Annotated in this window: 90 protein-coding genes (1 of these 90 cut by a window edge); 51 read left to right on the plus strand and 39 right to left on the minus strand. The window is 34.6% G+C overall.

The annotated features are described in order from the left end of the window. Positions 1–755: 755 nt before the first annotated feature. A complete protein-coding gene (locus AC5ZCW_RS10390) occupies positions 756–1,940 on the minus strand; it encodes a sensor histidine kinase (RefSeq protein ID WP_496119601.1) in 1,185 nt (394 codons plus the stop codon). Between the two features lie 333 nt (positions 1,941–2,273). On the opposite strand from AC5ZCW_RS10390, the gene AC5ZCW_RS10395 reads away from it, so the two are divergent. The 4 genes from AC5ZCW_RS10395 (at position 2,274) to AC5ZCW_RS10410 (ending at position 5,623) form a co-directional block, all read left to right on the plus strand. Next, positions 2,274–2,816, plus strand: coding sequence for a hypothetical protein (locus AC5ZCW_RS10395; RefSeq protein ID WP_496119603.1), 543 nt, complete (start codon positions 2,274–2,276; stop codon positions 2,814–2,816). 86 nt (positions 2,817–2,902) lie between these two features. Continuing rightward, positions 2,903–3,343, plus strand: coding sequence for a hypothetical protein (locus tag AC5ZCW_RS10400; protein WP_496119605.1), 441 nt, complete (start codon positions 2,903–2,905; stop codon positions 3,341–3,343). Between the two features lie 201 nt (positions 3,344–3,544). After that, positions 3,545–4,834 (plus strand): DUF4861 domain-containing protein, encoded by a 1,290-nt coding sequence (locus AC5ZCW_RS10405; protein ID WP_496119607.1) that lies wholly within the window; start codon positions 3,545–3,547, stop codon positions 4,832–4,834. A gap of 612 nt (positions 4,835–5,446) precedes the next feature. Beyond that, entirely contained in the window at positions 5,447–5,623 is a 177-nt protein-coding gene (locus AC5ZCW_RS10410) for a BF3379 family histone-like protein (protein ID WP_008467640.1), read from the plus strand. Between the two features lie 110 nt (positions 5,624–5,733). Here AC5ZCW_RS10410 and AC5ZCW_RS10415 read toward each other — a convergent pair whose 3' ends face one another. Further along, positions 5,734–6,774: a GntR family transcriptional regulator gene (locus AC5ZCW_RS10415; protein WP_250837173.1), complete on the minus strand. Its 1,041-nt coding sequence runs from the start codon at positions 6,772–6,774 to the stop codon at positions 5,734–5,736. Positions 6,775–7,161: 387 nt separating this feature from the next. Between AC5ZCW_RS10415 and rhaT the strand changes: the two genes are divergently transcribed. The 7 genes from rhaT (at position 7,162) to AC5ZCW_RS10450 (ending at position 16,258) form a co-directional block, all read left to right on the plus strand. Further along, on the plus strand, positions 7,162–8,211 hold the full coding sequence (gene rhaT, locus AC5ZCW_RS10420; RefSeq protein ID WP_202004625.1) for an L-rhamnose/proton symporter RhaT: 1,050 nt from the start codon (positions 7,162–7,164) through the stop codon (positions 8,209–8,211). A gap of 26 nt (positions 8,212–8,237) precedes the next feature. Continuing rightward, the gene (locus tag AC5ZCW_RS10425; RefSeq protein WP_496119609.1) at positions 8,238–10,382 is read left to right on the plus strand and encodes a bifunctional aldolase/short-chain dehydrogenase; all 2,145 of its coding nucleotides are present in this window, start codon (positions 8,238–8,240) and stop codon (positions 10,380–10,382) included. Positions 10,383–10,585: 203 nt separating this feature from the next. Continuing rightward, the gene (locus AC5ZCW_RS10430) at positions 10,586–11,860 is read left to right on the plus strand and encodes a sugar isomerase (protein ID WP_496119611.1); all 1,275 of its coding nucleotides are present in this window, start codon (positions 10,586–10,588) and stop codon (positions 11,858–11,860) included. 64 nt (positions 11,861–11,924) lie between these two features. After that, positions 11,925–13,286: an FGGY-family carbohydrate kinase gene (locus AC5ZCW_RS10435; RefSeq protein WP_496119613.1), complete on the plus strand. Its 1,362-nt coding sequence runs from the start codon at positions 11,925–11,927 to the stop codon at positions 13,284–13,286. Between the two features lie 96 nt (positions 13,287–13,382). After that, positions 13,383–14,123 carry a (Fe-S)-binding protein gene (locus AC5ZCW_RS10440; RefSeq protein WP_496119615.1) on the plus strand — a complete coding sequence of 247 codons (741 nt, stop codon included), beginning with the start codon at positions 13,383–13,385 and terminating at the stop codon, positions 14,121–14,123. A 154-nt stretch (positions 14,124–14,277) separates the two neighbouring features. Next, positions 14,278–15,678: a lactate utilization protein B gene (locus AC5ZCW_RS10445; RefSeq protein ID WP_496119617.1), complete on the plus strand. Its 1,401-nt coding sequence runs from the start codon at positions 14,278–14,280 to the stop codon at positions 15,676–15,678. Beyond that, complete coding sequence (locus AC5ZCW_RS10450) at positions 15,671–16,258, plus strand: LutC/YkgG family protein (RefSeq protein ID WP_496119619.1); 588 nt, start codon at positions 15,671–15,673, stop codon at positions 16,256–16,258. Before AC5ZCW_RS10445 ends, AC5ZCW_RS10450 begins: the two co-directional genes overlap by 8 nt. A 74-nt stretch (positions 16,259–16,332) precedes the next feature. Here the strand turns inward: AC5ZCW_RS10450 and AC5ZCW_RS10455 are convergent, their stop codons facing one another. Next, complete coding sequence (locus tag AC5ZCW_RS10455) at positions 16,333–16,665, minus strand: YegP family protein (protein ID WP_111367166.1); 333 nt, start codon at positions 16,663–16,665, stop codon at positions 16,333–16,335. A gap of 251 nt (positions 16,666–16,916) precedes the next feature. On the opposite strand from AC5ZCW_RS10455, the gene AC5ZCW_RS10460 reads away from it, so the two are divergent. Next, the gene (locus tag AC5ZCW_RS10460; protein ID WP_496119621.1) at positions 16,917–18,041 is read left to right on the plus strand and encodes an XdhC family protein; all 1,125 of its coding nucleotides are present in this window, start codon (positions 16,917–16,919) and stop codon (positions 18,039–18,041) included. Then, positions 18,016–18,633, plus strand: a complete 618-nt coding sequence (locus AC5ZCW_RS10465; RefSeq protein WP_496119623.1) for a nucleotidyltransferase family protein — start codon at positions 18,016–18,018, stop codon at positions 18,631–18,633. The genes AC5ZCW_RS10460 and AC5ZCW_RS10465 overlap by 26 nt, the downstream gene beginning before the upstream one ends. Before the next feature lie 281 nt (positions 18,634–18,914). Here AC5ZCW_RS10465 and AC5ZCW_RS10470 read toward each other — a convergent pair whose 3' ends face one another. Further along, positions 18,915–20,066, minus strand: a complete 1,152-nt coding sequence (locus AC5ZCW_RS10470) for a cysteine desulfurase family protein (RefSeq protein WP_496119625.1) — start codon at positions 20,064–20,066, stop codon at positions 18,915–18,917. Between the two features lie 401 nt (positions 20,067–20,467). Here AC5ZCW_RS10470 and AC5ZCW_RS10475 point away from each other — a divergent pair, with 401 nt between their 5' ends. From AC5ZCW_RS10475 to AC5ZCW_RS10485, 3 genes are read left to right on the plus strand one after another with little or no spacing between them, the layout of a single operon-like run. Next, the gene (locus tag AC5ZCW_RS10475) at positions 20,468–21,106 is read left to right on the plus strand and encodes a 2Fe-2S iron-sulfur cluster-binding protein (protein WP_281633024.1); all 639 of its coding nucleotides are present in this window, start codon (positions 20,468–20,470) and stop codon (positions 21,104–21,106) included. Beyond that, entirely contained in the window at positions 21,103–22,083 is a 981-nt protein-coding gene (locus tag AC5ZCW_RS10480) for an FAD binding domain-containing protein (protein WP_496119627.1), read from the plus strand. The genes AC5ZCW_RS10475 and AC5ZCW_RS10480 overlap by 4 nt, the downstream gene beginning before the upstream one ends. 7 nt (positions 22,084–22,090) lie before the next feature. Further along, positions 22,091–24,292 carry a xanthine dehydrogenase family protein molybdopterin-binding subunit gene (locus AC5ZCW_RS10485; RefSeq protein WP_496119629.1) on the plus strand — a complete coding sequence of 734 codons (2,202 nt, stop codon included), beginning with the start codon at positions 22,091–22,093 and terminating at the stop codon, positions 24,290–24,292. Positions 24,293–24,482: 190 nt separating this feature from the next. Here AC5ZCW_RS10485 and AC5ZCW_RS10490 read toward each other — a convergent pair whose 3' ends face one another. From AC5ZCW_RS10490 to AC5ZCW_RS10545, 12 genes are all read right to left on the minus strand, one after another. Further along, the gene (locus AC5ZCW_RS10490) at positions 24,483–25,046 is read right to left on the minus strand and encodes a DUF2911 domain-containing protein (protein ID WP_496119631.1); all 564 of its coding nucleotides are present in this window, start codon (positions 25,044–25,046) and stop codon (positions 24,483–24,485) included. 98 nt (positions 25,047–25,144) lie between these two features. Beyond that, positions 25,145–26,950 carry a glycoside hydrolase family 2 protein gene (locus AC5ZCW_RS10495; protein ID WP_496119633.1) on the minus strand — a complete coding sequence of 602 codons (1,806 nt, stop codon included), beginning with the start codon at positions 26,948–26,950 and terminating at the stop codon, positions 25,145–25,147. 205 nt (positions 26,951–27,155) lie between these two features. Then, entirely contained in the window at positions 27,156–29,567 is a 2,412-nt protein-coding gene (locus AC5ZCW_RS10500) for a glycoside hydrolase family 2 protein (protein ID WP_496119635.1), read from the minus strand. 81 nt (positions 29,568–29,648) lie between these two features. Further along, the gene (locus tag AC5ZCW_RS10505; protein ID WP_496119637.1) at positions 29,649–30,836 is read right to left on the minus strand and encodes a glycoside hydrolase family 88 protein; all 1,188 of its coding nucleotides are present in this window, start codon (positions 30,834–30,836) and stop codon (positions 29,649–29,651) included. A 288-nt stretch (positions 30,837–31,124) separates the two neighbouring features. Continuing rightward, a complete protein-coding gene (locus tag AC5ZCW_RS10510; RefSeq protein WP_496119639.1) occupies positions 31,125–32,645 on the minus strand; it encodes a RagB/SusD family nutrient uptake outer membrane protein in 1,521 nt (506 codons plus the stop codon). A gap of 12 nt (positions 32,646–32,657) precedes the next feature. Continuing rightward, positions 32,658–35,660, minus strand: coding sequence for a SusC/RagA family TonB-linked outer membrane protein (locus tag AC5ZCW_RS10515; protein ID WP_496119641.1), 3,003 nt, complete (start codon positions 35,658–35,660; stop codon positions 32,658–32,660). Between the two features lie 331 nt (positions 35,661–35,991). Continuing rightward, complete coding sequence (locus AC5ZCW_RS10520; RefSeq protein WP_496119643.1) at positions 35,992–40,086, minus strand: two-component regulator propeller domain-containing protein; 4,095 nt, start codon at positions 40,084–40,086, stop codon at positions 35,992–35,994. Between the two features lie 181 nt (positions 40,087–40,267). After that, positions 40,268–41,905 (minus strand): hypothetical protein, encoded by a 1,638-nt coding sequence (locus AC5ZCW_RS10525; RefSeq protein ID WP_496119645.1) that lies wholly within the window; start codon positions 41,903–41,905, stop codon positions 40,268–40,270. 294 nt (positions 41,906–42,199) lie between these two features. After that, entirely contained in the window at positions 42,200–43,384 is a 1,185-nt protein-coding gene (uxuA, locus tag AC5ZCW_RS10530) for a mannonate dehydratase (RefSeq protein ID WP_496119647.1), read from the minus strand. A 30-nt stretch (positions 43,385–43,414) separates the two neighbouring features. Further along, positions 43,415–44,227 (minus strand): SDR family oxidoreductase, encoded by an 813-nt coding sequence (locus AC5ZCW_RS10535; RefSeq protein ID WP_496119649.1) that lies wholly within the window; start codon positions 44,225–44,227, stop codon positions 43,415–43,417. A 146-nt stretch (positions 44,228–44,373) separates the two neighbouring features. After that, complete coding sequence (locus AC5ZCW_RS10540) at positions 44,374–45,036, minus strand: bifunctional 4-hydroxy-2-oxoglutarate aldolase/2-dehydro-3-deoxy-phosphogluconate aldolase (RefSeq protein WP_496119651.1); 663 nt, start codon at positions 45,034–45,036, stop codon at positions 44,374–44,376. A 3-nt stretch (positions 45,037–45,039) separates the two neighbouring features. Beyond that, on the minus strand, positions 45,040–45,489 hold the full coding sequence (locus tag AC5ZCW_RS10545; RefSeq protein WP_308069369.1) for a NanQ anomerase/TabA/YiaL family protein: 450 nt from the start codon (positions 45,487–45,489) through the stop codon (positions 45,040–45,042). Positions 45,490–45,673: 184 nt separating this feature from the next. Between AC5ZCW_RS10545 and AC5ZCW_RS10550 the strand changes: the two genes are divergently transcribed. Further along, on the plus strand, positions 45,674–46,681 hold the full coding sequence (locus AC5ZCW_RS10550; protein ID WP_496119735.1) for a LacI family DNA-binding transcriptional regulator: 1,008 nt from the start codon (positions 45,674–45,676) through the stop codon (positions 46,679–46,681). Between the two features lie 206 nt (positions 46,682–46,887). Here AC5ZCW_RS10550 and AC5ZCW_RS10555 read toward each other — a convergent pair whose 3' ends face one another. After that, positions 46,888–48,057, minus strand: coding sequence for a BT3233 family polysaccharide utilization protein (locus AC5ZCW_RS10555; protein ID WP_496119654.1), 1,170 nt, complete (start codon positions 48,055–48,057; stop codon positions 46,888–46,890). A gap of 216 nt (positions 48,058–48,273) precedes the next feature. Here AC5ZCW_RS10555 and AC5ZCW_RS10560 point away from each other — a divergent pair, with 216 nt between their 5' ends. Then, positions 48,274–48,918: an HAD family hydrolase gene (locus AC5ZCW_RS10560; protein WP_496119656.1), complete on the plus strand. Its 645-nt coding sequence runs from the start codon at positions 48,274–48,276 to the stop codon at positions 48,916–48,918. Between the two features lie 149 nt (positions 48,919–49,067). Here AC5ZCW_RS10560 and AC5ZCW_RS10565 read toward each other — a convergent pair whose 3' ends face one another. Continuing rightward, positions 49,068–50,999 carry a metallophosphoesterase gene (locus tag AC5ZCW_RS10565; RefSeq protein WP_496119658.1) on the minus strand — a complete coding sequence of 644 codons (1,932 nt, stop codon included), beginning with the start codon at positions 50,997–50,999 and terminating at the stop codon, positions 49,068–49,070. A gap of 404 nt (positions 51,000–51,403) precedes the next feature. Further along, the gene (locus AC5ZCW_RS10570; RefSeq protein WP_496119660.1) at positions 51,404–52,468 is read right to left on the minus strand and encodes a phosphatidylinositol-specific phospholipase C1-like protein; all 1,065 of its coding nucleotides are present in this window, start codon (positions 52,466–52,468) and stop codon (positions 51,404–51,406) included. A 266-nt stretch (positions 52,469–52,734) separates the two neighbouring features. Between AC5ZCW_RS10570 and AC5ZCW_RS10575 the strand changes: the two genes are divergently transcribed. From AC5ZCW_RS10575 to AC5ZCW_RS10595, 5 genes are all read left to right on the plus strand, one after another. After that, positions 52,735–53,259 (plus strand): RNA polymerase sigma-70 factor, encoded by a 525-nt coding sequence (locus AC5ZCW_RS10575; RefSeq protein WP_343543825.1) that lies wholly within the window; start codon positions 52,735–52,737, stop codon positions 53,257–53,259. Between the two features lie 84 nt (positions 53,260–53,343). Next, the gene (locus AC5ZCW_RS10580; RefSeq protein WP_343543827.1) at positions 53,344–54,267 is read left to right on the plus strand and encodes a FecR family protein; all 924 of its coding nucleotides are present in this window, start codon (positions 53,344–53,346) and stop codon (positions 54,265–54,267) included. A gap of 70 nt (positions 54,268–54,337) precedes the next feature. Then, entirely contained in the window at positions 54,338–57,622 is a 3,285-nt protein-coding gene (locus AC5ZCW_RS10585) for a SusC/RagA family TonB-linked outer membrane protein (protein WP_496119663.1), read from the plus strand. A gap of 5 nt (positions 57,623–57,627) precedes the next feature. Next, on the plus strand, positions 57,628–59,397 hold the full coding sequence (locus AC5ZCW_RS10590) for a RagB/SusD family nutrient uptake outer membrane protein (protein ID WP_496119665.1): 1,770 nt from the start codon (positions 57,628–57,630) through the stop codon (positions 59,395–59,397). Between the two features lie 538 nt (positions 59,398–59,935). Next, positions 59,936–60,304: a SpoIIAA family protein gene (locus AC5ZCW_RS10595; RefSeq protein ID WP_281633001.1), complete on the plus strand. Its 369-nt coding sequence runs from the start codon at positions 59,936–59,938 to the stop codon at positions 60,302–60,304. A 75-nt stretch (positions 60,305–60,379) separates the two neighbouring features. Here the strand turns inward: AC5ZCW_RS10595 and AC5ZCW_RS10600 are convergent, their stop codons facing one another. Genes AC5ZCW_RS10600 through AC5ZCW_RS10610 form a run of 3 tightly spaced genes read right to left on the minus strand, consistent with a single transcriptional unit; the run spans position 60,380 to position 61,610 of the window. Further along, the gene (locus tag AC5ZCW_RS10600) at positions 60,380–60,652 is read right to left on the minus strand and encodes a PrgI family protein (RefSeq protein ID WP_281633000.1); all 273 of its coding nucleotides are present in this window, start codon (positions 60,650–60,652) and stop codon (positions 60,380–60,382) included. 37 nt (positions 60,653–60,689) lie between these two features. Next, on the minus strand, positions 60,690–61,088 hold the full coding sequence (locus tag AC5ZCW_RS10605) for a hypothetical protein (protein ID WP_496119667.1): 399 nt from the start codon (positions 61,086–61,088) through the stop codon (positions 60,690–60,692). A 33-nt stretch (positions 61,089–61,121) separates the two neighbouring features. Beyond that, positions 61,122–61,610, minus strand: a complete 489-nt coding sequence (locus AC5ZCW_RS10610; RefSeq protein WP_496119669.1) for a hypothetical protein — start codon at positions 61,608–61,610, stop codon at positions 61,122–61,124. A 371-nt stretch (positions 61,611–61,981) separates the two neighbouring features. On the opposite strand from AC5ZCW_RS10610, the gene AC5ZCW_RS10615 reads away from it, so the two are divergent. Beyond that, positions 61,982–62,455 carry a CinA family protein gene (locus tag AC5ZCW_RS10615; protein ID WP_496119671.1) on the plus strand — a complete coding sequence of 158 codons (474 nt, stop codon included), beginning with the start codon at positions 61,982–61,984 and terminating at the stop codon, positions 62,453–62,455. Between the two features lie 163 nt (positions 62,456–62,618). On the opposite strand, the gene AC5ZCW_RS10620 is transcribed toward AC5ZCW_RS10615, so the two are convergent. Then, a complete protein-coding gene (locus AC5ZCW_RS10620) occupies positions 62,619–62,846 on the minus strand; it encodes a hypothetical protein (RefSeq protein WP_496119673.1) in 228 nt (75 codons plus the stop codon). A gap of 60 nt (positions 62,847–62,906) precedes the next feature. On the opposite strand from AC5ZCW_RS10620, the gene tnpA reads away from it, so the two are divergent. Continuing rightward, positions 62,907–63,365 carry an IS200/IS605 family transposase gene (tnpA, locus tag AC5ZCW_RS10625; RefSeq protein WP_496119674.1) on the plus strand — a complete coding sequence of 153 codons (459 nt, stop codon included), beginning with the start codon at positions 62,907–62,909 and terminating at the stop codon, positions 63,363–63,365. 79 nt (positions 63,366–63,444) lie between these two features. On the opposite strand, the gene AC5ZCW_RS10630 is transcribed toward tnpA, so the two are convergent. Next, entirely contained in the window at positions 63,445–64,359 is a 915-nt protein-coding gene (locus tag AC5ZCW_RS10630; RefSeq protein ID WP_496119676.1) for a DsbA family protein, read from the minus strand. A gap of 269 nt (positions 64,360–64,628) precedes the next feature. Here AC5ZCW_RS10630 and AC5ZCW_RS10635 point away from each other — a divergent pair, with 269 nt between their 5' ends. The 6 genes from AC5ZCW_RS10635 (at position 64,629) to AC5ZCW_RS10660 (ending at position 68,983) form a co-directional block, all read left to right on the plus strand. Further along, on the plus strand, positions 64,629–65,327 hold the full coding sequence (locus AC5ZCW_RS10635) for an SMI1/KNR4 family protein (protein WP_496119678.1): 699 nt from the start codon (positions 64,629–64,631) through the stop codon (positions 65,325–65,327). Positions 65,328–65,358: 31 nt separating this feature from the next. After that, positions 65,359–66,708 (plus strand): DUF6138 family protein, encoded by a 1,350-nt coding sequence (locus tag AC5ZCW_RS10640; RefSeq protein ID WP_496119679.1) that lies wholly within the window; start codon positions 65,359–65,361, stop codon positions 66,706–66,708. A gap of 25 nt (positions 66,709–66,733) precedes the next feature. Then, positions 66,734–67,108, plus strand: coding sequence for a hypothetical protein (locus AC5ZCW_RS10645; protein WP_496119681.1), 375 nt, complete (start codon positions 66,734–66,736; stop codon positions 67,106–67,108). Positions 67,109–67,117: 9 nt separating this feature from the next. Then, complete coding sequence (locus AC5ZCW_RS10650; protein WP_492445578.1) at positions 67,118–67,774, plus strand: Imm19 family immunity protein; 657 nt, start codon at positions 67,118–67,120, stop codon at positions 67,772–67,774. A gap of 111 nt (positions 67,775–67,885) precedes the next feature. Next, on the plus strand, positions 67,886–68,362 hold the full coding sequence (locus AC5ZCW_RS10655) for a TlpA family protein disulfide reductase (protein WP_343584008.1): 477 nt from the start codon (positions 67,886–67,888) through the stop codon (positions 68,360–68,362). Between the two features lie 6 nt (positions 68,363–68,368). Further along, on the plus strand, positions 68,369–68,983 hold the full coding sequence (locus tag AC5ZCW_RS10660; RefSeq protein ID WP_496119684.1) for a thioredoxin family protein: 615 nt from the start codon (positions 68,369–68,371) through the stop codon (positions 68,981–68,983). A gap of 143 nt (positions 68,984–69,126) precedes the next feature. On the opposite strand, the gene AC5ZCW_RS10665 is transcribed toward AC5ZCW_RS10660, so the two are convergent. The 4 genes from AC5ZCW_RS10665 to AC5ZCW_RS10680 all read right to left on the minus strand — a co-directional run bounded on the left by AC5ZCW_RS10665 (position 69,127) and on the right by AC5ZCW_RS10680 (position 72,796). After that, on the minus strand, positions 69,127–70,356 hold the full coding sequence (locus AC5ZCW_RS10665) for a PQQ-dependent sugar dehydrogenase (protein WP_496119686.1): 1,230 nt from the start codon (positions 70,354–70,356) through the stop codon (positions 69,127–69,129). Between the two features lie 347 nt (positions 70,357–70,703). Continuing rightward, on the minus strand, positions 70,704–70,997 hold the full coding sequence (locus AC5ZCW_RS10670; protein WP_281632992.1) for a DUF3861 domain-containing protein: 294 nt from the start codon (positions 70,995–70,997) through the stop codon (positions 70,704–70,706). Positions 70,998–71,021: 24 nt separating this feature from the next. Beyond that, positions 71,022–71,753, minus strand: coding sequence for a LytR/AlgR family response regulator transcription factor (locus AC5ZCW_RS10675; RefSeq protein ID WP_496119688.1), 732 nt, complete (start codon positions 71,751–71,753; stop codon positions 71,022–71,024). Next, positions 71,750–72,796, minus strand: coding sequence for a sensor histidine kinase (locus AC5ZCW_RS10680; protein ID WP_496119690.1), 1,047 nt, complete (start codon positions 72,794–72,796; stop codon positions 71,750–71,752). Before AC5ZCW_RS10680 ends, AC5ZCW_RS10675 begins: the two co-directional genes overlap by 4 nt. A gap of 266 nt (positions 72,797–73,062) precedes the next feature. Between AC5ZCW_RS10680 and AC5ZCW_RS10685 the strand changes: the two genes are divergently transcribed. The 4 genes from AC5ZCW_RS10685 to AC5ZCW_RS10700 all read left to right on the plus strand — a co-directional run bounded on the left by AC5ZCW_RS10685 (position 73,063) and on the right by AC5ZCW_RS10700 (position 79,474). Further along, complete coding sequence (locus AC5ZCW_RS10685) at positions 73,063–74,217, plus strand: efflux RND transporter periplasmic adaptor subunit (RefSeq protein WP_281632989.1); 1,155 nt, start codon at positions 73,063–73,065, stop codon at positions 74,215–74,217. Positions 74,218–74,222: 5 nt separating this feature from the next. Continuing rightward, positions 74,223–77,393 (plus strand): efflux RND transporter permease subunit, encoded by a 3,171-nt coding sequence (locus AC5ZCW_RS10690; protein ID WP_198857407.1) that lies wholly within the window; start codon positions 74,223–74,225, stop codon positions 77,391–77,393. 18 nt (positions 77,394–77,411) lie between these two features. Then, positions 77,412–78,818 (plus strand): efflux transporter outer membrane subunit, encoded by a 1,407-nt coding sequence (locus AC5ZCW_RS10695; RefSeq protein WP_343543858.1) that lies wholly within the window; start codon positions 77,412–77,414, stop codon positions 78,816–78,818. A 179-nt stretch (positions 78,819–78,997) separates the two neighbouring features. Next, positions 78,998–79,474, plus strand: a complete 477-nt coding sequence (locus tag AC5ZCW_RS10700) for a hypothetical protein (RefSeq protein ID WP_496119694.1) — start codon at positions 78,998–79,000, stop codon at positions 79,472–79,474. A 360-nt stretch (positions 79,475–79,834) separates the two neighbouring features. Here AC5ZCW_RS10700 and fucP read toward each other — a convergent pair whose 3' ends face one another. From fucP to AC5ZCW_RS10735, 7 genes are all read right to left on the minus strand, one after another. Further along, complete coding sequence (gene fucP, locus AC5ZCW_RS10705; RefSeq protein ID WP_496119696.1) at positions 79,835–81,139, minus strand: L-fucose:H+ symporter permease; 1,305 nt, start codon at positions 81,137–81,139, stop codon at positions 79,835–79,837. A 133-nt stretch (positions 81,140–81,272) separates the two neighbouring features. Further along, positions 81,273–81,716, minus strand: coding sequence for a MaoC/PaaZ C-terminal domain-containing protein (locus AC5ZCW_RS10710; protein WP_488754530.1), 444 nt, complete (start codon positions 81,714–81,716; stop codon positions 81,273–81,275). 91 nt (positions 81,717–81,807) lie between these two features. Continuing rightward, a complete protein-coding gene (locus AC5ZCW_RS10715; protein WP_496119698.1) occupies positions 81,808–82,881 on the minus strand; it encodes a Gfo/Idh/MocA family protein in 1,074 nt (357 codons plus the stop codon). 33 nt (positions 82,882–82,914) lie between these two features. Beyond that, on the minus strand, positions 82,915–84,171 hold the full coding sequence (locus AC5ZCW_RS10720) for an extracellular solute-binding protein (RefSeq protein ID WP_496119699.1): 1,257 nt from the start codon (positions 84,169–84,171) through the stop codon (positions 82,915–82,917). Then, the gene (locus AC5ZCW_RS10725; protein ID WP_496119700.1) at positions 84,171–85,310 is read right to left on the minus strand and encodes a CaiB/BaiF CoA transferase family protein; all 1,140 of its coding nucleotides are present in this window, start codon (positions 85,308–85,310) and stop codon (positions 84,171–84,173) included. The genes AC5ZCW_RS10720 and AC5ZCW_RS10725 overlap by 1 nt, the downstream gene beginning before the upstream one ends. Next, positions 85,307–86,458, minus strand: coding sequence for a CaiB/BaiF CoA transferase family protein (locus tag AC5ZCW_RS10730; protein WP_496119701.1), 1,152 nt, complete (start codon positions 86,456–86,458; stop codon positions 85,307–85,309). Before AC5ZCW_RS10730 ends, AC5ZCW_RS10725 begins: the two co-directional genes overlap by 4 nt. After that, positions 86,455–87,603, minus strand: coding sequence for an ABC transporter substrate-binding protein (locus AC5ZCW_RS10735; protein WP_496119702.1), 1,149 nt, complete (start codon positions 87,601–87,603; stop codon positions 86,455–86,457). Before AC5ZCW_RS10735 ends, AC5ZCW_RS10730 begins: the two co-directional genes overlap by 4 nt. 399 nt (positions 87,604–88,002) lie before the next feature. Between AC5ZCW_RS10735 and AC5ZCW_RS10740 the strand changes: the two genes are divergently transcribed. From AC5ZCW_RS10740 to AC5ZCW_RS10755, 4 genes are all read left to right on the plus strand, one after another. After that, a complete protein-coding gene (locus AC5ZCW_RS10740) occupies positions 88,003–88,857 on the plus strand; it encodes a fumarylacetoacetate hydrolase family protein (protein ID WP_343543872.1) in 855 nt (284 codons plus the stop codon). 18 nt (positions 88,858–88,875) lie between these two features. After that, positions 88,876–89,889, plus strand: coding sequence for a zinc-binding alcohol dehydrogenase family protein (locus tag AC5ZCW_RS10745; RefSeq protein ID WP_343543873.1), 1,014 nt, complete (start codon positions 88,876–88,878; stop codon positions 89,887–89,889). A gap of 153 nt (positions 89,890–90,042) precedes the next feature. After that, positions 90,043–90,840 (plus strand): SDR family oxidoreductase, encoded by a 798-nt coding sequence (locus AC5ZCW_RS10750; RefSeq protein WP_343543875.1) that lies wholly within the window; start codon positions 90,043–90,045, stop codon positions 90,838–90,840. A gap of 6 nt (positions 90,841–90,846) precedes the next feature. Beyond that, positions 90,847–91,683, plus strand: a complete 837-nt coding sequence (locus AC5ZCW_RS10755) for an amidohydrolase family protein (protein WP_343543876.1) — start codon at positions 90,847–90,849, stop codon at positions 91,681–91,683. 245 nt (positions 91,684–91,928) lie between these two features. Here the strand turns inward: AC5ZCW_RS10755 and pelA are convergent, their stop codons facing one another. Next, positions 91,929–93,110, minus strand: coding sequence for a pectate lyase (gene pelA, locus AC5ZCW_RS10760; RefSeq protein ID WP_343543878.1), 1,182 nt, complete (start codon positions 93,108–93,110; stop codon positions 91,929–91,931). Between the two features lie 12 nt (positions 93,111–93,122). After that, a complete protein-coding gene (locus AC5ZCW_RS10765) occupies positions 93,123–94,799 on the minus strand; it encodes a glycoside hydrolase family 28 protein (protein ID WP_343543879.1) in 1,677 nt (558 codons plus the stop codon). Positions 94,800–95,230: 431 nt separating this feature from the next. Here AC5ZCW_RS10765 and AC5ZCW_RS10770 point away from each other — a divergent pair, with 431 nt between their 5' ends. The 5 genes from AC5ZCW_RS10770 to AC5ZCW_RS10790 all read left to right on the plus strand — a co-directional run bounded on the left by AC5ZCW_RS10770 (position 95,231) and on the right by AC5ZCW_RS10790 (position 101,733). Beyond that, positions 95,231–97,747 carry a right-handed parallel beta-helix repeat-containing protein gene (locus tag AC5ZCW_RS10770; protein WP_496119703.1) on the plus strand — a complete coding sequence of 839 codons (2,517 nt, stop codon included), beginning with the start codon at positions 95,231–95,233 and terminating at the stop codon, positions 97,745–97,747. A 162-nt stretch (positions 97,748–97,909) separates the two neighbouring features. Further along, complete coding sequence (locus AC5ZCW_RS10775) at positions 97,910–98,974, plus strand: Gfo/Idh/MocA family protein (RefSeq protein WP_496119704.1); 1,065 nt, start codon at positions 97,910–97,912, stop codon at positions 98,972–98,974. Next, entirely contained in the window at positions 98,971–100,551 is a 1,581-nt protein-coding gene (locus AC5ZCW_RS10780; protein ID WP_343543884.1) for a sodium:solute symporter, read from the plus strand. Before AC5ZCW_RS10775 ends, AC5ZCW_RS10780 begins: the two co-directional genes overlap by 4 nt. Before the next feature lie 280 nt (positions 100,552–100,831). After that, positions 100,832–101,173 (plus strand): type II toxin-antitoxin system HigB family toxin, encoded by a 342-nt coding sequence (locus AC5ZCW_RS10785; protein ID WP_496119705.1) that lies wholly within the window; start codon positions 100,832–100,834, stop codon positions 101,171–101,173. Beyond that, positions 101,173–101,733, plus strand: a complete 561-nt coding sequence (locus tag AC5ZCW_RS10790; protein WP_496119707.1) for a helix-turn-helix domain-containing protein — start codon at positions 101,173–101,175, stop codon at positions 101,731–101,733. Before AC5ZCW_RS10785 ends, AC5ZCW_RS10790 begins: the two co-directional genes overlap by 1 nt. Positions 101,734–101,786: 53 nt before the next feature. On the opposite strand, the gene AC5ZCW_RS10795 is transcribed toward AC5ZCW_RS10790, so the two are convergent. Then, positions 101,787–102,002, minus strand: coding sequence for a helix-turn-helix transcriptional regulator (locus AC5ZCW_RS10795; protein WP_343543888.1), 216 nt, complete (start codon positions 102,000–102,002; stop codon positions 101,787–101,789). A gap of 164 nt (positions 102,003–102,166) precedes the next feature. Here AC5ZCW_RS10795 and AC5ZCW_RS10800 point away from each other — a divergent pair, with 164 nt between their 5' ends. Next, complete coding sequence (locus AC5ZCW_RS10800) at positions 102,167–102,370, plus strand: SymE family type I addiction module toxin (protein WP_343543889.1); 204 nt, start codon at positions 102,167–102,169, stop codon at positions 102,368–102,370. 364 nt (positions 102,371–102,734) lie between these two features. Here the strand turns inward: AC5ZCW_RS10800 and AC5ZCW_RS10805 are convergent, their stop codons facing one another. Further along, positions 102,735–103,949 carry an MFS transporter gene (locus tag AC5ZCW_RS10805; protein ID WP_111425677.1) on the minus strand — a complete coding sequence of 405 codons (1,215 nt, stop codon included), beginning with the start codon at positions 103,947–103,949 and terminating at the stop codon, positions 102,735–102,737. Positions 103,950–104,049: 100 nt separating this feature from the next. Here AC5ZCW_RS10805 and AC5ZCW_RS10810 point away from each other — a divergent pair, with 100 nt between their 5' ends. The 6 genes from AC5ZCW_RS10810 to AC5ZCW_RS10835 form a co-directional block, all read left to right on the plus strand. After that, positions 104,050–104,868, plus strand: a complete 819-nt coding sequence (locus tag AC5ZCW_RS10810) for an AraC family transcriptional regulator (protein WP_496119710.1) — start codon at positions 104,050–104,052, stop codon at positions 104,866–104,868. A gap of 434 nt (positions 104,869–105,302) precedes the next feature. Continuing rightward, a complete protein-coding gene (locus AC5ZCW_RS10815; protein WP_496119712.1) occupies positions 105,303–107,489 on the plus strand; it encodes an alpha-L-rhamnosidase-related protein in 2,187 nt (728 codons plus the stop codon). 180 nt (positions 107,490–107,669) lie between these two features. Beyond that, a complete protein-coding gene (locus tag AC5ZCW_RS10820) occupies positions 107,670–109,346 on the plus strand; it encodes a hypothetical protein (RefSeq protein WP_496119714.1) in 1,677 nt (558 codons plus the stop codon). A 175-nt stretch (positions 109,347–109,521) separates the two neighbouring features. Next, on the plus strand, positions 109,522–110,643 hold the full coding sequence (locus AC5ZCW_RS10825; RefSeq protein ID WP_496119716.1) for a glycoside hydrolase family protein: 1,122 nt from the start codon (positions 109,522–109,524) through the stop codon (positions 110,641–110,643). 131 nt (positions 110,644–110,774) lie between these two features. Further along, on the plus strand, positions 110,775–114,116 hold the full coding sequence (locus AC5ZCW_RS10830; protein ID WP_496119718.1) for a glycoside hydrolase family 2 TIM barrel-domain containing protein: 3,342 nt from the start codon (positions 110,775–110,777) through the stop codon (positions 114,114–114,116). A 274-nt stretch (positions 114,117–114,390) separates the two neighbouring features. Then, on the plus strand, positions 114,391–115,343 hold the beginning of the coding sequence (locus AC5ZCW_RS10835) for a glycosyl hydrolase (RefSeq protein ID WP_496119720.1). Its footprint extends 2,437 nt past the window's final position; the window shows 953 of its 3,390 coding nt (coding positions 1–953); the start codon lies at positions 114,391–114,393; its stop codon lies off the right edge, out of view.

The following is a 115,343-nucleotide window of genomic DNA, read 5'->3' on the forward strand; positions in this document are numbered from 1 at the left end:
TCTGTCTTAAAATATAACTTTAAAAACTTTTACGAGCTATAAAAGTATTTTTGAAATAAGACATTTGTAATAGTAAATAGTAATCTCGTTGTGAAATTCTTTGATTACTCTTTGCATTTTTTACATGCCATACGCAAAGGAGAAAATTTTTAATTTTCTCCTTTTTTTTATACGCCTTTTAAACCAAAACCAAAACAAACAGCCTTTTATAATTGACAATTCACAATTGATAATTGACATCTCGCACCACACACTACACATTTCACACCCCACATCTCACACCCCACATCTCACATCCCACATTTCACACCCCACATTTCACATCCCACATCTCACATTTCACACCCCACATTTCACATTTCACACTCCACATTTCACACTCCACATTTCACACCTCACACCCCACATTTCATAATAAATCGGTCTTAAACTGTTATTCTAAAATCTTTTACTGGTAAAATGAAATTCAAAATAGGATGAATTTTGCGCCACAATTTTTCAAGTATCAAATTTTATTAAAAAAAACAAGCAATTAAAAATAGCCCATACAGTACCGCTGCAAATAGTAAAAAACTGATTTAGCAGTATTTATATAGGTTGTTTTAATTAAAAAAGTGATTTATGAAAACAAAAATTACATTCATTTTGTTGTTATTGTTGTTTGTAATAGGAGGAGGGGCATTTGCTCAAGTGCAGATAAATGCACCAACCTCTTATCAGCCAGTAAGTCTCAGTCAGGGCGGAGCCCCTGGTACTTACAAGGTAGACATTGTCAACAATAATGCTGCGGCACTCAGCGGTGCAAAATTCTCGCTGTCTCTGCCTGCAGGCATGGAGTATGTGGCCGGCAGTATAACAGGAATTTGAATGCTAAAAATTGACCCGCATGGGAAATTGTTTTGAAGTGTAATTTCGCCATTGTGATTTTGAATTATGCTATGGACTACGCTTAAACCAAGTCCGCATCCATAATTGAGTGGCTTGCTTGAAAAAAAAGGTTCAAATATTTTTTCTTTTATAGAATCAGGAACTCCTGTTCCATTATCCTCAATTTTCAAATACAAGTTGGTTTCGTCATTATCTACTATTGTTTTAATAGTACTTTTTTCAGGCGAAGCATAAATTGCATTTATTAGTAGATTAAATAGTACTTGGGTAATTTGAACTGAATCTATTGTGGCCATTATAGAGTCATTTTTGAAAATTAATTCATGCTTTATGGCCTTTTTTTGAAAATTGGATTTTAGAAAAGTTAAGGCAAAAACTATGATAGGCTTAAGTTCTTGCAATTCTAGTTTTTGGGGCATTTCACAAGAAAAGAACATTAGTTTTTTGATGATTTCGCGCGAATATATTACCGAATTAATGATAATAGAAAGATCAGTACTAATTTTTGGATTCGAATTTTTTTCTTTTATAAGTTCAGCAAAACCTAAAATATTGCCAAGTGGTGTGTTCAGTTCGTGCGCAATTCCTGCCGTCATTTCGCCAAGTAAAGAAAGACGTTCCATACGCTCAATAGTTGCTTTTAAAGCTGCTTTTTCTTCTAAAGTTTGATACTTGTCAATGTAATTCCCGATTTCTAGCGCAATTGTATCTAGAAGCTGTTGCTCATCTTCGCTGAAGTCATCCAAAATATATTTTTTTGAAGGATAGTAAACTTTAATATAACCGTAATTTGTTTTATTTACTATTATGACGCTAGATTGAAAAATGGCTGGTTCTATCTGTTCAGATGTTGATAGGTGATAATCTTTAATGTGAAGTTCCACAATACTATCTGTGCTATAACGCCATGCATTTTTTGTGCTTATAATGATATCATATAGCGTCTGAATATTTATAGAATTTGTTTTCGATATAGTTTTTGAAATATCGTAAAGACAGGTAATTTCTTTTATTTTTTCTCGTAAATCTTCTTCTGTTGAGTATAGATTCATTGTAGGAAATTATTTGTAATAATTTTAGATTAATTTCAAAAGTAAATAAATAATTTTAACCTCAAAACAAAACTATGATTGTTGTTAACTATTTGAAAACAAAATAAATACGCTTTGTTTTTATGTCGTATTTTGTTATTTTTTTGTCTTTTACAAGCTTTCTGTAATATTGATTTTTTATATAAAAAACTTTGTTTTTTGTTTTTATGTCGTAAAAAAAAATTAAAGGAAAAATTTAAGTCTTATTTTGATAGTTATAAAACTTAAAGGGTTCTTATACAGAGAAACTTTAAAGGTAATTTTGGTGATTAGAAAAAATCCGAAATGAATATTATGAATCCTTCAAATTTTTCTTTAGAGTTTCAATTGCACCTTTCTGAGATAAGAAAACTGAACAAAATGTATTTTGAACATTTGTTTAAAGACCGTATTGTTTTTATCTCAATATTGGTTTTATTATTTGTAATTTTTTTTGATTTCTCTCATATTAATCTTGAGGCTGATTTTTTTCTTTGGCTGATAAGAAGTTTAGCGATAATTGTATTTTTTGTCGTAATTGAAAACTCATTTATTGATGCCATTTCAAAAATGGCCTTTCAATTAGCAAAAAGATTTGTCAAATTTCGAAAATTGAACAATAGATATAAATTTATATTTACAGATTCTAAAGTATGTATTAGGTTTCCTTTAGGGCGATTAACCCATAAATGGACAGCAATAGAGAAGGCTATCTTGACTAAGAATTTTTTGTTCCTATATATAAAAGGGCAGAATAATTATATTATTACAATTTCTAGAAAAGATTATGGCTATAGAAAAATGGAGGAGTTATTGGCTTTTGTCGAGAATAATGTTACCCATATCATAAAAGTTTAAAAATACCTTATAATATTCTTTTTTTGGCTTATTAGGGTATTTATTTATTATTTGCTGATTTATGTTTGTATGTATTAAAAATTGGAATGATGGAGAATGAAAAAGTTTTAGTGCTTGATAGCAAAGGTGTTTTCTTGAAAATGTTCAAAAAAAGATTTAAAGAAGAGTTCGATTTTATTGAAGGTTCCTTTTTTGACGAAGTAGAGACGAGAGAATTTGACCGTATTGTTTTTGTAATACACAATCATAGTGAATTGCTCAATTTTTTAGCAAAAGAGAAAAAAGGATCTAATATTTTGGTTTACTTATTTAATTTAAATTTTTATAGAAGTTTATCATTTTTAGAAGGAGCAAATAACTTTATTTTGTTTGATGAATCTAAGACGAGAACTGAAATCTTAAAGGAGCTAAAAACATTTTTTGACAATAAATTGGGTTTTAAAACAATTAAAAAAGCTTCTTTATACAAAAAGATTTCTCAGAAAAAGTTTCAGGAATACTACAAAGCAATGTATTTTTTAATGTAATTTATCTTTTATTTTTTATAATTTTTCTAAGCTAACATATTTTAATTAAAATATTGCTTTTGAAAGCAGGATAGAGTTATTCTTTATTCTGCTTTTTTAATTAAAGAAGTAGAATTCTTTGCACAAAGTTTCTTGATTTTAAGTGTTATTATAACAATTAAAACTCTTAAATTGTTCGGAAAAATTAAGAACTAAGAAACAATGAAAAAAAGAGCATTATTTTATCTTCCATTTGCTTTATTTACAGCTTTATTTACAGCTTGTAAAGTTTCTCAAAATGCATCAGAAATAACTATTGTGTTGAAAAACGAGAGCTCACTGGCATTGGCCCAAAAAGCAATTTCTATTAAAAGAGATTATGTTGGAGAAAGTGCCATAAAAGGAACTTATCCGATTTTGATTTATAAAAACGATACCATTCCAGCGCAGACCAATGACCTTAACGGCGATGGAAAATGGGATGAACTTTTCTTTACGGCTGATTTTTTACCTGGCGAGAAAAAAGATATTTTATTAAAATGGTCAGAAACAGATCCGAAGTTTATCATTAAAACGAGTGTTCGTTTTGGAAAAAGAGAAGGAAAAAATCTTCCGGTTCATCCAGATACGAAAGAAGTTTTAATGGCAGATCAGGTTCATAAAAAATTAGGCTATCAAAAATACCAGACGGATGGACCAACTTGGGAAAATGACAAAGTCGGTTTTAGACATTATTTGGACGGAAGAAATTCGAAAGATGTTTTCGGAAAAAAACTTCCAGGAATAACTCCAGAGAATGTTGGAATAAATAGTAAAGGTGCGGTTGAAGATAATTATCATGTAATGTACGATTGGGGAAGAGATATTTTTCCTGTTGGAAATTCTGTAGGATTAGGTGGTTATGCCTTGCTAATTGATAATAAAATAAACAGGCTTGGAATTTTAGGAAATGACACCATCAATAATGTAGAAAAGACCACTTTTAAAATTGTGACAGAAGGGCCTGTAAATTCTGTTTTGAGCTATCACTACCAAAATTGGAATGCTTCTGGAAATTTGTATCAGGTGCAAGAAACGACTTCGATCTGGCCTGGAATGTATGGCTATAAAAATACCGTTTCTATAAACGGCATTAAAGGAAATGAAACTTTTTTGGCCGCAATTTCTAATTTAAACAATAAAAAACCGCTTCAGGTTATTGAAGCGGGAGATTGGGTTTGTTTAATTCAGCATGATTATCTGACTTACGAACGTCAATGGATTTTAGGAACAGCTATTTTAGTTCCGGCAAAAATTTACCAAGGTTATATTGAAGCTCCAAAAACAGGGCAGCTAACAGATTCTTATTTGGCAAAACTAAAAGTTGAAAACAATAAAGAAATCAGCTATTATGCTATTGCAGCTTGGGAATTGAGTGCAGATAAAGGCTTTAATGATTCGGCTTTTTTTACAAATTATGTAACAAATTTAGCCAAACAACTTTCTGCAAAAGTAAAAGTTGAATTAAAATAATTTTGAAACGATAGACCCTCTATACAGATAAGAAAATTTGTTATTGTTTTGGCTTTTTTGGGAGGGTTGAGCTTCACTTTTTCGCAACAAAAGTTGGATGTTTATCCTGCTTTGGTTAATGGTTAGAAATATTGATATTAAATACACTAGTTTTTATGGAGTAGAAAAAGATCCGAATGTGCGATTAAGCAATTTTAGATTTGAAAACTTAATTATGGAATCATCAAAAATTAAGATAGATAAAAGCATCATATATAGGCTTATTTCAAAGAATGTCTACCTTAAATAAGACTCTAATCGAGTAATTTTTTCCTTTTTAAGGGAGTTTCTCCACAAAAAAATTAACAAATAGAATTGTTTTTGATCCTATTTTAAGATTAAAATTGTTTGCATAGCATACTTTATAGAAAGCATTAGAATGACAATAATGGAGATGCAATTGAAATAAGTGATTGATTGTTAGTTTGTTGTGTTTATTGGTGTTTTATGAAAAGCTAAGGTCAATTTATTGTGAAGAAAATGAATGAAAAACTGCATTAAATTTAACAGCAAAATTGTTGTAACTATCACACAAACTTTTATTTTTGTGACTTAATTTAACAATATATAAGCATGAAAGATTTATTAGTAAAAATCAACGCCGAAATTGAAACATTCAAAGCTGAAGCTGAATCTTTGACTGAAAAAGGAATTAAAGCTGCTGGACCAAGAGCACGTAAATCGACTTTGGAAATTGAAAAACTTTTAAAAGAGTTTAGAAAAGTTTCTATCGAAGAATCAAAAAAATAATACAACTAAACCCCGCTAATAAAGCGGGGTTTTTTATGGTTTACAAAGTACAAAGTTTTAAAATAAAGAAAGGAAAACTTAGAATCTTAGCATCTTAGAACCTTAATGCCTTAAATAGAATTTCGATCAATAAAATTAAAAGGTACTTTTACCTGGCCTTTTTCTTTATTCAAGATCATCCTCGCTGCGGTTTCTCCCATTACGTTAAAATCGGTTGACATTACAGTAATGCCAAGTAAATCTTTTAAAGGTGTATCGTTGTATGAAATGACACCAATATCTTTTCCTAAAACAAACTCTTCATCACGAATCTGTTTCACTAAATTTACCAAATCGGATTCTTCGATTGTAATAAACAAATCTCCTTTTTTAAGAATCATATCATCATAAACCTCACTCAGGATTTCAAAATTGATTTCGTGTTCCACACAAAATTTTCTGAAACCATGCAAAATTCTTCTCGGATAAGGATAAACCGCTTTATCAGGATATACTAGAATTAAACGCTTGTATTTTGATATTTTAGAAAGGCCTTCTTTTAAGGCATTATAAATATCATTTTCAAAATCCTGATAAATTTTAATGACATCGTTACCTGTTCCTAATTTTATATTATCTAAAACCACCAGTTTTTCTTGTGGGATTTTTTTAATGGCATTTACAACATCGTCAGTAAAGCTCAAATGTTTTAATTCATCTGTTTTAAAGTGCGTTGTAATAACATAATAATCGTAAGCACCTTCAAACTTATCTAAGATATTCAAGAATAAAGTCTCATCGCAGTGGTAAATTTGAAGGTCAACATGTGCATTTGCCCCTAAAGTATCAATAAAAGAGCTATAAGTTTTCATTTTATAGGAACTCAATTTATTAGTCAAAAACAAAATATTGACTTTAGATTCCAATTTTGTTCGGGTAATATAGTAGCCTTTTCCTCTAATGGAAGAAATGATTTTTCTTTCTTTTAAAATATTATAAGCCTTCTCAACAGTATCACGAGACATATAAAATTCTTCACTGAAACTATTAATAGAGGGAATTTTTTGATTTATTTTTAAATTTCCGTTGGCTATGTTCTGAAGAATAGAATCTACAATCTGTTTGTATTTCGGAACTCTTGAATCTTCATCTATTTTAATAAGTTTAATCATGTTCATTGTTGGAAGTACGTCTCGTATTTCAGCGAAACCCATTTTAATTCTACGGTTTTAAAAAAAATCTCTTCTTTGAAGATAAATCTATCACGCAAAATCATTTTGCTTATCAAAAAAGAGAATTTAGCAAGGCTTGTAATCTTTTTTTTATGATTTTTAAATTTTAACCCAAATGCGGAATTAATAATTGCGAAATCGATTGCTAAAATAGCCATTTTAAATTTATTTACCCAATAATTAGAAGTGCTTATTTCTAATTATCCTTAGTTTTAACAAAAAATATGAAATCCGTAAAGGATAGTACAGGACAGTTTTCTTTTTGACATTCTCTTATTTTACAAAACCAAATTACTAACAAACCTTACCTAAACCAAAAGCAATAATATGGAATCATTATTAGGAATCATTTTTCACTCTATCGGAGGATTTTCTTCAGGTAGTTTTTATATGCCTTTTAAAAAAGTGAAAGATTGGGCTTGGGAAAGCTATTGGCTTGTAGGAGGATTTTTCTCTTGGCTGATTGTTCCGCCAATTGCAGCATACTTAACGATTCCAAATTTTACTGAAATTATTGCAGCTGCATCTCCATCCATAAAATCTTTTACTTTTTTAATGGGATTGATCTGGGGAATTGGTGGCTTAACATACGGTTTAGGCGTTCGTTACTTAGGAATGTCGCTAGGAAATTCAATTACTTTAGGATTCTGTTCTGCGTTTGGAGCTTTAGTTCCTTCAATTTATTATGATTTTGTTCCAACAGAAGGTAAGATTTCATTTTCTCACATGATTTCTAATCCTGGGGGTCAGTTGGTTTTATTGGGTGTGGTTGTATATCTAATTGGAATTGCTATTTCTGGAAAAGCAGGAATGCTAAAAGAGAAAGATTTTGCAACTGGCCATGAAGATAAAGACAAAGACTTTAATCTGGTAAAAGGTTTGATCGTAGCCGTGATTTCTGGAATTTTAAGTTCATTCTTTAATTACGGAATTGAGGCTGGAAAATCTATGGCAGAGCAAGCTGTAGTAAATGGAGCTAATCCTTTGTTCCAGAATAATGTAACTTATGTTGTTTTACTTTGGGGAGGATTAACAACCAATTTTATCTGGTGTCTTTATTTGAATTTTAAAAACAAATCAATTAAAAATTATACTGATAAATCTACTCCAATAACCAAAAATGTATTGTTTTCTGCTCTTGCTGGAACCATGTGGTTTTTACAGTTTTTCTTTTACGGAATGGGCGAAAGCAAATTAGGAAATGGCGCTAGTTCATGGATTCTCCATATGGCAACCATCATTTTGACAGCAAACTTTTGGGGATTTTATTTGAAAGAATGGAAAGGAGTTTCTAAAAAAACAATGAGAACTTTTTTCTGGGGAATTGGACTTATCATGCTTGCAATCGTTTTGGTAGGAATTGGTAACTCATTATAAATACAAGAAATAATTTAAAATAGTATATGTCGAATACAAACACAATTAATAATATGAATTTTAAGCATGTAAGCTACCTTTGGGATGAGGCTAAGGCAGCAGCATTAGCAGGTGATGAAGTAGCGCTTTTTATTTATCGTTCGAACTTGTTAGGGGCTGATTTAAGATTGACCAACTACGGCGGTGGAAACACTTCTGTGAAAATTACAGACAAAGATCCTCTTACTGGAGAATCTTCTGAAGTAATGTGGATTAAAGGTTCTGGCGGTGATATTGGAACGTTGACAAAATCAGGTTGTGCGGCTTTGTATTTGGACAGACTTCGTAATCTTGAAAATGTTTATAGAGGTATTGAGTTTGAAGATGAAATGGTAGAATTATTCAATCACTGTATTTTCGATTTAACTTCAAAAGCGCCTTCTATCGATACACCTTTACATGGTTTTCTTCCATTCAAACATATTGATCACTTGCACCCAGATGCGGCAATTGCGATCGCTGCTGCGAAAGATGGAAAGAAAATCACAGAAGAATTATTTAACGGAGAAATTGGCTGGGTAGGGTGGCAGCGTCCAGGATTTGATCTTGGTCTTCAGTTGAGAGCTTGCTTAGAAGAGGCAGAAAAAAACGGTAAAAAACTACGCGGAATCATGTTAGGTTCTCACGGTTTATTTACTTGGGGAGATACTGCTTTTGATAGTTATATCAATACGCTGGAAGTAATCGAGAAATGTGCTTCTTACCTAGAAGATAATTACGGAAAAACACGTCCAGTTTTTGGAGGTAAAAAAATCGACAGTCTTCCAGAAGCAGATCGTAAATTGAAAGCAGCAAAAGTAGCTCCAATCTTAAGAGGTTTCTGTTCATCAGAACGTCAGATGATTGGTCATTATACAGACGACGCAAGAGTTTTGGAATTTATTAACTCTAATGATTTGGCAAAATTAGCTCCATTAGGAACATCTTGTCCAGATCACTTCTTGAGAACTAAAATTAGTCCTTTGGTTTTAGAATTGGATCCAAACGAAGATTTATCTGATGTTGATGCAATCAAAGCAAAATTAACTCCTGCTTTTGAGGCTTACCGTGCAATGTACAAAGACTATTACAATGCATGTAAAAAATCAAACTCGCCAGCAATGCGTGACCCAAATCCAGTTGTGATTTTATATCCTGGAGTTGGTATGTTTACTTTTGCTAAGGATAAAACAATGGCACGTTTGGCATCTGAATATTATATCAATGCAGTAAACGTAATGAAAGGTGCCGAAGCAGTTTCAGAATATACTTCTTTGCCACACCAAGAAGCTTTTGATATTGAATATTGGTTGTTAGAAGAAGCTAAATTACAGCGTATGCCTAAACCAAAAGCATTATCTGGAAGAGTAGCTTTAATTACAGGTTCTGCAGGCGGAATTGGTAAAGCTATCGCTAAAAAATTCGCTCAAGAAGGTGCTTGTGTGGTAATCAACGATATTAACGAAGAGCGTTTAGAAGGTGCAACTGCTGAGTTCATCAAATCATTTGGTAAAGATGCAGTTTCAAGTACTTTATTGAATGTTACTGATGAAGTAAGCACAGAAAAAGCATTAGACGAAGCGTGTTTAGCCTTTGGAGGTGTTGACATTGTGGTTAATAATGCTGGAATCAGTATTTCTAAATCTATCGCAGAACATACTTTAGAAGAATGGGATAGATTATATGATATCTTGGTTAAAGGACAATTTATTGTTTCTAAAGCAGGAATCGAAGTAATGCGCAAACAAGGTTTTGGAGGAGATATTGTAAATATTGTTTCTAAAAACGCTGTTGTGGCTGGTCCAAATAATCCTGGTTATGGTTCGGCTAAAGCTGCTCAAGCGCACTTAACACGTTTAATGGCTGCAGAGCTTGGAGCAGATAAAATTCGTGTAAATACAGTAAATCCTGATGCTGTAATTTCAGATTCAAACATTTGGTCTGGAGGATGGGCAGAAGGTCGTGCAAAAGCATACGGAATCACGGTTGAAGAACTTCCGGCTTACTATGCAAAACGTACGTTATTAAATGAAATCATATTGCCTGATGATATCGCAAATGCTTGTTTTGCGTTTGTTGGAGGTTTCTTGAATAAATCGACAGGAAACGCCTTAAACGTAGACGGCGGAGTTGCAATGGGCTTTTATAGATAAAGATTGTTTAGGTTTTTTATATAAGTTTGTTTAAGCAAAAGTGGTTTTTTGTGGTCTAGCGTTCGAAATCTTTCGAACGTTAGATTTTTTTAGCATATAACAATTCGCTCTAACAAGGAAAACTTAACAAAAAAGTGAAGTAAAACGGGAGTTCACAGCGTATAAAGTTATATCTTGTAAACTCTATTAAAATATCAATAACTATGTTAATCGGATCAAACCACATCGAATCTCATAACGAAGATTTATTAAAAAAACACCAAAATAAATTAGTTTTTACAGCATCAGAAATAAATGATACAGAAGCGATTATTCAAAAATTAATCGACTTTCAAATTGCAATTCCATCTTGGGCTTTAGGAACAGGAGGAACAAGATTTGGACGTTTTGCTGGAGGTGGAGAGCCTCGTTCTTTAGAAGAAAAAATCGAAGACGTTGGATTGCTTCACAAATTAAATAATGCTTCAGGAGCGATTTCACTTCATATTCCGTGGGATATTCCAACTGATTACAAAGCGATCAAAACACTGGCAAATCAGCACGGATTGAAGTTTGACGCGATGAACTCAAATACATTTCAAGATCAAGCAAGTGCCGAACATACTTACAAATACGGTTCATTACAAAACGTTAACAAAGCGGTTCGTAAACAGGCAATTGCTCACAACATAGAAGTTATTAAACACGGAATCGAATTAGGATCTGAGTCTTTAACAGTTTGGCTGGCAGATGGTTCTAATTTTCCAGGACAATTAAACTTTAGAAAAGCCTATCAAAATACATTAGAAAGTTTAGAAGAAATCTACGATGCATTGCCTTCAAACTGGAAATTGTTTTTAGAATATAAATGTGCTGAGCCTAACTTTTATTCTACGACTGTAGCAGATTGGGGGCAGTCTTATTCGTATGTTAAGAAGTTAGGTGACAAAGCGCAGACTTTAGTCGATTTAGGACATCATCTTCCAAATGCTAATATTGAGCAGATTGTATCTTTACTGCTGATGGAAAACAAACTAGGTGGTTTCCACTTTAACGATTCAAAATACGGTGATGACGATTTAACTGCTGGTGCATTAAAACCTTACCAATTATTCTTGATTTTTAATGAATTAGTGGAAGGAATGGACGCAAGAGGAATGAATCACGCCAAAGATTTAGGCTGGATGATCGATGCTTCTCACAACATTAAAGATCCGTTAGAAGATTTATTGCAGTCTGTTGAAGCGATTATGATTGCTTATGCGCAAGCACTTTCAGTTGATAGAAAAGCATTAGAAAAAGCGCAAGAAGAAAATGACGTGGTAAAAGCACAGGAAATTCTTCAAAATGCGTTCCGTACAGATGTTCGCGCTCTTGTAGCAGAAGCTCGTTTACGTTCTGGAGCTGCATTAGATCCGGTAGCGTTATATCGTTCGATTCAAGTAAGACAAAATCTGATTGAAGAAAGAGGTTTAAAAACAATGGCAACGGGATTATAATTATAAATTATTAATTGTTAATTATAAATTGACAATTGATAATTAACAATTTACAATTAAAAAAATGAATGTAGTTGCGATTTTTGATATTGGTAAAACAAACAAAAAGGTTTTTTTATTTAACGAAAATTATAAAATTGTCTGGGAGAAATCTGTTAATCTGGAGGAAACCACAGACGAAGATGGATTTCCGTGCGAAGATATCGAAGTCCTGAAAAACTGGATTTTAGAACGATTATCTGAAATAAAAGAGCTTAAAGAGTATGTTTTAAAAGCCATCAATTTCAGCACTTACGGAGCCAGTTTTGTTTATATAGACGAAAACGGAAAAGTTTTAACTCCTCTGTATAATTATCTAAAAGATTATCCAGAGGATTTAAAAGCTGATTTCTATGAAAAATACAAAGGAGAAAAAAAGTTTGCTGTAAAAACAGCTTCTCCGGTTTTGGGCAGTTTAAATTCGGGAATGCAGATTTATCGCATAAAAGAACAGAAGCCCGAAATATTTGAAAAAGTAAAATACTGTCTGCATTTGCCGCAGTTTTTAAGTTTTCTTTTAACGAATGAAGCATACGCTGATATTACAAGTATTGGCTGTCATACGAATTTGTGGAATTTCAAAAAAATGAAATACCATAAATGGTTGAAAGAAGAAGGTATTTCAGATAAAATACCGCCAATTCATTTTGGTAAAGATGTCATTATGACTCGCGATAATCTAGCTATTGGAGTTGGGTTACACGATAGTTCATCGGCAATTATTCCGTATACAATCAATTTTACTGAGCCATTTGTTTTATTGTCAACAGGAACTTGGAGCATTTCTTTAAATCCATTCAACAACAAACCTTTAACTTTTGATGAATCGCAAAACGACTGCCTGTGTTATATGCAGTACACAGAAAAGCCTGTAAAAGCTGCCCGTTTATTTGCAGGAAACGAACATGAAGTGCAGACAAAACGTTTGGCGCAGCATTTTAATGTTCCAGTTGATACGTATAAAGAAGTTTATTTTGATAAAAAAATAGTAGCCAATTTACGCGCACTTAACTATCAGATTTTCTATCCTAAAAAGTACAATTTTGATATTCTGAAAGAATGCCCTTTTCAAAAAAGAGATCTTTCGCATTATAAAGATTACGAAACAGCCTATCATCAATTAATGCTGGATTTGGTAGAACAGCAGGTTTTTTCTACCAATTTGGTAATTCATAACAGTCCGGTAAAGAAGATTTTTGTGGATGGAGGTTTCAGTAAAAATTCGATTTACATGAATTTATTGGCAGAAGCTTTTCCAGATGTCGAAGTTTATGCCGCGTCAATGGCACAAGCGAGTGCTCTAGGAGCTGCATTGGCTATTCACGATAACTGGAATCCAAAACCAATTCAGAACGATTTAATTGACTTGAAATTCTATAAACATTAGGTAAAAACGGTCTGTATGTTGTAAATTTGCTGAGAAACGTATTTTTTACATTTTTACAGTACGCGCCTAAAAGAACAACACACTAAATACTACAACATGAAAATTGGACTTTTTATACCTTGTTATGTCGACCAATTTTATCCTAAAGTAGGAATCGCAACCTACGAATTACTACAAAAATTAGGTTGTGACGTCGAATTTCCGATGGGACAAACCTGTTGCGGACAACCAATGGCTAATAGCGGTTATGCGCATTTAACAAAAGGATGCGACGCGAATTTTATTGCCAATTTTTCTGGATTTGATTACATAGTCTGTCCTTCTGGAAGCTGTGTTTTGCATGTAAAAGACCATTTGCACGACGAAAAGCAAGAAGAGAAAGCAAGGGCAATTAGAAATACAGTTTACGAACTTACAGAGTTTATAACAGATGTTTTAAAAATCGATCATATTGACGGAAGATTTCCATATAAAGTGGGAATGCACGTAAGCTGTCATGGTCAGCGTGGATTAAAGCTTTCGCAGATGTCTGAATTAAACGCACCATTTTTTTCTAAACCTGAACAATTATTGCACAGTATAGAAGGTCTTGATTTAGTTGCTTTAACTAGAAAAGACGAATGTTGTGGTTTTGGCGGAACTTTCTGTGTTACCGAAGAGGCAGTTTCTGTAAAAATGGGACAAGATCGTATTAAAGATCACGAAAGTCATAACGTGGATTATATTACAGGTGGAGATATGTCTTGCTTAATGCATTTGGACGGAATTCTAAAAAGACAAAAAAGCAGAATCAAAACAATCCATATTGCCGAAATATTAAATTCACTCGAAAACTAATATAGATGTTGAGTACAAAATTTAACCGCAAAGTGCGCAAAGTTTTACGCAAGGTTCGCAAAGTTAATTTTAATCTTTGCGAACTTTGCGCTTTTTCCTTTGCGAACTCTGCGGTTAAATAAACATTTCAAAATTGACTTTTAAATAATAGAAAATGTCATCAGAAAAAATAATACAGCACAGCGAAGCCGCGGCCAAGTTTAACAAAGATGTAGAACGTGTCAATTGGCATGATGAAACTCTTTGGTTTGTGCGTGCCAAAAGAGATAAATCGGCTCACCAAATAGCAGATTGGGAACTGCTTCGAGAAACTGCTTCTCAAATAAAGTTTAATGTGCTTTCGAATATTCATGATTATTTAGTTGAATTTGAAGCGAATGCGCAACGAAACGGAATAATTGTGCATTGGGCAGCCGATGCTAAAGAACATAATGAAATAGTACATTCTATCATGGCAAAACATGATGTTAAGCAGATGGTGAAATCCAAATCGATGCTTACAGAAGAATGCCATTTAAACGATTATTTAGCCGAAAAAGGAATAGAAGTAATCGATTCTGATTTAGGCGAATATATTGTACAGCTTCGTAAAGAACCGCCAAGCCACATTGTGCTTCCGGCAATTCACTTAAAGAAAGAAGATGTAAGCGAAACTTTTCATGAACATTTAGGTACAGAAAAAGGAAATTTCAATCCGCAATATTTAACAGAGTCGGCGCGCCAGAGTTTAAGAAATACTTTCTTGACTCGAAAAGTGGCGTTGACAGGAGTGAATTTTGCTGTTGCAGAAACAGGAGAATTTGTGGTTTGCACCAACGAAGGAAATGCGGATATGGGAGCGCATTTAGCAGACGTTCATATCGCGTGCATGGGATTTGAAAAATTGATTCCGAAAAGAGAACATTTAGGTGTTTTCCTTAGATTGTTAGCAAGAAGCGCAACTGGACAGCCAATTACTACTTTTTCAAGTCATTTTAAGAAACCAAGAGACGGAAAAGAAATGCATATCGTAATTGTAGACAACGGTAGAAGCACACAATTAGGAAGGGAAGATTTTAGAAATTCGCTAAAATGTATTCGTTGTGGAGCATGTATGAATACTTGTCCAGTGTACAGACGAAGTGGCGGACATAGTTATCACAATGCGGTTGCAGGACCAATTGGTTCTATTTTAGCGCCAAATTTAGATATGAGCAAAAATGCCGATCTGCCTTTTGCAAGCACCCTTTGTGGTTCTTGTACTAATGTTTGTCCTGTAAAAATTGACATTCACGATCAATTGTACAAATGGCGTCAGGTTTTGGTAAAAGAAGGGCATACGCCAACAGCAAAAACAGTGGCTATGAAGACAATGGCAACCGTTTTGGCAAACCCGACGGTTTTTAGTATTGCTGGAAAATCAGGACGATTTGTAATGAAGAATATTCCAGGAATGGTCAATAATAAGATGAATAAATGGTACGATCAGCGCGAAATGCCAGATGTTCCAGAACAGTCTTTTAGGGAATGGTACAAAAAAAATTCGCGAGAATCTAAAGAAAAAGGAAATGAGTAGTAAAGGCGAAATTTTAAAAAGAATAAAAGCAAATCAACCAGAATTGGTTTCAGAACTGCCAGATTTAAATCTTTTAGGTTCTGAACAATTTGATGTATTAGAAACCTACAAAACGGTTTTAAAAGGAATTGGAGGTGATCCTGTAGAAGTTGCTGATTATAATGAAATCATCAATTACATCAAATCCAATTATAATTTAGAGAAACGATTAATTACAACGCTTCCAGAGCTTTCTGAAATTGCTTCGTTAGATTGGAAAACAGTTGATCCGCATTCGCTTCAAGATGTTGAATTAACGGTTGTAAAAGCGCATTTTGGCGTTGCAGAAAACAGCGGACTTTGGGTGACAGATGATATTTTAGGACAGCGTGTTGCACCTTTCATAGCGCAATATTTAGCAATTATAGTTCATAAAAAAGATCTTGTTCCAACCATGCAGCAAGCGTATCAAAGAATCGGAAATATGGAATACGGTTTCGGAACTTTTATTGCTGGTCCTTCAAAAACGGCTGATATTGAACAATCTCTTGTTCTTGGAGCTCATGGCGCAAGAGGATTGATTGTCTTTTTATTGGATTAAAACAATACTTCAATATATTTTTATAGAAAAAGCGAGGCATTTACCTCGCTTTTTTATTTTATAACAATTTCCAATTATGCCGTTTGATCATCTATAGTTGCATCGGGAGCATTTTTCTTCACAGATTCAATTCCATTTTCTCTAGCAGCTACACTTTCGTACATCTCGCTCGAACCGATAATCTGACCGTTTCCTGCTTTTAAATTAAAATAAGGTTTTCCGCTTTTTGATTCTAATCTATCATAACGATCATCGTCTGGTGCATTTTTTTTCACAGATTCGATACCATTATTGCAGGCTGCTTTTGTAGTATAGCCTTCACTCGTTAGAATGGTCTGACCATTACCAGCTTTTAAATTGAACTGGAACTCTCCGTTGGCTCTAGTAGTGATTACAAATTTTCCCATGTAGTTTACTTTTAAAGTTAGGTAATATAAAATTTTGCTATTGATAAAAATACAAAACTTAGTAATATAAATCATACATCAATTTGAAAAAATGATTATCATAACTATAATAAATTATTTTAAGTCAAATAAATTAAACACAATCTTTAAACATAAATGCCTCTTCTTGTATGTATGTTTGCAATATTTTTTATTTTTAAACTGTTAAACAGATTCATCAACGCTTATTTCTATTGGTGAAATAATTACCTATGAAAGAAATCAACGAAATTCTTAAAGCTTATTCAGAAGCAAAAGAGTCAGGAAAGAAAACAGCTTTGGCTACTGTAGTTAAAGTTGAAGGATCATCTTATAGACAGCCCGGTGCCCGTATGCTCGTTACGGAAGACGGTATGCTTACTGGCGCAATAAGCGGAGGATGTCTAGAAGGAGATGCGTTGCGAAAAGCACTTCTTTCAATCAATCAGAAGCAAAATAAACTCGTAACTTATAATACGAGTAATGAAGATGATGTAGAGGTAGGTTTGCAGCTTGGATGCAACGGAATTGTCCATATTCTTTTTGAATATATAAACGAAGAGATAGAAAACAATCCGATTCAGCTTTTACAGCAATTGGAATTGGAAAGGAAAGAAGCAGTAATTGTAACTGTTTTTTCTTTAAAAAGAAATGCTCTCCAGATAGGCACAACTTTGTTTTTTAGAAAAGACAGCCCTGTTTTAAATCATAATAATGAAGCTTTAAGTTTAATTTCGGATGTAAAAGAAGTGTTGAAAACTAAAACTTCTTTGGTGAAAAAACTTCAGGAAGAAAACGACAGCGAAGCTTTAATAGAATGCATAAAACCTTCTATTTCGCTAGTAATTGCTGGAGCAGGAAATGATATTCAGCCATTGGTAAAAATGGCTTCTGTTTTAGGATGGAAAACCAGTATTGGTGAAGGACGTGCGACGCATGCAACAGCTAAACGCTTTCCTAAAGCCAATCAGGTCCAGGTTGTCAAACCAGAACAATTTTTAGATAAGGTGAAGATCGATGATCAGACTTATTTTCTTTTGATGACTCACAATTACAAATACGATTTGGCAGTTTTAAAATTACTATTGGAAACCAATTGTCATTATATTGGAATTCTCGGCCCAAAGTCAAAATTTAGCCGAATGCTCGATGATCTTCTAAAGGAGGGAATTATAGTAAATGACGAACAGTTAAGCCGAATTCACAGTCCCATTGGTCTAGATATTGGTGCTGAAACTTCAGAAGAAATCGCTTTATCAATTGTTTCTGAAATTAAAGCTGTTGCCTCTGAACGTGCTGGAACTTCTTTAAAATACAAATCGGGTAAAATTCATGATGAAATTCATTATGGAGGCTAGATTTAAAAATAAAACAGGTATTATTATTTTGGCCGCAGGTAATTCTTCTAGATTAGGCAGACCAAAACAATTGTTGCTGTATAAAGAATCAACCTTGCTGAAAAACACCATTTCAGAAGCTTTGAAGGTCGAAAATTCGTTTGTAATAGTCGTGACAGGTTCAAGCCATGATTTAATCGAAAAAGAGCTTAATTTGTCTGAAATAACATTTTCTTTCAATTCTGACTGGGAAAATGGAATGTCTTCTTCGATCGTAAAAGGTGTCAACCAATTATTACGTCAAAATCCTGATTCTGAACAATGTGTTTTAGCAGTTTGCGATCAGCCTTTTGTAACTCATTCCATTTTTGAAAATTTAATTGTTGAAGCCAATAAAACTAAAAAAGGAATTGCAGCCTCTGCTTATTCTGAAACTTTAGGAACTCCAGTTTTATTTCATAAAAAATACTTTCAAGAACTTCTAGAATTGAAAGGACAGGAAGGCGCCAAAAAACTCATTAAAAAATATGCTGAAGATGTAGTTTCAGTTCTTTTCGAAAAAGGTAATATTGATATTGACACGGAGGAAGATTATAATAAGTTGATTTGTTGATTTTACCACTAAGGTACTAAGACTCTAAGTTTTTTGTTTTTTAATCTCGCAAAGTCGCAGAGGCGCGAAGATTTTTATGAATTGGCTCCAGTTTTAACTGGAGTATTTGATGGATTACAAACTAAAAGGCTTTAGCCAAACTAAAACTTGTTTGGCTAAAGCCTTTTTTTTCAGGCTGTCTTTTTTCATCCAGCTAAAGCTGGACGCAACACAAAAAAATATTAAAAGACTTTGCGCCTTCGCGCCTTTGCGAGATTAAAAACATAAGAAAAAGAAAAAACTTAGAGTCTTAGTGCCTTAGTGGCAAACTGAACAGCTAAACTCAAAACTCGCTCAACAGCAATATCAATTTCTTCTTCTGTTGTAAAACGTCCTAAACTGAAACGAATCGAACTCAAAGCGTCTTCATCCGATAATCCCATTGCTTTTAAAACATGCGAAGGTTCAGAAATAACAGCCGAACAAGAAGCTCCGTTTGAAACAGAAATATTCCCCAAAGCCAAAATTAGTTGTTCTGAATTCACACCTGGGAAACAAATATTTGAAGTATTATAAATTCGGTTTTCAGTATTTCCATTAACAAAAGAACCGTTAAACTGCAGCAAACCTTTTTCAAGTCTGTCTCGTAATAGAGAAACTCTATTCTGGTCTTTTTCTAGGTCATTAACAGCTATTTCACATGCTTTTCCTAAACCGATAATTCCGGGAACATTTAAAGTTCCGCTTCGTAATTTTCTTTGCTGTCCGCCTCCAAGAATTTGAGGAGTCAATTTTATTTTGGCTTTCGCCGAAATATATAAAGCGCCAATTCCTTTCGGACCATAAAATTTATGGGCAGACAAAGTCAAAAGATCGATTCCTAATTTTTTTACATCAACAGGAATTTTTCCAATCGCTTGTGTCGCATCACACATAAAAAGTACATTTTTGGCCTTCAATATTTTAGAAATCGCACTGATGTTTTGTATGACACCCGTTTCGTTATTAGAAAGCATTCCGATGAAAACCAGTGTTTTATCTGTAATTATTTCTTCTAAAAGTTGAATATCTAAAAGACCATCGACAGCAGTTGGAAGATAAGTAACATCAAAACCAATATGTTCCATATATCGACAAGTTTCAAGAACGGCTTTATGTTCGGTTTGAATCGTAATAATATGTTTTCGTTCCTGATCGATAAGACCTTTTATTGCCAAATTTATCGCTTCAGTTGCGCCCGAAGTAAATAAGATTTCATCAGCATCAGCATTTATTAAATCAGCCATTTGCCATGCCGCATTTTCAACAGCTTCTTTTACCGTGAGTCCCGCCAAATGTGTTCCTGTTGAATTTGCATACAAATCAGAAAAATATGGAAGCATTGCATTCACAACACGCTCATCAACACGGGTCGTGGCATTATTATCAAGATAAATGATTTCTTGTTGTGGCATAATTTGGGCTTATTTCAGTAAAAATACAATTTCAGAATTAATCTACGTGAAAAAATTAACCGCAAAGGCGCAAAGGGTTTTCGGAAAGAACGCAAAATTTTAATGTGTATAATTTTTTGTTTCTCGCAGATTTTGCAGATCTAAACAGATTTTTTATTTATTTCTATCATAAAGAATCTGTGTAAATCTTTTCATCGTATTTAAAATCTGCATTATCTGCCAAATCTGCGAGAGAAAAATAACTTAGCGAAAACCCTTTGCGTCTTTGTGTTTAAAAAACAACAAAATTGAAATTATTCTAAATAAGAGTAATGTTTGAATTTTATAATTTTTTCTTACATAAGATCGCTAAATTTGTTAGAATGACAAAGGCGAATTTGCTAATTTAACAAATAGATTGAATGGCTTCTAAAAAAACAAATCAAGATAAAGTAACACCGGAAGATGCTAGTTCCCGTCGTGACTTTATAAAGAAATCAGGACTTTTTACCGCTCTTGCCCTAACGCCACCTTCATTGGTTATGGCTTCAGAAAAGAAATGGGATGAAAAAATAGCGGAATATTTAGAAACTGTACCACTTTCTATTGAAGTAAATGGCACAAAACACAATCTCAATATCGAACCAAGAACAACTTTATTGGATTTGCTTCGCGAACAATTACAGCTTACCGGAACCAAAAAAGGATGTGATCACGGACAATGCGGTGCGTGTACTGTTCACGTAAATGGAACTAGAATTTTGTCGTGTCTGTCTTTGGCAACGATGCAGCAAAATGCGCAAGTCACTACAATCGAAGGACTTTCGAAAGGAAAAAAACTGCATCCTATGCAGGAAGCTTTTATCAAACACGATGGTTTTCAGTGCGGTTATTGCACGCCAGGACAAATTATGTCTGGAATTGCTTGTATTAAAGAGGGGCATGCTAACAGCAGAGAAGAAATCAGTGAATATATGAGCGGTAATATCTGCCGATGTGGTGCTTATCATAATATCGTTGATGCCATAACCGAAGTGAAGGAAGGAGGGAAGGAAATATGAAAAACTTTCAGATAATTAAAGCTTTGTCGTCTTCTTCGGCAGTTACGGGAAAAGCAAAAGACAATTCTTCTATGTTTATTGCAGGAGGAACCAATCTGGTCGATTTAATGAAGAAGAATATCGTTGCTCCAGATAAATTAGTTGACATTAACGGATTAGATTTAAAGAAAATTGAGTTTTTAAAAGGAAAAGTTTCGATTGGTGCTTTGGCAAAAAACAGTCAGGTTGCAGAAGATGCTTCGATAAAAGAAAAACATCCTTTGTTGGCATTAGCCTTAGCAGCTGGAGCTTCTCAACAGATTAGGCACATGGCAACTGTTGGAGGGAATATGTTACAGAAAACAAGATGTTCTTATTATTATAATACCGATATGCCTTGCAACAAACGTGTACCAAAAAGCGGATGCGGTGCGATTGGTGGTTCTAACCGAATGTCGGCTGTTTTTGGAACTTCAGATAGTTGTATTGCCGTTCATCCAAGTGATATGTGCGTGGCTTTGGCAGCGCTTGACGCGAAAGTTTTGGTAGAAGGACCAAAAGGAAAGCGAGAAATTGATTTCACCGATTTTCATAGACTTCCGGGAAATACGCCTGAAAAAGACAATACACTAGACAGCAGAGAATTGATTACTTCAGTTGAAATTCCAGATAATAATTTTACTAAAAATGTGCATTATCTAAAAGTTCGCGACAGAACGAGTTATGCTTTTGCATTGGTGTCTGTTGCGGTGGCTTTAGATATAAAAAATAATACTATAAATGATGTCAGATTGGCGATGGGAGGTGTGGCACATAAACCTTGGAGATTAACTGAAACAGAAAAATTCCTGAAAGGAAAAACAGTTTCAGAAGATGTATTTAAACAAGCAGGCCATTTGTCTATGAAAGGCGCAAAAGGATTCGGCGATAATAATTTTAAACTAACGCTTGGAGAGAATGCAGTAGCAGAAGCACTTACAATAGCAGCATCAAAATAATTAAATTATGAGCAAGACAAGTAATATTAATAGAGTTGACGGATTTGCTAAAGTAACGGGTTCAGCAACTTATTCGGCAGAATATAAAACAGCAGGTGTTGTTTATGCCTGTTTGGTAGGAAGTACGATTGCAAAAGGAAGAATTAAAACCATTGACACGAAAAAAGCGGAATGGGCACCAGGAGTTCTGGCGGTAATTACGCATTTGAATGTAGATAAACCTGTTGGCTACGAAAAAGCAAAAGACAAGCATAATTTTGGTCAGCCGTTGCAGATTTTTAAAGATGATTCGGTTTTGTATTACGATCAGCCGATTGCTTTAGTAATTGCCGATACTTTTGAACGTATGCGATATGCGGCGAGTTTAATTAAAGCCGATTATTTTAAAGAAGAGCATTCGACAGAACTTAAAAAAGCAGCTGAAAAAGAAAAGAAAGTCGAAACAGATAAAGGAAACGATTATCATCGTGGTGAACATGACGGTTATAAAAATGCTGAGGTAATTTTAGAAACCGAATATACGATTCCGACCGAGGTGCATAACCCAATGGAACTGGCAAACATCATAGCGAAATGGGAAGGGAATAAACCAATCTTATATACAAAAAGTCAAGGTGTTGAGGGAACACGTAGAAGTGTTGCTGGAGTTTTTGGCGTACCTGTTGAAGACGTTGAGGTTCATGCCGAGTATCTTGGCGGTGCATTCGGAATGGGATTGCACACTTGGCCGTATGAAATCGCAGCTTTAATTGGAGCTAAAAAATTGAATCGTCCTGTGAAATTGGTACTGCATCGCGAGCAGATGTTTACCAATGTTGGTTTTAGACCTTACACGATTCAGAAAATGGGTCTTGGAGCAACAAAAGATGGAAAACTGACAGGTTTAACACACGAAGCTGTCGCGATGACTTCGAGCTATGAGGATTTCATGGAAGGAACTGTAAATATGTCCCGATTTATTTATGACTGTCCAAATGTTTCAACTCGCTATCGAATTGTTCCATTGGATACCTGCACACCAATCTGGATGCGCGGACCAGGAGAAGCAACAGGTTCTTTTGCTTTAGAAAGTGCAATGGATGAAATGGCGTATAAATTAAACTTAGATCCGATTGAATTTCGCAAGCTGAATTATGCCGAAAAAGATCAGGAACAAAATAAACCGTGGAGCAGTAAATTTCTTTTAGAATGTTACGAAGGTGGCATGGAACGCATTGGCTGGAAAAATCGTAAAAATGAACCAGGATCTGTGAAAGAAGGAAACTGGCTTGTAGGTTACGGAATGGGTACAGGAACTTTCGGCTGTTATAGAAGCCCAACTTCTGTAAAAGCAAATTTTTTAGCTAATGGCGATTTAGTCCTACAATGCAGCGTAAACGATATGGGACCAGGAACGGCCACTATGATGACTGCTATTGGAGCTGAAGTAATAGGTCTCCCATCAGAAAATGTAATTATCGAAATGGGAAAAAGCGGTTTGCCAAAAGGTCCAACGCAAGGAGGTTCGGCAACGACTTCATCTGTTGGTTCTGCTGTTCATGATGCGTGTAATTTATTATTGAATAAAATAATTGAAGTAGGAAGTAAAAATCCTGCTTTAAAAGGAATTGCTCTAACAGATTTAACTTTTGAAAATGGTGCGGTTTCTTCTAAAAAAGACAAATCTAAATCGGTTACGTTAGCAGCACTTTTAAGCAGTAATAAATTAGAAGATTTTGAAGTAGAAAATCTTTCTAAAGCTGCTGAAGAAGCGAAGAAATATTCAATTTATTCATTTTCGGTTCATTTTGTAAAAGTATTAGTGAATCCGAATTTGGGTAAAATAAGATTGGCTCATGTTGTGTCTTGCGCTGATATTGGAACCGTAATAAGCCAGAAAACTTCTGCGGGACAAATGTTTGGTGGAGCAGTAGGAGGAATCGGAATGGGATTGATGGAAGCTTTAGAAATTGATCACCGTTTTGGTCGTCCAATTAATAATAATTTCGCTGATTATCATGTTCCTGTAAACGCAGATATTGAAAAACAAGAGGTTTTCTTCGTAAATAAAAAAGACCCGATAAGTAACCCAATGGGAACAAAAGGTCTGGGAGAAACGGCTTTAGTAGGAATGGCGCCTGCAATTGCAAATGCCGTTTTCAATGCAACCGGAAAACGTGTTAGGGATTTACCGATTACATTGGATAAAATTATAGAAACTGCCGTTTAAATTTTTAGCCACAGATTAAAGAGGATTAAAAATGATTTTTATAGCCACGAATTACACGAATTTGCACTAATTCTTTCTTCCAATTGATAATTTAAATTTGTGAAAATTCGTGTAATTCGTGGCAAAAAAAAGTCGCAAAGCTTAAAAAAACTTTGCGACTTTGTGCCTTCGCGGCATATATCATTAAAACTTATTTTATCGTAATAGGCAACTCAACAGTTGTTTTATCCCATCCAATAACAAGATTTGCTACATTACCTTGAGCTGTAAATGCAATAGATAAAGCTTCGATAACTTCAGAAACTGGTTTTACAGGAACTGAAACTCTTACCACATCTTTATTTTCATCATAAGCATAAGAACCCCATAAATCAAGTTCTTTGTTGATGATAATAGTCCATTTGTCTTTTTCAGGAATAGCAAATAAACTGTATGTTCCTGCAGCAATTTTTTTTCTGCCAATTGTTACATCTTTATAGAATTTAACTTCTGTGTTTTCATTAGCACCAACTCTCCAAACTTCACCAAACTTTACAACATCGCCAAAAATAGTTCTTCCTTTTACAGAAGGTCTTGCATAAAGGACTTTAACAACCGGATTTGGATTATCTGTTTTCTTGAATTTCACCGCTTTGTTTGGGAAATACGAAATATCAACTGGACTTGCATCAAGAGGAGCAAATTTTACGATGTCTTGAGCCTGAACTGTAAAAGCAGCAAACAAAGTAACTGCTAGTAAATAGAATTTTTTCATGGTTTACAATTTTTAGATTAACTACAAAGTAAATTAATAATGAAGAAAAATCATATAATTTGCATCCTATTTTTTGTTAATGAATTGGTAATGACGAATTAATTCTGATATTCCTTTTTCTTTTTAGCGTACCAATCCTGCATAATATAAAACGCCTTTTTCTTTTCGCCATCATTTGAAATTAAACCTTTACGATTGTAACCGTCCTGAATACCTGGAAGCAATCTTTTTGGCGATCTGAAATCAACTAAAATCCACGGACTTGTCCCGCTTAAGTGAGGAATTTTTTCAATCATCTTTAAATTCTGAATGTATAAATATTCCTGATATTCCTCAGTCCAACGTTCGTTTTTCTCTCCGTGAAGTCCTGCTTTGGCATCGCCTCCAAATTCAGAAACGAAAACAGGTTTATTGTATTTAGATTTCCATGTTATTTTCTCAGCATCTTCCAAGTTTCCGCCATACCATCCCAAATATTGGTTGAAAGCTACAACATCTAAAACCTCTCCAATAGGATCATCGATAGTTTCTTTTTTGGTTAATAAAGCAGCGCTAATTAATCTAGTATTGTCTAATGATCTGGTGTGAGATGCTAAATTTTTAATGAAAGTATTTCTAGCTTCAGAAATTGGAGTTTCATTTGCCATCGACCAAATCACAATACTAGCTCTGTTTTTATCTCTTGTGATAGCAGCAGTTAATTGATCTTGAGCATTTTTATACGTGTTTTCATTTTTAAATTCAACTGTCCAGTAAACCGGAATTTCTTCCCAAACCATTAAACCTAGTTTATCAGCTTCTCTAACCATATTCTCGTTATGCGGATAATGCGCCAGACGAACATAATTACAGCCTAATTCTTTTGCCCAGTTTAATAAACGCAAAGCATCTTCCTGAGAATTTGCACGTCCGCCTTTGGCATTTTCTTCGTGAATCGAAATTCCGCGCAAAAAGACTGGTTTTCCATTCAATAGAATTTTATCTTCTTTTGTTTCGATAGTTCTAAAACCAATTTGATCGTTTAGTTTTTTCCCATTAAAGTCAATGATAACATTGTATAATTTCGGATTTTCTGGTGACCAATAAGAAATCTTTTTCGCTGGAATTTCGAAGCTTAAAATTCCGTTATTGTCAGCTTTTCCTTTGTAGTTGATTTTTAATTCAGGAATAGAAATTGAAACCTGATTTTTTGACGCATCCAAATTATTGATTTTGATAAACCCCGAAATCACATTTGCATTACCTTTTTTCAGCTGAATAGTATAATCTTCCACAAACGATGATTCTTCTTCAATTAAAGTCACATCGCGCGTGATGCCGCCATAATTCCACCAATCGGTATTTACAGTCGGAACATCTTCTTTATGACGCGTATTATCAACTTTGATAACCAAATAATTTCCTGTTGGTTTTACTATCGAAGTGACTTCGTAATTAAACGGTGTGAAACCGCCTTCGTGAGTTCCTAGTTTTTTTCCGTTTAAATAAACATCAGCTTTATAGTTTATAGCGCCTAAATATAAAAACAGACGTTTATTGGCTGCTAGATTATAATCGAAAGACTTTTTAAACCAAACATTTCCTTCATAATATTTCAGTTCTGTAACCTGCGAATTCCAATCGCCTGGGATATTGATTGTAGGTGATTTATCAAAATCATATTCTACTAATTCCTGTTTGTTTTGAGCATGATAATTGGTAAAAAAAGCTCCTTTTGCTGGTTTTTCACTTTTGTCGTATTGGTCAAGATGAAAGCTGTAAAAACCTGTTTGATATGGATCTATAATATAATTCCAAACTCCGTTTAAAGAAGTGGTGTTTCGGTTGGGTACATTCGAGATTAGATTTTGCGCAGACGCCAAAACGGAAGAGGTTAGGAGTAGTGCGGTTAATAGTTTTTTCATTTTTTGTATTAATTTGTTTTGTAATTGTATTTTTTTTGGAATGAATACTTTATTTATAGCCACAGATTATAAGGATTAAAATGATTTTGTTTCACGCAGATTTTGCAGATTGAGCAGATTTAATTCTGATCTGCTTAAATCTTTTTAAATCTGCGTGAAACAATAAAACTTAGCATCTTAGTCCTTTAGCAACTTAGAACCTTTTTTACTCAACTGGAATCTTCAAATATTCTCCCTTAAAGCTCTGGTTCAAAGCCGTCATTTCAATCGGTTTGCCAGAACCATCAGGAATAACTTCGATAGAAGCTTTTCCATTTGCCATTTTAATAGATTCGCTTCCTGTTGGTGTTCCTTGATTTTTTAAAGTTTTTCCTCCTTTTAAACATTGAAAATAGACACTAGCTTCATAATCTAAACAGCGTAGATTATTGTTGTCGATTGCAATTGCAGTAACCAAATAATTGCCGTTTTTCAGTTTTTCTGATGATAATTGCAGTGAAGAAGCCGTATCATTTTTATTGAAACGGTAATTGACTTTTATCGTATCAGAAACCGTTTTTCCTTCTTTTGTTTTACCAACGGCAATTAAAGTATTTTCGCCTTTAGCAAAATTGACATCCCAAGTTAAACCATTAGCAGGATAAAGAGAAAGATTTCGCTGTTTTTCTCCCAATGATTTTCCGTTATGGAAGAAAGTCACTTTGTCGCAATTACTGAAAACACTGATTGTTCTCGGTGTATTTTCAGGTCCTTGGCGCTCTGTCCAAGTGTGCGATTCGATGTAAGTGAAAGGTTCTTTTGCCCAATAGCTTTTAAATACATAATACGCATCTTTTGGAATTCCGTTTCGGTCTGTTAATCCTTTTTGGTTCATATACGGAATATCGTCTTCTGGACGTAATGGCGTTGCAAAATCCTTGAATGCCCATTGAATATTTCCCACAAACGTTGGGTCATTCTCGGATATATGCAAATGCCAGTCAAATAAATCAACTATATAGTTTTCGCTCCAATCGCCAATTTGCGCAATATTGGCAACTTTGGTCTGCACAATAGCTTCTTCCCAACCTTCGGCTTTAATCACATTTTCGCCAGTAATTGGGTTTTCGCTGTGACGGCCAACGTGGCTGTCTCCGCCATATTCGGCATGAATAAAATGTTTGTATTCTTTTTTGTAAACATCAATTGCTTTTTGGTAGCTTTTGTAACTTCCAGAATACCAGCCCGACCAGATAGAAGGCGAGAAGACATCTACAATATGCGATCCTTCATAATATTTTCTAATGGCCGTTTTTCTGGTAGGATCCAGTTTATGCGCGATATCGTTTAATTCACTTAAAAAGTCATTGGTTTTATCAGCATTATCTCCGTCAGGAAAATCTGGAAGCCAATTGATTTCGTTTCCTAAAGACCAAATGATAATACTCGGATGATTATAATTTTGATTGATGATTTCCTCTAGCATATTTTTGGTATTCGTTTTCCAAACATCATTACCAATTCCGCCACGACACCAAGGAAGCTCATCCCAAACCAAAAGGCCAAGTTCGTCGCAAGCTTTATAAATCTCAGGATCTTGCGGATAATGTGCTAAACGGACAAAATTAGCGCCCATTTCTTTAATCGATTTCATATCGGCCCAATGCTGTTCATTGCTCATGGCAGCACCAACTCCAGCTTGTTCTTCATGACGATGTGTACCGCGAATCAATAGACGTTTTCCGTTAAGGTAAAACGGACCGTGATCTTTAAACTCAAACCATCTAAAACCTACTTTTTCGGAAACACTATCTCTAATTTGATTTTTTTCTGATAAAACAGCAGTCAGTCTGTATAGATTTGGTTTTTCGGTATCCCAAAGTTCTGGGTTTTTGATATTTTCAAAAGTGATGGTTGAAGTTTTGTCGGTAACCGGAATTGTTTTGCTAACTACTTTTTTTCCTTTCGGATTTTTAAGTGTTACAGTTAATGATAAATCCTTTGAATTATCAGGATTTACAAAAGAAGAAACAATCTGTACCGAAGCTTTTTTAGCCGAAACTTCTGGAGTTGTAATTTTTAAATTCTCAATATGATTTTTGTATTTCGAAACCAACCATACATCGCGCGTGATTCCGCCATAAATAAAGAAATCACTTTTTTGAGACGGAATAATTTCAATATCATAACTATTATCCACACGAACAAAAATATCGTTGTTTCCTTCTTTGATGAAATTGGTAATATCGATCGAAAATCCAATGTAGCCGCCAATATGCGATCCAGCTTCTTTTCCGTTTACATATACATTTGTAGTTACATTCGAACCCTCAAAGTATAAAGAATAAACGCGGTTTTTGTCGATTTGGGGAATAATTAATTTCTTTTGATACCAGCTAGCATCACGTCTATAACCCGGATATAAATCGGTTGCATCTTCTGCGTTCCAAGTATGTGGTAAGTTTAAAGAAATCCAGTTAGATGCTTTCTGCGCTTCGCTTAATTTTTGAGTGTCATTTTCTAAATAAAGCCAGTTGTCGTTAATGTTCATCTTTGTCTGAGCAAAACTGCTCAGACAAATTTGAAACAAAACAAAAAGTGCAAAAATTGAAAATGTATTGTTTTTATAATTCTTCATATGTGTTTAGGTTCAGAGGTTCAGAGGCTCAGAGGTTCAAAGGTTTTTTAGGTTCAAAGGCAGAAAACCTTTGCCACTTTGCTACTTTGTACCTTTGTCACTCTTTCTTAATAAAGCTTCCAAAAAATAATAATCGGCGTAAATTATTGGTTCGTCAATTTCGTCGTGTTTTGGCCAGTTTCCAGTACTGTGATCAAACAAGAAAGGTGCTTTAATTTTTGCATCTAAAATATATTTGTCTGTCTGTACAGAAGCCATCAGTTTATCGGCGAAAGCCAAATAAGTTTTATTTTTAGTATAACCGTATAACTCATATAATGCTGAAGCCATAACCATTGCTGCAGAAACATCTCGCGCTGCATTTGGAATACTAGGATCTTTAAAATCCCAATACGGTATTCCGTCTTCTGGCAGATTTTTATTGGTTATAAAAAACTTTGCTGTCGCTTCGGCCTGTTTTAAGTACGCAGGATCTTTTGTATAGCGATAAGACATTGTAAATCCGTAAACTGCCCATCCTTGGCCACGAGCCCAAACCGAATCGTCATTATATCCTTGAAGAGTCGTTTTCTTTCTAACTTCACCTGTATTCGGATTATAATCGATAACGTGGTAACACGAATTGTCTGCTCTAAACTGATTTTTCAAAGTGGTATTAGCATGTTGGATTGCAATATCACGATATTTTGGATTTCCTGATATTTTAGACGCCTCAAAAAGCAGCTCTAGATTCATCATATTGTCTATGATTACGGGATAATCCCAAATTTCTTTGTTGAAATCCCATGAACGAATAGAACCCACTTTTGGATTAAACCTTGTGCATAAAGTTTCGGCGCCTTTAACAATTACCGCTTCGTACTCTTTCTTGTTTTCCACTTTCAGCGCTTCTCCAAAACTGCAAAACACTTTAAAACCTACGTCATGCGAATTACTGTTGACACTTTCTTTTTTGCTGAAAGGAGTCCATTTTTGAGCTTGTTCTTTATATTTTGAATCGCCCGTTAATCGGTACAATTGCCAAAGATTTCCAGCAAAAAAACCGCTTGTCCAATCTCTGGACGGAACTTTGCGAATTTCAAGAGTTTTTACATTCATGCTTCTTGGCATAGACATCGAATCTACTGGATAATCGAGCAGCATTTTGTAACGCGTTTCGAGTAGATTATTTGTTGCCGTTGTGCTTTTTGTTTGAGGATTAATCCCAGATTTGCACGCTGTAGCAAGCGATGCAAACCCAAGGATTAAAATGAAACTAATTTTATTCATATTACTAATTAATCTTTATTTTTAGTTTCTATACTAAAATGTTAGACGCGGATTGTACAGATTCGCTTTCACGGAGATGTTGATCTAAACTTTTTTCTCTCGCAGATTTTGCAGATTTTTTTATCTCCTGCAGATTAAAAATGTTTTTTATCAATCTGCTCAATCTGTTAAATCTACGGGAAACCAATTAAGCGTGATTAAAAAATCCGTTTCAATCAGCTCCCGATAGCTATCGGGATTGCGATAGCGAATCCGTTTCATCCGCGTTCAATACTAATTGTGTTAAAATTAATAACCAGGATTATTTGGTTTTAGATTCGGGTTAATAGCCAATTCTGTTCCTGGCAATGGCCATAAATAATCTCTGTTTGGATCAAAATTAGCATGTGGCTCTAAACCATTTGGTCCAAATACTTCTGGTCCGATTTTCAATCTCTTAATGTCGTACCATCTTACATATTCAAAAGCCAATTCTAATCTTCTTTCGTCAATAACCATTTTTCTGAAATCTGTCTGAGATAATCCTGGAGTTACATTTGCTGGAAAAGAAACCAGTTTTCCTGCTTTATTTCTCGCTCTTGCACGAACACGGTTTACATAACCGTCTGCTTCTGTTGTCCCTGGATTAATTTCGTTTAAAGCTTCTGCAGCAGTCAATAAAACTTCAGCAAAACGCATTGTGATATAATTGTGTTGCGAAGTTCTTCCGTTAGCACCAGCTTTCCCTGGAAAACGGAAATATTTGGCAATATGCGGACGTGGCGCTTTCTCGTTATCGCTAGAAGGATAAATTTGCAACGATCCGCCTGGGCCTGTTTTCTTTCTGATAATGGTATCAAAACTTACCGCTCTTCTGTAATCTCTCTGATCCCAAGTGTTGAATACTTTTAAAGAAGGAACCGCAACCGAGAAACCTTGTCCGTAACTGTAACTGTCATCTTTTAGTGATCCTGTGAAAAACGCGGTATAATCCTGACCGTAGTTTCCAGATGTTAAGTTATTAAAGTCAATTGTAAACAAAGGTTCTTTCAATGAAGCTGTTTTGGTTGCATTGAATAAATCCTGAAAATCGGCATCTAAACCTAAACCAAATTTTGCTTCGTTTGTAATCACATATTTTGCTTCGTCATACGCTTTTTGAAAGTTTCCTAAAGTCAAGTAAACAGAAGCCAAATATCCAGCGGCAGTACCTTTTCCAGGAACGGCTTTTACTTTTGGTTTATCATCCAGCCATTGTTTAGCAAATTCTAAATCGGCAATGATTTTTGGGTAAACATCTGCTTCTTTGGTTTTGCCAAGAGAATTTACCTGATTCACATCATTCACCACAAAATCTACGTAAGGTATATCACCAAAAAGACGCACCAAATGATAATATGCAAATGCTCTTGCAAAATAAGCTTGAGCCACAATGGCATTTACTTTAGCAGGATCTCCAGGTGTTTTTTTAGCGCCTTCAATAGCCTGATTTGCTGCCGTTATAATAACATACGATTGAGGCCAAAAGTTTGCGACAAGAGCGTTCGTATCGTTCATAGACATATCATTCACATCGATACGGGCAGCTTGTGTGGTTCTATCGCCAATATCGGCCATGTCATCGCGGAGCATCAAGGCAATTGTAAATTCTCGTCCCCAATAATTATTGTGGGCAATGTTGGCAAATGCTCCATTTACAGCAGCTTGCAAATCGTCTGTATTATTGAAAAAGTTATCTGGACGAATAATTCCTACTGGTTTTTCTTCTAGATCAGAACAGCTGAAAAAAGTCATTGTTCCTAAGCAAAGAAGAGCTATATATTTTTTCATAGTGGTTTTAGATTAAAATTTTAAATTGAATCCTGCTGTAAACGTTCTTACGTTTGGATATCCTCCATAATCCAATCCTAGATAAGTATTGCTTCTAGCATTTGAATCGTTTAAGTAGTTGGTTTCTGGGTCTGTACCTGGATAATTTGTAATCGTCCAAAGGTTTTGTGCACTGATGTAAAAACGAACTTTGCTTAATCCCATTTTCGAAACAATTTTTTCATCTAAACTATATCCTAAAGAGATGTTTTTTAGACGAATGTAACTTCCATCATAAACAAATCTTGAAGTGATTCTTTTGGTTCTCGCAGCATTCGCAGGAACATTAGTATCAGTATGAGTTGGTGTCCAAGCATCTAAAACTTCAGTTGTAGCGTTGTTGTTTCCAGAAGCCAATTCCATCAAAGTATAGTTTAAGATTTGACCTCCTTCTGAACCTTGGAAGAAAATATTCAAATCAAGATTTTTATAAGTGAAATCATTGTTGAATCCGAAGATGAAATCTGGATTCGGGTTTCCGATAATCGTTTTATCCTGAGAATCTAATTTTCCGTCTTGATTTACATCTCTGAATTTTTCTCCACCTGGAGCTGTTTCAAAGTTTCCTGGTACAACAGTTTCTCCCTGCTGAATTACACCATCATAAATAAATCCGAAGAAAGAGCCAACTGGCTGTCCAACTCTCAAAATCTGCGATTCAGTTGCTAAGAAATGTCCAGGAGCAGAGTTGATTAAAAGATCTTTATTATCGGCCAATTTTAATACTTTGTTTTTGTTTGAAGAAATATTAAAGTTTGTCGACCAAGTAAAATCAGCGCCAATAAAGTTTCGGGTATTAATAGCCAATTCCCATCCTTTATTTTCCAATTCACCCACATTTTGAAGCTGAGAAGCAATTCCAGAAATTCCGGGAAGCGGTCTGTTAAACAACAAATCTTTAGTAATTGTTTTATAATAATCTGCTGTAATGCTGATTCGGTTATCAAATAAACCTAAATCAATTCCGTAATCCTGCTGATAAGACGTTTCCCATTTTAAGTTTGGATTATCTAATGACGTCAGCTGAACCGCATTGGTAATCACGTCACCGCTTACATAATAGATTTCAGAAAATCTAGAAAGAGTAGAGTAGGCACCAATTGAAGGATTTCCTGTTGCTCCATAACTCGCTCTCAATTTTAAGTTTGAAACCGTTTTATTGTCTTTTAAGAAGTTTTCTTTACTAATGTTCCATCCAATTGCACCAGAAGGGAAAGTTCCGTATTTATAGTTTTTACTAAAACTTGAAGAACCATCTCGTCTTGCTGTAAACGTTAGTAAATATTTGTCGGCATAATCAAAATTCAACCTTCCGAAAGCAGAAATTAATTCCGTTTCAGATAAACCAGAATCAGGTTTTAAGAAAACAGTTCCAGCGCCTAAATTTCTGTAAGAGTTTGTATTTGTTAAGAATCCTCTTGAAGCCGCATACGAATTTTCGTTTTTGTTTTTTTGGTATGAATATCCACCAAGAACCGTTAAGATTCCTTTGTCTATAATTTCACGTTTAAAAGTCAAATAATTCTCTGTCAAGAAAGAAGAAAATCTAGTATTGTTCACAGAAGCTTCTCCTTTGATGTTTTTCCCAGCAATTAAAGTTGAAGGAATAAATCTTCCTGTTTGCGAATTACTATCGGTTAAACCTAAAGTAGTTTTAAAATCAAGATCTTTTGTGATTTGGTATTGGGCAAAGAAATTGTTTCGGTTTGTTACAGAAACGGTTTCTAAAATATTTTCCATTGCTGTTGCGTACGGATTGTCAATATCATCACCAATTGGAGCTGTTGTCGTATAAGTTCCGTCAGCATTGTAGATTCCTTTATCTGGCATAAAACGATAAGCCGATGCAATTACACCTGCAGCACCAGTTCCTCCAGCACTTGTTTGGCTTACAATTCCGTCTTTGTTCTGTTTGCTTGTAAAAGTGTTTAAACCCACTTTAAATTTTGGAGACAAATCAGCCTCAAGATTTCCTACGATCGTGTATCTGTCAATTCCTGAATTAATAACCACACCATTTTGGTTAAAGTAGGTCCCAGAAACATAATATCTCACATTATCAGATCCGCCAGAAAAAGACAATTGTGAATTCGAAATCATTCCATCACGATAAATTACATCTTGCCAGTCTGTATCTGCTGGACCTTGCGTGTGCGTAGTAAAACTTTTTCTGTAAGCCGCAAACTGATCGGCATTTAATAAATGCAATTTGTTATTTACCGATTGAACAGAAGTCGAATTACTGAACTCAATTACAGGTTTTCCGGCTTTTCCTTTTTTGGTTGTTACCATGATAACTCCATTTGAACCTCTTGATCCGTAAATTGCAGTTGCCGAAGCATCTTTTAGAACCTCGATAGAAGCAATATCCTGAGGAGCTGGCATAGAAACACCTGCAAAACCGTCAACAACAATAAGAGCATCTCCGCTGGCATTGATAGATGTTCCTCCACGAACTCTAATTTTGGTTGGAGCACCAGGTTCGCCACCATTATTAGACATTACCGAAACTCCAGCAGCACGACCTTGTAAAGCTTGCTCTGCACTTAAAACAGGATAAGCAGTAAGCTCTTTTGCCGTAATAGAAGATACAGATCCTGTTATATCGCTCTTTTTACGAGTTCCGTAACCTACTACAATAACTTCGTCTAGCGCTTTTGTATCTGGTTTTAAACTTACATTGATTACACTTTTTGTTCCAACAGGAATCTCAACAGTCTGAAATCCGACGAAATTGAAAACTAAAACAGCATTTTTCTCTCCTACTATTACAGTATAATTCCCGTCCATATCGGCAGAAGCGCCTACAGAAGAATTTTTGATATAGACATTAGCACCAGGAAGTCCAAGTAAATCTTCACTAGAAGTTATTTTTCCAGTCACTTTTCGTTCTTGTGCATGCATCACGATATTTATCAGTAAAAAAGATACCAGTAAACACCATTTAAACGATTTGTTTGTTTGGTTTGTAAACATTCATTTTTTGGTTTTAGGGTTAATAAGTTAGATTAAATAGAAAAACAATAGACTCATTCCGATGATGAGAATGACCAATAAAATCTGCAGCAATAAGTAGCTCGTTTTTTTGATTTTCATATCGCAAATGTATGTGTCGAAAACGATATAGAAATACAAAAAAGGGTATCTAAAAATACAGATACCCTTTTTTAACCCTTTAAAACAGTGGATTTTTTAAGTAAGACGCGAAATGTGAGTTGTAAAAAGTAAAAAGTAAAAAGTGAAAAGTAAAAAGTAAAAAGTGAAAAGTTTAGTTACCTCTAACAATTCACATTTCACATTTCACATTTTACAATTTAATCGTAGAAGATTTATAAAATTTATCGGCATATTGAGACGGAGTCTCGCCGTACTTTTTCTGGAAGCATTTGCTAAAGTATTTCGGATTATTAAAACCGACTTTGTAACTGATTTCAGAAACGGTTAGTTTGTTTTGTTCTAATAATTGAGCGGCACGTTTTAATCTGATTTCATGAATGAATTCGTTTGGTGTGCAATTCGTCCACGCTTTAATTTTTAGAAACAGCATGGTTCTGCTGACACCCAATTCGGAACAGAAAAACGGAATATCAAATTGTTCGTTAGAAATGTTTTCCTCTACAATTTTGAAAGCTTTTTTCAATAATTCTTCATCCAAAGAAGAAACCGTAATTTCTGACGGAATAAAACTGTCTTCGCTTGAAAATTTGATTTTTAAACGTTCAGTGGTATTCAGAAGGTTTTTAACGCGAAGCCTGAATTCCATTAAATTGAATGGTTTGCTAATATAATCATCTGCACCACTTTCCAATCCTTCAAATTTGTAGACCAACGAAGATCGGGAAGTCAATAAAATAACTGGAATATGGCTGGTTTTGATGTTCTCTTTGATTTTTGAACACAATTCCGTTCCCACCATTTCTGGCATAATAACATCACTGATAATTAGGTTTGGAACAAATTTCAATGCTTTCTCTAAAGCAATTTTACCATTTTCGGCTTCAATAATGTTGTACTCTTTTTTGAGAAGATTTTTCATGAACTTTCTCAAGACTTTATGATCTTCAACAATCAATATTGTTTGTTTTTCTTCATTTACAATTAAATCTTCGATGTCTTCATTTTCGACAACTTCCGAAGGTTCCAATTGTGCTTTGTATTGCTCAATATCATCACTTATTTTAAAATCAGGAATAATTTCGCTGTCCAAAAGATGTTCGCGTCCAAGCGGTAAAGTCACTGTAAAAATGACTCCGCCAGTGGTTTTGTTTGTAACATCGATTTTTCCTTTATGAAGTTCAACAATGTTTTTTACGATTGAAAGTCCAATTCCAGTTCCTTTATTATAGTTTTTCTGAACTTGATTATGAGTTGGAACTTCAAAAAACAAATCAAAAATTTTGTCAATATGTTCTTCTGCAATTCCAACGCCCGAATCTTCAACAGCAATAAAAAGATTCTGCTGATCGTGATTGATTTTAATCTTAATCGAACCGCCTTTTGGAGTATATCTAAAAGCATTCGAAATCAAGTTGTAAAACACACGTTCGAGTTTGTAACGGTCAAAATAAACTAAGATTTCTTCGTTTTCAGTTTCGAAAGAATAGTCGTAACCGCCATCTTTGGCATATTCAATAAATGAAAGAAAGATTTCTTTGGTGAATTTTACAATGTTTCCGTTTGCCGATTCTAGTGCAACTTGATGGTTTTCCAGTTTTCTGAAATCCATTAATCGGTTAATCAGACTCAACAAATGATTGGCGCTTCCTTCAATTACCAGAAGCTTTTTGTACATTTCGTTAGTTCCGTTGTAATCGGCTAAAATTTGCTGTAATGGACCTAAAATCAAAGTTAAAGGCGTTCTGAATTCATGCGAAATATTAGTAAAGAAATCCAGTTTTAGTTTGTTGTTTTCTTCAATTCGCTGCGTTTCCAGATATTCCAGTTCAAGTTTTTGCTTCAATCTCGCTTTCGATTTCATAATCCAGATCAAACCGTATAAACCTAACCCAATTACGATTCCGTAAAGCATAAATGCCCAAATGCTGCGCCACGGAGCAGGATTTACAATAACCGTTAGCGTTGTCGGATTCTGATTCCAAACGCCGTCATTGTTGGCGCCACGAACTTCAAAAGTATAAGTGCCTGGATTCTGAATCGCAAAATTGGCTTCGCTGTTTTTAGTTGTGGTCCAGTTGTTTTCTAAGCCAGTTAAGCGATAACTGTATTGATTATTTTTAGATCGAATATAATTCGGAATCGCAAAACTGATGGAGAAATTTGCCTTGTCATAATCCAAAGTAATCGTTTTGGTAAAACCGATGCTTTGTTCCAAAATACCTTCTTTGTCATGTGCATGAACCGTTTCGTTTTTAATTTTTAAATTAGTAATTAGAACTTGTGGAGCATATTTGTTCAAGGAAATTTTGGTAGCATCAAAAAATGTTGCCCCCGACGGACTTCCAAAATAAAATTGATTCGAACTTAATTTTAAGGCCGAATTATCATTGAATTCATTGCTCGCCAAACCGTCTTTTTGATCGTAAATGAGGATCGATTTTTTAATTGTGCTGTATTTGATAATTCCCTGATTGGTACTGATCCAAAGGTTTTTATCATCATCTTCTAAAATCGAATGAATGGAAGTAATAACCGTATTTCCAATTCTAAGATTGATTCGGTTGAATTTTTTTCCATCAAAATAATGCAATCCTTTCGCTTTTGTTCCAACCCAAATTTTGTTTTGAGAATCTTGAAACAAAGTCAGAATATCATCGCCAGACACAGTCGAATGATCGTAAAAGAAATGCTGAATAGCATATTTCTGCGGATTAAAATTTTTGAGCGGAATGCGATTCAAACCATTTTGAGTTCCAACCCAGAGAAAGTTTTGTTTATCGACTAAAATCGTACGAAGAATATTGTTGGTAAGGAAAACTGGTTTGGTATTGTCATTTCCAATAGCATCAAAAGTTTTATTGATTGTATTATAGCGAATTAAACCTTTTCCGAAAGTTCCAATCCATAAAATCGAACCTTCGGTTTTAAGGGCATAAACACCGCTATCTTTTAGCAATTCACTTAAATCTGAAGAAATTCTATTATCTTCAATTCTTTTAGAAATGGTATTGTAAGCAGATAACCCTTTAGAAAAAGTGCCAATCCATAAGATATGATCATCAGAAAGGCACATTGCTTTGATGTCATTTTTATTAGTCTGCCCAGTTTTGCTGTTGATATAACTTACCGATTCATTATTTCTATTATAAATCGTAATCCCTCCTCCTTCAGTCCCAAAATAAATGTTTTGGTTTTTATCGGCAATAATAGAACTCACGACATCAAAACTCATCGGAATCTTTTTCGAATTCTGATTGTAATTGGAGAAATTGACATTCGAAACATCCCAAAGATTAACGCCTTTGTAATAACAGCCAATCCAGATTGAACCTTTTTTATCCATAAAAATGGACTTTACTTTGTCGATTCCGTTTGCATTATTGCTGTTATTGATTTTCTGAAGACTTTTATCTTTTCCTAAAATATAAATTCCGTCATAAGCTCCAACCCATAAAGAACCTTGTTTGTCTATAATTAAAGATCGAATATCAGTATTTATTTCACGGTATTTTTCAGCTGGTAAAAAAGAAACAAAAGCTTTCTGTTTTTGGTCAAATTTTAGAAGACCTTTGTTTTTTGTTCCAACCCACAAACTGCCGTTTTGGTCTTCAATAACCGATTGAACGTTTAATAAATCAGTTGTGTTTAATGGATAATTTTTAAAGAATAGTTTTCCATTCATTCGATTTGTGAGCTTGCACAAACCTTTAGTTGTTCCAATCCAAATTTGACCTTCTTTAGTTTTTAAAATGCTCAGAATGTTATTGCTAGGAAGAGTAGAAGCATCATCATCTGAATGAAAAACCGATGTAAATAATCCTGTTTTTTTATTGTAAATCGTTAATCCTTTTGAAGTTCCAAACCACATTTCACCACCAATTTCTCTGATGCTCCAAACAGCATTATTGCTTATAGTATGATTGGCTTTGGTATGAAGATATCTTGTAAAACGGTTAGAAATAGGATCATAACAGTTGAGTCCGTTGTATGTTCCTATCCAGATTTTTCCAGAATCGTCTTCTTCGATGGCTAAAATATCATTGTTGCTGATTGAATATTTATCCGCAGCATCGTTCCTAAAAATGGTAAATCGGCTTCCATCATATTTATTCAGACCATCACGGGTTCCAAACCACATTTGTCCAAATTTATCCTGATGAATGGCAATGACAGAACTCTGCGAAAGCCCATCGGTTGTAGAGAAATTTTTAAGACGATATTTATTTTGGGAAAACAAATTCCCGAAAACAAATACAATTGCGAGGAAAGCTATTTTGTATTTCATAGCGTTTAGTTTTGTTTTTTTTTTGCCACAGATTTCACAGATTATAAAGATTGTTTTTTCTGTGTGTTGAAAATTAGCCACAAATTCACGAATTGTTAGAATTAATATTTCAAATAATTCGTGAATTCGTGGCTAAAAAAAAATCATTTTAATCTTTGTAATCTGTAGCAGATATTTTAGCCTATTTCAAGCGTTTTTGTAATTGATAATCATACAAAGATGGAATCTTCTCAATCGGAATGTTTAAAAATTCAATATAAGGATCAATGTCGTATTTGATTTCAAATTTTGCGTTTCCGTGTACACCAATGATTCTTGCTAAAGCGCCGTCTTTCATTCCGTACAACAAAACCGGTTTTGATGCATCTGGATTTTCAACTTGAACATTTAAATTCCAAAATGTACTGAAAGGTCCGTGAGAAGGTTTCCAGTAATCGGCTCCGCCGCCTCCAAACAAAGCATAACTGTTGTTTTTATCAGCTTTTAAATGAACCGTAATATTGTCAAACAAGTTTTGATGATTTGCTCCTGAATGCTGATCAAGAACTGGATCTGTAAAAATTTCGCAGTTCTGATACACATTTTTAGTAGCAAAAGTGTTGAAACTTAAAGGATGAACGGCCGAATTATAGATTTTAAGATTCTTTACCAAAATATTGTGCACGCCACCTAAAGTTACCGTATAATGCGCTAAATGGGGGCCGTCAGTTGTAATATCTTGAATGGTTACATTAGCAACTTCTTCAGCAAGAATTCCGCTGTCGGCATTGGTGATTTTAATATCTTTAACCCAACTGTTAAAAAGACGAGTCAGGAAAATGCCATTATTTCCAGGTTCAACGTGATGTGCGACTCTCGGAATATCGGGAAAGGTAAAACGAAGATGCTCGATTCCAACTTCATTTAAATGTTTCCATTCGACCAATTGCGCCTGATAACTTGGTTTAATCGAAATGGTTAAAGGTGTTTTTAAAGTAATTTTAGAACCAGAGATTTTAGTAATTTCAACCTGCTGTCTTACAATTGGGAGTTTAGGAAATTTCCAATGATGCGAACCGGGTTTTACTTTAGCGCCCTGATATAAATCTTTGATGATTTCGCCATTCTCACCATCTTTATTAAACAATTGCAATTCGACAACATCGCCAACTTTCAATCCTTTTACATCAGAAACCGCAATAATGTGTTCGCCCATTTTTCCTGAACTAACTTTCGCCAACGAACTAGACTCTGGTTCGTATTTATCCAAATACGATTTTACGCGTTCGCCCGGAACCTGTGTCCAGATAAAACCTCCAGACCATGCATATTGCGAAAAAGGAAGGTCTATATTATTTTCTGGTTCACGCTGTCTTTTGTCAAAAGTGGTTAAGTATTCGCGAAGTTCAGCCAAAACATCAGAATCTTTAAGATACATCATCGGCCTTGGACAATAGATTTCAGTTCCGTTTTCGTTAGAACCTGCACCGCGAAGTACAAAATTGCTTCTTTCGATATACAAAATATCACTTAAAATAATTCGTCCAGCTGGCAATTGCAGAATTACATTTCCTTCTACAGCATTGGCAGCATTGGCAGCTTTAAAAGCTTTTAAAAGTGCTTTTGAATCATCTAGGTTGTCATTTGCTTTTACGCCAAAATCTGTTGCATTAATAATTTTTCCATTAGCTTCAGGAATCTGGCTTTCGCCGAAATGATACCCAGCATAACTAAAATCGGGAAGATAATTCGTTTTTGAAGTAATAATTTTAGGTATTTCCTGTGCCAGCAAAGTATTTATAAAAAAGCCACAGGATATAAGAATGGCTTGGCGAATCATGGTTTTGTGGTTTTTGTGGTTAGTTAGTTTTTTTGTTTTGCCACGAAGGCACTAAGACGCGAAGATTTTTTAAGCTTTGTGTTTTTAGTCTCGTAAAGTCGCTGAGACGCAAAGTTTTTTGTTTCACGCTCCCGATAGCTATCGGGATTAAAAGATTTAAGCAGATAAACGCAGATAATTTTTCCAAAATAAATTCCTCTATAATTTGCCAAATCTGCGTAAAAAAATCTAATCCTTTTAATCTGTGGCTAAATAAAAAACTTTGCGTCTTAGTGTGCCTTCGTGGCAAAGAAATTATATAGATCGTTTGATCCCTAATTCAAGTCCTCGCAATTCTGCTAAGCCTCTTAAACGGCCAATTGCAGAATAACCCGGATTTGTTTTTTTCTTTAAATCGTCCAACATTTGGTGTCCGTGATCTGGACGCATTGGCAATTGACTGTTGTTTCTTTTTTCAACTTCTAAAATTGCTTTTACGACTTCGTACATATCAACATCACCTTCGAGATGATTTGCTTCGTAGAAACTTCCTTCTTCGTCTCGTTGCGTGCTTCTTAAGTGAATAAAATTCATTTTATCGCCATGACGTCTTACAATTCCTGGCAAATCATTATCAGCACGAACACCATAAGAACCTGTACACATTGTAAATCCGTTTGATGGAGAAGGAGCGGCGTTCATTAGGTCCATCAAATCTTCTTCTGTACTTACGACTCTAGGCAAACCTAAAATTGGGTACGGAGGATCGTCAGGATGAATTGCCATCAAAACACCTTTACTTTCAGCAACAGGAATAATTTCTTTTAGAAAATGAAAAAGATTATTCTTTAAAGCTTGTCTGTCAATATGATTGTAAGCGCTTAAAGTCACAAGAAAATCTTCAACTGTATATGCTTCTTCGGCACCCGGAAGTCCAGCCAGAATGTTCTGTTGCAATTTAATTTTATCTTCTGGAGTCATGGCTTCAAAATAGCTTTTTGCCTTTTGTTTCTGTTCTTCAGAATACTCGTTTTCTGCGCCTGGTCTTTTCAAAATAAACAATTCAAAAGCAGCAAAGGCATTGATATCAAAACGTAAAGCTTTAGAACCGTCTTCTACTGTAAATGATAAATCTGTTCTTGACCAATCTAAAACCGGCATAAAGTTGTAGCAAACACATTTGATTCCGCACAAAGCCAAATTGCGAATGCTTTCTTTATAATTTTCAATGTATTGAAGATAATTTCCAGTCTGTTTTTTAATGTCTTCATGAACTGGAATACTTTCTACAACCGACCAAGTCAATCCAGAAGCACCTTTTTTAGGATCTCCGTTTTCGTGTTCGATTTCGACTTTTCGTTTAATGATTTCGTCAATGCTCCAAACTTCTCCGTTTGGAATATGGTGTAAAGCCGTTACAATTCCGGTTGCTCCAGTTTGTTTGATATCTTGTAAAGAAACAGGGTCATTTGGTCCGAACCATCTTAATGTTTGTTCCATTTTGTATTATGTTGTTTTGTGAGTTAGTTTTTAAATGCTTGTTGCGGCAAATCCGCCGTCAACTTTTAAGATAGTTCCCGTTACGAATTTTGACATATCGCTACATAAAAATAAAAGTGCACCGTCAATATCTTCAGGAGTTCCAAATCTTCCCATTGGCGTATGATCAATTATTTTTTCACCTCTCGGAGTTAGTTTTCCTTCAGGAGTAAGCAATAAAGCACGGTTTTGTTCACCAATGAAAAAGCCTGGAGAAATGGCGTTTACACGAAGTCCTTCGCCATATTTTTGGGCTAATTCAACAGCCATCCATTGCGTAAAATTGTCGATTGCCGCTTTTGAAGCCGAATAACCTACAACTCTCGTTAAAGGTCTTTGCGCCGATGCAGACGAAATGTTGATGATATTTCCTGATTTCTGTTTAGCAAAAAGTTCCGCAAAAACCTGAGTAGGAAGCATTGTTCCAATAATATTCAAATCGACTACTTTTTGTAAATCGTCGCTTTTCATATCATAAATTGCCTGATCTGGCTGAATCGTTGCACCAGGCATATTTCCGCCCGCAGCATTGATAAGAATATCAAGACGTCCGTATTTTTCAACAATGAAATCTTTGGCTTTTTCTAATTCTTCTTTGTTTAAAACATTGGCCTGAACAGCAAATCCTTGTCCGCCGTTTGCTTCGATTGCTTTTACTGTGTTTTCAGCTTTTTCCAATGATTGCGAAACGATTCCGACCACAACGCCTTGCTGTGCCAAAACATTTGCAAATCTGCTTCCTAAAACACCAGCGCCACCTGTTATTAATGCAATTTTTCCTTTTAAATTAAATATTGAATTCATGTTTGTTATTTTAAAAATTCCAATACTTTAAATTCCAAATTCCAATTTGGAAATAAAGTACATTTTTGTATAATTAATTTTTACTTTTTAATTAGTCTAATAAGTACAAACTGAGTTTTTGGAATTTGGGTTTTCAAATTTGGAGTTTATTTTCTGATAGTTTCTATCAGGTCCAAAACCCTTTTAGTTTCTTTTTCAATTGTCTCATAAGCACCGTATTCCATTACTTCTTTGCTAATTAATTTGCTTCCCATACCAACAGCAGAAACTCCAGCATTAAACCAAGTTTCAATGCTTTGTCTGGTAGTGTCGACACCGCCAGTTGGCATAAAAATTAAATCTGGGAAAATATCTCTGATTCCGCTCATAAAGTCAGGGCCTAAAATATTTCCAGGGAAAAGTTTGATGAACTTTACTCCAGCATTTTCAGCAGCAATAATTTCAGTTGGTGTCATACAGCCAGGAGCGTATATAACTTCTTTTGAAATTAGAAACGAAGCCACTTCAGGAACAAATCCTGGACTTATAAAAAAGTCGGCGCCAGCTAAATAATAGGTTTCAGCTTGTGCTAAATTTTTGATAGTTCCAATTCCTAAAAGCATGTCAGGCATTTCAGCATTTCTTACTTCAATCATTTTTTTGAAGTTTGAAAGTGCCTCAGGGCCACGGCTTGTATATTCTACAGCTCTGATTCCAACATTGTACAATGATTTCAAAACTGCAATGCTTTTGCTTTCGTCAGCATTGAAATAGAGTGGAAGCATTCCTTGTTTTAGAATAACATCGATAGAGTTCTGAATGGTACTCATTACTTATATTTTTACTTTGATTACAATTTTTTTCAATGGCCCGCTTCCAATCATAGCAGAATGAACATCTTCTGGAAAAAGAATTGTAAATTGTTTTTCTTTTATTTCAAAAAACATATCGGGTTTGTCATGAAAGAAACGAACATCTCTTTCATCACTATAGTCTCCATTTGGGCTTATGCATTTTTCTCTAGGTTTCCATGCAAAAGTTTCTGGACCAATTATTGAAATCTGAATATCGATGTTTTTATCATGGCATTCAAAACCTTTAATGCTTTCTTCTCTTGTGCTTCCTTCGCCAACAATTACAATTAGTTTTAAGCCTTCGCCAATTTCATAAGCTCCTTCTTCAAGATTGGCAATATCATTTTGGTCTACATATTCAAATGCTTTTTTGAAATTTGGATGCAGACCATAGTATTTTGCTGCATTATGTAATGAGTCTATTATCATTTTGTACGGTTTTATTTTGGTTTTTTAATGTAATGTGTATATTTGCGTGTGCGTACACGGTAATTGTACAAATGTATGCAAAAAGTGATGTAAAACAACTTATTTTTAATAAAATAAATTAATTTTACCCGACTGCTATCATATTTTTAACTTAAAAAAAATCAATATCATAACAATTAAAAAGATTGCCGAATTAGCCAATGTCTCTGCTGGAACAGTCGACAGGATTATACACAAACGAGGGCAAGTTGCTCAAGAAACCGTTGATAAAGTCAATGCGATTATTGAGGAGTTTGGCTATACGCGAAATATTCTGGCAAGTAATCTGGCGCTGAACAAGAAATTTCATTTTGCTGTTTTTCTTCCAAAATCCGAAACTTTAGAATATTGGAAAAGTCAGGCAGAAGGTATAGAAAAAGCAGCTCTGGAGTTTAGCAAATTCGGAATCGTACTGGATTACTTTTTTTACGATTATAATTTGATGTCTTTTAAAGAAACGGTGCAGAAAATAATGGAGTTTGATTGTGACGGTTTATTATTTGCTCCAATTTTTTATGCCGATTCGGTGCAGTTTTTAAAGGAATATGAAAAGAAAAATATTCCAATCGTCATGATTGATTCGAATATTTCTGAGGAGAATGAGCATGCTTATGTGGGACAGGATGCTTTTCAGAGTGGGTATTTGGCAGGAAGGTTAATCAGTTTTGCAGTAAAAAATGAAAGACAAATTTTGATTTTTAAAATTACCCGTGAGATTGAAAGTACTTCTGTGTATCAGCAGCGTATAAAAGGATTTTATTCTTATTTTGAAGATCATAACGAATTGACTCATTTTAAATTCTCAGAAGTAACTTTAAAAGATTCTGGAATTGATCAATTAAGTTTGGAAATGTTTTCGGGAGTAAACAGTGTTTTTGTACCCAATTCTAGAGCTTATATTGTTGCCGAATTTTTAAATAAAAACAATATAAAAGGTGTCAGAATAATCGGTTTTGATTTGCTAAAGGAAAATATTGAATATCTAAATAAAGGTGTAATTGATTTCTTAATCAATCAAAGGCCAGAAGAGCAAGGCTATTTGGGAATCAATTATCTGTATAAAAAACTGGTTCTTCAAGAAGAAACTGAAAAGACACATTATATTCCGTTAGAGATTATTTTGAAGGAGAATTATTTTCCTGCAAGAAGATAAATTTTATAACAATACCTGACAGGTTTTTAAAACCTGTCAGGTATTGTTACACAATTACAAATAGGTTTGATATCATAGCCTGTGGTTTCAACCACGGGAACACAATAATGCGTAATATCAATTCGTTTCCCGTGGTTGAAACCACGGGCTATGTTTAATTAAGAAAACAAAAGCTTTGATTCTTAGAGTCTTAGTGGTAGAAAAAATCACTTCTTCACCTTCACAATCAAAGGATTATTAATCTTTTCAGCAAAAGAACTCAAATACTTTTCCCATTCTTGTTTAGTCTGGAACGGACTTCCTTTTTTCCATCCGAAACCAACATAATAAATAGCTTTGTTGTTTTTAACCGCAATATTTCCGTACAGATTGCTCAGGTCTTTTTCGTCCGTAACATGATTGTCAAAACTTAGTAAAGTGTTTTTTGGAGCAACTAAACCTATTCCAATTTCAGAATCGTCGATTGGCTCCCAATAGCTTAGCCAGCCTTCTTTAAGATTTGTTCCAATAGTTCCTTTTTTCTCATGAAGCGTTAATCCTGCGGCAATTTGTTTGGTTCCAGTAATATTAATTTCAAAGCGCGAAAGCTGGCTTCCGTAATCTAAACTGATTAATTTTGATTCCGTTATTTTATTTCCTTTTGCGTCCCAATCGGCATAAGTTAGAATAAAAATGGTTCTAATTGGGCCCGTTGTAATGGTTTTCCAGCTGATGAAATTTTTAGAGAAATAATATTTCCCATCTACATTTACTGCAATTCCGCCCACACCGCGGCTGTCGCCCACATGAAAATTGTCCAGACCTTCACCAGTGTCTTTATGATACGTTCCTGTTCCGTTAGTGGCTTTTTCGTACCATTTATTAATGATTGGATAATCGACTCTTTTGAGCCAGGCATCGATTCCGCTGGTTAAAGTTCCACCTGGAATTTTATCCTCGACCATTTTTTGGGCTACAGGTCCGTAAGTTCTAAAAGCCACTTTATTGTTTTCCCAAGCATAATCGTCTGTACGTTCTGGAACAAATCGAGAATAACAGCTGACTATTTTTGAAGCGTTAGGATTTGTTCCCACCAAAACTTCAAAATCCTGTTTAGAAGAAGCTTTTATTTTAGGCTGAAAAAGTAGAACATCAGCATTTCCATCGCTATCATTATCTACAGTTTGTGTTTCCAAAAAAGTATTATTGCTAATGTCTTTTACGGCATAATTTTCAAGCTTTGAATCTGCATGTAACCCAAGTGATTTTTTAGTCAATTCGACGGTTTCAAATTCTCGGCCAACTTTTAAATTGTTGGTAATCGTAATGATTTTATTCTGAGAAAAAGCAGCAAAATTAGCTGTCAGAATGGTTATGATAAAAAGATGTTTTTTCAAAATTCTTTGGTTTTTAATATTTCAAAAATTAGGTTTGATAGGATTATAAAAGTACAAATCAAAACGGAATTGAAAATACAGAATAGGAGTAATTCTGTACAGAATGTTGAAAATGAACAGAAAAGCTTTTAAAGGGGGAAATAGATTATTTTTCGTAATTTACATTTCCTGATTTTACTTCAGAAGGGATTTATAATTAAATGAAAATCAACAGAAATGGTTAAATGTATTATTTTCGATTGTGATGGTGTTTTGGTCGATACAGAGAAAATTGGTAACGGAATATTGCTTGCAATGGCGCAAGAACATGGATTTGAAATGGAATTGGAAGATGCGTATCGTCATTTTAATGGGCGAAATCTAAAAGATTGTTTCAGACATATTGAAGAAGCAATTGATCAAAAGCTCCCTGAAAATTTTGAAACAGAATATCGTGAAAAGAGTTTTGAGGCTTTTAAAACCCAAGTAAAACCAATGGAAGGTATTATTGATTTTATCGAAAATATTGAAAAATTGAAGATTCTGTATTGTGTTGCATCGAGCGGACCAGAAGAAAAAATTCGTTTGAATCTTGAGGTAGCAGAGCTATTGGATAGATTTGAAAATAAAATATTCAGTTCATACCAAATTGGCAGCTGGAAACCAGAACCCGGAATATTTCTTCACGCTGCCGCAGTAATGGGATTTGACGTAAAAGATTGTATTGTTGTTGAAGACAGTAAAGCTGGCGTTAAAGCTGGCGTAAGTGGGGGATTTAAAGTGTACGGTTTTGCAAATGGTTTTAACAATGAAGATTTAGAAGAAGAAGGAGCGGAGCTTTTTAGTTCTTATGAAGAATTAAGTGAAAAACTTGGATTTTAGGTTTTAACCGCAAAGAGCGCAAATTTTTTTTAAGCTAAATTTTATAAAAAAAAAGTTCGCAAAGCTTTAAGTTTAGCTTTGCGAACTTTGCGTTTTTAATAAGTCAGTAGAGATAAAAAACTTTGCGTGCTTTGCGGTTAAAAAAAGAATTACTTGATACTCTTAATCGCACCATTTTTCAAATCAACTGTAAAATGATCTGCAGGAACTTCATGCATGAATTTATTGAAGATAATCAGGAATAACTTCATCTGTTTTTGCAACGGATTATCTTTTGAAAAATCAGCTTTAGAACCTTCTAAAAATAAATTAGACAAAACTTTGTATTCTTTCGCTCTCTGAATTCCAACATCGGTAAGAGCCAATTCATCTGCGCTTCTAAAACGATAAAAATCTACCAGAAGATCATAACCCGTCCAATTGAGGTTTTCTTTTTTGAGATTATTCTGAACTAAGATTTTTTCTGATTTCGCTTCAGCTTCCTTCCATTGTTCTTGAAATTGCTCTTTATTTTTCAGTATGAAATCAAAATCTTTATCGGATTGCATATTGGCTAAAACCAGTAAATCTTTTGCAGAAACATTCAATATAAAATCCTTGAAAGCAGAAGGCCAATCGTCTTTTAGAAATCGAAGACGAACTAATTCTTTTAAATGAAAATCGGTAAAATCATGATAGTTTTTTGTTTTTAAGATGTCAATATTCCAAATGTCTTGTGCGTTCTGACTTTCCAAAAACTGATATTCCATTTTATACAAATCAAAAAGTTCGTTGTACCTTGAAACATTGTCAATAGTAATAGTTTGAATATCTAGAAGATTATCCTTTTTGAAAGTCAATAATTTGTAAGCAGGAATATAAGCTGCTAAAGATGGTGTTTGGATATTAACCAAAGTATTTCCTTTTGCAGAAGTTCTAACTCCTGTATCGTTGATGTGCATATGTCCGCCAAAATGAATTTTAAGTCCTGCATCTGCAAATACTTGTGCGACTTCCTCAACAGGAACACGATTTAATTGCCATTTGTTAGGACCAAGCAATTCTTTGATTTCTGCCGAAGCATCATCATTAAAATCAATCATTGGAAAATGACTGAAAGCAATTAATGTTTTTCCTTGTTTTTTGGCTTCCGCCGAAATAGCTTCAACCCATTTTATAAGATGTTTTTTATTCGTAAGCACATTGTTGTATCCTGTGCTGGCTTCGCTGTAATTCTTAGAATCTTTTTCTGCGGAAGCATTTTTCTTGGGTATATAAACATTTCCATCAATAGCCATTAGCCAAAGTCCGCCAATAGGTTCTACAACATAACTAACATCTGGAACTTCATAACCTGGCGCTACTTCGTACACTCGATTTGCTAATTTCGCACTTTCTAAAGCTTTTTCGAATGTATAATTTTCGCTTGAATAAGTAGAAAATGGTGTTGCCCAGAATTTGTATTTTTTATTGGGATAAAAACCAAAATTCTGAAGCTGATCTGTAATTCCTAAATAACCCATTTTAGCAATGTCGGCGGTAACAACTACTGGCTGTTCGATGTTTAGATTTGGCTTATAAAGGCCTTCTTTGCTATAAATGGGTTGACTTTTGCCTTCTCTGCCTAAGAAATCTTCTTTCCCAGATTCTTGCGCAAACGGCCCAACTGGATCATGATTTCCTGTGGTAATGAAGAATTCGATTCCGTATTTTTTGGTGTATTGGTCTAATATTTTGGCTAATCCGCGAACATGAATTGGCTGGCCGTCATCTGTATAATCTCCGGGAAGTGCTGCATATTTGATTTTTCGCTTTGCGATATCTTCTAAAGCGGCTATAAAGGCAAAATAATTTTCATTGAAAATACGTGTAGAGTGAAGCTGAGATGACATGGTTCGCACCAAAACATATTGTCCCGTTTTCGGATTCAAAACGCCTTTATAATCTGAATCTGAAAACTGGCCAAATAAATCCTGTAAATGCACATCGGATAAAAATGCGATTTGTGTTCCGTTGAGGTTTTTTGCTTTTTGTGCGGATGCATTATTGTTGAAAAAAACGACAAAGAACAGTATATGTAAAAATGTATATCTTGAATTCATAGGTTTTGTTTTTTTAGCGCAAATGGCGCAAATGGCGCAAAGAGTTACGCAAAGTTCGCAAAGGTTTTTGAGCATGATTTATAAAATAAATGAGATCGCAAAGCTTCGTGGATTTTATGTTTTTAAAAAGAATAATTATCAAACATAGCCTGTGGTTTCAACCGCAGGAACACAATGTATATCATCGTCCTCTCTACATTTCTAAACGAGCATCATGCATGTTTTCTACCTGAGCGTTCCCGCGGTTGAAACCGCGGGCTATATTTGAAAAGCTTTGCGAACTTTGCGTTTGTAAACGCAATCTTAAATAAAAAATCTTAGCGAACTTTGCGGTTAAAATTATTATTGTTTCAAGTTTCAAGTTCCAGAAATAACTTGAAACCTAAAACCTGAAACAAAAAAAACTATTTTCCAGTAACAGGATTATTTCTAACATAACTTCCATCATCATATTTGATTTGATATGGTGAATTAAAGAAAGTACTTGGCAGATAATAATCGGTTGTGATGATTTGCGCGCCTGATTTTTTAGCCGCTTCAAAATGCGAATAATCGTTAGCGCGTGCTTCTTTGGTATCAGAATCTGCTCTTGTTCGTATGATGTATCCTTTTTTTACTAAATCTTCAATTTGCGGATCTTCAGAATTGTTTCTGAATAATGCTGCAGCTTCTGGTTTTCCGGGTTCGGCGTTAATAAAAACGGCGCGTCCCCTAAGGGACGGATGATTCAATGCGTACAAATCTCTTTTTGCGCCGTTATTATCTAATAAGAATAAAAATCGTCCTTTTGCTTCTTTTAATGTTGGCCAGTTGCCATGCAAAACGGCTTCTTCGAGTGTTTTATATTTTCCTCGCACCATATCTGGCGTAATCAATTTGTCTTTTCCTAATTCTTTTCGGATTACTTTATCCATTTCGTCAAAAACGGCTGCTGTGAAATCTTCTGGTTTTGTCCCAAAGAAATTGGCATCGCCGTCTTTTGGTTCTAAAGTGATAAAAACCGGAACGTGATTTGGATTGGCATCTGACCATTTTTTTAGTTCCTGCAGACAGATTTCGAAAGTATAGCAAGAAGTTCTAAAATCGATGTCCTGCATATGGAAAACCTTAAAACCTGGTTTTTTCATTAATCCATCAGGATCGTAAGCTTCTTCAGATTTTGCAATATCTAAACCTTTAGGATGCGCATATTTTCCGCCTTTCGCGTCAGCAAAAATATCGATTTCCAGATTGCGTAGCCCTTTGTTTAATTGATCTGTAATACTAATATGAGTGTATTGCAAACCTTGAAGCGATCGAGAAGTATCTCGTGCCTGAATGGTATTGTATAAGTCTGTTTCGATCGCGTGTCGATAACTGTTATGCGATCCGATAACCTGAATCTGGTTTATTTTCAGATTGTCGTTTTGTGCTTGAACGCCAAAATTTACAGCGCTGGCAAATAATAATGTGAACAAAAATGGTTTCATGATTCTAAAATGTAATTAATACTGTTTGACTGGGGACGCATCAAAAGAAAATTGCATTTTTTGAAAGGGACTAAGTTAAAATCTGGTATTGGTTTCTATGTTAGATTAAAAAAAAGAAATCGCAAAGACATTTCTATTTCTGTCTTGAAAAAGTAGTATTAATATAGCAAACGTGTTTATTTTTTAATTTAAAGATAACCTTGACGCAAAAAGCATTGGGTTTTCATTTTATTATTTTACGATATTAAAAAGCCTGTAATTGCAATATGAATAATCCTGAAATTTTTGAACAAACGTATAATCAATATTGGAAAAAGCTTAATGCGTTTTCTTATACGATGATTCAGGATAAAGACTTGGCACAGAACATTGTTCAGGATGTTTTTGTGGATTTATGGGAAAGAAAAGAAGAACTGAATATTAATGCAATTGAACCTTTTTTGTTTCGTGCGGTTAAGAATCAGGTTTTTAAACATTATCAGAACAATCGTTTTGATAAGACGATTTTAGAAGAAAAATTCGAAGACTACATTATAGATAATTTTTCGACTATTGATCCAGAAGTGATGGATCTGCTTTATGCAGCATTAGACAAACTTCCAGAAAAAAGAAAAGAGGTTTTACTAATGTACAAATTTCAAGATATGACAATCGATCAGATTGCAGAAGAACTTGGAATTTCGAAACAAACCGTAAAAAATCAGATTTCATCGGCGGTAAAACAACTTCGAGAAGGCTTAAAAGACTTGGCTTGGCTAGCTCCATTCATTATTTTCAATCAAAAATTTTAAGATAACTTTCGCTTGATGTTTTCATAATATTCGGCGATAGTACGATTTCGTGATTCTGGTACTTATTCATAACAATAAGTATTTATGGTAAAAAGAATCAAACATAGTTTAGAGTTTCTGCTGGATAAAAGTTCGCGAGGAAAAGCTTCATCGGCAGAAGAAAATTTATTACATGATTTTGCTTTCAGCGAATATCAAAAATCAGAATGGGATAATGATCTTATGGGAAATCCAGAAATCGAATCTCAAAATATGTACGACGAAATTCAGTTAAGAATTGGAAGAAAGAGATCTTTCCGTCCTTATTTAAAATATATAGCTGCTGCCAGCATTCTTTTTCTGCTTGGTTTGGGATTTTTCTTGAGACCAAATGTTTTAGACCAAAAACAAATCACATTTAAAACGTCATCGATTCCCAAATCTATCCAATTAAGTGACGGTTCGAAAATTTATCTGGCAGCTAACTCTTTATTTCAGTATCCTGAAAAATTTGCAGGCGATCAAAGAACGGTTTCTTTACTAAAAGGAAATGCGTTTTTTGAAGTCGCCAAAGACAAACAGCATCCTTTTATTATTCATTCTGGCGAAATACAAACCAGAGTTGTAGGAACTTCATTTCACATTCAATTATCAAAATTAAACTGTAAGGTAATTGTGGTCACCGGAAAAGTAAATGTTTCTGGAAAAGGACAGAGCGTTGATTTGGTGCCTAATCAAGAAGCTTTATTTGAAGGTCAAAAATTAACCAAACAAATGGCTGATAAAGCATTTTTGGTGAATTGGTACAATGAAGATGTTACGCTAGATCAAACTACATTAAAACAGGTTATTACCATTTTACAATATAAATACGGAGTTTCATTTAAGTATAATAACGAACACGTATTAGCAACGCCGTTAACGGTATTCATTAAGAAGGACGCGACATTAGAAAATGTTTTGGAACAAATAAATTATATCACAAACCTAAAATTCAAAGTTTATGGCGAAATAGTAAAAGTGGATTAAAAACAAAAAAAGCAGTTGCGGGAACAACTGCCATTAATAATTAAGCATCGTAAAAACAATTACTTAAATCATGTATTTTAAACCTTCTTATTTAAATCTAAAGAGTTTTGTCTTTTTAGTTCTGGCTTTACTTGCCTTTCAGAGCGGCTATAGTAAAACTAATTTGTTAAAAGAGTCAAAAGTAGCAAATAAAATAGAAAAAGCTACTCTTGTTTCTATTTTTTCAAAATTAACACAACAGACTGATTACAAATTCAGTTACGGACAAGCTGTAATTGCTGATAATACAGCCTATACAGTAAATTATAATACAGAGTCTATTACGGCAATTTTGAATGATCTTTCTAAAAAAGCCAATTTCAATTATAACATTAATGGGAAATTAATTTTAATTCAGAAAACAGCTGAACCAAAAGCAGTAAATACAAAAGCAGTTGAGAGAATTAAAGTAAAAGGTAAAGTAGTAGACGAAAATAAATTGCCAATTCCTGGAGCATCTGTAATAGAAACAAGTACTTCAAATTCAACAGTAACTGATTTTGATGGTGTTTTTGAAATTACTGTTGGAGAAGGAAAAACAATCGATGTTTCGTATGTAGGATATAAATCTAAAACGATTGCTGCACAGAGTGGTTTTATGACAATCCAATTAGAGCCGGCTACTGCAGAATTAAATGAAGTTTTGGTTGTGGGTTACGGAAAACAATCTAAAAAAGACGTTACGGGAGCAGTTACGCAATTGGAAGCAGCAAACTTTAAACAAGGAGTAAGTATTTCGCCAGATAATTTAATTCAAGGAAAAGTTGCCGGTGTTCGTGTGGTGAGTACAAGCGGTGAGCCAGGAGCAGGAGTAAACGTAACCATTAGAGGTGTTGGATCGATTAGAAGCGGAAGCACACCTTTGTTTGTTGTGGACGGAATTCCGTTGTCTAATGACGATGTGAGTCCATCGGGAACGAATGTTGGTTTTGGAAGTTCTCAAGCTAAAAACCCTTTGAACTTTTTGAATAATAATGATATCGAATCTATTACAGTTTTGAAAGATGCATCTGCATCTGCAATTTACGGAGCTAGAGGATCTAATGGAGTTGTTTTGGTAACGACTAAAAAAGGAGCAAAAGGAGACGGAACTCTAACTTTTGATTCGTCTTTAGGGATTTCTACAGTAGCAAACAAATTAGATGTTTTGAGTGCAGACCAATATAGAAATGCAATTAAAGATAAAGCTTTTGATCATGGCGGTAATACAGATTGGCAAGATGTTATTTTTAGAGAGGCTATTACAAAAAGCAATTCGCTGGCATTTTCTAAACAAACAGAATCAGGAAATTATTATGCTTCTGTGTCTCAATTGGATCAAGAAGGTATTATTAGAAATAGCAATTTTAAGCGTTTAACAGGAAGAATTAATGCTGCTGAGTCATTTCTAGACAATAAACGTTTAAAATTAAAATTTAATCTTACTGCTAGTGAAACCAAAGATGATGGTGTTCCAACAAGTGATGACGGAGGTTCGAACGGACAATTGCTGGTTCATACGTTAATGGCAAACCCAACTAGATCTGTTTTTGATGCGAATGGAAATTATACCAATTTTAATATGAATGCGCATTACAACCCAGCATATCTATTAAGCATTTATACCGATCAGACACGTACTTTAAGAGTTTTAGGAAACTTTGAAGCTTCTTTAAGAATCGTGAACGGATTAGAGTATAAATTAAACCTTGGTATCGATCGTTCAATGTCGGAAAGAAATACGACTATTTTTCCAAACTTGACAGATTTGAATCCGAAAGGGAAATACGTTCAGAACAATTTAGATTCTAAAAACTCTTTGGTAGAGCATTACCTAACTTATAATTTAAATTTAGATAAGCATAAAATTGAAGCTTTGGGAGGTTTTTCATACCAAAAATTTGAAAGATCGGGAACAGCTTTCAGTATTGATGGAATTTCGAATCAAGGAGAAGGTATTCCGCCTTCCATAAATCCTGGTTTCAAAGGAACACAATCTGGAACAACAGGTTATGCGCAAGAGAATGAGCTGCAGTCTTATTTTGGAAGGTTGAATTATGGTTTTGATAATAGATATCTTTTAACAGCTTCTATGAGAGGTGACGGATCGACTCGTTTTGGTAAAAACAATAAGTATGGTTATTTCCCATCATTTGCTTTAGGATGGAATATTGCAAACGAAAGTTTCCTAAAAGACTCTTCGACATTAAACAATTTAAAACTAAGAGCGAGCTGGGGACAAACAGGAAACCAAGAAGTTGAAAATAAAATTACTCAGGCAAGTTACTCATTGTCTGGCGCTGATGGATATTATTTATACGACGATTTAAATCTAGTAAACGGAGTTTCTGTAAATAGAACGCCAAATCCTGATTTGAAATGGGAGGTTGTGACGCAATTTAACGTAGGTTTAGATTTCAATTTATGGAACGACAAATTGTACGGAACGTTAGATTATTTCAATAAAACAACTACAGATGCTATTTTGAATGTTCCTTCTCAAGCTTTGAGTCCAACAACTACAATCTGGACCAATATTGACGGTAAAATTATCAATAAAGGTATCGAGTTTATGTTAGGTTCTAAGATAGTGGATACTAAAGATTTTTCTTGGAATATTGATATGAATGGGGCAACCTTACATAACAAAATTGAAGATTTGCCGGTTTCAGAAATCTTAACAGGAACAATTTCAGGACCTGGACAATCTGGAGTAAATGCAAATATCTATAAAAGCGGATATGCTGCTGGATCTTTCTATTTATTGCAGCATATTGGTTTTGATGCCAATGGAGCAAACATCTTTAAAGATCAGAACGGAGATGGTGTAATTGATAATAGTGATAGAATTATTATTGAAGGTGCGCTTCCAACTTTCTATTACGGATTTAATAGTGATATGAGATACAAAAACTTTACATTCTCGTTCTCTATCATTGGGCAAACTGGTGGTTATTTATTGAATAATACAGGTTTGAATGCATTAAACATAAACAATCTGGCATCAGATCGTAACGTGGCAACTGGATATTACGAGTCTGGAGCAAATCCTACCAATTCACCAATCTTGTCAACTCTTTTCTTGGAAAAATCAGATTTCATCCGATTAAATACAGCTCGTATTGGTTACAATTTTGACTTAAAAGGATTAAACTGGATCAACGGATTAACACTTTATGTTACAGGTCAGAACTTGATTACGATTACAAACTATACAGGTTATGATCCGTTAATCAACAGCCCAAAATCAAACGGAGGAAATCAATCTATCGGTATCGATTATGCAAGTTATCCAACTTCTAGAACATTCAGTTTTGGAGCAACTTTAAAACTATAATTATTATGAAGACAAATACAATTTTTAATATAAAAACATTAGCGATATTTTCTTTTATATGGCTTTTTGCAAGCTGTACTAACCTAGATGAAGTTGTTTTGGATGAGGTTTTAGGAGAAAACGCTTCAAACCCTGCTGGAGCTTTAGCGGCAGCTTACGACCGTTTGGGAGACGGAACTTTTGTAGATCATGGTGGTATTTTTTCGCTACAGGAATACACGACAGATGAGGCGATTTTGCCAACTCGCGGAAGTGACTGGGGAGATGGTGGAAAGTGGAGAGACATGCATGAGTTTACATGGAAATCGGATAATGCTGTTGTGGTGGATAACTGGAATAAATTGACAAACGGAATTACACGTTCGCTAACTGCAATTCAGTCAGTTGAAGAAAGTTCAATTCCAGAGAAAAAATTGTTTTTAGCGGAAGCAAAAGGACTTTTAGCATATTATTTATACACAACATTAGATTTATACGGACAAGCGCCGTATAGAGACCCGATGAATCCGAATGCACCTTTACAGATTTTAAAAGCCGATACTCAAATTGATCAGCTTATAAAAGATGTTGAAGCCTTACTGCCAGATTTAGCAGAAATGGGAACACAGCAAACGCACCACGGAAGATTTACAAAAGAAGCGGCGTACGGATTCTTAGCAACAATGTATTTGAACCGTGCAGTTTTCAAAGATCGTTTTAATGCATCTTCGAACTTTAATTTTACTGAATCTGCAGCAACTGGTACAGGAAATGATATGGATCGTGTAATTTATTATACTTCATTATTAATTGATTCTGGAAAGTATTCTTTGGAAAGCGATTATTTCAAAAACTTCGCAAGAGATAATGAAAAAGGAAAAGAGTTGATTTTTGCTATTTCTCAAAAGATAGATTACATCAGAAACGGATCTAACAGTTTTGCTTATGTGTGTATGGAACGTAACCAAAGAACTTCTGCTGCCAATAGAGGAACAAATGCGGCATGTACAACTCCTGAATTTTTTGCAACATGGGATGGAAATCATGATGATCCGAGATTTCAGCAGAAATACCAATATGCTGATGGAACTTGGTTTAAAAATGATGGTACAGATGTAAGTGTTCCAGCAACAGATATTGTTCCGAAAAGTGCTAATTTACCTTGGTTCCATTTTAATAGAGGAATTGAATTTGGCCCTCAATACGGACCAATCTTATTGTCGTCTGGTTCTTTAGAAATGGTTAACGGACGCATTAAAGTTTCGCCATTATACATGGAAAAAAGTACAACTACAAGAATGGATTTTACGCCTTCTTTGACTTTCAAAAATCCAGCTCAAGCAGTTTTTGCTCAGAACGAGATTAATCAAGGAGCACGTATTTTTAAATATGAATTTGATCCAGAAGGAGGAAACGGAAATAGTAATGTTGATATTCCTTTATTCCGTTTAGGTGGAATTTATACGATGAGAGCTGAGGCTTATTTCAGAAAAGGAAATACTGGTCAGGCAATGGAAGACTTGAACAAATTGCGTACAAGCAGAAAAAGAGAATCATTATACGGAAGTACACCTGGTAAAGCTCTGACAGCAATTGATCAGACTGTTTTATATAATGAAATTGGTTTCGAATTATACTGGGAATTATACAGAAGACCACAAATGATTCGTTTTGGGAAATTTGATCTTCCAGGAACTGCAAAACCAGCTTCAGAACCATACAGAAGAGTTTTCCCGATTCCGCAATCTACAATTGATGTGACTAAAGAATTCAAACAAAATCAAGGATACAATTAAGTTTGTGTGTTAGTTTATTTTTTATTTTTTTTCAAAAAGCCTGTTTCAAAAAAAGCAGGCTTTTTTTTGAGGTGCTAAGATACTGAGGCTCTGAGGTTCTAAGATTTATGGTTGGTAAGGTTCAAAAGTTTTTTTACATCATGATATTCCGTTTAGAATTGTAGAGATGCACTGCAGTGCATCTAACGCAAAGCATTTCCGATTTGATTTTCTGTATGATTTCACAAATCGTTAGACGCACTGCAGTGCGTCTCTACGGAAAATCTTTGGTAATTAAATTATACGATAATCTAGGTTTATAGTCTTCACAGAATTGTAGAGATGCACTGCAGTGCATCTAACGCAAAGTATCTAGGTTCACTTATCAGACCCTAGAACCTTAGCATCTCAGAACCTTAGTACCTAGAAAAAATATAATAAACGAATAGTTAAATGTAAATGGTATCTAATTGATATTGAGTATATTTGAGTGTGTATTGAACATTCTTAAAATGTTTGAAAATGAATAGTATTAAATAACTCAAAAAGAATAAAAATCATGATACATCAAATCGACACTACAGATAATATTGTTGCCTTTAGAGCATTGGCAGAAGTGACAAAAGATGATTTTGTAACAGCAGTGGCTCCAGCCGTTGAGCATTTGGTAAAGCAAACAAATGAAATTAATTTTTTACTGGTTTTAGACACAGATATTGAAAATTTTACAACGGGAGCATGGCTTCAAGATGCTCTTCTTGGTTTGAAAAATCTTGGAAAATGGAATAGGGCAGCTATTGTAACTGATACAGACGAAATCATTTCTTTCACAAACGGATTTAGCTATATTGTTCCAGGTGAGTTTCGTGGTTATAAAAAGGTTGATTTTAATAAAGCATTAAATTGGGTTGAAGGGAATATTTCTTAAGTCAATCTTCTTAAAAATGGAAAAGAGCGCTTATAGGTAATAAGCGCTCTTTTTTATGATAGTTTATTTAAACGTTTAGTGATTGTATTCGATACCGCTGCTTGATTGAGCATCAATTTTCTCTTTAGACACTTGACTGTATTTTTTATAACAAGCCGATGCTAAAATTGGTAATGCAAGACTTCCTACAACAGCACTTGCTTTTTTATGCCCAGTTTTTTTTAAAACAGCCGATGCCAAAAGAGCACCAACGCCAGCACATACCATTTGTTTTACTGACAGATTTAACGGTTTGCTTTCAGGTTTAATTCCGTGTAATAATGGGTCTATAAAATTCAAATTCTCCATAATGCCAATTAATTTAATTATACTTATTTGTTATTTTTTAATTTTTACTGTTTTCAGTGTCAGTTTCACTTTCAATTTTCTCAATTTCAACCTTTTCCTTTTTTATAGCTTGGCGTAATAGAGCAAAAAGACTCATATAAACATTTGCCATAAAAACCAGAGAAAACCCTGCCAAAAAATATCCTCTCCAGTCATTTAACAAAAGTTTATAATCACAGATAACCAGAAACACGATAGTGACATAGTGACTAAAGCAATATTCACAAGTGAAGAGATAAAAGAACTTTCTTGACAGTATATATCTGTCATTTTTTGAATGTCTGACACACCATTCATGTGGTTCTCTAAAAATTTCTTCGTGAGTGACAGTCCAGCTGACACAAGCAATCGGAATTGCTAATACAAAAAGCCAGACAATTTGAACTGCTATAGTCATCAATTAATGCTTTACAATTTACGATAATTTTTGCTATTCTCTAGGATGATTTTCTGGATAATGTTCTGCGTCAAAATCGTCTAATTCTTCATCCTTATCCAAATCTTCCTCTTTTTCCAGGTCGTTTTCGTAATCTAAATCAGGATGATACTCATCGTTTAAATCGTCTTTTGTGCCATCGTTTGTAATGGGATCATCTTCATTAATGATTCTTTCCTGATTTGGAATATTTTCTGCTCGAATAGTTTCATGACGTTCAAAATCTCCATTTGAATAGGAAGGATCTTGAATAAATTCCTCTTGATATTGATATGGATTTTCATCACGTGCATAATTGTCATTATCAATCACGGTATTTTGTTCATAATAATCTGGATCGCTTTCTCCAAATTCATGATTATCATGTTTATTTAAAACTTGTTTAAACTCATCTTCTTTAGAATATGTTCCATCAACAAGAGTATTTTGTTCAATATAATCAGGATCAAACTGACCATATTCATGGTTGTGCTGCTTTTCCATAATACTATTTTTTAGATTATTACTTTTCTGTTGGGATTACGTTTTTCTGTGCTTTGCAGAAACAATGCACTATGTTTTTGAATGCATTGTTTTTTTTCTGCAATTGTATTTTTCTGCATTTCTATTAATTCAACTTAATTAAAGGCTTTTATATTTTTGAAGGCTAGTATTCATAAGTTTCACTTTTTTGAAAGTACCTGTTTTACAAATTTAGCAAGGACATTTGAGCAATGTCTTATAAGAAAATATTTGATAGTTGCATAATTAACAGTTACTTATAATGTAAATATTGTAAGAAATTATGTAAGTTTACTAAATCGGAACAATCTACATTTGAGATTGAAATTAATTTATAATTAAATCTAAAACGTATGGCATCAGATAAGGTAACCGCATGCTGTCAAGCTTTGATAGAAAAGAACTTAACGATAGCTTTTGCAGAAAGTGCATCTGCGGGAAAAATGTGTTATGAATTTTCGACTGTTTTTAATTCGGGACGAATTCTAATAGGAGGAATAGTATGTTATCATTCTTCAATGAAAGAAGATTTGCTTCATATTCCGTGGGGGACTATTGAACAATACAGTGCCGAATCTGTTGAGGTTACCAAGTTAATGGCACAAAATTTTTATAGATACATTAATTCAGACATTTGTGTGGGGATAACAGGATTGACAACTCCAGGAGGAAGCGAAAGCGAGTCAAAACCTGTTGGAACAATTTTTATACATATTATTTTGCCTGAAAAAGAGATTGCCAAACGATTTGAGTTTAAAGGAAGTCCGGAAGGTATTATCGATCAAGCAATAGATGTTGTGGCCGATTTGATTTTGAGGGAAATTTAATAAACCAATCAAACGTCCTTACGGGACGATAATCACGCAAACATTTTTTTTCTACCGATGAGATGTTCCTAACGGAACATTTTTTTTTTCTACCAATGAGATGTTTCTAGCGGAACATTTTTTTTGTCCTAAACTAATACTCTTTGGACTTTTGGGAGTCATGTTAAACACAGGCATTTTTAAAATTTGTATCAGCAGAAAGGAAATGTTCCGTTAGGAACATCTCATCGGTAGCATTTTTAAAATTTGCATCAGCAGAAAGGAAATGTTCCATTAGGAACATCTCATCGGTAGTAGTAGTAGTAGTAGTAGTAGTAGTAGTAGTAGTAGTAGTAGTAGTAGCATTTTTAAAATTTGCATCAGCAGAAAGGAAATGTTCCGTTAGGAACATCTCATCGGTAGAACTTTAGATGATTAATTTTTTTTCGTTCCGTAGGAACGTTTGGTTGGTATGGCAAATACGTACACACAATTGCATATACAATTTGTTTTTGCAGTGAAATATAGAAAAGCATTAATTGCAAAGGATTGGAAAGATAAATTACATCAATACATAACGGGTATAATCCAATCCAACAATCATAAAATGTTATGTATTAATAGCATGCCAGATCATATACATATTTTTATAGGAATGCGTCCAACACAATCCATTTCTGCATTAGTTCAAAATGTAAAAACAGAAAGCAGTAAATGGATTAAAGAACAAAAATTGTCACCAGATTTCTTATGGCAAGAAGGTTACGGTGCTTTTTCATATTCAAGAAGTCATGTTCCGAATGTAATTCGATATATTCAAAATCAAGAACAGCATCATAAAATAGAAACATTTTTAGAAGAATACCAGAAACAACTGAAAGTTTTTGAAATAGAATATGATAAAGAGTATATTTTTAAAGAACCCCTTTAGTAATTCTAAATATCATTTTAAGAGACGATATCTTTCCTGCAATCAGATGTTTCAATTGAATATTCTCTCGTTCTTTTAATTATTTTTTGATGTAAAGCAAACCATTTTTTATAGCTTTCTTATTCAATTTCCCTTTACTAAATAATTCTTCCAAAATAGTTTTGGCTTCATTAACCGAAATATCTAATATAACAGCATATTCCTTTGGTGCCAATGTTGGATAAATTTCAAAAATTGACAATGAATTTTTATTTTCAAACTTTTTCTTTTTTGCTTCAGGAAATAACGCTAATAAAGCATTTTCATAAGCATCATAAGGTTTAGAGCCGTAAACAGTTAATTGATTATTTTCTGCATTGGCTAAAAATAAAGTTGGAAAACCTCGTACGCCAAGAGTTTTTCCTAAATTTAAGTCATCTTGAAAAAGTTCTTCTGCATCATCATAATCTGCTTTTAGTTTCGGAACATCTAGACCTGCGATTTTTGCAGCTTCTGCTATGTTTTCCCATTTTGCAATGTTCTTTTTATCTAGATAAAGCTTTTCGCGAAGAATACGCATAAAATAAACCGCTTTTTCCTTGCTTTGCATTTGTGCCGCTTTCATAGCAATACAGGACGGATAAGACGAATCTAACGGATCTTCAATCCAGACATTACCATCCATTGGCATTTCGTAATATAAACTGGCTTCATCCCAATGATGCGCAACATCTGAAGGTTTGCTTATTCCGCCGCTGTTATAACTCCAATCGGGTAATAAACCGCCCATTCGATAATCAATTTCAAAATAATCGCCATACTCTAACTTTAGTTTTCTAAGTTGAGGTTCAATTCCCCAGCAAGAAGAACAAATAGGATCGGTATAGTAAATTATTTTTATCGGTTTATTTTCTGTTCGAATTGTTGTTTTTATACTTGAATTTTCGCCGATAGGCATTTCACACATTCCGCTTACAGGATCGCATAATAACGGATTTGTTTTATCTTCACTCATTTTAGAATTCGTTTGTGATTGGCAGCTTATATTGCAAATCAAGATTAATAGTATCGACAGTATTTTCATAGTAGTTTTAAAAAAGGGACTCTCGGATTTATGAATTTGCTGCAAAGTTGAGACGAATATCATTGCAAGTCAATTAGTCAAGAAAACATGACTAGAAAATAATGGATTATTATTTTTAAAAAGTGGGATTATCATTATAAAGTAATTGCAAGCTTGTAATTAATTGTTTATTTTTCACCATATAAAAATAGAAGCCTAAGATGAATTATATTCAAAAGATTAAACGCCTTTATAACCTATCTGAAAATGAAAACTACGGATTTTCAGAAAATGGGATTCTCGATCTTGAGACAAGATTAAATGTAAAACTTCCTTCAAAACTCAAAGAATATTATTTGGAATTAGGGAAAGAGGAAAATCTTAATTACTGCTTTAACAGGCTTTTGAAACCTGAAAATGAAATCGGATTTTCTGATGATGATTTTCTGGTTTTTTATGAAGAAAATCAAAACGTAGGTTTTTGGGGAATTAAAAAGGAAGATTTGTCACAGAACAATCCACCAGTTTATGGCAATTATGACACGATCGAAAAATCAGATTGGGGAATGGAAACCGAGACAACGGAGAACTTTTTTGTTTTAATGGCAGTTTTCAATGGTACTTTGGGCGGACTTCAATTTAATGGAAATTACTTAGGAGAAATTGATTCGCAAATTGTAAAGTTTGTAGAAGAGAATTATACGCTTGTTCCCGAAATCAGTAGAGAAAATCAGAAAGTATATACAGATGAGTTTTATGAGGTGATCAGTTTGTCATTCGATCAGGAAAACAATTGTACAGGAGCTTTTATTGGATCAAGTATTCAGGAACGATTTGATGCCATTCTTGATCTTGTTGATATTGATTGGTCTTATCTTTCTTATGATGATGAAGAATATGATGAAGAGGATGAAGAATAATCAAATTAAAAATGTGACAATAAAATAGAGAATGAGAGAATTAAATTATTTAGTAAAAATAGAAGGCAACGAAGCGCTTTTAGAAAAATTCATTGAAGCGATTGATAATAATACCGTTAAAATTGATAAAGCATATCCAAATCCGTATCTATTAGATTCGGGAGAAAAATTTCTGTTATCTCCCATAATTGAATATTTTTTCCAGACTAGACCTTTTTCAAAAGAGTTTTATATTTCGTTTGTTGAAAAACTTAGAAAACTTAATGGATTCGATAGCTACCGTTATACATTAGGATTGCAGGCAGAAGAATTGGTTTTTAATAGTTTTGAAAGAGTAAAAAAAGGTAAATACAAGATTTTTATACCTAAAACAAAAGAAGAACTTCCGAAACCTATATTGACAGAAGAGCAAAAAGAGCTTTTGAGCTTTATATGTTATATTGCTGTTTCTCATATAAAATACGGACCAAGTTACGCCACAGTTACAGCAAATGAGTATTTTGATGTGGTAACTGAATTAGGTTCTGATGAAGTAGAACAGCTTAAGAAATTCGGAACAGGAAAACTTTCAAAAGAGCTGACAGAATACAAAGACAAAGATTTTGTAGGTAAAGCAAATGATGTTTTTGCTAAAATAAGTCTAAAACTGATTACCGAAACAGAAGAAAGCTACGCAAAAGCATTGAATTTCGTGAATAACCTTCTAAAATCTGATTTTCCTAAAAGCTTTGAAATTAGTTTTTCGTCCAAAACAAAAGAATTGCTTCCTGTAAAAGGACTTCCAAAATGCGGACAAAATTATTTTTTTGCTGGAGCGGTAAAATATCCAAATCTGCATAATGGTATTTTAGAATATATTGCTCTTACAAAAAAGAAATACGAATGGTATACCAATCTTGAGGCTGAAAATTGTGCCATGCCTTCGACTTTTGCTGTTTTTGCTTTAGGATTGCAAGATGAAAAATATTTTGATACGCTTATCGATTATTATCAAACAATTGATGGAGAACACCAGTCTATTCAGCAGAAATTTACACTAGTGTTTCTGGAGAAATTCGGAATAGACGAAAAATCAATTAAAGTCTACATCAATGCTATTTTATCCATGCAAGAACATCCGCATAATAAGGTTTTTACATCTTATTTTATAAGTGAAAATAGCTTGAAGTTATTATTGGATAGTAAAGAGAATTTTGTTTCGTATTATTTTACAGAAGAAGATTTAAAAGAATATTCAGATAGTGGGACTAATGTTCAAGAAATGGCAAATTATTGCTGGGAAGGTGTGATGTATACAACATTTGGCGAGAAAAAGAATTTTGCTAAAATTAGCAAACAGCTTATAAATGGAGAAAAAGAAATCTTTGAAAAACTTTTGTAACAAGAATCTATATAGTTGATGTTTTATGGATAAAGAGCAGTTTAAAAGTAATTTATTTCAGACCATACAAGAAGCTGTAAACGAATTGAAAAATAAAACAATTCTCTTTACTATAACTCCAATTAAAGAAGAGAATGCAAAATATAATTCAATTGATGATTTTGCTCGATTATGGATTTTAACAGAGAAAAATCTAAGTAAACAATTTTCGTTAGATGAGGTTGTAGATCTTTTGGCGTTGCCTAATTATAAATATCCATTGTGGATAAAAGTGATTTTAAGTGAACGAACAGATGAAAACATAATTTTTGAGTTAAGAATAAGCATGAGATTTAGAACGCCTACACAATTAAAACATAGTGAAGCTGGATATCCGCCTTTTGTTTATGAATTTAAGTAAGATTTAAACATGAATAAGCAAATACAAATCGATGAACTCAACAATAACACTTTTTTCTGGAAGTATTATTTCTGTTGGTCGAGAGGCTATGATGAAAAAGAAGAACTCAATATTGATGAGGTTTTAGAAGTTGTAAAAACAGATGAAACCAAAGCATACGAATGGGAAAGATCATTTTTCAATGAAGAAGATATAGAGGAAAATCCAAGATATGTTGCAGGCGAAATAAATGATGATTTAAATTATGCAGTTGAATTTGCAGAATATGAAATCAACTTTTTCTTGAACGATATTTATATTGGGAATTTAGGAGGTCATTTTGAAGCTTGGTTTTTTACTTTGGATAAATTATTAGCTTTTGAAAAATATCCTAATCTGTTTCTTCTTTTTCTTCCAATGACAGGAATACAAGAAAATGAAAAAGCTGTTTTAAAACCCATAATGGTAAAACATTTAAACGCAATTCCAAAGTTTGAAGCACATTCAGAATATATTTCAGACTGTATTTTAAATGGATTAGTAATGCAATCTCCTTTTGTAGAAATAAAAGATATCGGATTGACAAATACCGAAAATCATAGTGTAAGAAACATAACAGATTATCCGCGCTACAAAGAAGATGTAACGAAATTGAATAAGATTCTGAAAAACAACTTAGTCCCTTAGAATCTTAGCTACTTAGTAGCTTAAAAGACTCATTAAACTTTCATTAACAAAAACTAATTTATCATTATTTTATATTTGTAGGAAACAAATTAATTCTAAAGCATTCTTCTCATGAAAATAAAGCCTTTTTTCTATCTATTTTTATTCGGTATTATTTCAGTTTCGGCTTATAGTCAGAATGTGAAACTGATAAATATTAATCAGCTTAATGAGAGAATCAAAAATGGGAAAGACAGTACATACGTCGTTAACTTTTGGGCGACTTGGTGTGCGCCTTGTATAAAAGAACTGCCGCATTTTGAGAAATTAGGAGCAGAATATAAATCAGAAAAACTGGCTGTTTTATTAGTAAGTCTAGATTTTAAATCGAAACTAACTTCAAATGTAATCCCGCTTGTAAAAAGGAAAAACTTAAAGAATGAAGTCTTTCTTTTAAACGAAAGTAATCCACAAGAATTTATTGATAGAATAGATCCAAGTTGGTCTGGAAGTATTCCAGCAACACTTTTTATTAAAAATGATAAACGAAAATTTGTTGAAAGCGAATTTACCTATGAACAATTATTAACTGAATATAAAAAACTGTAAACCATTATGAAAAAAATAATCTTATTACTAGCATTAGCATTTTCTGCTTTTCTTTCGCATGCCCAAAGTGGCGTAACACTAAAAGCGGGCGACGCAGCACCAGATTTCAAACTGAAAAATGTGGACAACAAAGACGTTTCTTTTGGAACTTTTAAAGATGCAAAAGGATATATTGTTGTTTTTACTTGCAATACTTGTCCTTACGCAGTAGGATACGAGCAAAGAATTATCGATTTGGATAAAAAATTCAGACCACAAGGATATCCTGTAATTGCAATCAATCCAAATGATCCTGAAGCTTCAAATGCCGATACATTTGCTAAAATGCAAGATTTGGCAAAAGACAAGAAATACCCTTTCCCATATTTATTTGATCCAGGACAAAAAATTACTGATGAATATGGAGCAAAACGTACGCCTCATATCTTTATCGTTTCTAAAACGGCAAAAGGAAATGTTGTAGAATATGTTGGAGCTATCGATAATGACCCAGAAGGAAATAATCCGCAAAAAACAAAATATGCAGAAGAGGTTATTGCATCATTAAAAAGCGGACAGAAACCTGCAATTACACAAACTAAAGAAATTGGCTGTACTGTAAAAAGAAAAGCTAAAGCTTAAGCTTTTTGTTTCAAGTTTCAGGTTTCAAGTTTCAAGTTTTATTACGTTACGTTTAACCTGAAACTTGAAACCTGAAACAAAAAAAAAATAAAATATAAAACGCCCCATATTTGGGGCGTTTTTGGCATGTATAATGAACAAGTTTACTTTTTATCTATTCTATAAAGTCTTCCTTGATCGGTAACGGCGTATAATGCTTCATCTTTTCCTTGTGTAATATCTCTAAATCTTTGTCCTTCTCCAGCCAATAATCTTTCTTCTCCAGCAACTTTATTGTCTTTAAAAGCTAAGCGTACAATATGCATACCGCTTAAAGCACCAATAAAAAGATTATTTTGCCATTCTGGAACACGATTTCCTGCGTAGAAAGTCATTCCGCTTGGCGAAACTACAGGATCCCAGTAATAAACAGGTTGTTCCATTCCAGTTTGCTGCGTAATTCCCTCTCCAACTTTCGTACCACTATATTCGATTCCGTAAGTAATTGTTGGCCAGCCGTAATTTGCTCCGCCTGTAATTCTATTAATTTCGTCACCGCCTCTCGGGCCATGCTCGCTTTGCCATAATTCGCCCGTAGTTGGATGAATTGCCAATCCTTGCGGATTTCTGTGTCCAATGCTATAAAGTTCTGGTAAAGCTCCCGTTTGCGTAAAAGAAGGATTTCCTGGCGCTGCTTGTCCGCTTGTTGTAATGCGAACAACTTTGCCCAAACTGCTGGTAACAGATTGTGCTAAAGGACGCGTTTCTAATACAGATCTTTCGCCAATGCTTACGAATAAATTTCCCGTTTTATCAAATAAAACTCGGCCTCCGTAGTGTAATGTACTAGCATTTGGCGTATTAGAACGGTAAATAACATTAACATTTTCAATTGCTGTTTCATTGTCCGAAATTCTGCCTTTTGCTACAGCGGTAATATTTCCGCCAGCAACAACTTCAGAAAAAGCCCAGTAAATCATTCGGTTTGTAGCAAATGCTGGGTCGAGGCAAATTCCGAGTAAACCACCTTGGTCTGCAGGATTTACAGCAGGAACACCAGTCAAGGCATTGCTAATAACTCCAGCTTGAGTTACAATTTTAATTTTTCCAGCTTTTTCAGTAACCAAAAGGCGTCCGTCAGGAAGATAGGCAACGCCCCAAGGAGCGCTTAAGCCGTTGGTGATTACTTTAGATTCAATTTCGGTGGTAGTCTGAATGCTTCCTGCGCGTGTTTGTCCTGAGAATGCGGGCTGATAAGTGGTGTTTGCCGTTCCTGTTTCTACAGGTGGTCCTGTCGGTCCTGGATCTGTGCCTCCTTCAGTATTGTCGTTATTAGAACAGCTGCTCAAAACTAGAAATCCAGCAAGAAGAAATATACTTTTTTGAATAATCATAATGCTTTCGTTTTAATGGTTAAAATTAAATTTTTGCATTATCGAACATTTCGAAAGTGAAGATTTAGGGTAGATGTTTGTTACTTATGAAATGGTCAGTTTCGAACAAACTCTTATTTTCAATTAAGAATGCCTAAATGCTCATGCCATTTTTTATGAAGCAGATGAATTTCAAAAAACAGAAATTAAACTTCTTTTGGAAAGCATTTAGTGGGACATGCCTTATTGGAACGAAAAATTGCTGCAAAATATTGCCACAAAACAAGGGTTTATTCTTTTCTTAGCAGAAATTTAACGTTCTAAAATTCAAGAAGTATTAAGCTGAGGTCTTGCCTTTAAAGGTATTTTTAAAGGCTTTTTAATTTTTTCATGAAGACTGGAAAAACTTCATTTAGTTCGTCAAAAAGAGGATTTTTGCGGTTTTTTATTTTGATTTCGCTAAATAATTTTAAACCTAAAGCAAACTGAACAGCTTGCGAATCGTCGGGAAAAATGTTTTTTTCTTTGATGCGTTCTATTATTCCAAAGATTTCATCGTGATTGTCAAATTCTATTCCGAGTTCTTTTGCCGGTTCGGTTTCACCGTTTGCATATTCCTTAAGGCTTAATGTTAAGTAATATTTGTTTGATCTTTTTTCCATGATTTTGTAATTCTTATTCTAAATTTATTTCAGCCATTTATCGACTAATGTCTTAAAGGCTTCTTTATATTGTTCGCCAACCGTTATTTCTATTTTATCAATAAAAATGGAGTTTTTACTAATGGCGCTTATTTTATCTAATGAGACAATGAAAGAACGATGTACGCGCATGAATTTTGAGGAAGGCAGTTTTTCTTCTAATGCTTTAAGCGAAATAAGAGACATTAAAGCTTTCTGCGAATCTTCAAGATGTACTTTTACATAATCTTTCAGACTTTCAATATAGGTGATGTCTTTTAGTGAAATTCTTACCCATTGATATTCTACCTTCAAGAAGATAAATTCGTCATCTGCCGTAATAGTAGTAAACGTATTGTTGGCTTCTTCTGCTAATTGTAAAACTTTGCTTGAAGCACGCAGAAATTCTTCATAGCTAAAAGGTTTCAAAAGATAATCTACAGCATTTACTTTGTAACCTTCAATTGCATAATGATTGTAAGCCGTAGTAAAAATGATTTTTGGCAAAGGTCCGGCCTGATCTTGTATTAATCTTGCCAATTCCATTCCGCTTAAATTAGGCATATTAATATCTAAAAAAACAAGATCTGGTTTTGTTTCCCTGATAAGACCCATTGCATCGACAGCATTGTCGCAGGTCGTAATTAATTCTAAAAACGGAGTCTGCTCTATAAAGGTTTCTACCAATCTTAAAGCCAATGGTTCGTCATCTACTGCTATACATTTTATTACTGTCATTGCTCTAAATTTATCTTCAATTTAATTTTATATGTTCCGTGGTCGGTAACTCCAAAAGAAATAAAATGCTGATTCGGATAAATCAATTGCAGTCTTCTTTTGGTGTTGGTTAAACCAATTCCGCCTACATCAGAAACTGCTATTTTTTCAAAATAAGTATTTTCAACTTCAAATTCGAGCTCACTTCCATTTTGTGTAAGCTTAATGTAAATTTCACTTTTATCGGTGGCATGAACACCATGTTTAAAAGCATTTTCTACTAAAGGTAGTAATAACATCGGAACAATTGGGTAATCATGTATTTTTTCGGGAATATCTGTTGTAATAGTCAGTTTACTATTGGCACGAAGTTTCATTAATGCAATGAAATCTCTCATAAATTCAGCTTCTTTCAGCAACGTAGTTTTTTCTTCTGTGCTGTAAAGCAGATAACGCATCATACGGCTCAAAGTGTGAAGCGCATTCCTAGAATCTTCAATATCGGTATAAGTAAGTGAATAAATGCTATTAAGCGAGTTAAAGAAAAAATGTGGATTGATTTGTGCTTTAAGCATAGCTAGTTCGGCAGCCGTTTTATCCTGTTCTAATTTTTGCTTATGCTGAGCCGCTTTTTGCCAATATTGCAACATAGCCCAGCTTGTGCTTATTCCTAAAACAAGTAAACTGAGCATTAAAACGTAATTGTCGAAATAAGGATTTTTGTATTTTTTGAATCCTAGAATCAAACTTATTTTGGTGTGAAGATCGGTTTGTGAAGTATAAAAATACGCAATAACCTGCATAGCAAAAATCGTAATAAAAGCCCAAACCAAAAAAGGAGAAGTATTGTCTTTAAAAATGGTTCTTGGAACTATAATTCTTGCATTCGAATAAAAAATGATGATCAGTAAAATCAATAAGACCATTTGCCAAAGCCAGAAGACACCAGGTAGCGTTACATTCCAAGTTAAAGGTATGTAAAATAGCATGATAAAGCCTAATAATACCCAGCTCAGTATGTGTAATCCGGTAAATAAGTAAGGTCTGAAAAAGCTTGGTCCCATTGTAATTTTTGATATTTATGGACAATATTACATTTTATTCAAATACAATTTTTGGGTAATCGCTAAAATGGGATTTAGAGTCTCTAAAAAGCATTTTAGAGCCGATAAGACAAAAATTAAACACTTGTTTAATATTTTAAATAAAACCATCGGTTCTCATCTTGCCTTTATCGATTGTCTCTTGCTGTTCGTCTATTTGAAAAATTTCGTATCTTATATTTTATTTCTTTTGTTCACATATAATCGATAATTACACATTTTTCACAATGACTAAGCAATCATTTTTAAGCATCCTCGCAGCATCACTTATTATCGCTTCTTGCGGTAAAAATGATAAATCGGCTCAAGCCGGAGGTGCGCCGCAGATTAAAGAATATAAGACTGTGACATTACAGCTAAAATCAGCGACATTAAACAGCGATTTTCCTGCTAGTATCCAAGGACAGCAAAATATAGAAATTCGCCCAAGAGTTGAAGGCTATATTGATAAAATTTTTGTTGATGAAGGTGCTGTAGTAAAAGCGGGACAGCCTTTATTTAAGATTAGCGCTCCAGAATATGAGCAGCAAGTTCGTACTGCAACAGCAAGCATTAAAAGTGCTCAGGCAGAAGTTAGTTCAGCAAAATTGGCTGTGAATAAAGTAAAACCATTGGTTGAAAAAGGAATTATCAGCAAATACGATTTAGAGTCGGCTCAATATACTTATGAGTCAGCTGTGGCATCTCTAGCTCAAGCAAATGCAGCTTTAGTAAATGCTAAAGTTAATTTAGGTTATACTACCGTAACAAGTCCCGTAAATGGAGTTGTAGGTTCGATTCCTTTCCGTTTAGGAAGTTTGGTGAGTTCTAATACAGCCGAACCTTTAACAACAGTTTCAAGTATTGGTAATGTATACGCTTATTTTGCAATGAATGAAAAAGTGCTTCTAAATTTCACTAAAGACGCAGGAGGTTCATTAAACCAAAAAATTAAAAGCATGCCAGATGTTTCTTTGGTACTTTCTGATGGTTCGACTTATGATCAAAAAGGAAAAATAGAAACCGTAAACGGATTAATTAATACAGAAACAGGTACTGTAAATTTTAGAGCTCGTTTCCCAAATCCAAAAGGAATTATCAGAAGCGGGAGCAGTACTACAGTGCAAATTCCGAACTACGTTAAAGACGCCATTATAATTCCTCAAAGTGCCACTTTCGAATTACAGGATAAAATGTTTGCAGTTGTTGTAGGAAAAGACAAAAAGACAACAAATGCTAATATCACAGTGTTGGACAACTCAGCAGGAAACTATTATGTGGTAACAAGCGGTTTAAAAGCTGGAGATGAAATCGTATTAGAAGGAGTAGCTTCATTGAAAGAAGGAACTGAAATTAAACCTAATAATCAAAGCCAAGAAGCAGTTTACGCCGATTTAAAATAAAAAAAATGTTTAAAAAATTTATACAAAGACCCGTACTCTCGACGGTAATATCTGTTATTATCGTCATCTTAGGTGTTTTAGGCCTAATTGAGTTACCGATTTCTCAATATCCGGATATCGCGCCACCAACGGTAAACGTTGCAGCAAGTTATACTGGTGCCAATGCAGATGTGGTACTTAAAAGTATCGTAATTCCGCTTGAGGAGCAGATTAATGGTGTAGAAAACATGACTTACATGACTTCTACAGCAACAAATGACGGAAATGCTTCGATCAAAGTTTTCTTTAAAGTAGGAACAAATCCCGATTTAGCTGCGGTAAACGTTCAGAATAGGGTTTCTAGAGCAACAAGTTTATTGCCAGTAGAGGTAACTCAGGCTGGGGTTACAGTAACCAAAAGTCAGAGTAGTAACTTGTTGATTTTCTCTTTATATAGTGATGATAAAGCTTACGATCAGACGTTTCTTCAAAACTATGCAAAGATCAACCTTGTACCGCAAATCCAGCGTGTAGTTGGGGTGGGAGATGTAACGGTTTTTGGTGCCAAAGATTACTCGATGAGAATCTGGCTAAAACCTGACATAATGCAGCAGTATAAACTGATTCCAAGCGATATTTCGGCAGCTTTAGCAGAACAAAATATCGAAGCAGCACCAGGTAAATTTGGTGAAAACGGAAATCAGGCATTTCAATATGTAATTAAATACAAAGGACGTCTAACAAGTGCTCAGGAATTTGGAGACATTGTTATAAAATCTGTTGGAAATGGACAGATGCTTAGACTTAAAGATGTGGCCAAAGTTGAATTGGGATCTTTAAGTTATTCGTCAACGATTAAAACAAACGGAGTGGAATCGGCAGCAATGGCGATTAGTCAGACTCCAGGATCTAATGCTCGTGATGTAATTATCAATTCTAAAAAACTGATTGAAGAAGCAGCGAAAAGTTTTCCAAAAGGAATGAAGTACACTATTATGGTGGACGTTAACGAGAACTTGGATGCTTCTATTGAGAAAGTAATTCACACTTTGGTTGAAGCCTTTATATTGGTTTTTATCGTAGTATTTATTTTCCTTCAAGATTTTAGATCGACTTTAATTCCAGCAATTGCGGTTCCGGTTGCGATTGTGGGTACATTCTTCTTCCTGAATTTATTCGGATTTACGATCAACTTATTGACGCTTTTTGCAATGGTACTCGCCATTGGTATTGTGGTCGATGATGCGATTGTCGTCGTCGAGGCCGTTCACGCCAAGTTGGATCACGGATATAAATCGGCTAAAAAAGCGACTATTCATGCGATGGACGAAATTTCGGGAGCGATTATTTCGATCACCTTAGTAATGGCTGCGGTATTTATTCCAGTAACCTTTATTAACGGATCAACTGGGGTATTCTACAAACAGTTTGGTATTACACTGGCCGTTGCGATTATTCTTTCGGCAGTAAATGCCTTGACTTTGAGTCCAGCTTTATGTGCGCTTTTATTGAAACCACATGCTGATGATCACAAACATAAAAGTTATTTACAGCGTTTTTACACTTCATTTAACGTGGCATTCGACAATGTTACAGCACGATACAAACGTTCTGTAAGTTTCCTTTCTGCGAAAAAATGGATTGCATTGGCTTCAATTGTAATTGCTGGTGCTGCGTTGGTTTATATGATGAAAACTACGCCTTCTGCTTTCGTACCTTCGGAAGATCAAGGAACTGTTTTTGCTAATATTAGTTTGCCACCATCAGCTTCTATGGAACGTTCTGATATTATTGCTAAAAGAGTAGATAGTATTGCGAAAACAATTCCAGGAGTTAAAAATACACTTCGTATTGTCGGACAGAACTTTACAGCTGGAGCAGGTAGTGCCTATAGTATGGTAATTGTAAAATTATATCCTTGGGATCAGCGTGATTTAAGTGTTGATGATGTAATCGGACAGCTTTTTGCAAAAACAAGCGGTATTCGTGAAGCAAGTATTTTCTTTATTTCGCCTCCAACTATCCAAGGTTTTGGACAAAGTGGTGGATTCGAATTCCAATTGCAGGATAAAGGAGGGCATACAACTTCTGAGTTTTATAAAGTTAATAATGAATTCTTAGCGAAATTATCGGAACGTCCAGAAATTCAATATGCAACAACGCCATTTAACCCTGGTTTCCCTCAGTATATGATGGATATAAATTTAGCGAAAGCGAAAGACGCAGGAGTTTCTGTAAATACGATTTTATCGACCATGCAAGGATATTACGGAGGATTGTATGCTTCGAATTTCAACAAATTCGGAAAACAATACCGTGTAATGGTTCAAGCAGCTCCAGAATTTAGAGCGAATACAGAAGGATTGAATAAAATTTTCGTTCGCAACAGCGCAGGAAATATGGCGCCAATTACCGAGTTTGTAAAAATGACCAGAGTTTTTGGACCAGAATCTATTTCGAGATTTAACTTATTTACGTCAATTTCGATTACAGGAGCGCCAAAACCAGGTTATAGTTCTGGAGATGCTATTAAAGCAATTCAAGAAGTGGCAGCAGAAAATCTTCCTGCAGGATATGGATATGAATTTTCAGGTTTAACGCGTGAGGAATTAGCTTCAGGAAGTGAAACAATTTTCATTTTCCTTTTATGTTTGGTTTTCGTTTATTTCTTACTGAGTGCACAATACGAAAGTTACATTTTACCATTTGCGGTATTATTATCAATTCCGTTTGGATTAGCAGGAGCGTATTTATTCTCGATTATTTTTAAATTAAATAGTAACATTTACCTGCAGATTTCCTTAATCATGCTTATCGGACTTCTGGCGAAGAACGGTATCTTGATTGTCGAATTTGCTTTGGATAGAAGAAGAAAAGGACTTCCAATTGTACAAGCTGCCATTGAAGGAGCAGTAGCGCGTTTACGTCCAATTCTGATGACTTCGTTTGCCTTTATTTTAGGATTAGTTCCGTTGATGTTTGCCAAAGGCGCAGGTGCTGTTGGTAATAAATCTATTGGTACTGGTGCCGTTGGAGGTATGTTAATCGGAACCATTTTAGGAGTATTTGTTATTCCGGTTCTGTTTATCATTTTCCAAAACTTGCAAGAAAGAATAAGTGGTCCAGCGAAAGATGGTTATGATGATGACGATGATGATGAAGACGAAATTCATTTAATAGAAGCTCACAAAGAGTAAAATTTAATTACAACAAAAATGACGAATAGTTCTAATAAATATATTTTACTGGTAATAACAGCCGCACTCATTAGTGCGTGCTCTGTTACCAAGAAATACGAACGTCCCACAACTTTAAAAACAGATCAATTGTATCGTGATCAGTCTACTACAGATTCGACTACAATTGCAGACATGCCTTGGAATACTGTTTTTAAAGATGAAAAATTAAATGCATTAATCCAGAAAGGTTTAGAACAAAACTTGAATCTGAAAAATGCAATTGAGAATATTGTTCAAGCAAGAGCTTCTCTGCGTCAGAGTAAATTGGCTTATTACCCAAGCTTGCAGTTGGACGCAAACGTAACGCATAACAAGCAATCGCAGGCAGGATTAAACTTTCCAGCAGGAATCAATATTAATACCTTAACAACTACTTACAAATTAGGCGTAAGCAGTTCTTGGGAAATTGATGTTTGGGGAAAATTAAGCAGTTCTAAAAGAGCGGCTCTAGCAACTTATTTAGCTTCAGATGCTGCAAAACAAGCCGTTCAGACGCAATTAATTGCTGATATTGCTAATAATTACTTCTTGCTATTATCGTATGATGAATCGTTAAAAATTACGGAAGAAACATTAAAAAGCCGTATCGAAAACGTTGCAACCATTAAAGCGTTAAAAGAAGGAGCAATTGTAACTGGTGCAGCTGTTGTTCAGAGTGAAGCTAATCAGCATGCAGCTGAAGTTTTAATTCCGGACTTAAAACAAAGCATTCGTGAAACCGAAAATGCTATAAATATTTTACTAGGGCAAGGGCCTGGACCAATTGATAGAGGAGTTCTAGGAACACAGATTATTCCTGAAAAAATCGCAATCGGAATGCCAGCGCAGCTATTAAATAATCGTCCAGATGTCCGTCAAGCGGAATTTAATTTCAGAGTCGCTTTTGAGTCGACTAATTTGGCTAAAACTTATTTTTACCCAAGTTTGACGCTTACAGCAAGTACAGGATTTTCAAATTTAGAGTTGAATGATTTCTTTAGCCATTCTATTTTTTATTCGATTATCGGGGGATTGACGCAGCCAATATTTAATCATGGTGTGAATAAAATGAGATTGACCACAGCGCAATCACAACAATTGCAAGCATACAACAATTTCCAGCAAAGTCTTTTAGTGGCTGGTCAGGAAGTTTCAAATGCTTTGTATGCGTACCAAATGGCTGTTGAAAAAGAAGATTCTAGAGCGAAACAAATCGCAGCTTTAGAAAAAGCAGTAGACTTTACGCAAGAACTTTTAGAATACAGTTCGGCAACTAACTATACAGATGTATTAACATCTCAGCAAAATCTTTTAGCAGCACAATTAAACGGAGTTAATGATAACCTGCAAAAATTACAAGCTGTTATTAATTTGTACAGAGCGTTGGGTGGTGGTTGGAAATAATTGTTTATAATGATAAAAACCGTCTCAAAACCTGAGACGGTTTTTTGAAAAGTACGTCGTTTAAAAAACGCTCTCCGTCGATTAGTTTGGTAATTTTGTATAATGAATGCTTAAATCGTAAAACTTTGGCACTACTTTCGATTAATATCTAATAAGATTAACATTTAAATTTTAAAGACATGAAAAAGTTTATATTCGCCTCAGTGCTTTTTATGAGTGCATTTTTTGCTCAAGCTCAGGTATCAGTAAATGTAAATATTGGTACACCTCCAAATTGGGGGCCGTTAGGTTACGACAACAGCAGATACTATTATTTGCCAGACATCGATGTATATTATGATGTAAATCAAAGCGTATTTATTTACGACAACAGCGGAAAATGGGTTCGTGAAAGAAGACTTCCGTCAAGATATAGAAACTATGATTTGTATTCTGGTTATAAAGTAGTTTTGACAGATTATAGAGGAGATGCTCCGTACTATTATCACACAAAACATAGAGCCGAATACCCGAAAGGTTACCACGGAAAACCTCAAAAAAATAGAGGAGAAAAACCAAAAGGCAACAACGGAAATCATTACGGAAACGATAAAGGAAAAAACAAAGAAGATAAGTCAGACAAAAACCACGATCACGGTAATGGCAAACACCATTAAATAAACATGACTAAAAGAAAACGCCTCCAATTGGAGGCGTTTTTGATCATTATATAGCCACTAATTGCACGAATTAGCACGAATTTTTATTTTTATAAAAGGGTGTAATTTATGCTAATTCATGGCTAAAATGAATTGCCTCCAGCTTTAGCTGGAGGTTACTAGATTCTACATTTATTGGCTTTAGCCAAACTAGGCGCAAAAGTTTGGCTAAAGCCTTTTATTTGGATAAACAAAAAACCTCCAGCTAAAGCTGGAGGCAATTGATATTTAAATATTTTTTAAAAATAAATTTGTGCTAATTCGAGTAATTCGTGGCTAAAAGAAATCCTTTTAATCCAAATAATCTGTGGCAAAAAACTATTCAGAGAGAGTTTTTACTTTATGACCAAATGCCCCAAAAGAAAGAATGATCAAGAAGCAAACTAAAGGAATAATATATCCTGACTGAATATCATCGTGATTCATATCAATTAAAGTTCCCATTCCGTACGGAATAATAGCACCGCCGACAATCGACATTACCAACCAAGAAGAACCCGTTTCAGTATTCGATTTTAAGCCTTTAATTCCTAAAGAGAAAATCGTTGGGAACATAATTGACATAAAGAACCCAATTCCTCCAAGGGCATAAATAACCACAATTCCAGAACCGTAAATTGCAACTAGACATAATAAAACGCTCATTATGCAGTAGATTGACAACAATACATAATCTTTTACAAAACGTAAAAAGAAAGTTCCAATAAAACGTCCTGCCATAAAAAGAAAGCCATAGATTCCTAAGTAATATCCAGCCGTTTTTTCGTCTAATCCAGCTCCTTGCTGTGCAATTCTGATAAAGAAACTTGTTATGCAAACCTGTGCACCAACATAGAAAAATTGAGCTACAACGCCCCAGCTTAAATGTCTGAATTTTAAAACCGAGAAAAATCCAGGTTTAATTTCAGCTTCTGCATGAGTTGCTTTCATTGAAGGCAGTTGTACAAAGTAAAATATAACAGCAACCAAAACTAAGATGCTTCCTAAAACAATATAAGGCATTTTTACAGAAGCAGCTTCACCTAATAAATAAGCCGCTTTTTCCGCCTCAGGCATTGCTGCCATTTGTTCTTTTGTATGATTTGTTCCGGAAAGAATAAATAGCGAACCTACAATTGGAGCGACCATAGCAGCCAATCCATTAAAAGAAGCGGCTAAATTCAATCTTTTAGAAGAAGATTCTGCAGGTCCTAATATTGCAGCGTATGGGTTTGCACTAGTTTCTAAGATCGTTAAACCACATCCAATTACAAAAAGTGCAAATAAGAACAATTCGTAAGTTCTAGTATTAGCTGCTGGAACAAACAAAAATGCTCCCGCTGCAAAAACTAATAATCCAGTAATGATACTGTTTTTATAACCAAATCTTTTAATCAGCATTCCGGCTGGAATCGCCATAATGAAGTAAGCAAAGAATACAGAAGTATCAATTAGAGTAGACTGGCGATTGTTTAATTCGCACGCTTTTTTCAAGTGCGGAATTAAAACTGAATCTAAGTTGTGGGCCATTCCCCACAGAAAAAATAGGCATGTAACGAGGATAAAAGGCAAAAGATATTGCTTTTGATTTCCTCCTTCTGTTGGCACTTCATGTAGATCGCCGGCTTGGTTTGTAATTTGCATTCGTGTGATAGTTTTTAGTTTATTTTTTTATAGGTTCTAAGGTTCTGAGGTGCTTAGATTCTAAGTTTTTTTTGCCACAAAGGCATTAAGTCGCAAAGTTTTTAAAACCTTAGCACCTTAGAATCTTGGCATCTTAGAACCTTTTCTTCACAAGCAATAGATGATCACATACCAAAACGACTTCACCGCGTTGGTTAATGATTTCTACATGTTCGGTTACGGTTCCCATTTCTGGATTTTTGGCTTCTCCTTTTTCAGAAATAGTAATTTCAGAGTGAATAGTGTCGCCGATATGAACTGGTTTTACAAAACGCATTTTGTCGTAACCTCTAGAAAAAGCTTCTGGATTTATTTCTGAAGCAGTTAATCCGATTCCAATCGCAAAAACCATAGTTCCATGCGCAATTCTTTGCCCAAATGGTTGTGTTTTGCACCATTCTTCGTCCATGTGGTGTGGGAAGAAATCTCCTGTGTGTCCGGCATGAACCACAAAATCAGTTTCTGTAATTGTTCTGCCTAAAGTTATTCGTTTGTCGTCGATTTGATAATCTTCGAAAAAAGTTGATTTAAAATACATAATTTATTCTTTTTATTCGTCAGTTCAACATCACGTTTGTTTTGAAGAGGACTTAAATTTTGTTTTTTGGTTTTGAAATATAGTGTTTTAATTACACTTCTTCAAAAGAAATTCCGCCGTTTTTGTTACTTTCATAACAAGCTTCTACAACTTTCATCGTCCCCAAAACATCTTGGACACTTGCAGACAATGTTGAGTCAGAACCTTCTTTGTAACGCATTAGATTAGACATTGCACCAATAAAAGCTTCTGGAAACCAAGAGCCTTCCAATTTTACTTCTGTCCATTCATATTCATTTTCATTATCTTTTTTGGGTAATGCATACTCAAAAACGTCAGGAAGACCGTCAGGATAGTTCATTAACAAGCCCATTTTTGCTTTAACAGCGCCTTTTGTTCCTTCCCATTTGATGTAACTTTCTTCGTGTTTTGGACCAAAGTGATGATCGTGATTAGTATTGATTACCACGTGCATATTTTCGCCATAATCCAAAATAATCGTAGATCGGCTTGATGATAATTTTTTAAGTGGATGCTTGGCCGTTTTTGCTAGTACATTTTTCGGATTTCCTAGAAAAGATCGAATACAGTCAATATAATGCACACTGTGGAAAAGAATCTCCAATCTGGGATGTTCTTTTATTAAAGGAAACAGTTCCCAAGGCGTATTTACGGTAACTTTAAATTCTAAATCATATAATTCGCCAATAATTCCCTGATCGATTAAATATCTGGCAGCACTTACAAAAGAAGCAAAACGCAGTTGGAAATTGATTGCAGCAACTAGATTTTTTCTTTCGCAAACTGCTACAATCTCACGTGCCTGAGCCAAATCATTTCCCATTGGTTTCTGAATCAAAACAGCAGCACCATCTGGCAATTGTTCCAGAATTTCAATGTATTGATCAGGTAAAACGGTAATATCATAAACAGCGTTTGAAGGCGCATTTTTTACTGCATCGGCAACACTTTCAAAAACATGATCGATTTTGAATTGTTTCTGTAAATCGTATGCTTTCGAAATCGTTCTGTTTGTAATACCAAAAACTTTAAAACCAGCCATTTCGTAAGCAGGAAGATGGGCATCTTTTACAATACCGCTCGCTCCGATGATCACAATGGGCTGCTCTGTTTGGGGAAGTAAGGGTTTATAGGGAATATTCATTTGTTCTATATTTTGAATTTGAGCCTGCCAAGTTTAATTTTTGACAGAGCTGTGTAATGTTGTTCCTTGACTTAATTTTTTAATTTTTTTCTGAGTTTCTTCTAAAAGTATTTCAGACGAAATATCAGTTTCAATGGCTTTTAAAACAGCAGCGTCGATAAGTTGGGCTACTTTTGGCCAAATTGGGGTTTGAGGCAGTGTTAATGCATTTTCATGAAGCATTTCCAGTTTATGATAAAACGGAATTAATGTATTGATTTCTTCATCTTTCCAAGTCGATTTTCGGCATCCAATACCACCTTCAGTAGTTAATAATTTATCGCTTTCTGGCGTTGTTGCAAAACGTAAAAAATCATAAGCTAGTTTTTGGTGTTTGCTTCCAGAGCCAATAGTATACAACCAATATACATTCAAAGAAGCGGTTTTGTGGCCTGGATCGGATGGGAGGGAAGTGATATCGATTTTTCCTTTCACTTTTGATTCTTCTATAACTTCAGCCATAGAAGCAAATCCGAACCAGTTGATTGCCATTGCTGCTTGTCCTTCGGCGAAAGCCAAACCTGCTTCAACAGAGCCAAATTCTCTCGATTTTGGATGAACAGCAGTTGCATTATTGACCATTTTTCGATAAAAATCTAATGCTTTTATCGCTGCTTCATTATGAATGTCAATCTGATTTTTGTTGTTTAATAAAGAACCGCCGCGCGTCCATAACTGCAGACAGAAGTCAAAAACCATATTATGTCCGTCTGGATAATTGGCAAAAACAGCACCATATAAATTTTGCTCGGGACGATTAAAAAATGTGGCTATTTCTGAAAATTCCTGCCAAGTTTTTGGTGTAGAAAGTTCGTAACCAAACTGTTTTTTAAAATTCTCTTTCTCCGTTTCGTTTTCGAATAAATCTTTTCGGTAAATCAAACATTCTGGACCGTCGTGAAAAGGAAGTCCGAAAATGCCGTTACTTAGTTTCTGCAAATGCAAAAGCGACTTATGCCATCCAAAAGGATAATTTTCAGGCGGATTTTCTCCAATTAATGGAAATAAATTAAGAACCGCATTTTCGTTTACAGCATCAAAAATCCAATCGGTATTGATATGAGCAATATCCCATTTTCCTTCTTTTAAACCTTTTTCAGAAATGGTAGTTTCATACAAATCATGAAGTTCTAATGCAACCATTTCGGCTTCAATTTTTATATTATTTTGAAGTGAAAATGCATCCCACAACTTTTGAAGTGTACTTTCGAAAGGATCAAATTTTCGAACGGCGATTCTAATTTTTTCCATCAGCAGTCAATAAATTCTTTAATAATTTTCTCGTTGTCCTGACCTAGTTTCGGCGAACCTTTTCCAGAAGTCAGGTATTCGCCGTCAATTTTTATCGGACAGCGAGTTGTTTTATAGGTATAACCGTCAAGCATTTCAACTTGCTGGGTAAAATTCAAAACCTTAAATCCATCTTCAGCAAATAACTGCTGATAGTTTAAAACTCCTGCACACCAAATGTCTGCAGGTTCTAAAATGTCCAACCAAAACTGTGTTTCTTGCGTTTGCAAATGCTCTGCAAGAATATTTTTGATGTCGTCTCTAAGCGTAAATTTATTTTCAGGGAAAGCCAATAAAGCATCACATTGCAATAGAGAAGCCAAAACAGGAATCGACCCCATTGCCAATGCTAAATAACCGTTTTTGGTTTTGTAAATTCCGTATGGAGCGCCCAAATAAGCATGTGCGTTGTTTGTTTTAGTTCGAACAGGCAATTCGCCTCCGTCATTAAAATAAGTCGTAATGGTTTCAAATTGAAAATCAAACGCCGATTCCAACATACTGACTTGAATTTGTGCGCCAATATTATGCGTTGCTTTTCGGTATAAAGCGGCTAAGATTCCCTGCGCCAAATGTGCTCCGGCAAGCATATCTACAATCGATAATCCCATTGGTACTGGTCCATCTTCTTGATTACCGCTCAACCAAGTTAAAGCCGTTAATGATTGTAAAAGCAAATCTTGACCTGGTAAATCTTTCAAATCTGGATGCTCTCCAAAACCTGAAATTGACCCATAAATCACATTTGGATTAATATTTTTTACGTCGTCATAACTCAAACCAATGCGTTCCATAACTCCAGGTCTGAAATTATGCATCACAACATCAGCCTTGGCTAATAATTTTTTTAGTTTTTGAAGTTCTTCAGACTGTTTAAAATCAATCGCAAAAGATTCTTTGTTTCTGTTGATGGTATGAAAAACAGACGATTCGCCGTTCATAATCAAATCAGAAGTATATAAAGTACGGCAGATATCTCCCGTTCCTGGTTTTTCAATTTTTATTACGCGCGCTCCCATATCTGCCAAACGCAAACTCGCCGACGGCCCCGAAAGAAACTGACTGAAATCTACAATTAAATAATCTTCTAATGGTTTCATTTCAAATCGTTTAAAAATTGTTCGTGTATATTCAAATTGTCTTGTCCTACTTTTGGAGCGGCTTTTTCGCTTAAAAGAATTTCGCCGTCTAACTGAATCGGACTTCTGGTGGTTACCAAAGTTTCGCCTTCGGTATTTTTTACGGTTTGTTTCAGTTGTAATTCATTCACAAAAGGCTGACTGTCTAATTCTTCGTAATTGAAAACTTTACCGCACCAAATACCTTCTTTCTGCAAGATTTCAATCCAATAATCAGAAGTTTGGGTTTGAATTCTTTCGCTCAAAATCGTTCTGATTTCGTCTCTTTTTTCAAACCAAAGATGTTTATCTGCAAAAGCACTTAAATCTAAACCTAATGTTTTTCCAATAAAAAGTAAATCGCCCATTGCAAGAGACAAATAGCCGTCTTGTGTTTGGTAAACTCCGTAAGGCGCACTTAGAAAAGCATGTGCACTTCCTTTAATATCGCCACGTTCAGGTAATTGACCGCCATCATTTAAGAAAGAAGTAATGGCTTCGAATTGCACATCGAGAATAGATTCCAGCAAACTGACTTCAACCAAAACGCCTTTTTTTGTTTTGACTCTTTTTAAAAGCGCAGCTAAAATTCCTTGTACAAAATGATTTCCGCACATTAAATCGGCTACAGCCAAACCAAAAGGAACTGGGCCTTGGCTTTTGCGTCCACTTAACCAGCTTAATCCAGAAAGCGATTGTAACAATAAATCTTGTCCCGGTTTTTTTGCCCACGGTCCTTCGTTTCCGTAACCTGTAATGGTTCCGTAAATAATTTGCGGATTAATAGAAAGCGTATTTTCAAAATCTAAACCGATTTTTTCCATCACTCCAGGTCTGAAATTATGCGTCATAATATCAGCCTTTTCGATTAGTTTTTTAATTAAAACCAAATCGTCAGGATTTTTCAAATCGGCAGCAAAAGATTCTTTGTTTCTATTAATCGTATGAAAAAGTAAACTGCTATCGTCTACAAATAAATCTTTAATGCTTAATTGTCTGCAGGCTTCACCTTTTACAGGACGCTCGATTTTGATGACGCGTGCGCCCAAATCGGCTAGTTTTAATCCTGCCGAAGGCCCTGCCAAAAACTGACAGAATTCCAGAACAATTAATCCTTCTAAAGGTCTCATACGGTCTGAATTTTTAGAGATTCCGCGTAAAGCAAATTCATTTCTTCCAATACTTTTACTTCATCTCCGCCATTCATTAAATAGTTGCGAACCACATCTCCAGCGTGATCTTGGAAATACATGTGACCATAATATCTTGGGCGAAGGAAAGCACGTTCTAAAGCTGGTAAGGTATTTTTGAAATAATCGTGCGTTACGCTATTGATTCGATCACTTTTCCAAGCTTGCAAATGTCCTGGCTGACCGCCATTATCGGTATAAATATTCTGCTGAACTTGTGGCGAACACGTAAATTCAGCATATTTTATGGCTGTATCAATATGTTCACTGAATGAAGAAACCGCTAATCCAGTTCCTCCCAAAGAAGAAATCATCGGATTATCATTCAATTTTACTAAATCATAAAAATGTAAAAGGTTTTGGCTGTATCCAATGCGAGAATAGTTAGAATAACCATAAGCAAACGGACAATACGCAATTTCGTCTGAATTGACCATCGCTTCGTAAACCTGAATTGGATTACGGTTAAAGTTTTTAGGATCAATTAATTGAGCTAATTCTCTAAACATTTGAAGCGCTTTGATTCCTGTTGTTTCAGAAATCACTTTTTCTTCAGAAAGAAATGGAGCTTCGCCCAAACTGCAGCAAAACATATAAAAGCTCATTAGAACGTCTACTGGAATTCCGGCAAAGGCAACTAAACCTTTTTTAGCTAATGCCAATAATTCATCATAAGTTTTAGGAACTTCTAGATTGTTTTTTTCTAAAAGATCCAAGCGGGTAGAGGCAACGGGAGTTGCAGCATCGATTGGAAGCGCCCATAATTTGTCGTGAAAAACATAACTTCCGTATGATTTCCCAACGGTGTTAATTTCTTGATCTTTAATATATTCGTTTGATAAATAATCAGATAACGGAAGAATCGCTTTGGTTTGCGCTCCAAAACCTGTCCAAGGATGATCGATTACCAATAAATCAAATCTTTTGGCTAAATCTTCAATAGAAGCATCTGCAAATTCTTGTAAGCTTCTTTTTTCCCAAGAAATTTCAACATCAGGATGTAGTTCTGTAAAACGCTGTGATGTGGCAACCATTGGTAGTAAACCTCTTGTATGATTCCAAGTTATGCCTTTTAATTTTATCATTTTTATATAGGAATTTTGGGTAGTGAAATCGTTTGAAATAATAAATGTAAAAAATACAATTACAAAAGTAGAAATAAGATTTAAATGCACAAGAAATCCTTTATTTATTAAAGAATCTTTTTGCATAATAGGAGAATTAGTGATATAATTTTTACAAACCGTCTAAAAAATGTTATAAAAATTTAAAGTTTAGTTATTTTAAGAATAGGAAAATGAAATATATCTCGGATATTAATTTTTAAAAAGTATTTTTGTAATTGTATTTTTTACATTTATTAATTCTGCTTTGCTTTTATAAAGGATTTTGAATGAATAATAAGTAGAATTTCTAAGATGATTATGCGATTGATGGATATCTTTCATCAGAAATAATAAACTAACAATTAAAAATATACGATTATGAAATTAATACGTTTTGGAGAAATCGGAAAAGAGAAACCTGGAGTTTTAATTGGAGAAAAGAGATATGATGTTTCTTCGATTGTAACCGATTTTAACGAAAGTTTCTTTGAAGAGAGCGGATTAGAAAAATTACAAAAAGCACTAGAAAATAACCCGACTTTACCAGAAGTTGATGCTTCTGTACGTTTGGGTTCGCCAGTAGCAAGACCTTCAAAAATTATCTGTATTGGATTAAACTATATCGATCACTGTAAAGAAACAAACGCTCCGATTCCGACAGAACCGATTATTTTCTTCAAATCAACAACTTCTTTGTGCGGTCCAGATGATGATTTGATTATTCCAAAAAATAGCGAAAAAACCGACTGGGAAGTAGAATTGGCTTTTATAGTAGGAAAAAAAGCAAGTTATGTTGAAGAAGCAGAAGCTTTAGATTACGTTGCGGGTTATGCTTTATTGAATGATTACAGCGAAAGAGCTTTTCAATTAGAGCGTGGCGGTCAATGGGCAAAAGGAAAAGGAAGCGATACTTTTGCGCCTCTCGGGCCATTTTTGGCTACAAAAGATGAAATCGCTGATGTTGACAATTTAAAGATGTGGCTGACGGTAAACGGTAAAAAATTCCAAGACAGCAATACCTTAAATTTAGTTTTCAAAATTCCTTATTTGGTACATTATTTAAGTCAGTTTATGACTTTACTTCCGGGCGATATTATCAGTACAGGAACGCCTCCGGGAGTTGGCTTAGGAATTAAACCAGATCCGATTTATATTAAAGCAGGCGATGTTGTTGAACTTGGAATTGAAGGTTTAGGAACAAGCAAACAGAAAGCTGTAGCATATCAAAAATAAAAATTAAGAAAGTATAAAATGAAATATATTGTTTGCGAAAAACCTCAGGAATTTCTATTAAAAGAAACCAGTATTCCAGAACCAAAAGAGGGAGAAGTTTTATTGAAAATTAAAAGAATCGGAATCTGCGGAACTGATATTCATGCTTTTGGTGGAACTCAACCGTATTTTGAATATCCAAGAATTTTAGGTCACGAATTGGCTGCAGAATATGTAAAAGGAAATGCTGCAGGTTTTAAACCGGGAGATAAAGTAACTTTTATTCCGTATTTTAACTGCGGAAAGTGTGTTGCCTGCAGAAACGGATTGACAAATTGCTGTGTAAATATCAAAGTTTTCGGAGTTCATATTGATGGCGGAATGGCGGAATATGTTTCGATTCCAGAACAATATTTATTGCACGGTCAAGGTTTAGATTATGATGAATTGGCTTTGGTTGAACCTTTGGCAATTGCGGCGCACGGAGTTAGAAGAGCGGCTGTAAAACCAACTGATACTGTTTTGGTAATGGGAGCAGGACCAATCGGAATTGGATTGATTCAGTTTGCTAAAATCGCTGGAGCAAAAGTAATTGTAATGGATATCAATGATTACAGATTAAATTTCTGTAAAACAGAACTAAATGCTGATGAAACGATTAATCCGTTGAACGATGATGTCGCTCAAAAATTAGCTGAACTAACAAACGGAGATATGGCAAATGTAGTAATTGATGCAACTGGAAATCAAAAAGTAATGAACAGCGCTTTTAATTATATTTCACATGGCGGAAGATTTGTTTTGGTTGGACTTCAAAAGGGAGAATTAAGTTTTAGTCATCCAGATTTCCACAAAAGAGAATCGACTTTAATGAGCAGTAGAAATGCAACAATCGAAGATTTCGAATATGTGATGAAATGTTTGAAAGAAGGCAAAATTGATCCGAAGAAATACATCACGCACAGAACAAGTTTCTCTGAAATGATTACTGATTTCGGGAATTTGATTGATCCGAAAAATAATGTGATTAAGGCGTTAATTGAAATTGATTAATTTGTGAAAAGTGAAAAGTAATATGTGAAATGTGATTTTCATTGCACGAATACAAAGCGATTTAATTTTTAGATTTCACTTTTCACATTTTACATCTCACATATCACTTTTCACAAAAGACATTTTACAAATCACATCTAACACAAAAAAGAAATGGATTTAAACTTAAAAAATAAAATAGTTGTCGTTTCTGGTTCGGCTGGAAAAGAAGGAAGTATTGGAGAAACGATCGTAAACCGATTGGCAGATGAAGGTGCCATTCCGGTTTTAGTTGACAGGAATGCAAGAGGTTTCGAATACGTAGAAAGGCTTCAAAAAAGAGGAGTTAATTCACTATTTGTACAAACTGACGTAACCGATCCTGTTGCGATAGAAAATGCTGTAAATGTAATTGGAGCTAAATATGGGAGAATTGATGCCATAATTAATAACGTTGGTGTAAATGATGGCGCAGGATTAGATTCAAGCTACGAGGATTTTATGAATTCATTGAAATTGAATGTAGTAAGTTATTTTTTATTGGCTAAATATGCACTTCCATACTTAAAAGAATCAAGAGGAAATATTTTAAATATTGGTTCAAAAGTGGCTTTAACAGGGCAGGGAGGAACTTCTGGTTACGCTGCTGCGAAAGGCGGCGTTTTGGGATTGACCAGAGAATGGGCTGTAGATTTGATTCAGTACGGAATTCGTTCAAACGCGATTATTATTGCAGAAAGCTATACGCCAGCTTACGAAGATTGGATAAAAACATTGCCAGACGGACAAACTGTTTTGAATAAAATCAATAAAAGTATTCCGTTAGAAAGCCGTATGACCAAAACAGAAGAAATTGCGGATACGGCTCTTTTTGTCATTTCAGAAAAATCATCGCATACCACAGGACAATTTGTTTTTGTAGATGGAGGTTACGTACATTTAGACCGTGCATTAATCAGCGATGTTAATTAAGAAATTATGAGTAAAAGAATAGATTCCCATCAGCATTTTTGGAAGTTTGATCCCATTAGAGATAGCTGGATTGATGAAACTATGCAGAATATCCAAAGAGATTTTCTTCCTGAAGATCTACAGCCATTATTAAATGCAAATCAGTTTGAAGGTTGTGTTGCTGTTCAGGCTAGCCAATCGGAAGTAGAAACGCATTTTTTATTGGATTTGGCTTCTAAAAATGATTTCATAAAAGGAGTTGTCGGCTGGATCGATTTACGAAATGAGAATATTGTTGAACGTTTGCAATTCTTTTCAGATCAAAAAAAGCTGAAAGGTTTTAGGCACGTAGTTCAAGGTGAAGCAGATGATTTTATGTTTGGAAAGGAATTTAGAAGAGGAATCGCAGCTTTAAAGCCATTCAATTATACTTACGATATACTGATTTTTGAACGTCAATTACCAGCGGCAATTAGTTTAGTTCAAGATTTTCCAAACCAAAAATTTGTAATCGATCATATTGCAAAACCAGATATCAAATCAGGAAGTATTGATTCTTGGAAAAAGGGAATTCAAGAAATTGCAAAGTATGAAAACGTTTGGTGTAAAATCTCAGGAATGGTCACAGAAGCCGACTGGAAAAACTGGAAACCAGAAGATTTAAAGCCGTATTTAGATGTTATTTTTGAGAACTTTTCAGTTAATAAATTAATGTACGGCTCAGATTGGCCAGTTCTAAATGTTGCTTCGGATTATAACGAGGTTGTTAAAATTTTAGAAGATTATATTTCAAAGTTTTCTATTGAAGATCAGAATAAGATTTGGTTTGAGAATGCGAATGCATTTTATGATCTAAATAAATAGAGAATATAAAAAAACAAAAAAGCGTAAATTTAATATTTACGCTTTTTTTTCTTCCTCTTTGTTAAAGTTCAAAACTTTGACAAAGATTCTAATCGCAAACTTGTCTAATATAGCCCGTGGTTTCAACCACGGGAACACAATACAGGACGTTACAATATTGCGTCCCCGTGGTTGAAACCACGGGCTATATTTGAAAATTGGCTTCTTGTATTTCTCCCTTTGACAGAAATACAAAATAGTTTATTTTACTGTTTCAAAACATCATTTTCCGGAGCCCATTTCTTCTGCCATTCAGGATATTTCTTCAGAGCCTTTTCAGGTTTATCGGTGTACCAAGCATAGCCCGTTCTTCTTTCACGGCTTACTTCGGCTAAAGAATATAAAAACTCACTGTCACGATCAGAGAATAAAGGACGATGTGTTTTTAATTCGTAATAACGAGTCCAAATTGGCGGAGCAGTTGTATCGTGTACGACTCTTACGTCATTTTTGATTTTCTTATATTTAGATTCCATTTCTTCAGCAGCAAAACTTTCAACTCTGGTATTATAGATTTTAGAATCCTGAAACCATTTTATTGCGCCTTGCACGGCATTAATAATTTTCTCATTTGGATTATCAATATCCATTAAAAACAAAACAACATCAACACTTTCGGCATTACAGATGCTTGGCGGTTCAAATTTACGTGCCCATGCAGGTTCAAGAGTTATTTCGTCGTGTTGCTGGCACCAAGCAGTCAATTTTCCATTATCTTTAATTTGCATTTTCAAAATACAATCCAATCCTTTTTGGTAAGCATTAGCTACTTTTTTTCTGGTTTTAGCGTCAATAAAAGCATAATCAGGATCATTATTTACAATCTTTTTTAAAAGATTCATGATGCCCATATACGCTCCATCATTAAAAGTAATGTGTCGACTATAACCTTTTTCTAAAGGAAAATATTGTGGCCAGCCTCCATTTGAATATTGTGCTTTTATGACAAAATTAATACCTTTTAAACACCCATCTTTATATTTCGGATCTTTTGTGAGCGTATAAACCTGTGCCAGATAATGAATATGAGTATAAGTCGTTTCATTATCGAAAGTAGTATGTTCTATGTATTTTGTTTTAACTACGCTATCTATTTGCTGTGGCGTTAAAATAGCTTTCATGTCATAATTCTTTGGCCACCCACCATTATCACGCTGGAAATACAGAATATTATCTGCAATTTTAGTATAATCTGTTTCAGCATATTTCGGCTGATTCGGAATCGGATTTATGATATTGGTTTTGTCTTTTATAAAGTACCAATGGTTAGTGCCATCAGTAAAAGGTTTTGTACTGATTTCGCTATTTGACTGTGCATTAGAGCATAAAAATGAAAAAACACAAAACGCAGATGCCAGTAATTTCGAGCTATTTATGGAATTGAACATAGAATCTCGTTTTTAGAATTTAACAGCTTTCTTAGGCACGTTTTTATCGATAGTAGTCGTCTTAGAAAAATTAGCTGAAGAACCGCTTAAATCAATGTTCTTGCTCGCTTCACCATTAATTGTAATCGCATTTGATGAAGAAGGATTAAACTCGATGTTTTTTAGCGAAAGGTTTTTAGTATTGTAAATTTCGAAAGCATTTTTAGCCTCAATATCCAATTGTGCGTTGCTGATTTTAATTCCGTTAGCATCAATTATAGAAAAGCCTTTTTGTGCTTTCGCAATTAGATTTGTGATTTCAATATTTTCTAAATTCATTTCAGGAAGACCTTGTAAAAATACTGCTTGCTGAGCACCTTTAATAGTGATGTTTTTAATCGTAATGTTTTTGAATTGAGGTGTTTCAACCGTTACAGGCATTGCTTTATTAACGATTTTATCGCCACCTTCTTCCAATGTTTCAGCTATTGATTTTCCACCATAATACAAATTAAAAGAAATAGCCTGAGACGGAATATCAGTCATGTATATATCCGAAATAAATATATTTTCTACCACACCGCCTCTTCCGCGCGCACTTTTAAAACGAAGTCCTACATCTGTTCCCATAAAGGTACAATTAGAAACATGAAGGTTTTTTACACCGCCAGACATTTCGCTTCCTACTGTAACGCCTCCGTGACCGTGATATACGATATTGTTTCTCACTATAATGTTTTCGCAAGGAATACCCCTTTCACGTCCGTCTTTATCTTTTCCAGATTTAATACAGATGGCATCGTCTCCTACATCAAAACTAGAATTTTCAATCAATACGTTTTTACAGCATTCTACATCAAGCCCGTCTCCGTTTTGAGAATACCAAGGATTACGGACGCTTACATTTCTAACAATCAAATCTTCTACCATAAAAGGATGGATATTCCATGCTGGCGAATTCTGAAAAACAGGTCCGTCAAATAAAACTCTTTTACTGTTTTGAATGCTTACCATTACTGGACGCAGAAAATCATGAATGGTTTCAAATTCTTCTTTTGTTTTTAAATCTGGGCGCACATTTTGGTCAGCGCCTTTTGAGGCATTCATAAAAACCTCTGAAGGATACCAGCTCGTTTTTTCTTTATTTAAAACACCACCTCTTGAAATTACTTCTTTCCATTGGCTTTCCGTTACTTTACTTTTCTTAACCTGTCTCCATACTTCTCCCGAACCATCCCATACACCATTTCCTGTAAATGCTATATTTTCTAGATTTTTACCGTAGATAGGAGAGATACAACGCCAGGTGTTTAGACCTTCAAAATTGGTTTCAACTAAAGGATACAAAGTTTTGTCTGGAGAAAATTTTATCAGAGCACCCCTTTCAGCATGCATCTCAATGTTGCTTTTTAATATAATTGGGCCTGTAAGCCAGATCCCAGGAGGGATAATTAATTTTCCGCCGCCTTTTTTCGAAAGTGCATCAATGGCATCTGCAAAAGCTTTCGTATTCAAAACATAACCGCCATTTACTGCTCCAAAGTCTTTTAGATTCACACTGTAATTCGGAATTACAGGCTCTTGGATTTCAGCCATTTTAAACTCAATATTTTTATACGTGTCAGCAGTTTTTTGTGCCGAAGCTGTATTGAAACTCAAAGCAAAAGAGGCTAGGGCTACACATAAAAGGTTAATTCGGTTAGTTTTCATTCTTATTTGTATTATAGTTAAAAGTTTTTCAGGAAATCGATTTACTATTAATTCAGTTTTTTATCATGTGAATTTTTATTCAATAAATAAAATTACAGTTTTTTAATTTGAAATATTCAATGTAATCGATTACACAAATCTATTAAAAAAATAATATGAAATGACATTTTAGAAGAGTTTATCACAGATTTTTTATGAATTTAACTTTTTTTGATCGGGAAATTAGAAGATAGTTAAAAGCTAAATTTTCAAAGTTATTGTCTCAAAGTCAATATTACAGGAGGGTACAGGATGCCTGTCATTTTATATTCTTTTAAATTGTCCCAATTATTTGGTAAAAGTGTTAAAAATACATTTATTTGTAAAAATTATAGCGCTTTAAATAAATGCCTCGTAATTTTATCTAAAGAAAAAAATCAATACTATAAATAATGCATTTAATTTCCTTCAACAAATTACTGATTGTTTTTTTACTGGTATTCACACTTTCGGCAAGTGGAGCTGAAATCTGGGTGTCGCCATCAGGAAAAGATTCAAACCTCGGAACAAAATCAAATCCGCTGGCAACGGTTCACATGGCAATGCGAAAAGCCAGAGAGCTTCGTCGTTTAAAAGATCCATCAATAAAAGACGGAATCCGAATCATAGTAATGAATGGAACGTATTATTTAAACGAACCTTTATTTGTACGACCAGAAGATTCTGGAACAGCAGAAAGTCCGACAACAATTGAAGCCGATGTAAATGCAAGACCCATTGTAAGCGGTGGAATTGAAATTAAAAATTGGACAAAATCGACAACCGTTATCAACGGACTTAAAAAAGGATCAGTTTGGGTAGCCGATGCTCCTAAAAAAGCAGGAAGCCTAATTGACTACAGACAATTATGGGTAAACGGTAAAAAAGCGGTGAGAGCCAAAAATACTGCGGGAAGTACTATGGAGCGTATTTTATCATGGAATCATCAGGAACAAACCTGCTGGATTCCGTTTAAGGATAAATCGGTAAAGTTCGAACCGGGAATGGAAATGTTTATTGTGCAATGGTGGTCGAATGCCAACTTGCGTATTAAAAATATCGAAGTACAAAAAGACAGCGCCAAACTTTCGTTTGAAGAACCAGAAAGCCGTATTCAAAGCGAGCATCCGTGGCCTGCTCCGTGGATTTCTAAAAATAACGGAAATTCGGCTTATTTCTTAAACAACGCTTTTTCGCTTTTAAATGAACCTGGTGAATGGTATTTGGACAAGAAAAATGGTAAAATCTATTATATTCCAAGAGCTGGAGAAGAAATTAATTCGGCAATTGTAACTGCACCTGTTTTAGAAAATCTGGTTGAAGTAAAAGGGACAATCGATTCTCCTGTTAATCATTTTCAATTTAAAGGAATTTCGTTTCAATACAGCAATTGGCTTCGTCCATCGCAGCAAGGTCATGTGCCGTTGCAGTCTGGATTGTATTTGTTGGATGCTTATAAACTGAAAGTTCCAGGAACGCCAAATCAGGCGAATTTAGAAAATCAGGCGTGGGTTGGTAGACCTCGTGCAGCGGTTGAAGTAAATTATGCTAATAATATTCAGTTTGAATCGTGCCGTTTTGAGCATTTGGCTTCGACTGGTTTAGATTTAAATAAAGGAACAAATCATAATACTGTAAAAGGAAATTTATTTAAAGATATTGGCGGAAGTGCCATTAATGTTGGAATTTTCTCTGAAGAAGCTTTTGAAGCACATTTGCCTTTAATCATAAAAGATGAAAGAGAAATGTGTTCCGATGAAGTGATTTCAGATAATTTGATCACGAACGTAACCAATGAAGATTGGGGAACTTTAGGAATCAGCGCTGGTTTTGTTAGAAATATTACAATTGAACACAACGAAATTTCGGATGTATCGTATTCCGGAATGGCAATGGGCTGGGGTTGGACGCATACGCCAAACGTGATGCAGAACAATAAAATTCTGGGAAATAAAATTCATCATTATGCCAAACACCTACATGATGTTGCTGGAATTTATACGCTTTCGGCTCAACCTGGTAGCCGAATTGAAGAAAATTATATCGACAAGGTTTACAATAGTCTATATGCTCACGATCCGTTTTTATGGCTGTATTTGTATACTGATGAAGGAAGTGAAGGTTTTACGATTAAAAACAACTGGATTGCCGAAAAGAAAATCCTTAAAAACCATAATGGTCCAAAAGGAAATATTTGGGAACACAATGATCCGTATGTAAGCACTAAGATAAAAGATGCTGCGGGAATTAGAGCGCCTTATAAAGATTTAGAAAAAGAAGTCGTAATCGATGAAAAATGGGGATTGCAGGAAATGCCAAAACCGTATGCGATTGAATTGATAGGTTCTAATTTTGATATCGAAAAAATTAAATCAACTTTAACTGGATTTAGAATTGTAGGTCAGGAATTGTACCAATGGAAAAATCATTTGATGATTTACGGAAAAATGAATCAGCCAGAAAGAACGAAGCGAAAATTAGCGGGTGCTTTTCCTTCTTTAGAAATTAAAATCTATGATGATTTGGTTTACGATTTCCAAAATTTCGAAAGATGTAAAGATTCAAAACCAGCATCAGATTGGGAAAATGTGGTTTTAACAGCGAATCTTCCAGCTGATGAAAAACTGCAAAAAGAATATGTAGAGTATCATAAAACACAATTCGAAAAATGGCCAGAAGTAGCCAAAGGATTCTGTAATGCCGATTTCCAGCAATTGCAGGTTTTCAAAAAAGACAGACAATTGATCTTAGTAATCAGTATTCCGAAAGGAGATAGTTTGGATAAACTAAATCCAAAAACAACTGAAAATAATCCTAAAGTAGATCAATGGAACGCCTTAATGAAAAAATACCAATCGGGAATTGAAGGCGCAAAACCAGACGAAACCTGGATTTTCTTAAGTAAAGTAGAAGTAGAAGCAAAAAAATAATACGTATAATAAACCCGACAGGTTTTTAAAACCTGTCGGGTTTAAACGCGAAAAAAATATTTTGCCACAGATTAAAGGATTTCCACAGATTAAAAAATCCATTTAATCCTTTTAATCTGTGGCAAAAAAACTAAAATCAACAATCAAAAATAATAAAATGCCATGTTAAAAATAGCCATTCTAGGACTTGGAGAAGGACGAAGCACAATGTCGGCCGCTATAGAAAGTTCAAAACTAGAACTTGTTAAAATATGCGACCGAAATGAAGAATTGTGCAAGCAACGTACAAAAGAATTCGATTTTCATTCGTACACGACCAATTACGACGATTTATTGAATGATTCGTCAATTGATATTATCGCGATTTATACACCAGATCATCTTCACGCACAACATGTAAAACAAGCTTTATTAAGTGGAAAACATGTTGTTTGTACAAAACCTTTTATCGATGATCTTTCGGATGCAAAAGAATTGTTAGAATTAAGCAAATCGACAGGAAAGAAAGTTTTCATTGGGCAAAGTTCTCGTTTCTTCGAACCAGCCAAAAGACAAAGAGCCGATTATGAAGCAGGTTTAATTGGAGATTTGATTACCATTGAAGCACAATATCATGCCGATCACAGATGGTTTTTAAAGAAAGAATGGTCGCTTTTGCAATCGTTTAAATGGTTGTACGGAGGTTTGAGTCATCCCGTAGATTTCATCAGATGGTATTTGCCAAATATTCAGGAAGTGATGGGGTACGGAATGATCAGCAGTAACGGACAAAATGCAGGATTAAAAAATGAAGATACGATGCATTTTATCTTCAAAGCAACCGATGGAAGAATTGCTCGTGTAAGTGGTGTTTACACTTCGCCAACACAGCCAGCACAACGCGACAGTGGAATGAGTACGATTTTAAGAGCTACAGAAGGAGCTAGCCAAGCTGATTATCACGAATTACGCTATGCGATTACAGATAGAGCTGGCGAAGAAAAAGTGATTACTTGGGGCGACAGTACGATAAAATATTATTTCCGTTTTGAAGGTCAAAGTCACCACGGCGGAGAATATCAGAATTATTTGGAATATTTTGTAGACAGCATTGAGCAAGGTTTTGAAGCGTATCCAAACATGGAAGAAGGAATTGGAACGGTGGCTTTATTACAAGCAATGGATAAATCTTTGCAAACTGAAATGCCGGTTAAAATTGCCGATATTCTTAACGAATACGGACTATGAACAGTATCTACGATAAATTAACCACGCTCGATTTTGTAATTGTTGCGGGTTATTTGGTGGCTTTGTTAGTTATTGGATATGTGGTAAGTATGAAGCAGAGAAAGAAAAACGAAACGCTTTTTCTGGCCGGAAACTCCTTAAACTGGTACAGCATCGGGTTTAATATGTGGGGAACCAACGTTGGGCCTTCGTCATTATTGGCTTTTGCAAGTATTGGTTACGCTACAGGAATTGTAGCGGGAAATTTCGAATGGTACGCATTTGTGTTTTTACTGCTTTTGGCAATGGTTTTTGCGCCAAGATATATTGCAAGTAAAGTAAGCACGATGCCAGAATATATGGGAAAACGCTACGGCGACAGTACGCAGAATATTTTGGCTTGGTACGCTTTGGTAAAAATTTTGGTAAGCTGGCTGTCTTTAGGATTATTCAGCGGAGGCGTTTTAGTACGTCAGATTCTGGGAATCCCGATGTGGCAGAGCGTTACCGTTTTAGTGATTTTCTCTGGAATTTTCACTTTTGCGGGAGGATTAAAAGCAATTGCTAAAGTCAATGTTTTTCAGATGATTCTGCTGATTGTAGTTTCGCTGACACTTTCTTTTTTAGGCTTGCAAAAGTTGGGCGGAATCGATGTTTTAATTGCCAAAACACCTTCTAATTTTTGGAATTTAGTCCGTCCTTCAGATGATTCGCATTATCCGTGGCCTGCTATTTTGTTAGGATATCCTGTAGCAGCAGTTGCTTTTTTTTGTACCGACCAATCAATGGTTCAGAGTGTTTTAGGAGCCAAAAATCTGGAACAGGGACAATTGGGTGTAAACTTTATTGGATGGTTAAAAGTTATGGCTTTGCCGTTGTTTATTCTCCCTGGAATTTTGTGTTATGCCTTATATCCAGAATTAGGAAGCAATTCAGATTTAGCTTATATGACAATGGTTACGAATCTTTTCCCAAGTGGAATGAACGGTTTAGTAATCTGCGTGATGATTGCGGTTTTGGTGGGAACAATTGGTTCTTCGTTAAATGCTTTAAGCACCGTTTTTACAAATGATATTTATGTAAAGAAAATAAACCCATCGGCTACGATTCAAGATCAAATTAAAATTGGCCGTTTGACAATTGCTGCTGGATGTGTTTTTGCGATTCTAATTGCCGTTGCGATTGACAATATAAAAGGGCAGAATTTATTCAACATCTTTCAGGCGGTTTTAGGTTTCTTGGCGCCTTCGTTATCTGTTGTGTTCCTTTTGAGTGTTTTCTGGAAACGCACTACTAAAAAAGCCGTAAATGCAACGCTTTCTTGGGGTTCTGCCTTTAGTTTGTTTGTTGGAGTTTTATATCTATGGATTTTCCCTGCCGATAAATATCCAGTTTGGCCTCACTTTTTATTGATTTCGTTTTACATTTTTGCTACGCTTTTAATTGCAGCCGTTATTATTTCGTTAACCGATAAAAACCCTGAAGTTAATATTTCAGATGAAACGGATATTCCTAAAACGAGTAAAAAGGTAAAGCTTTTGTTTGGTTTGCTGGGATTGACAATTTTGGTTTTGTATTTAGTTTTTAATGGGAATTAAATTTTCTTCAAACTTTTATAATTTAAAAACGCTTCTTTGATAAAAGGAAGCGTTTTTTTATGCTTTTAAAAAAAATTACACACAATACAATAATCCTAAAAAGAAAGTAAATACCTGTTAAAAATTGAGATAAAATTGTAAGTTTGCACTTAGAGATGACTTTTTTGAATTTAAGAAAATAGGAATCTTGCAGTAAAATTTGAATAGATTTAAAATGAACTATAGTTTTAAAAGTTCGGTTTATATAAGAACTTTTGATTATCTTTGTTAAGTTGGTATTATGAGGATTATTGGGAAAAAGACAATTTTAAAAATTAAAAAGAAAAACATTGGCAATAAAAAATTATGCGATGAAATTGATAAACTAATTACTGATTTAGAGAAGTTTAATCCTAATCAGGATTCTATTAATGAGATTAGAAACGATGCAGATTGTGTACATAATGACGGTTTTTATTTCTTTAATATTAATATCCACAGAACACTTATATTAATCGAATTTGATGATGATGGAGAAGCTACAATTGTGTGGGCGGGGACGCATCAGGAATATGAATCAACATTTAAAAATAACAAAGCGACTATTGAAAAATGGTTGCGAAAAAATAGCTATATAGAATAATGAAAACACATTTTGATATAGAAAAAATAGTAGAAAGAGGCATAATCACAAACGAACTAGATTACGAAAGAGCTCTTATTGCTGACCGAAGATTAAGGCTTCTGGCGAAAGATAATACACATTTTAAAAACTTAAGATCTAATTTGCGTGATATTATTGAGAAGTATGAAAGTTTGGAATGGAATGATGTAAATGAAATTACTGATGAAAAACTTTTGGAAAGTGACAAGTCTGAACGCATAGCAGAACTAGAGAGATTATTTCTTGAAAATAGAAAACAAATAATAAGAAAGAAACTCAAAGAACTTGAATTGACCCAGGAAAACCTGGCTTTAATTTTAGGTCATAAAAGCAAAACTTATATGTCTGAACTTATGAATGGTGTTAAACCATTTACGTTGAGAGATTTAATTGTTATAAATCGATTATTAAAAATAAAAATTGCGGTTTTGATTCCAGTATTCCTTTCAAAAGAAGATCAAACTAAAGTACAAGAAGCTGTAATAAAATTAGGTAAACCAAAGGTAAAGCTAGCCAGCGCTGATTTAGCTTTTTCGTAAATTTTTATTTTTAAACTTATAAAAAAGCGCTTTCCTAATAAGAAAGCGTTTTTTTATGATTTATTTCCTGTCGAAATCAGCAACTCCCGAATATCAACCTTCAAATATTTAGAAATCTCATAAAGTGTTTCAATAGAAGGCTGAGCTTCATTTGTACACCAACGTGAAACAGTCGATACAGTTTTCCCCAAATGATTGGCTAATTCCTTGCTAGTTCGATTGTTTTCAACCAAAACAACTTTTATTCTATTTAATTTAAGTTTCGACACAATGTTGATTTATTGATATTTCATGCAAATATCTTATAATTTAAATATAAGAAAAATAATAATTGAAATCATCAAAGTTGCCCTAAAACGATAATTTAGTGTCTCAAAAATATTATTTGTAGTATAATTTTTTACTATTTTTGTTTCAATGAAATAAAGATAAAATGAAACAATCAGCGAAAAGACGATTAAAAATTCAGCCAAAACATATTGCACGATCAGATCATCGATACGTTATATTTCCAGAAATTCGTCTTTGTGGAAAATGGCTTCAGGAAATCGGTTTTAATTTCGGGAATTTCGTAACGATTGAACATCAGCAAAATAAAATCATTATTACAACCAATAATGAAATTGAAACGAAATAAAAATCATCTGTTTAAATATAACCCGTGGTTTCAACCACGGGAACGCAATGTATAATATCCCGTTTATCAAAATACGTTTCCCGTGGTTGAAACCACGGGCTATGTTTTCAAAAATATTTTGTAAATACACAGATAAAATTTTGCTCGCAAAGTCGCTAAGACGCAAAGTTTTTTTATGAGTTGCCTCCAGTTTTAACTGGAGGTGTATGTAATTAAGAATAGAAAAGGCTCTAGCCAAAATTGTATATATTTTGGCTAAAGCCTTTTGAGCTTTGTATTTTTTTGCATCCCGATTTATCGGGACGCAATTAAAATCTTAAATTAAAAATAAAACTTTGCGTCTTAGCGACTTTGCGAGATTAAATTATTCCTGAGCCTTCTTTTTCTTCTCTAAATTAGGTAAGAATCCAGTAATTACCCCAATTAAAGGTAGGAATGCACAAATTTTAAATACATATTCAATGCTTGTAGCATCAGCAATTTTTCCTAAAATAGCAGAACCTAAACCGCCCATTCCGAAAGCAAATCCGAAGAAAAGACCCGCAACAAGTCCTACTTTTCCAGGCATTAATTCAGTTGCATAAACTAGAATTGCTGAGAATGCCGAAGAAAGAATTAGACCGATAATTACAGATAAAGTTCCAACCCAAAATAAAGAAACATAAGGCAACATCAAAGTAAATGGAGCAACACCTAAAATAGAAACCCAGATTACATATTTTCTGCCGTATCGATCTCCAATTGGTCCACCAATTAAAGTTCCTGCAGCAACAGCGCCAGAGAATAAGAATAAATACACTTGCGATTGCTGAATCGTAATGTGAAATTTATCTATAAGAAAGAAAGTATAATAACTCGTAATGCTACTCATATAGAAGTATTTAGAGAAAATCAGAACCAATAAAATAATCAACGAAGCAATTACTCGGTTTTTAGATAAATGATGTGTTTCAATTTGGTGAGAAGCTTTATTCGCATTTCTTTCCGATAAATGTGCCGTGTACCAAATCGCAATTTTATACAAAGCAAAAACACCAACTAACGCAATAATACAAAACCAAGCGATATAAGATTGTCCGTGCGGAATAACAATAAATGCGGCTAACAAAGGCCCAATTGCACTTCCTGCATTTCCTCCCAATTGAAAAATAGACTGCGCCAAACCTCTTTTTCCGCCCGAAGCCAAATGTGCCACACGTGAAGATTCTGGATGGAAAATCGAAGATCCAATTCCGATTAAACTTACTGATAATAATAAGTTTATAAAACTCGAAGCGATCGAAACAAAGAAAAGTCCAACCATTGTAAAACACATTCCAACAATTAGCGAGTATGGTTTTGAGTTTTTATCGGTATACATTCCCACAAACGGCTGTAAAATAGATGCTACCATTTGGTAAGTCAAAGTAATAATACCAATTTGAGTAAAACTTAAACTAAAATTATCTTTTAAAAGCGGATAAATTGAAGGAACAACAGCCTGTAAAAGATCATTAATTAAATGAGAAAAACTTATGATAAATAAGATCGAATAAGTGGTTTTTTTAACTATGTCAGGATTTGCTTTAATAGTGTCCATGTGGTATTTTTTGATTTTAAATTAGGCTAAAAAACAACAGCTGTATTATTTTTTGCAAAGATTAAAAGAATACTAATGTCAGAATTGCTATATTTGGACAATGAATAGTCAGTATCGGACATATAGAGTAGCAACGGATTTTGGATATCAAGTAGATTCCTCAATCCCGGTTATAGGTTATACTGAAACAGTTAACAACGAAATCTGTATCTCGCACTCGCATCCAAGAGCACAATTGATCTACGCAACTCGTGGTGTAATGAATGTTGTGGTGGGTAATAACATTTGGGTTGTAAATCCGTTGCAAGGCCTTTGGATTCCAAGCGGAGTAGAGCATCAGGTTACTTTTCAGAAAGACGTTAATTATTACAGTGTTTTTATTGATCCTTCTGCAATTAGAGGATTGCCAGAAAAGAGTTTTTCGTTTGATATTCCGATGTTTTTAAAGCAGTTGGTTTTCAAAATCATTTCTTTTGGAACAAGTGGCAATTTAACAGAATCACAATTAAGAATCATTTATGTCTTTTTAGACGAACTGGCTCTAATAATGCCAAGCGCCACATTTTTGCCGACTACAAATGATGAAAGACTACAGAAAGTGGTAGAACTTTTAATGAGTGATGTTTCGAGTAAACAAACAATTGATTATTATGCCGAGCTTTCTTTTATGAGCAGCCGAACTCTATCGCGATTATTCATAAAAGAATTGGGAATGAATTTCAGCGATTGGCGCACCAGAATGAAATTACTGGAAGCCATTAAAAGATTAGGCGAAAAACAATCCATTAAAGAAATCGCTTTAGATTTGGGTTACGAAACAGCGAGTGCTTTTATTTATATGTTTAAAAAGCATTTGGGCAAAACGCCTTCTAACTATATTTTAGAAGATGAAAATGAATCTGAAAAGATGATTGCTTAGATGGTTAGCCTAAATTAGAACGCGGATAAGACGGATTTACTTTTTAAAGACGCTGATTGACGTGGATTTTTTTAACACATAGAAACATAGGTTTCTATTCTCTTTGTGAAATAAAGATGAATAAAAAATGACTAGTCATTAACACATAGCTATGTATATGTATGCCAGTGAAACGCCTTTGTGTTCAAAGCAATTCTATGTTTCTATGTGTTTAGAAATAAAATCTGTTTTCATCCGCGTCTTCGCGATAGCGAATCCGTCTCATCCGCATCCCAAAATTCTAACATCATTTTTTTTAGTACTAAAAAAGTGATAAGTCATAATTTTTCCCTTAAAAATTTATCAAGAATCATAGTTTTTTATGAAATAACAGGATACTACAGGTTGTGAAATGTAAAAATAACACTTATCTTTAGTCCCAAAATAAACTGACTATGCTAAACCGCTTTTCCATTTTTAAGACTTTACTTTTTTTTGTTGCCCTTTTTTCTTGTTCGCTATCATCTGCACAAGAAAAAACAAAAGAAGCGACATGGATCTGGTATCCAGGAGATTTCGAAGTTTGGTTAAGCAATAAAATGCAAGTAAGACGTACAGAGCGTGAAGCAGTATTTCCTCCGCTTTGGCAATATTACAGTCCTTATGCTTTGGTCACTTTTCAGACAGAAGTAGAGATTCCAAAGCCAGACGAAGTGAAAATCTTTTCAGAAGGACCTTTTCAATTACTTTTAGATGGCGTTCAGATTTATGGACAGCCAAAATCAATATCAGTTCCTGCGGGAAAACACAAAATTTCCTTTAAAGTTTACAATCAGGAAGTATTGCCAGCTATTTTTATTAATGGAAAATACGTTAAATCTGATGCTTCTTGGAAAGTAACCAACGAAGATAAACTTTGGATTGATGAAACTGGAAAAGCGCAACAATCGGGTACACCTTGGGTTCCAGTTGGTTCTTGGAATTTTAATTCGCCAGAAAATAAACCTTCGGGTTTTAAACTAACAACTAAACCTTTAACTGCAAAGAAAACAGAGAAAATAGGAACTGGTCAACTAGTAGATTTTGGAAAAGAAACTTTCGGTTACATTAAAATACATGGTTTAAAAGGAAAAGGCAAATTAGCGCTTTATTATGGTGAATCTCGTGAAGAAGCTTTAGATTCTGCTAAATGTGAAACTTTAGATCATTTATCTTTTGAGGGAAAACAATCTGAAACTTATACACATGATGGCTCGAAAGCATTCCGCTATGTTCAGGTGCAAGCAGATGCAGGAGTAAAATACGATTCTATTTCGATGCTTTATGAATATTTGCCATTAGATTATCGTGGCTCATTCAAATCTTCGGATGAGCAATTGAATAAAATTTGGGATGTGTCGGCTTATACCATGCATTTAACTTCTCGTGAATTTTTCATAGATGGAATTAAACGTGACCGCTGGGTTTGGTCTGGTGATGCTTATCAGAGTTATTTAATGAATTATTATTTATTCTTTGATTCGGCTTCGGTAGAAAGAACATTGTTAGCACTTCGCGGAAAAGATCCTGTAACGGCTCACGTCAATATCATTATGGATTATTCGCTTTATTGGTTTGTTGGCGTTTACGATTATTACTTACATACAGGCGATACAAAATTCATCAAAACTTTTTATCCAAGAATGAAATCGCTTATGGATTTCTGTTTAGAAAGAAGAAACAAAAATGGATTCCTGGAACCATTAGAAGGCGATTGGGTTTTTATTGATTGGGCAGACGGACTTCCAAAAACGGGAGAAGTGAGTTTTGAGCAAATGCTTTTAGCAAGAAGTTTAGAAGCGATGGCTGTAAGTGCAGAAATTGCTGGTAAAACTGAGGACCAAAAACAATATCAAAAATTAGGAAATGATTTGAAAACGAAATTATTTGATGTGTTTTGGGATAAGAAAGAAAACGTGATGAAACACCAGCGTATCGACGGTAAAATTCAAAATATTGTAACTAGATATGCTAATATGTTCGGTATTTTCTTTAATTATTTTACTGAAGAACAAAAACAAAGCGTAAAAAATAAAGTGTTGCTGAATAAAGATGTTCTTCAAATTACAACGCCATACATGCGTTTTTACGAATTGGAAGCCTTGTGTGCAATGGGCGAACAGAATTATGTTTTAAAAGAAATGAAAAACTATTGGGGAGGAATGCTGAATGAAGGTGCAACCTCTTTCTGGGAAGAATACAATCCTAATAAAAAAGGAACGGAGCATTTAACGATGTACGGACGTCCTTACGGGAAAAGCCTTTGCCACGCTTGGGGAGCAAGTCCGATTTACTTATTAGGAAAATATTATTTGGGTGTAAAACCAACCGCTCCTGGTTATTCCCAATATGAAATTAAACCAAATTTAGGGGGGGTAAAATGGATGGAAGGAAAAGTGCCAACACCAAACGGAGAAGTTGCGGTGTATTGCAGTACCAAAGAAATCAAAGTAAAAGCTGGAGAAGGACAAGGAAAATTGATTATTGAAAGTGCAGTTAAGCCCAAAACAAACTCTGGAATGATAAAGGAATTATCAAAAAATAAATATCAGTTAATTGTAAAACCAAATGTAGAGTATAAAGTGAGTTATAAGGCGATTTGAGTCCTTAGTGATTAGTCCTTAGTAATTAGTTTTTAATCTACAACTTATAACGCTCAGTTTGTCATTTCGAGGAACGAGAAATCACACTAGAAATTCCGCAACAATTGTCGACAATCTTTATGGTTACGATTGCGATTTCTCCCTTCGGTCGAAATGACAAAACACAAAAAAATAAAACCAATGTTTTCAAAAAAGACAAAATACAACTTCAAATTAAAAACAGTTTTCTTAATGCTATTGGCTGTCTGCATCCAAGCCACAGCACAAACAACAGAATGGAAAACAGCCTCATTTGAAATTGTAAAATCAAAATACAAAACGTTCAAAACCACACAATACGCTCATGTATTTTCAGGAAGTAAACACAATATTGTTCGTTTAGCTCCAGAATTACAAGGTTTAACAGGAATTGAACTTCCTTTAGATAATTATAAAAACGGAACCAATGCTCCATTACAATTAAAATTTAAAGAACAAGTTCAGGTTTTGATTGGAGTTTTTCAAGAAAATAATTCAGATTATCTTCAAGCTGATAAGCTTCAAAATGCCAGATTAATTTTAGAAAACGGATTGACCATTACAGGTTTACCTCCAGTAAATATATATGCGATTTCTTTCTCAAAAGGAACTCAAACATTAAATTTTGGAAAAGGATTATTTGCAGTTTTAGGAGTTGTAAAAGCTTCTGAAAAACTAGAACCAAGAAATGCCAATTTCCCAGACGGAAAACTTTGGAACCCAACTTTTATCGTTGAAGGATTTTCAGATGAAAAACCACTTTTTGAAGTTATCGGTGGAGAAAATAAACCTGTAATTGATGAAGGAATGTCTGGAACAGAAGGAATTCAAGGAGGTTTTGAAGGCGGACGTGTAGTAAAAGTCGGAGATATGTATCATATGTTTCCAACTGAAAGAGCAGGAGAAAAAGGTGTTGATTATTATTACGATCGTGTAAAAACAAAAATCGGACATTGGACAAGTAAAGATGCAATCCATTGGAAAAGAGAATCAACTATTTACCAAGCAAGCGGAACTTATGCTGTTACAGAAGATGATAACCCAATGAATGATCGTCGTGCAGCTATTTGGTCTTATATGCCAATTTTCAACGAAAAAGCAAACAAATGGTATGGCTATTATTTGGCGTATACGGTAAGTAAAGAAATAGAACCAAATCATTCATTCGGAAGAATTTGGCGTTGTGAATCAACGGTTGATGGAATCAACGGAATTGGCGGACCTTACAAAGATATGGGAATCATCATGGAGCCCGGACTAGATTCTCAACCTTGGGAAGGGCGTCAGGGTGTGGCTTCCTTTTTCCCGTATAAAGTAGGCGATAAATACTTCGGATTTTACAGCGGTGCATATCCATTCAATTCATGGGCAGATTATCCGAAAAAATCAGGAAAGGGATGGTTTGTTGCATTAGCCGAATCTAAAAGTTTAGAAGGCCCTTGGTTGAGAATGAATAAAGGTTTGGAACCAATTAAGACCATGCATCCGTTATTCGTCGAAAACCCAATTGTAAGCCAATTACCAAACGGTCTGTACATCGCGATTTTCGACGGAGGCCCAGACGGTTGGGGACATCATTTGCCAAATATGATTGCGTATTCATTATCTGCAGACGGAATCAATTGGGCAGAAGCACATTATTTACCAATCGAAACCAAAGTCGATAAATGGTGGGATATTATGAGAACTCCACTTTGTTTAATTCCAGAAGGAAACGATGTGTACACAATCGTGTATAATGCCATCGACCTAAAAAGAAGATTTCATCCAACAGGAATGGTAAAAGTCAAACTGAATAAAGACGTTATGGAGTCTAAATTAAAAGAATTGAAGAAATAGAAGAGAGTGGGGAAGAAGAAAGATGCAAGATGCAAGATGCAAGATTTTAGAATATAGAGAATAGAAACTTTGCGACTCTGTGACCTTGCGAGATTGGATCGTTTGAAAACAAAAAAATAAAACTTAGTCCCGATAGCTATCGGGATAGCGCCTTAGTGGCAAAAAAAATATAAAAATGAAAATTAAATATCTAATCGTAGCCGTTTCAGCACTTGCTATAACCAGCTGTGCAACTAAATACAAGAAAAGAGAAATTACCGATAGCGTAATGCAGGAGATTTACGAGGAAATCAAAACGCCTTATAAATACGGTTTAGTGATGGTTCCTACCGACAACTCATACAAAATGGATTGTCCTAGTGTTTTTAGAAAAGATGGCAAATGGTACATGACGTATTTAATTTACGACGGAAGAGGTTATGAAACTTGGTTAGCAGAAAGTGACAATCTTTTAGATTGGAAACATCTAGGAAAAGTAATGTCATTTTCAGAAAATGAAAAACACTGGGATGTCAACCAAAAAGCAGGATATATTTCGTTGCAAGATCCAACTTGGGGCGGAAGCTACGAATGGGAAAAATACGATGACAAATACTGGATGAGTTATTTTGGCGGAGATAGTAAAGGTTATGAAGCTGGTGTTTTATCAATCGGAATGGCTTATACCAAAGAAGCACCAACAAAACCACACGAATTTCAAAGATTAGAAAATCCGGTTTTGACTCCAAAAGATAAAGACGCCAAATGGTGGGACAATAGTACGATGTATAAAAACAGTGTAATTCGTGATAAAGAGAAAGTTACAGGACACAATTTTATCATGTATTACAATGCCCGTGGCGATAGTATCAATCCTGCAAAAGGTGCTGAGCGTATTGCGATGGCAGTATCAAACGATATGAAAACATGGAAACGTTATGGCGATAAACCATTAATAAACCATCATAAAGGAATTTCCGGAGATGCTTATATTCAGCGTATTAATGATACTTGGGTAATGTTCTATTTCGGTGCTTTCTGGACAGGTTGGAATCAAGGTGCATTTAACCGTTTTGCCGTTTCAAATGATTTAGTAAACTGGACCGACTGGAAAGGAGATGATTTAGTAAAATCATCTGAGCCTTACGATGATTTGTTTGCGCATAAATCATTTGTAGTAAAACATGATGGCGTTGTCTATCATTTTTATTGTGCCGTTAACAAAGCTGAACAAAGAGGAATTGCCATTGCAACGTCTAAAGATTTAGGAAAAAGCAAATTGACTTTTGTGGCACCACCGGAGAAAAAGAAGAAATAATTATGAGTTATGAGTTATGAAATACCATAATACTTCCAACTGAAACGACTCCGTTAGGAGGCTCTCGTCGGTAGAAAAAAAATAGCGCATAGAAAATTTTGTCCCAGAGGGACAATTGAATCAAAATAATAATGAACAATAATATAAAACCAATGTTTACATCAAAATCAAAATACAATAATCCATTTTCCAGATTACGATTTTTGACGTATACATTTTACATTTTACTATTCACAACTTACACGCAGGCACAATCCGTAACAGGAGAACCAGCGGGAGTACCAGAATTGCATAAAAAATACGAATTTGCTCCTTGGGAAGATCCTACAATTACGAGTATTAATAGACAGCCGTCAAGAGCAACTGCTTATTCGTATGCAAGTGTAGAAGATGCTTTAAAAGGCGACAGAACCAAAAGCCGAATCCAAATGCTAAACGGCGATTGGAATTTTAAATATGCTGTAAATCTAAAAGAAGCCTCAAAAGATTTTTATAATAATACCGTTTCAGGTTGGGATAAAATCGAAGTGCCTTCAAACTGGGAAATGAAAGGATACGATAATCCAATTTACAAAAGTGCGGTTTATCCTTTTAGGCCTATAAATCCGCCTTACATTCCTAAAGATTATAACGGAGTTGGTTCTTACCAGAGAAGTTTTACGGTTCCGGAAAACTGGAAAGATATGACCGTGACTTTGCACTTTGGAGCCGTAAGTTCAGGTTTTGAAGTTTGGCTAAACGGAGAATTTTTAGGTTATGGCGAAGACAGTTTTCTGCCATCAGAATTTGATATTACACCTTATTTAAAAGCGGGAGAAAATGTAGTTTCTGTTCGTGTAATACGTTGGACAGATGGTTCTTATTTAGAAGATCAGGATCATTGGCGTATGAGTGGCATCCAGCGTGAAGTTTTCATTATGGCAGAGCCAAAACTGCGTATTCAGGATTTCTTTGTTCAGACTAAATTGGACAAACAATATACTGATGCGATTTTTAAATTGCGTCCGAAAGTAGAGAATTTAACTGGAGCAAAAATCAAAGATTATACGATGAATGTTCAATTGTATGATGGCAATAATACAGCCGTCTTCAAAGAACCGCTTCAAAGACCTGTGATCGATTTGATTAACGAAAGTTATCCTCGTTTGGATAATGTACGTTTCGGATTCTTCCAAGAAACCATCAAAAACCCAAAAAAATGGAGTTCAGAAGAGCCGAATTTGTATACGATGGTCATTTCTATAAAAGATAAAAACGGAAATGTTACCGAAGCCAAAAGCTGTAAAGTGGGTTTCCGTTCGATTGAATTCTCGAAAGAAAACGGAAAAATGCTCATCAACGGAAAAGAAACCTACGTTTATGGCGTAAACCGTCACGATCATCATCCAACAAGAGGAAAAGCCGTTACGAGAGAGGATATCAAACAAGATATTACTACAATAAAAAAGTTCAATTTCAATTTTATACGTACAAGCCATTATCCAAACGATCCCTATTTCTACGAATTATGCGATCAATACGGAATCATGGTAATGGATGAAGCCAATCAGGAAACACACGGAATAGGTGGAAAATTAAGCAATGATCCGCTTTGGACAAATGCTTATATGGAAAGAATGATCCGAATGGTTGAAAGAGATAAAAACCATCCGTCGGTTGTGATGTGGAGTTTAGGTAACGAAGGCGGAAAAGGTCCAAATCATGCTGCAATGTCGGGTTGGGTTCACGATTTCGACATTACACGTCCTGTTCATTATGAACCAGCGCAAGGAAATGCCAAATTAGACGGATATATCGATCCGCTTGATCCAGGATATCCAAAAACAATTGATCACGCTTATCGATTCGAAAATCCGCAGGATGATTCATATGTCGATATGGTCAGCCGTTTTTATCCGGGCGTTTTCACACCGAAATTTTTAGTAGATCAAAAGAAAGATACTCGTCCGATTATTTTCGTTGAATATTCGCATGCGATGGGGAATTCGGTTGGAAATTTAAAAGAATTATGGGATGAATTTCGTTCGCTTCCAAGAGTCATTGGAGGTTGTATTTGGGAATTTAAAGATCAGGGAATCTTGAAATTTGATTCGAGATCAGGGCAGAATTATTTTGCTCATGGAGGAGATTTTGGAGAGAAATATCATGACGGAAACTTCAATACAAAAGGAATTGTAGATTCTAACGGAAAACCAAAAGGTTCTATTTTTGAAAACAAATGGGTGTATCAGCCAGCGATTTCGACTTTAAAAGGAAATCAATTAGAAATTAAAAATCGTCAGGCCGTTAAATCTTTAGAAGATTATATTCCGGTTTTAAAGGTGTTGGAAAACGGAAACGTAATTAAAACTCAGGTTTTAAAACCGTTTAAAGTAGAAGCAGGACAATCAACAGCATTAGACATCAGTTCTTATCTTCCAAAAATGAAAGCTGATGCCGAATATATTTTAAATATAGAATTCCAGCTTTCAAAAGATGAATTATGGGCTTCAAAAGGTTACGCTGTCGCGGAAGATCAATTTCTGCTGAAAAAGAAAGAGGCTGTTTCGCTAGAATCTAAAAAAGAAACGCTGAACGTTTCTGAATCAGATTCAGATTTTAAAATCAAAGGAAAAACATTTGATATTACGATTGGAAAGACAAATGGCGCTTTGAGTTCGTATATTTTTAACGGAGAAGAACAAGTTTTTGCACCGCTATTACCAAACTTCGTAAGACCGCTTACAGATAACGATAAACGCGGATGGAAATCGCAAAAGTTGTTGAAACAATGGTACAAAGCAAAACCGAAATTGGTTAATATTAAAATTGACAAATCAGCTTCAGAAATCAAAATTACAAGCGATTATGAAGTCATAAAAGACAGTGCGAACGTAAAAGTAGTTTACAACATTTTACCAAACGGACTAATAAAAGTAGATTACAGCTTAAAAGCTTCAAACAAATTGCCAAATATTCCAAAAATTGGAATGCAGATGGGAGTTCAGAGAAAATTCGATCAGATTTCATGGTACGGAAAAGGAGAACTGGAAAATTACAGCGACAGAAGCTTTGGTTCGTTTGTTGGGAAATATTCGCTTCCAATAAATGATTTTATCGAACATTATCCAAAACCGCAAGAAAACGGAAACCGATGTGATGTAAGGTGGATGGCATTAAGCACTCCACAGAAAAGCAACGGATTTTTAGTAGTAAACGATACCAAAGTTTTAAGCATGAGCGCATGGCCGTATACACAGGAAAACTTAAGTTCAGCAGGTCATACATACGATTTGAAAGATCCAGGATTCTTGACTGTAAACATCGATTTAATTCAAATGGGAGTAGGAGGAAACGACAGTTGGACGATTGTAGCACAGCCATTGGAACAATATCAGATTAAATCTGGAAATTATGAGTATAGTTTTTATTTGACGCCTTTCAGCGGTTCAAAAAATCAATTGGAAAGTAGTTTGAAGAAGTTTAAATATTAGGACTTGATAATTGATAATTGATAATTGATAATTTTAAAATTAAGAACTAAAAGTTTAAGGTACAGTTTGTCATTTCGAGGGACGAGAAATCTTCGCAAGAAACTCTACAAAGGTGATCCACCATATGGAGCTACTCACGAAGATTTCTCCTTACGTCGAAATGACAAAAAAGACGAAAAAAAGTAAAAAATCTGCCAAATCTGCCAAATCTGCGAGAGTAAATTTTTCTCGCAGATTTGGCAGATAAAACAGATTATAAAAAAAACAAAGAATAATGTTTCAAAAAAAACACGTCTTTTTTATTCTTCTTTTAGCGAGCATCGTCTCTGCACAAGAAGTCCATAAAAAAGAAACCTCTTTTCAGCCAACATTGGAATCCTCTAGACCTTGGGTGTATTGGTATTGGATGAAATCGGCGTATTCTAAAGCAGGAATTACAGCCGATTTAGAAGCTATGAAACAAGCTGAGATTGCAGGTGCTTATTTAATGACCATAAAAGGGCCAGCCAATCCGCCATTAATAGATCCGCCGGTTTTACAGTTGACGCCTGAATTTTGGGATATGATTCATTGGGCATTCAAAGAAGCAGATCGTTTAGGGGTAAAACTAGCTTTTCACGGAGCTGACGGATTTGCCGTTGCTGGTGGGCCTTGGATTACACCAGAAATGTCTATGCAAAAAGTAGTCTGGTCAACGACTGAAATTTCAGGTGGAAAAAAAGTGGCGCTGAAATTGCCAGTTCCAACACATTATAAAGACTATTATAAAGACATTGCCACTTTTGCTATTCCGATAAAAGAATATCAAATTACTTCGCAGGTGCAACTGCCAAAAGTGACAACATCAAACAATACCGATGCATCTTTTTTGGCTAATCCTAAAAAAGATGAAAATTTCAAGTTTGCAGATGCAGGTTGGATTCAGTATGAATTTGACCAGCCTTTTACCTGCAAATCTATTGTAATTGAAACCAAAGGAAGAGATTTTCAGGCACAACGGCTTATTGTAGAAGTGAGCGATGACGGAATTAATTTTAGATTTCACGAAAGAATGATCGCACCACGCCACGGTTGGCAGGATATGGATTTCCCCAATACACATACTATTACGCCAGTTACAGCAAAATATTTCCGATTTGTGTATGATCCAAAAGGAACAGAACCTGGAGCAGAAGATTTGGATTTTGCGAAATGGAAACAGAATCTGAAAGTGAGTAAAATTACACT

This window comes from Flavobacterium sp. PLA-DH12, from assembly GCF_059511845.1.

Bases quoted from the DNA above. Each gene is read 5' to 3' on its own strand.
- AC5ZCW_RS10620 (WP_496119673.1), bottom strand. From the start codon at position 62,846: ATGTTCCTAACGGAACATTTCCTTTCTGCTGATGCAAATTTTAAAAAT.
- AC5ZCW_RS10400 (WP_496119605.1), top strand. From the start codon at position 2,903: ATGATGGAGAATGAAAAAGTTTTAGTGCTTGATAGCAAAGGTGTTTTC.
- AC5ZCW_RS10640 (WP_496119679.1), top strand. From the start codon at position 65,359: ATGAGAGAATTAAATTATTTAGTAAAAATAGAAGGCAACGAAGCGCTT.
- AC5ZCW_RS10830 (WP_496119718.1), top strand. From the start codon at position 110,775: ATGAACAATAATATAAAACCAATGTTTACATCAAAATCAAAATACAAT.
- AC5ZCW_RS10780 (WP_343543884.1), top strand. From the start codon at position 98,971: ATGAACAGTATCTACGATAAATTAACCACGCTCGATTTTGTAATTGTT.
- AC5ZCW_RS10560 (WP_496119656.1), top strand. From the start codon at position 48,274: ATGGTTAAATGTATTATTTTCGATTGTGATGGTGTTTTGGTCGATACA.
- AC5ZCW_RS10670 (WP_281632992.1), bottom strand. From the start codon at position 70,997: ATGGAAAAAAGATCAAACAAATATTACTTAACATTAAGCCTTAAGGAA.
- AC5ZCW_RS10415 (WP_250837173.1), bottom strand. From the start codon at position 6,774: ATGATTAAACTTATTAAAATAGATGAAGATTCAAGAGTTCCGAAATAC.
- AC5ZCW_RS10505 (WP_496119637.1), bottom strand. From the start codon at position 30,836: ATGAATAAAATTAGTTTCATTTTAATCCTTGGGTTTGCATCGCTTGCT.
- AC5ZCW_RS10680 (WP_496119690.1), bottom strand. From the start codon at position 72,796: ATGGGACCAAGCTTTTTCAGACCTTACTTATTTACCGGATTACACATA.
- tnpA (WP_496119674.1), top strand. From the start codon at position 62,907: ATGGCAAATACGTACACACAATTGCATATACAATTTGTTTTTGCAGTG.
- AC5ZCW_RS10755 (WP_343543876.1), top strand. From the start codon at position 90,847: ATGAGTAAAAGAATAGATTCCCATCAGCATTTTTGGAAGTTTGATCCC.
- AC5ZCW_RS10800 (WP_343543889.1), top strand. From the start codon at position 102,167: ATGAAACAATCAGCGAAAAGACGATTAAAAATTCAGCCAAAACATATT.
- AC5ZCW_RS10595 (WP_281633001.1), top strand. From the start codon at position 59,936: ATGATACATCAAATCGACACTACAGATAATATTGTTGCCTTTAGAGCA.
- AC5ZCW_RS10785 (WP_496119705.1), top strand. From the start codon at position 100,832: ATGAGGATTATTGGGAAAAAGACAATTTTAAAAATTAAAAAGAAAAAC.
- AC5ZCW_RS10720 (WP_496119699.1), bottom strand. From the start codon at position 84,171: ATGGAAAAAATTAGAATCGCCGTTCGAAAATTTGATCCTTTCGAAAGT.
- AC5ZCW_RS10435 (WP_496119613.1), top strand. From the start codon at position 11,925: ATGAATGTAGTTGCGATTTTTGATATTGGTAAAACAAACAAAAAGGTT.
- rhaT (WP_202004625.1), top strand. From the start codon at position 7,162: ATGGAATCATTATTAGGAATCATTTTTCACTCTATCGGAGGATTTTCT.
- AC5ZCW_RS10470 (WP_496119625.1), bottom strand. From the start codon at position 20,066: ATGCCACAACAAGAAATCATTTATCTTGATAATAATGCCACGACCCGT.
- AC5ZCW_RS10515 (WP_496119641.1), bottom strand. From the start codon at position 35,660: ATGTTTACAAACCAAACAAACAAATCGTTTAAATGGTGTTTACTGGTA.
- AC5ZCW_RS10605 (WP_496119667.1), bottom strand. From the start codon at position 61,088: ATGACTATAGCAGTTCAAATTGTCTGGCTTTTTGTATTAGCAATTCCG.
- AC5ZCW_RS10490 (WP_496119631.1), bottom strand. From the start codon at position 25,046: ATGAAAAAATTCTATTTACTAGCAGTTACTTTGTTTGCTGCTTTTACA.
- AC5ZCW_RS10745 (WP_343543873.1), top strand. From the start codon at position 88,876: ATGAAATATATTGTTTGCGAAAAACCTCAGGAATTTCTATTAAAAGAA.
- AC5ZCW_RS10610 (WP_496119669.1), bottom strand. From the start codon at position 61,610: ATGGAAAAGCAGCACAACCATGAATATGGTCAGTTTGATCCTGATTAT.
- AC5ZCW_RS10535 (WP_496119649.1), bottom strand. From the start codon at position 44,227: ATGAATTCAATATTTAATTTAAAAGGAAAAATTGCATTAATAACAGGT.
- AC5ZCW_RS10460 (WP_496119621.1), top strand. From the start codon at position 16,917: ATGAAAGAAATCAACGAAATTCTTAAAGCTTATTCAGAAGCAAAAGAG.
- AC5ZCW_RS10750 (WP_343543875.1), top strand. From the start codon at position 90,043: ATGGATTTAAACTTAAAAAATAAAATAGTTGTCGTTTCTGGTTCGGCT.
- AC5ZCW_RS10440 (WP_496119615.1), top strand. From the start codon at position 13,383: ATGAAAATTGGACTTTTTATACCTTGTTATGTCGACCAATTTTATCCT.
- AC5ZCW_RS10660 (WP_496119684.1), top strand. From the start codon at position 68,369: ATGAAAAAAATAATCTTATTACTAGCATTAGCATTTTCTGCTTTTCTT.
- AC5ZCW_RS10395 (WP_496119603.1), top strand. From the start codon at position 2,274: ATGAATCCTTCAAATTTTTCTTTAGAGTTTCAATTGCACCTTTCTGAG.
- AC5ZCW_RS10590 (WP_496119665.1), top strand. From the start codon at position 57,628: ATGAAGACAAATACAATTTTTAATATAAAAACATTAGCGATATTTTCT.
- AC5ZCW_RS10455 (WP_111367166.1), bottom strand. From the start codon at position 16,665: ATGGGAAAATTTGTAATCACTACTAGAGCCAACGGAGAGTTCCAGTTC.
- AC5ZCW_RS10500 (WP_496119635.1), bottom strand. From the start codon at position 29,567: ATGAAGAATTATAAAAACAATACATTTTCAATTTTTGCACTTTTTGTT.
- AC5ZCW_RS10775 (WP_496119704.1), top strand. From the start codon at position 97,910: ATGTTAAAAATAGCCATTCTAGGACTTGGAGAAGGACGAAGCACAATG.
- AC5ZCW_RS10710 (WP_488754530.1), bottom strand. From the start codon at position 81,716: ATGTATTTTAAATCAACTTTTTTCGAAGATTATCAAATCGACGACAAA.
- AC5ZCW_RS10810 (WP_496119710.1), top strand. From the start codon at position 104,050: ATGAATAGTCAGTATCGGACATATAGAGTAGCAACGGATTTTGGATAT.
- AC5ZCW_RS10450 (WP_496119619.1), top strand. From the start codon at position 15,671: ATGAGTAGTAAAGGCGAAATTTTAAAAAGAATAAAAGCAAATCAACCA.
- pelA (WP_343543878.1), bottom strand. From the start codon at position 93,110: ATGTTCAATTCCATAAATAGCTCGAAATTACTGGCATCTGCGTTTTGT.
- AC5ZCW_RS10630 (WP_496119676.1), bottom strand. From the start codon at position 64,359: ATGAGTGAAGATAAAACAAATCCGTTATTATGCGATCCTGTAAGCGGA.
- AC5ZCW_RS10735 (WP_496119702.1), bottom strand. From the start codon at position 87,603: ATGATAAAATTAAAAGGCATAACTTGGAATCATACAAGAGGTTTACTA.
- AC5ZCW_RS10430 (WP_496119611.1), top strand. From the start codon at position 10,586: ATGTTAATCGGATCAAACCACATCGAATCTCATAACGAAGATTTATTA.
- AC5ZCW_RS10805 (WP_111425677.1), bottom strand. From the start codon at position 103,949: ATGGACACTATTAAAGCAAATCCTGACATAGTTAAAAAAACCACTTAT.
- AC5ZCW_RS10425 (WP_496119609.1), top strand. From the start codon at position 8,238: ATGTCGAATACAAACACAATTAATAATATGAATTTTAAGCATGTAAGC.
- AC5ZCW_RS10725 (WP_496119700.1), bottom strand. From the start codon at position 85,310: ATGAAACCATTAGAAGATTATTTAATTGTAGATTTCAGTCAGTTTCTT.
- AC5ZCW_RS10525 (WP_496119645.1), bottom strand. From the start codon at position 41,905: ATGATTCGCCAAGCCATTCTTATATCCTGTGGCTTTTTTATAAATACT.
- AC5ZCW_RS10405 (WP_496119607.1), top strand. From the start codon at position 3,545: ATGAAAAAAAGAGCATTATTTTATCTTCCATTTGCTTTATTTACAGCT.
- AC5ZCW_RS10815 (WP_496119712.1), top strand. From the start codon at position 105,303: ATGCTAAACCGCTTTTCCATTTTTAAGACTTTACTTTTTTTTGTTGCC.
- AC5ZCW_RS10485 (WP_496119629.1), top strand. From the start codon at position 22,091: ATGAGCAAGACAAGTAATATTAATAGAGTTGACGGATTTGCTAAAGTA.
- AC5ZCW_RS10825 (WP_496119716.1), top strand. From the start codon at position 109,522: ATGAAAATTAAATATCTAATCGTAGCCGTTTCAGCACTTGCTATAACC.
- AC5ZCW_RS10820 (WP_496119714.1), top strand. From the start codon at position 107,670: ATGTTTTCAAAAAAGACAAAATACAACTTCAAATTAAAAACAGTTTTC.
- AC5ZCW_RS10665 (WP_496119686.1), bottom strand. From the start codon at position 70,356: ATGATTATTCAAAAAAGTATATTTCTTCTTGCTGGATTTCTAGTTTTG.
- AC5ZCW_RS10540 (WP_496119651.1), bottom strand. From the start codon at position 45,036: ATGAGTACCATTCAGAACTCTATCGATGTTATTCTAAAACAAGGAATG.
- AC5ZCW_RS10585 (WP_496119663.1), top strand. From the start codon at position 54,338: ATGTATTTTAAACCTTCTTATTTAAATCTAAAGAGTTTTGTCTTTTTA.
- AC5ZCW_RS10575 (WP_343543825.1), top strand. From the start codon at position 52,735: ATGAATAATCCTGAAATTTTTGAACAAACGTATAATCAATATTGGAAA.
- AC5ZCW_RS10390 (WP_496119601.1), bottom strand. From the start codon at position 1,940: ATGAATCTATACTCAACAGAAGAAGATTTACGAGAAAAAATAAAAGAA.
- AC5ZCW_RS10475 (WP_281633024.1), top strand. From the start codon at position 20,468: ATGGCTTCTAAAAAAACAAATCAAGATAAAGTAACACCGGAAGATGCT.
- AC5ZCW_RS10715 (WP_496119698.1), bottom strand. From the start codon at position 82,881: ATGAATATTCCCTATAAACCCTTACTTCCCCAAACAGAGCAGCCCATT.
- AC5ZCW_RS10690 (WP_198857407.1), top strand. From the start codon at position 74,223: ATGTTTAAAAAATTTATACAAAGACCCGTACTCTCGACGGTAATATCT.
- AC5ZCW_RS10520 (WP_496119643.1), bottom strand. From the start codon at position 40,086: ATGAAATACAAAATAGCTTTCCTCGCAATTGTATTTGTTTTCGGGAAT.
- AC5ZCW_RS10495 (WP_496119633.1), bottom strand. From the start codon at position 26,950: ATGAAAAAACTATTAACCGCACTACTCCTAACCTCTTCCGTTTTGGCG.
- AC5ZCW_RS10685 (WP_281632989.1), top strand. From the start codon at position 73,063: ATGACTAAGCAATCATTTTTAAGCATCCTCGCAGCATCACTTATTATC.
- AC5ZCW_RS10695 (WP_343543858.1), top strand. From the start codon at position 77,412: ATGACGAATAGTTCTAATAAATATATTTTACTGGTAATAACAGCCGCA.
- AC5ZCW_RS10510 (WP_496119639.1), bottom strand. From the start codon at position 32,645: ATGAAAAAATATATAGCTCTTCTTTGCTTAGGAACAATGACTTTTTTC.
- AC5ZCW_RS10570 (WP_496119660.1), bottom strand. From the start codon at position 52,468: ATGAAACCATTTTTGTTCACATTATTATTTGCCAGCGCTGTAAATTTT.
- AC5ZCW_RS10410 (WP_008467640.1), top strand. From the start codon at position 5,447: ATGAAAGATTTATTAGTAAAAATCAACGCCGAAATTGAAACATTCAAA.
- AC5ZCW_RS10480 (WP_496119627.1), top strand. From the start codon at position 21,103: ATGAAAAACTTTCAGATAATTAAAGCTTTGTCGTCTTCTTCGGCAGTT.
- AC5ZCW_RS10655 (WP_343584008.1), top strand. From the start codon at position 67,886: ATGAAAATAAAGCCTTTTTTCTATCTATTTTTATTCGGTATTATTTCA.
- AC5ZCW_RS10700 (WP_496119694.1), top strand. From the start codon at position 78,998: ATGAAAAAGTTTATATTCGCCTCAGTGCTTTTTATGAGTGCATTTTTT.
- AC5ZCW_RS10740 (WP_343543872.1), top strand. From the start codon at position 88,003: ATGAAATTAATACGTTTTGGAGAAATCGGAAAAGAGAAACCTGGAGTT.
- AC5ZCW_RS10565 (WP_496119658.1), bottom strand. From the start codon at position 50,999: ATGAATTCAAGATATACATTTTTACATATACTGTTCTTTGTCGTTTTT.
- AC5ZCW_RS10790 (WP_496119707.1), top strand. From the start codon at position 101,173: ATGAAAACACATTTTGATATAGAAAAAATAGTAGAAAGAGGCATAATC.
- AC5ZCW_RS10635 (WP_496119678.1), top strand. From the start codon at position 64,629: ATGAATTATATTCAAAAGATTAAACGCCTTTATAACCTATCTGAAAAT.
- AC5ZCW_RS10615 (WP_496119671.1), top strand. From the start codon at position 61,982: ATGGCATCAGATAAGGTAACCGCATGCTGTCAAGCTTTGATAGAAAAG.
- AC5ZCW_RS10580 (WP_343543827.1), top strand. From the start codon at position 53,344: ATGGTAAAAAGAATCAAACATAGTTTAGAGTTTCTGCTGGATAAAAGT.
- AC5ZCW_RS10445 (WP_496119617.1), top strand. From the start codon at position 14,278: ATGTCATCAGAAAAAATAATACAGCACAGCGAAGCCGCGGCCAAGTTT.
- AC5ZCW_RS10545 (WP_308069369.1), bottom strand. From the start codon at position 45,489: ATGATAATAGACTCATTACATAATGCAGCAAAATACTATGGTCTGCAT.
- fucP (WP_496119696.1), bottom strand. From the start codon at position 81,139: ATGCAAATTACAAACCAAGCCGGCGATCTACATGAAGTGCCAACAGAA.
- AC5ZCW_RS10765 (WP_343543879.1), bottom strand. From the start codon at position 94,799: ATGAAAACTAACCGAATTAACCTTTTATGTGTAGCCCTAGCCTCTTTT.
- AC5ZCW_RS10675 (WP_496119688.1), bottom strand. From the start codon at position 71,753: ATGACAGTAATAAAATGTATAGCAGTAGATGACGAACCATTGGCTTTA.
- AC5ZCW_RS10770 (WP_496119703.1), top strand. From the start codon at position 95,231: ATGCATTTAATTTCCTTCAACAAATTACTGATTGTTTTTTTACTGGTA.
- AC5ZCW_RS10645 (WP_496119681.1), top strand. From the start codon at position 66,734: ATGGATAAAGAGCAGTTTAAAAGTAATTTATTTCAGACCATACAAGAA.
- uxuA (WP_496119647.1), bottom strand. From the start codon at position 43,384: ATGGAACAAACATTAAGATGGTTCGGACCAAATGACCCTGTTTCTTTA.
- AC5ZCW_RS10650 (WP_492445578.1), top strand. From the start codon at position 67,118: ATGAATAAGCAAATACAAATCGATGAACTCAACAATAACACTTTTTTC.
- AC5ZCW_RS10465 (WP_496119623.1), top strand. From the start codon at position 18,016: ATGATGAAATTCATTATGGAGGCTAGATTTAAAAATAAAACAGGTATT.
- AC5ZCW_RS10600 (WP_281633000.1), bottom strand. From the start codon at position 60,652: ATGGAGAATTTGAATTTTATAGACCCATTATTACACGGAATTAAACCT.
- AC5ZCW_RS10730 (WP_496119701.1), bottom strand. From the start codon at position 86,458: ATGAGACCTTTAGAAGGATTAATTGTTCTGGAATTCTGTCAGTTTTTG.